The 112,114-nt window shown below is 71.6% G+C and carries 107 protein-coding genes and 3 pseudogenes (1 of these 110 cut by a window edge); 72 read left to right on the top strand and 38 right to left on the bottom strand.

What is annotated here, in order from left to right:
- The first annotated feature begins 141 nt into the window (after positions 1-141).
- The 8 genes from ACF08N_RS30920 to ACF08N_RS30955 all read left to right on the top strand — a co-directional run bounded on the left by ACF08N_RS30920 (position 142) and on the right by ACF08N_RS30955 (position 7,089).
- Positions 142-786: an HAD family hydrolase gene (locus ACF08N_RS30920; RefSeq protein WP_392328019.1), complete on the top strand. Its 645-nt coding sequence runs from the start codon at positions 142-144 to the stop codon at positions 784-786.
- Positions 787-829: 43 nt separating this feature from the next.
- Positions 830-2,047 carry an MFS transporter gene (locus tag ACF08N_RS30925; protein ID WP_392328020.1) on the top strand — a complete coding sequence of 406 codons (1,218 nt, stop codon included), beginning with the start codon at positions 830-832 and terminating at the stop codon, positions 2,045-2,047.
- Entirely contained in the window at positions 1,998-3,173 is a 1,176-nt protein-coding gene (locus ACF08N_RS30930) for an acetoin utilization protein AcuC (protein WP_392328021.1), read from the top strand. Before ACF08N_RS30925 ends, ACF08N_RS30930 begins: the two co-directional genes overlap by 50 nt.
- A gap of 89 nt (positions 3,174-3,262) precedes the next feature.
- Positions 3,263-4,078, top strand: coding sequence for a phosphatase (locus ACF08N_RS30935; protein ID WP_392328022.1), 816 nt, complete (start codon positions 3,263-3,265; stop codon positions 4,076-4,078).
- Positions 4,079-4,206: 128 nt separating this feature from the next.
- A complete protein-coding gene (locus ACF08N_RS30940; RefSeq protein WP_014046653.1) occupies positions 4,207-4,419 on the top strand; it encodes a helix-turn-helix domain-containing protein in 213 nt (70 codons plus the stop codon).
- 123 nt (positions 4,420-4,542) lie between these two features.
- Entirely contained in the window at positions 4,543-4,641 is a 99-nt protein-coding gene (locus ACF08N_RS30945) for a 30S ribosomal protein bS22 (RefSeq protein ID WP_003948845.1), read from the top strand.
- A gap of 196 nt (positions 4,642-4,837) precedes the next feature.
- The gene (locus tag ACF08N_RS30950) at positions 4,838-5,941 is read left to right on the top strand and encodes an NAD-dependent epimerase/dehydratase family protein (protein ID WP_392328023.1); all 1,104 of its coding nucleotides are present in this window, start codon (positions 4,838-4,840) and stop codon (positions 5,939-5,941) included.
- Positions 5,942-5,976: 35 nt separating this feature from the next.
- Entirely contained in the window at positions 5,977-7,089 is a 1,113-nt protein-coding gene (locus tag ACF08N_RS30955; RefSeq protein ID WP_392328024.1) for a 1-acyl-sn-glycerol-3-phosphate acyltransferase, read from the top strand.
- Positions 7,090-7,156: 67 nt separating this feature from the next.
- Here ACF08N_RS30955 and ACF08N_RS30960 read toward each other — a convergent pair whose 3' ends face one another.
- The 3 genes from ACF08N_RS30960 to ACF08N_RS30970 all read right to left on the bottom strand — a co-directional run bounded on the left by ACF08N_RS30960 (position 7,157) and on the right by ACF08N_RS30970 (position 11,528).
- Complete coding sequence (locus ACF08N_RS30960) at positions 7,157-8,344, bottom strand: DUF5667 domain-containing protein (RefSeq protein ID WP_392328025.1); 1,188 nt, start codon at positions 8,342-8,344, stop codon at positions 7,157-7,159.
- Between the two features lie 262 nt (positions 8,345-8,606).
- Positions 8,607-9,467, bottom strand: coding sequence for an ECF subfamily RNA polymerase sigma factor, BldN family (locus ACF08N_RS30965; RefSeq protein ID WP_392328026.1), 861 nt, complete (start codon positions 9,465-9,467; stop codon positions 8,607-8,609).
- Between the two features lie 1,119 nt (positions 9,468-10,586).
- On the bottom strand, positions 10,587-11,528 hold the full coding sequence (locus ACF08N_RS30970; protein WP_392328027.1) for an HAD family hydrolase: 942 nt from the start codon (positions 11,526-11,528) through the stop codon (positions 10,587-10,589).
- Positions 11,529-11,644: 116 nt separating this feature from the next.
- Here ACF08N_RS30970 and ACF08N_RS30975 point away from each other — a divergent pair, with 116 nt between their 5' ends.
- From ACF08N_RS30975 to hemB, 9 genes are all read left to right on the top strand, one after another.
- A complete protein-coding gene (locus ACF08N_RS30975) occupies positions 11,645-11,920 on the top strand; it encodes a glutaredoxin family protein (RefSeq protein WP_392328028.1) in 276 nt (91 codons plus the stop codon).
- A 345-nt stretch (positions 11,921-12,265) separates the two neighbouring features.
- Positions 12,266-12,991 carry a redox-sensing transcriptional repressor Rex gene (locus ACF08N_RS30980; protein ID WP_392328029.1) on the top strand — a complete coding sequence of 242 codons (726 nt, stop codon included), beginning with the start codon at positions 12,266-12,268 and terminating at the stop codon, positions 12,989-12,991.
- Positions 12,988-14,808 carry a glutamyl-tRNA reductase gene (locus tag ACF08N_RS30985; RefSeq protein ID WP_392328030.1) on the top strand — a complete coding sequence of 607 codons (1,821 nt, stop codon included), beginning with the start codon at positions 12,988-12,990 and terminating at the stop codon, positions 14,806-14,808. The genes ACF08N_RS30980 and ACF08N_RS30985 overlap by 4 nt, the downstream gene beginning before the upstream one ends.
- A complete protein-coding gene (gene hemC / locus ACF08N_RS30990; protein ID WP_392328031.1) occupies positions 14,805-15,764 on the top strand; it encodes a hydroxymethylbilane synthase in 960 nt (319 codons plus the stop codon). The genes ACF08N_RS30985 and hemC overlap by 4 nt, the downstream gene beginning before the upstream one ends.
- The gene (locus ACF08N_RS30995) at positions 15,761-17,422 is read left to right on the top strand and encodes a uroporphyrinogen-III synthase (RefSeq protein ID WP_392328032.1); all 1,662 of its coding nucleotides are present in this window, start codon (positions 15,761-15,763) and stop codon (positions 17,420-17,422) included. The genes hemC and ACF08N_RS30995 overlap by 4 nt, the downstream gene beginning before the upstream one ends.
- A 291-nt stretch (positions 17,423-17,713) precedes the next feature.
- Positions 17,714-18,145 carry an NfeD family protein gene (locus tag ACF08N_RS31000; RefSeq protein ID WP_392328033.1) on the top strand — a complete coding sequence of 144 codons (432 nt, stop codon included), beginning with the start codon at positions 17,714-17,716 and terminating at the stop codon, positions 18,143-18,145.
- A 3-nt stretch (positions 18,146-18,148) separates the two neighbouring features.
- Positions 18,149-19,192 carry an SPFH domain-containing protein gene (locus ACF08N_RS31005; protein ID WP_392328034.1) on the top strand — a complete coding sequence of 348 codons (1,044 nt, stop codon included), beginning with the start codon at positions 18,149-18,151 and terminating at the stop codon, positions 19,190-19,192.
- A gap of 150 nt (positions 19,193-19,342) precedes the next feature.
- Complete coding sequence (locus tag ACF08N_RS31010; RefSeq protein ID WP_392328035.1) at positions 19,343-20,197, top strand: class I SAM-dependent methyltransferase; 855 nt, start codon at positions 19,343-19,345, stop codon at positions 20,195-20,197.
- A 259-nt stretch (positions 20,198-20,456) separates the two neighbouring features.
- Entirely contained in the window at positions 20,457-21,458 is a 1,002-nt protein-coding gene (hemB, locus tag ACF08N_RS31015) for a porphobilinogen synthase (RefSeq protein WP_392328036.1), read from the top strand.
- Positions 21,459-21,516: 58 nt separating this feature from the next.
- On the opposite strand, the gene ACF08N_RS31020 is transcribed toward hemB, so the two are convergent.
- A complete protein-coding gene (locus ACF08N_RS31020; protein ID WP_392328037.1) occupies positions 21,517-22,176 on the bottom strand; it encodes a TetR/AcrR family transcriptional regulator in 660 nt (219 codons plus the stop codon).
- A 97-nt stretch (positions 22,177-22,273) separates the two neighbouring features.
- On the opposite strand from ACF08N_RS31020, the gene ACF08N_RS31025 reads away from it, so the two are divergent.
- The 3 genes from ACF08N_RS31025 to ACF08N_RS31035 are packed head-to-tail and all read left to right on the top strand — an operon-like array spanning position 22,274 to position 23,411.
- Positions 22,274-22,435, top strand: coding sequence for a hypothetical protein (locus tag ACF08N_RS31025; RefSeq protein WP_392328038.1), 162 nt, complete (start codon positions 22,274-22,276; stop codon positions 22,433-22,435).
- A gap of 59 nt (positions 22,436-22,494) precedes the next feature.
- A complete protein-coding gene (locus tag ACF08N_RS31030) occupies positions 22,495-22,902 on the top strand; it encodes a VOC family protein (RefSeq protein WP_392328039.1) in 408 nt (135 codons plus the stop codon).
- The gene (locus tag ACF08N_RS31035) at positions 22,899-23,411 is read left to right on the top strand and encodes a DUF1772 domain-containing protein (RefSeq protein ID WP_392328040.1); all 513 of its coding nucleotides are present in this window, start codon (positions 22,899-22,901) and stop codon (positions 23,409-23,411) included. The genes ACF08N_RS31030 and ACF08N_RS31035 overlap by 4 nt, the downstream gene beginning before the upstream one ends.
- A gap of 142 nt (positions 23,412-23,553) precedes the next feature.
- Here ACF08N_RS31035 and ACF08N_RS31040 read toward each other — a convergent pair whose 3' ends face one another.
- The 5 genes and pseudogenes from ACF08N_RS31040 to ACF08N_RS31060 form a co-directional block, all read right to left on the bottom strand.
- Complete coding sequence (locus tag ACF08N_RS31040; RefSeq protein WP_392328041.1) at positions 23,554-26,328, bottom strand: alpha/beta hydrolase family protein; 2,775 nt, start codon at positions 26,326-26,328, stop codon at positions 23,554-23,556.
- A 173-nt stretch (positions 26,329-26,501) separates the two neighbouring features.
- Positions 26,502-27,347, bottom strand: a complete 846-nt coding sequence (locus ACF08N_RS31045) for a glycoside hydrolase family 19 protein (RefSeq protein ID WP_392328127.1) — start codon at positions 27,345-27,347, stop codon at positions 26,502-26,504.
- Between the two features lie 194 nt (positions 27,348-27,541).
- The gene (locus ACF08N_RS31050) at positions 27,542-28,201 is read right to left on the bottom strand and encodes a DUF4253 domain-containing protein (protein ID WP_392328128.1); all 660 of its coding nucleotides are present in this window, start codon (positions 28,199-28,201) and stop codon (positions 27,542-27,544) included.
- A gap of 243 nt (positions 28,202-28,444) precedes the next feature.
- Positions 28,445-28,492: pseudogene (locus tag ACF08N_RS31055) on the bottom strand (hypothetical protein); the annotation flags it as partial.
- 122 nt (positions 28,493-28,614) lie between these two features.
- Positions 28,615-28,872: pseudogene (locus tag ACF08N_RS31060) on the bottom strand (NAD(P)-binding domain-containing protein); the annotation flags it as partial.
- Between the two features lie 175 nt (positions 28,873-29,047).
- Here ACF08N_RS31060 and ACF08N_RS31065 point away from each other — a divergent pair.
- Entirely contained in the window at positions 29,048-29,317 is a 270-nt protein-coding gene (locus ACF08N_RS31065; protein ID WP_365996216.1) for a DUF1876 domain-containing protein, read from the top strand.
- A gap of 76 nt (positions 29,318-29,393) precedes the next feature.
- On the opposite strand, the gene argS is transcribed toward ACF08N_RS31065, so the two are convergent.
- Positions 29,394-31,157, bottom strand: coding sequence for an arginine--tRNA ligase (gene argS, locus ACF08N_RS31070; RefSeq protein ID WP_392328042.1), 1,764 nt, complete (start codon positions 31,155-31,157; stop codon positions 29,394-29,396).
- Between the two features lie 185 nt (positions 31,158-31,342).
- Here argS and lysS point away from each other — a divergent pair, with 185 nt between their 5' ends.
- The gene (gene lysS / locus ACF08N_RS31075) at positions 31,343-33,091 is read left to right on the top strand and encodes a lysine--tRNA ligase (RefSeq protein ID WP_392328043.1); all 1,749 of its coding nucleotides are present in this window, start codon (positions 31,343-31,345) and stop codon (positions 33,089-33,091) included.
- 69 nt (positions 33,092-33,160) lie between these two features.
- Here lysS and ACF08N_RS31080 read toward each other — a convergent pair whose 3' ends face one another.
- From ACF08N_RS31080 to ACF08N_RS31090, 3 genes are all read right to left on the bottom strand, one after another.
- Positions 33,161-34,483, bottom strand: a complete 1,323-nt coding sequence (locus tag ACF08N_RS31080; protein WP_392328044.1) for a DUF2637 domain-containing protein — start codon at positions 34,481-34,483, stop codon at positions 33,161-33,163.
- Between the two features lie 194 nt (positions 34,484-34,677).
- A complete protein-coding gene (locus ACF08N_RS31085; protein ID WP_392328045.1) occupies positions 34,678-35,397 on the bottom strand; it encodes a DUF3558 domain-containing protein in 720 nt (239 codons plus the stop codon).
- A gap of 156 nt (positions 35,398-35,553) precedes the next feature.
- The gene (locus ACF08N_RS31090; RefSeq protein ID WP_392328046.1) at positions 35,554-36,498 is read right to left on the bottom strand and encodes a DUF3558 domain-containing protein; all 945 of its coding nucleotides are present in this window, start codon (positions 36,496-36,498) and stop codon (positions 35,554-35,556) included.
- A 187-nt stretch (positions 36,499-36,685) separates the two neighbouring features.
- On the opposite strand from ACF08N_RS31090, the gene ACF08N_RS31095 reads away from it, so the two are divergent.
- A complete protein-coding gene (locus ACF08N_RS31095) occupies positions 36,686-37,879 on the top strand; it encodes an RtcB family protein (RefSeq protein WP_392328047.1) in 1,194 nt (397 codons plus the stop codon).
- Between the two features lie 151 nt (positions 37,880-38,030).
- On the opposite strand, the gene ACF08N_RS31100 is transcribed toward ACF08N_RS31095, so the two are convergent.
- The gene (locus tag ACF08N_RS31100) at positions 38,031-39,026 is read right to left on the bottom strand and encodes an aldo/keto reductase (RefSeq protein ID WP_392328048.1); all 996 of its coding nucleotides are present in this window, start codon (positions 39,024-39,026) and stop codon (positions 38,031-38,033) included.
- A gap of 69 nt (positions 39,027-39,095) precedes the next feature.
- On the opposite strand from ACF08N_RS31100, the gene ACF08N_RS31105 reads away from it, so the two are divergent.
- Entirely contained in the window at positions 39,096-39,767 is a 672-nt protein-coding gene (locus ACF08N_RS31105; RefSeq protein ID WP_392328049.1) for a DNA-binding response regulator, read from the top strand.
- On the opposite strand, the gene ACF08N_RS31110 is transcribed toward ACF08N_RS31105, so the two are convergent.
- Together ACF08N_RS31110 and ACF08N_RS31115 are read right to left on the bottom strand one after the other, a co-directional pair.
- On the bottom strand, positions 39,717-40,316 hold the full coding sequence (locus ACF08N_RS31110; RefSeq protein ID WP_392328050.1) for a GNAT family N-acetyltransferase: 600 nt from the start codon (positions 40,314-40,316) through the stop codon (positions 39,717-39,719). The genes ACF08N_RS31105 and ACF08N_RS31110 overlap by 51 nt on opposite strands.
- The gene (locus tag ACF08N_RS31115; protein ID WP_392328051.1) at positions 40,316-41,080 is read right to left on the bottom strand and encodes an SDR family NAD(P)-dependent oxidoreductase; all 765 of its coding nucleotides are present in this window, start codon (positions 41,078-41,080) and stop codon (positions 40,316-40,318) included. Before ACF08N_RS31115 ends, ACF08N_RS31110 begins: the two co-directional genes overlap by 1 nt.
- 624 nt (positions 41,081-41,704) lie before the next feature.
- Here ACF08N_RS31115 and ACF08N_RS31120 point away from each other — a divergent pair.
- Entirely contained in the window at positions 41,705-42,202 is a 498-nt protein-coding gene (locus tag ACF08N_RS31120; RefSeq protein WP_392328052.1) for a hypothetical protein, read from the top strand.
- Positions 42,203-42,237: 35 nt separating this feature from the next.
- Here ACF08N_RS31120 and ACF08N_RS31125 read toward each other — a convergent pair whose 3' ends face one another.
- Entirely contained in the window at positions 42,238-43,731 is a 1,494-nt protein-coding gene (locus ACF08N_RS31125) for an FAD-dependent monooxygenase (RefSeq protein WP_392328053.1), read from the bottom strand.
- A gap of 127 nt (positions 43,732-43,858) precedes the next feature.
- On the opposite strand from ACF08N_RS31125, the gene ACF08N_RS31130 reads away from it, so the two are divergent.
- Together ACF08N_RS31130 and ACF08N_RS31135 are read left to right on the top strand one after the other, a co-directional pair.
- Positions 43,859-44,434 carry a TetR family transcriptional regulator gene (locus tag ACF08N_RS31130; RefSeq protein WP_392328054.1) on the top strand — a complete coding sequence of 192 codons (576 nt, stop codon included), beginning with the start codon at positions 43,859-43,861 and terminating at the stop codon, positions 44,432-44,434.
- Between the two features lie 146 nt (positions 44,435-44,580).
- Positions 44,581-45,075 (top strand): MarR family winged helix-turn-helix transcriptional regulator, encoded by a 495-nt coding sequence (locus tag ACF08N_RS31135; RefSeq protein ID WP_392328055.1) that lies wholly within the window; start codon positions 44,581-44,583, stop codon positions 45,073-45,075.
- 196 nt (positions 45,076-45,271) lie between these two features.
- Here ACF08N_RS31135 and ACF08N_RS31140 read toward each other — a convergent pair whose 3' ends face one another.
- The 5 genes from ACF08N_RS31140 to ACF08N_RS31160 form a co-directional block, all read right to left on the bottom strand.
- Positions 45,272-45,997 carry a Mut7-C RNAse domain-containing protein gene (locus ACF08N_RS31140; RefSeq protein ID WP_392328056.1) on the bottom strand — a complete coding sequence of 242 codons (726 nt, stop codon included), beginning with the start codon at positions 45,995-45,997 and terminating at the stop codon, positions 45,272-45,274.
- A gap of 58 nt (positions 45,998-46,055) precedes the next feature.
- On the bottom strand, positions 46,056-46,901 hold the full coding sequence (locus ACF08N_RS31145) for an NAD(P)H-binding protein (RefSeq protein ID WP_392328057.1): 846 nt from the start codon (positions 46,899-46,901) through the stop codon (positions 46,056-46,058).
- A 122-nt stretch (positions 46,902-47,023) separates the two neighbouring features.
- The gene (locus tag ACF08N_RS31150; RefSeq protein WP_392328058.1) at positions 47,024-47,776 is read right to left on the bottom strand and encodes a phosphodiesterase; all 753 of its coding nucleotides are present in this window, start codon (positions 47,774-47,776) and stop codon (positions 47,024-47,026) included.
- A gap of 51 nt (positions 47,777-47,827) precedes the next feature.
- Complete coding sequence (locus tag ACF08N_RS31155; RefSeq protein WP_392328059.1) at positions 47,828-48,361, bottom strand: GNAT family N-acetyltransferase; 534 nt, start codon at positions 48,359-48,361, stop codon at positions 47,828-47,830.
- Positions 48,362-48,411: 50 nt separating this feature from the next.
- On the bottom strand, positions 48,412-49,371 hold the full coding sequence (locus ACF08N_RS31160) for a DUF6597 domain-containing transcriptional factor (RefSeq protein ID WP_392328060.1): 960 nt from the start codon (positions 49,369-49,371) through the stop codon (positions 48,412-48,414).
- A 73-nt stretch (positions 49,372-49,444) separates the two neighbouring features.
- On the opposite strand from ACF08N_RS31160, the gene ACF08N_RS31165 reads away from it, so the two are divergent.
- Both ACF08N_RS31165 and ACF08N_RS31170 read left to right on the top strand, forming a co-directional pair.
- A complete protein-coding gene (locus ACF08N_RS31165) occupies positions 49,445-50,029 on the top strand; it encodes a TIGR03086 family metal-binding protein (protein WP_392328061.1) in 585 nt (194 codons plus the stop codon).
- A gap of 133 nt (positions 50,030-50,162) precedes the next feature.
- Complete coding sequence (locus ACF08N_RS31170; RefSeq protein ID WP_392328062.1) at positions 50,163-51,038, top strand: glycosyltransferase family 2 protein; 876 nt, start codon at positions 50,163-50,165, stop codon at positions 51,036-51,038.
- Between the two features lie 111 nt (positions 51,039-51,149).
- Here ACF08N_RS31170 and ACF08N_RS31175 read toward each other — a convergent pair whose 3' ends face one another.
- The gene (locus ACF08N_RS31175; RefSeq protein ID WP_215185445.1) at positions 51,150-51,704 is read right to left on the bottom strand and encodes a hypothetical protein; all 555 of its coding nucleotides are present in this window, start codon (positions 51,702-51,704) and stop codon (positions 51,150-51,152) included.
- Positions 51,705-51,820: 116 nt separating this feature from the next.
- Here ACF08N_RS31175 and hemL point away from each other — a divergent pair, with 116 nt between their 5' ends.
- The 8 genes from hemL to ACF08N_RS31215 all read left to right on the top strand — a co-directional run bounded on the left by hemL (position 51,821) and on the right by ACF08N_RS31215 (position 60,104).
- On the top strand, positions 51,821-53,137 hold the full coding sequence (gene hemL / locus ACF08N_RS31180) for a glutamate-1-semialdehyde 2,1-aminomutase (protein WP_392328063.1): 1,317 nt from the start codon (positions 51,821-51,823) through the stop codon (positions 53,135-53,137).
- Complete coding sequence (locus ACF08N_RS31185) at positions 53,134-53,814, top strand: histidine phosphatase family protein (protein ID WP_392328064.1); 681 nt, start codon at positions 53,134-53,136, stop codon at positions 53,812-53,814. The genes hemL and ACF08N_RS31185 overlap by 4 nt, the downstream gene beginning before the upstream one ends.
- Positions 53,815-54,033: 219 nt before the next feature.
- Entirely contained in the window at positions 54,034-55,281 is a 1,248-nt protein-coding gene (locus tag ACF08N_RS31190; RefSeq protein WP_392328065.1) for a hypothetical protein, read from the top strand.
- Between the two features lie 68 nt (positions 55,282-55,349).
- Positions 55,350-55,949 carry a TlpA family protein disulfide reductase gene (locus ACF08N_RS31195; protein WP_392328066.1) on the top strand — a complete coding sequence of 200 codons (600 nt, stop codon included), beginning with the start codon at positions 55,350-55,352 and terminating at the stop codon, positions 55,947-55,949.
- A gap of 4 nt (positions 55,950-55,953) precedes the next feature.
- Positions 55,954-56,718, top strand: a complete 765-nt coding sequence (locus ACF08N_RS31200) for a cytochrome c biogenesis CcdA family protein (RefSeq protein ID WP_392328067.1) — start codon at positions 55,954-55,956, stop codon at positions 56,716-56,718.
- Positions 56,719-56,737: 19 nt separating this feature from the next.
- The gene (locus ACF08N_RS31205; RefSeq protein ID WP_392328129.1) at positions 56,738-58,450 is read left to right on the top strand and encodes a cytochrome c biogenesis protein ResB; all 1,713 of its coding nucleotides are present in this window, start codon (positions 56,738-56,740) and stop codon (positions 58,448-58,450) included.
- Complete coding sequence (gene ccsB / locus ACF08N_RS31210; protein ID WP_392328068.1) at positions 58,447-59,538, top strand: c-type cytochrome biogenesis protein CcsB; 1,092 nt, start codon at positions 58,447-58,449, stop codon at positions 59,536-59,538. The genes ACF08N_RS31205 and ccsB overlap by 4 nt, the downstream gene beginning before the upstream one ends.
- 50 nt (positions 59,539-59,588) lie before the next feature.
- Entirely contained in the window at positions 59,589-60,104 is a 516-nt protein-coding gene (locus tag ACF08N_RS31215; RefSeq protein ID WP_392328069.1) for an SRPBCC domain-containing protein, read from the top strand.
- 63 nt (positions 60,105-60,167) lie between these two features.
- Here the strand turns inward: ACF08N_RS31215 and ACF08N_RS31220 are convergent, their stop codons facing one another.
- From ACF08N_RS31220 to ACF08N_RS31235, 4 genes are all read right to left on the bottom strand, one after another.
- Positions 60,168-61,673, bottom strand: a complete 1,506-nt coding sequence (locus tag ACF08N_RS31220) for an ABC transporter substrate-binding protein (RefSeq protein WP_392328070.1) — start codon at positions 61,671-61,673, stop codon at positions 60,168-60,170.
- Complete coding sequence (locus tag ACF08N_RS31225) at positions 61,673-63,742, bottom strand: hypothetical protein (protein WP_392328071.1); 2,070 nt, start codon at positions 63,740-63,742, stop codon at positions 61,673-61,675. Before ACF08N_RS31225 ends, ACF08N_RS31220 begins: the two co-directional genes overlap by 1 nt.
- 110 nt (positions 63,743-63,852) lie before the next feature.
- Positions 63,853-64,839, bottom strand: a complete 987-nt coding sequence (locus ACF08N_RS31230; protein ID WP_392328072.1) for an isopenicillin N synthase family dioxygenase — start codon at positions 64,837-64,839, stop codon at positions 63,853-63,855.
- A complete protein-coding gene (locus tag ACF08N_RS31235; protein WP_392328073.1) occupies positions 64,829-65,281 on the bottom strand; it encodes a nucleoside deaminase in 453 nt (150 codons plus the stop codon). The genes ACF08N_RS31230 and ACF08N_RS31235 overlap by 11 nt, the downstream gene beginning before the upstream one ends.
- A gap of 121 nt (positions 65,282-65,402) precedes the next feature.
- Between ACF08N_RS31235 and ACF08N_RS31240 the strand changes: the two genes are divergently transcribed.
- The gene (locus ACF08N_RS31240; RefSeq protein WP_392328074.1) at positions 65,403-66,338 is read left to right on the top strand and encodes a DMT family transporter; all 936 of its coding nucleotides are present in this window, start codon (positions 65,403-65,405) and stop codon (positions 66,336-66,338) included.
- Here ACF08N_RS31240 and ACF08N_RS31245 read toward each other — a convergent pair.
- On the bottom strand, positions 66,235-67,125 hold the full coding sequence (locus ACF08N_RS31245; RefSeq protein ID WP_392328075.1) for a LysR family transcriptional regulator: 891 nt from the start codon (positions 67,123-67,125) through the stop codon (positions 66,235-66,237). The two genes, ACF08N_RS31240 and ACF08N_RS31245, sit on opposite strands and share 104 nt — an antisense overlap.
- Entirely contained in the window at positions 67,125-67,511 is a 387-nt protein-coding gene (locus tag ACF08N_RS31250) for a PLD nuclease N-terminal domain-containing protein (RefSeq protein WP_392328076.1), read from the bottom strand. The genes ACF08N_RS31245 and ACF08N_RS31250 overlap by 1 nt, the downstream gene beginning before the upstream one ends.
- A gap of 89 nt (positions 67,512-67,600) precedes the next feature.
- On the opposite strand from ACF08N_RS31250, the gene ACF08N_RS31255 reads away from it, so the two are divergent.
- Positions 67,601-69,052, top strand: a complete 1,452-nt coding sequence (locus ACF08N_RS31255; RefSeq protein WP_392328077.1) for a menaquinone biosynthesis decarboxylase — start codon at positions 67,601-67,603, stop codon at positions 69,050-69,052.
- Positions 69,049-69,951, top strand: a complete 903-nt coding sequence (gene mqnP / locus ACF08N_RS31260) for a menaquinone biosynthesis prenyltransferase MqnP (protein WP_392328078.1) — start codon at positions 69,049-69,051, stop codon at positions 69,949-69,951. Before ACF08N_RS31255 ends, mqnP begins: the two co-directional genes overlap by 4 nt.
- A 27-nt stretch (positions 69,952-69,978) precedes the next feature.
- Here mqnP and ACF08N_RS31265 read toward each other — a convergent pair whose 3' ends face one another.
- Positions 69,979-70,575, bottom strand: coding sequence for a rhomboid family intramembrane serine protease (locus ACF08N_RS31265; protein WP_392328079.1), 597 nt, complete (start codon positions 70,573-70,575; stop codon positions 69,979-69,981).
- A gap of 110 nt (positions 70,576-70,685) precedes the next feature.
- On the opposite strand from ACF08N_RS31265, the gene ACF08N_RS31270 reads away from it, so the two are divergent.
- Positions 70,686-71,348, top strand: coding sequence for a UbiX family flavin prenyltransferase (locus ACF08N_RS31270; protein WP_392328080.1), 663 nt, complete (start codon positions 70,686-70,688; stop codon positions 71,346-71,348).
- Here ACF08N_RS31270 and ACF08N_RS31275 read toward each other — a convergent pair.
- Positions 71,345-71,491 (bottom strand): hypothetical protein, encoded by a 147-nt coding sequence (locus ACF08N_RS31275; RefSeq protein WP_392328081.1) that lies wholly within the window; start codon positions 71,489-71,491, stop codon positions 71,345-71,347. The genes ACF08N_RS31270 and ACF08N_RS31275 overlap by 4 nt on opposite strands.
- 131 nt (positions 71,492-71,622) lie before the next feature.
- Here ACF08N_RS31275 and ACF08N_RS31280 point away from each other — a divergent pair, with 131 nt between their 5' ends.
- From ACF08N_RS31280 to ACF08N_RS31305, 6 genes are all read left to right on the top strand, one after another.
- The gene (locus tag ACF08N_RS31280; protein WP_392328082.1) at positions 71,623-72,078 is read left to right on the top strand and encodes an Lrp/AsnC family transcriptional regulator; all 456 of its coding nucleotides are present in this window, start codon (positions 71,623-71,625) and stop codon (positions 72,076-72,078) included.
- A 103-nt stretch (positions 72,079-72,181) separates the two neighbouring features.
- Complete coding sequence (gene mqnE, locus ACF08N_RS31285; protein WP_392328083.1) at positions 72,182-73,345, top strand: aminofutalosine synthase MqnE; 1,164 nt, start codon at positions 72,182-72,184, stop codon at positions 73,343-73,345.
- A gap of 110 nt (positions 73,346-73,455) precedes the next feature.
- The gene (locus ACF08N_RS31290) at positions 73,456-73,980 is read left to right on the top strand and encodes a GNAT family N-acetyltransferase (protein WP_392328084.1); all 525 of its coding nucleotides are present in this window, start codon (positions 73,456-73,458) and stop codon (positions 73,978-73,980) included.
- 63 nt (positions 73,981-74,043) lie between these two features.
- Positions 74,044-74,340: a DUF4229 domain-containing protein gene (locus ACF08N_RS31295; RefSeq protein WP_392328085.1), complete on the top strand. Its 297-nt coding sequence runs from the start codon at positions 74,044-74,046 to the stop codon at positions 74,338-74,340.
- Between the two features lie 278 nt (positions 74,341-74,618).
- Complete coding sequence (locus ACF08N_RS31300; protein ID WP_392328086.1) at positions 74,619-75,947, top strand: dicarboxylate/amino acid:cation symporter; 1,329 nt, start codon at positions 74,619-74,621, stop codon at positions 75,945-75,947.
- 226 nt (positions 75,948-76,173) lie between these two features.
- Positions 76,174-76,836: a TetR/AcrR family transcriptional regulator gene (locus ACF08N_RS31305; RefSeq protein WP_392328087.1), complete on the top strand. Its 663-nt coding sequence runs from the start codon at positions 76,174-76,176 to the stop codon at positions 76,834-76,836.
- A 16-nt stretch (positions 76,837-76,852) separates the two neighbouring features.
- Here ACF08N_RS31305 and ACF08N_RS31310 read toward each other — a convergent pair whose 3' ends face one another.
- The 3 genes from ACF08N_RS31310 to ACF08N_RS31320 all read right to left on the bottom strand — a co-directional run bounded on the left by ACF08N_RS31310 (position 76,853) and on the right by ACF08N_RS31320 (position 79,760).
- Positions 76,853-77,470, bottom strand: a complete 618-nt coding sequence (locus ACF08N_RS31310; protein WP_392328088.1) for an antibiotic biosynthesis monooxygenase — start codon at positions 77,468-77,470, stop codon at positions 76,853-76,855.
- Positions 77,471-77,571: 101 nt separating this feature from the next.
- A complete protein-coding gene (locus ACF08N_RS31315) occupies positions 77,572-78,447 on the bottom strand; it encodes a MaoC/PaaZ C-terminal domain-containing protein (RefSeq protein ID WP_392328089.1) in 876 nt (291 codons plus the stop codon).
- A gap of 2 nt (positions 78,448-78,449) precedes the next feature.
- Positions 78,450-79,760: a 3-oxoacyl-ACP reductase gene (locus ACF08N_RS31320; protein WP_392328090.1), complete on the bottom strand. Its 1,311-nt coding sequence runs from the start codon at positions 79,758-79,760 to the stop codon at positions 78,450-78,452.
- A gap of 82 nt (positions 79,761-79,842) precedes the next feature.
- Between ACF08N_RS31320 and ACF08N_RS31325 the strand changes: the two genes are divergently transcribed.
- The gene (locus tag ACF08N_RS31325) at positions 79,843-81,108 is read left to right on the top strand and encodes an acetyl-CoA C-acetyltransferase (RefSeq protein WP_392328091.1); all 1,266 of its coding nucleotides are present in this window, start codon (positions 79,843-79,845) and stop codon (positions 81,106-81,108) included.
- A 54-nt stretch (positions 81,109-81,162) separates the two neighbouring features.
- Positions 81,163-81,285, top strand: a pseudogene (locus ACF08N_RS31330) (hypothetical protein); the annotation flags it as partial.
- A gap of 95 nt (positions 81,286-81,380) precedes the next feature.
- Here ACF08N_RS31330 and ACF08N_RS31335 read toward each other — a convergent pair.
- A complete protein-coding gene (locus ACF08N_RS31335; RefSeq protein WP_017948713.1) occupies positions 81,381-81,584 on the bottom strand; it encodes a cold-shock protein in 204 nt (67 codons plus the stop codon).
- Between the two features lie 295 nt (positions 81,585-81,879).
- On the opposite strand from ACF08N_RS31335, the gene ACF08N_RS31340 reads away from it, so the two are divergent.
- From ACF08N_RS31340 to ACF08N_RS31370, 7 genes are all read left to right on the top strand, one after another.
- Positions 81,880-82,761 carry a menaquinone biosynthetic enzyme MqnA/MqnD family protein gene (locus ACF08N_RS31340; protein WP_392328092.1) on the top strand — a complete coding sequence of 294 codons (882 nt, stop codon included), beginning with the start codon at positions 81,880-81,882 and terminating at the stop codon, positions 82,759-82,761.
- Positions 82,762-83,005: 244 nt separating this feature from the next.
- Positions 83,006-84,700 carry a serine/threonine-protein kinase gene (locus ACF08N_RS31345; RefSeq protein ID WP_392328093.1) on the top strand — a complete coding sequence of 565 codons (1,695 nt, stop codon included), beginning with the start codon at positions 83,006-83,008 and terminating at the stop codon, positions 84,698-84,700.
- Between the two features lie 105 nt (positions 84,701-84,805).
- Entirely contained in the window at positions 84,806-86,005 is a 1,200-nt protein-coding gene (gene mqnC / locus ACF08N_RS31350; protein WP_392328094.1) for a cyclic dehypoxanthinyl futalosine synthase, read from the top strand.
- A gap of 7 nt (positions 86,006-86,012) precedes the next feature.
- Positions 86,013-86,663: a hypothetical protein gene (locus ACF08N_RS31355; RefSeq protein ID WP_392328095.1), complete on the top strand. Its 651-nt coding sequence runs from the start codon at positions 86,013-86,015 to the stop codon at positions 86,661-86,663.
- 252 nt (positions 86,664-86,915) lie between these two features.
- Positions 86,916-87,611, top strand: a complete 696-nt coding sequence (locus ACF08N_RS31360; RefSeq protein ID WP_392328096.1) for a demethylmenaquinone methyltransferase — start codon at positions 86,916-86,918, stop codon at positions 87,609-87,611.
- Positions 87,612-87,641: 30 nt separating this feature from the next.
- A complete protein-coding gene (locus tag ACF08N_RS31365) occupies positions 87,642-88,553 on the top strand; it encodes a glutaminase (RefSeq protein WP_392328130.1) in 912 nt (303 codons plus the stop codon).
- A 96-nt stretch (positions 88,554-88,649) separates the two neighbouring features.
- On the top strand, positions 88,650-91,034 hold the full coding sequence (locus tag ACF08N_RS31370) for a zinc-ribbon domain-containing protein (RefSeq protein WP_392328097.1): 2,385 nt from the start codon (positions 88,650-88,652) through the stop codon (positions 91,032-91,034).
- Here ACF08N_RS31370 and ACF08N_RS31375 read toward each other — a convergent pair.
- A complete protein-coding gene (locus ACF08N_RS31375; protein WP_392328098.1) occupies positions 91,021-91,554 on the bottom strand; it encodes a GNAT family N-acetyltransferase in 534 nt (177 codons plus the stop codon). The two genes, ACF08N_RS31370 and ACF08N_RS31375, sit on opposite strands and share 14 nt — an antisense overlap.
- 123 nt (positions 91,555-91,677) lie before the next feature.
- Between ACF08N_RS31375 and ACF08N_RS31380 the strand changes: the two genes are divergently transcribed.
- The gene (locus ACF08N_RS31380; protein WP_392328099.1) at positions 91,678-92,964 is read left to right on the top strand and encodes a geranylgeranyl reductase family protein; all 1,287 of its coding nucleotides are present in this window, start codon (positions 91,678-91,680) and stop codon (positions 92,962-92,964) included.
- Here the strand turns inward: ACF08N_RS31380 and ACF08N_RS31385 are convergent.
- Entirely contained in the window at positions 92,930-94,489 is a 1,560-nt protein-coding gene (locus ACF08N_RS31385) for an ArnT family glycosyltransferase (protein WP_392328100.1), read from the bottom strand. The genes ACF08N_RS31380 and ACF08N_RS31385 overlap by 35 nt on opposite strands.
- A gap of 154 nt (positions 94,490-94,643) precedes the next feature.
- Here ACF08N_RS31385 and ACF08N_RS31390 point away from each other — a divergent pair, with 154 nt between their 5' ends.
- Positions 94,644-95,432: a class I SAM-dependent methyltransferase gene (locus ACF08N_RS31390; RefSeq protein WP_392328101.1), complete on the top strand. Its 789-nt coding sequence runs from the start codon at positions 94,644-94,646 to the stop codon at positions 95,430-95,432.
- A gap of 19 nt (positions 95,433-95,451) precedes the next feature.
- Positions 95,452-96,213 (top strand): SDR family oxidoreductase, encoded by a 762-nt coding sequence (locus ACF08N_RS31395; RefSeq protein WP_392328102.1) that lies wholly within the window; start codon positions 95,452-95,454, stop codon positions 96,211-96,213.
- 157 nt (positions 96,214-96,370) lie between these two features.
- On the opposite strand, the gene ACF08N_RS31400 is transcribed toward ACF08N_RS31395, so the two are convergent.
- Positions 96,371-97,150 (bottom strand): C40 family peptidase, encoded by a 780-nt coding sequence (locus tag ACF08N_RS31400; protein WP_392328103.1) that lies wholly within the window; start codon positions 97,148-97,150, stop codon positions 96,371-96,373.
- A 691-nt stretch (positions 97,151-97,841) separates the two neighbouring features.
- Between ACF08N_RS31400 and ACF08N_RS31405 the strand changes: the two genes are divergently transcribed.
- The 13 genes from ACF08N_RS31405 to ACF08N_RS31465 all read left to right on the top strand — a co-directional run.
- Positions 97,842-98,201 (top strand): NADH-quinone oxidoreductase subunit A, encoded by a 360-nt coding sequence (locus tag ACF08N_RS31405; RefSeq protein WP_003974383.1) that lies wholly within the window; start codon positions 97,842-97,844, stop codon positions 98,199-98,201.
- A 19-nt stretch (positions 98,202-98,220) separates the two neighbouring features.
- Entirely contained in the window at positions 98,221-98,775 is a 555-nt protein-coding gene (locus tag ACF08N_RS31410) for an NADH-quinone oxidoreductase subunit B family protein (RefSeq protein WP_187741805.1), read from the top strand.
- Entirely contained in the window at positions 98,772-99,500 is a 729-nt protein-coding gene (locus ACF08N_RS31415) for an NADH-quinone oxidoreductase subunit C (protein ID WP_392328104.1), read from the top strand. The genes ACF08N_RS31410 and ACF08N_RS31415 overlap by 4 nt, the downstream gene beginning before the upstream one ends.
- A 95-nt stretch (positions 99,501-99,595) precedes the next feature.
- Positions 99,596-100,873: an NADH-quinone oxidoreductase subunit D gene (locus tag ACF08N_RS31420; protein WP_392328131.1), complete on the top strand. Its 1,278-nt coding sequence runs from the start codon at positions 99,596-99,598 to the stop codon at positions 100,871-100,873.
- Between the two features lie 26 nt (positions 100,874-100,899).
- Positions 100,900-101,715, top strand: coding sequence for an NADH-quinone oxidoreductase subunit NuoE (nuoE, locus tag ACF08N_RS31425; RefSeq protein ID WP_392328132.1), 816 nt, complete (start codon positions 100,900-100,902; stop codon positions 101,713-101,715).
- Positions 101,715-103,097, top strand: coding sequence for an NADH-quinone oxidoreductase subunit NuoF (nuoF, locus tag ACF08N_RS31430; protein WP_392328105.1), 1,383 nt, complete (start codon positions 101,715-101,717; stop codon positions 103,095-103,097). The genes nuoE and nuoF overlap by 1 nt, the downstream gene beginning before the upstream one ends.
- Entirely contained in the window at positions 103,094-105,613 is a 2,520-nt protein-coding gene (locus ACF08N_RS31435; RefSeq protein WP_392328106.1) for an NADH-quinone oxidoreductase subunit G, read from the top strand. The genes nuoF and ACF08N_RS31435 overlap by 4 nt, the downstream gene beginning before the upstream one ends.
- Before the next feature lie 124 nt (positions 105,614-105,737).
- A complete protein-coding gene (gene nuoH, locus ACF08N_RS31440; RefSeq protein ID WP_392328107.1) occupies positions 105,738-107,135 on the top strand; it encodes an NADH-quinone oxidoreductase subunit NuoH in 1,398 nt (465 codons plus the stop codon).
- Positions 107,098-107,760 (top strand): NADH-quinone oxidoreductase subunit NuoI, encoded by a 663-nt coding sequence (gene nuoI / locus ACF08N_RS31445; RefSeq protein WP_392328108.1) that lies wholly within the window; start codon positions 107,098-107,100, stop codon positions 107,758-107,760. The genes nuoH and nuoI overlap by 38 nt, the downstream gene beginning before the upstream one ends.
- Positions 107,757-108,593 carry an NADH-quinone oxidoreductase subunit J gene (locus ACF08N_RS31450; RefSeq protein ID WP_392328109.1) on the top strand — a complete coding sequence of 279 codons (837 nt, stop codon included), beginning with the start codon at positions 107,757-107,759 and terminating at the stop codon, positions 108,591-108,593. The genes nuoI and ACF08N_RS31450 overlap by 4 nt, the downstream gene beginning before the upstream one ends.
- On the top strand, positions 108,590-108,889 hold the full coding sequence (nuoK, locus tag ACF08N_RS31455) for an NADH-quinone oxidoreductase subunit NuoK (protein WP_189554133.1): 300 nt from the start codon (positions 108,590-108,592) through the stop codon (positions 108,887-108,889). The genes ACF08N_RS31450 and nuoK overlap by 4 nt, the downstream gene beginning before the upstream one ends.
- 15 nt (positions 108,890-108,904) lie before the next feature.
- Complete coding sequence (gene nuoL / locus ACF08N_RS31460; RefSeq protein ID WP_392328110.1) at positions 108,905-110,848, top strand: NADH-quinone oxidoreductase subunit L; 1,944 nt, start codon at positions 108,905-108,907, stop codon at positions 110,846-110,848.
- Positions 110,849-110,853: 5 nt separating this feature from the next.
- Positions 110,854-112,114 carry the 5' portion of an NADH-quinone oxidoreductase subunit M gene (locus tag ACF08N_RS31465; RefSeq protein ID WP_392328111.1) on the top strand. The gene runs 329 nt beyond the window's last position, so 1,261 of the gene's 1,590 nt are visible here — the first part of the coding sequence; the start codon lies at positions 110,854-110,856; its stop codon lies beyond the right edge, outside the window.

Consider the following 112,114-nt stretch of genomic DNA (forward strand, 5'->3'; position numbering starts at 1 on the left):
AAGCTAAGCCTTTCAGCGCCGATGGTACTGCAGGGGGGACCCTGTGGGAGAGTAGGACGCCGCCGAACAATCATTGTGGGGAAGCCCCGGAACCTTGTTCCGGGGCTTTTCCGCGTTCCGGGGTCGCATAGGGTCGGCGGCATGCGCTACGACCTCGTCATCTTCGACAACGACGGTGTGCTCGTCGACAGTGAGCCCCTCTCCAACACCATCCTCGCCGGCTATCTCACCGAGCTCGGTCACCCCACCTCGTACGAGGATTCCCTGCGCGACTACATGGGTGCCGCCGTTCACCGCGTGCACGACCTCGTGCGGGAGCGGACCGGGCAGGTGCTTCCGGTGGACTTCGACGAGACGCTGCACGCGCGTGTCTTCGCCGCGTTCGAGCGGGAGCTGGCCGCTGTCGACGGCGTCACCGACGTTCTGGAGAAGCTCGTCGCCGACGGTGTGCCGTACTGCGTCGCGTCCTCTGGGAGTCATGAGCGCATTCGCGTCGGGCACCGCACGACCGGGCTCGACCGGTGGTTCGCCGATGACGTCGTGTTCAGCGCGCAGGACGTGGGCCGGGGAAAGCCGGCGCCCGATCTCTTCCTCCACGCGGCCGCGCGCATGGGTGTGTCACCCGAGCGGTGCGTCGTCGTCGAGGACAGCCGGCTGGGCGTCCAGGCGGCTCTGGCGGCCGGCATGGACGTGTACGGCTTCACCGCCATGACGTCGTCCGGCAACCTGGCTGGGGCCAAGGGGTACTTCGGTGCGATGGCGGAGCTGCCCGCATTGCTCGTGTGACGCGTCTACCCACGGGTAGTACCGGGGCCTACGCTGTCCCGCCATGACGGATGCGCGGTTGCGCCACGGGCGGGCCTCCTTGGCGTTCAGCTTCTTCTCGCAGGGTGTCGCTTTTGCTCTGCTCGTGACCCGTATCCCCGCCGTGCAGGAGCGGTACGGGATATCCGACGGGCTGCTGCCCCTCTTCCTCGCGGCCGTGCCGGTCCTCGCCGGGGTGGGCAGTGTGCTGACGGGGCGCGTCGTCCGCCGGGTCCCGGCGAGTGCGGTGCTGCGGTGGTCCCAGCCGGTCGTCCTGCTGTCGCTCCTCGGCGTCGCCGCAGGCGACGGGATGGGGCAAGTGGCCGTCGCGCTGGCCGTGTTCGGGCTGGCGGTCGGTGCGCTGGACGCCGCGATGAACATGCTGGGCGTCAGTCTCCAGCGGGCGTACGGGCGCAGCATCATGCTCGGCTTCCATGCCGCGTACAGCCTCGGGGGGATCGCGGGCGCCTCGCTCGCGTGGGCGGGGGCGCACCTGGATCTCGCGCTGGTCGTGTCGTATCTGCCGGTGGTCGTGGTCCTGGTGCCGGCGGCGCTCGTCGCGAGCCGGTGGTACGTCGACGGCGAGCCTGCCCGGGACGAAGCGCAGGCGGAGGCGGCCGCGGGCGGGGTGGCGTTCACGGCGCTGGTGCCGCTGTGTCTGGTGATGACCTTCGCGTACATCGGGGACTCGACGGTCTCCAACTGGAGCGCGAAGTACCTGCACGACGTCCTGGGCAGCTCCGAGGAGCTGGCGACCGTCCCGTACAACGCGTACATGGTGACGACGCTGGTGGGCCGGGCGGTCGGGGACCTGGCGGTGCGGCGCTTCGGGGCGGTGGCCGTCGTCCGGGGCGGGGTGGTGCTGGCGGCGGCCGGGTTCGCCGTGGTCGCGGCGGCGCCCGGGGCCTGGGCCGGGATGCTCGGGTTCACGCTGCTGGGGTTCGGGCTGTGCGTGATCGTTCCGCAGACGTTCGCGGCGGCGGGCCGGCTGGCGCCGGGGAACAGCGACGCGGCCGTGGCGCGGCTCAACGTGTTCAACTACGTCGGCTTCCTGATCGGGTCGCCGTTGGTCGGGGCGCTCGGGGACGTGTGGAGCTATCGCGGCGCCATGCTGGTGCCGATGGTGCTGGTGCTCGTCACGTTGGCGTATGCCCGGTCGTTCGCCACGGAGCCCGCCCGATACGGTGGCGGGCATGAGCGGCCGCGGGTTGTTGATGTGGGACGAGGCGGTGACGAAGTATGACTTCGGGAGCGGCCATCCGATGGATCCGGTGCGGCTCGCGCTGACCATGGGGTTGGTGCGGGCGTACGGGCTGGACCGGGCCATGGACGTGGCGGCCGCCAAGCCGGCGGGGGACTCGACGCTGCGGCTCGTGCACCGCGAGGACTACGTGGCCGCGGTACGGGCGGCGTCAGAGGACCCGGCGGGTGCGGACCAGTCGTACGGTCTGGGCACGGTCGACGATCCGGCGTTCGCGGGGATGCACGAGGCGTCGGCGCTGATCGCGGGGCAGTCGGTGGGTGCCGCGGAGGCGGTGTGGCGCGGGGAGGCCGGGCACGCCGTGAACTTCGCGGGCGGCCTGCACCATGCGATGCCGGGCGGCGCGTCCGGCTTCTGCATCTACAACGACGCGTCGCTGGCGATCGCCCGGCTGCTGGAGCTCGGTGCGGAGCGGGTCGCGTACGTGGACGTGGACGTGCACCACGGCGACGGGGTCCAGGCGGCGTTCTGGGACGACCCGAGGGTGCTGACGATCTCGCTGCACGAGCATCCGCGCACGCTGTTCCCGCAGACCGGCTGGCCGGAGGAGACGGGCGGCACGGGAGCCGCCGAGGGCTCGGCGGTGAACGTGGCGCTGCCCGCCGGGACGGGCGACGAGGGCTGGCTGCGCGCGTTCCACGCGGTGGTGCCGGAGCTGCTGGCCGACTTCCGGCCGCAGGTGCTCGTGTCGCAGCACGGTGCCGACACGCACTTCGAGGACCCGCTCGCGCATCTGGCGGTGTCGCTCGACGCGCAGCGAGCGGTGCAGGAGGCGTGCCACGAGCTCGCGCACGCGCACGCGGACGGGAAGTGGGTGGCGCTCGGCGGCGGGGGCTACGAGGTCGTGGACGTCGTTCCCCGGTCGTGGACGCACCTGGTGGGCATCGCCGCACACCAGCCCGTGGACCCGGAGTCGGTGATCCCGTCGGAGTGGCGGGACCAGGTGTACGCGCGGACGCGCCAGTTGGGGCCCGCCCGTATGACGGACGGACGGTGGCCGGTGAGCCTGCGGCCGTGGGAGGACGGCTACGACCCGGCGGACCGGCTCGACCAGGCGATCCTGGCGACGCGCCGGGCCGTGTTCCCGCTGCGCGGGCTCCTGGCCTAGCGGCGGCACCTCAGGCGTGATTACGCCAACTGTGCGGAGCACACGCGTTTCTGTCCTGCCGTAGGGCTTGGTGCGTCAGCATCGGAAGGGTGTTGAGCACCGGAGCGCCGCGGGCGCAGCTGCGGGCGCATCTGCTGGCGTCGGGGTTGGCGGGGCACGTGGCGACCTCGCGCGAGGCGAGCCTGCGCAGCTATCGCGCGTTCGCGGCGCGGGATCCGCGGGTGACCATCGGGCTCGATCCGCGGTGGTCGTGGAGCGAGCGGGACCTGATCGCCCTGATGGCCGAGCGGTGCGGGGTGTCCGCCGATCCGGCGTGCGTGTCCGGGGGTGACGTGATCGATCCGGAGCTGACGCTGTGTGCGCTGGACGCCTTCGCCGCGCGGTTGGGGGAGGCGGTGCGGCGCCGGGCGCCGGTGCTGTTCGGCACGGGGCATCCGCACCGGTTGCTGGGGTTCTACGCCGGTCTGGCAGACGCGGTGTCGGCGGCGGGATGTTCCGTACTCACCCCCGCGCAGGGGCGACGTGTCGACATAACGACCCGGTTCGGCGTACGCACGCACCGGCTCGTGTACGTACGGGGGGTGGCCTCGCTGCGCGATGACGGAGCGCACGAGGCGGGCGCCCACAGCCATTCCCCTCTGCCGGTCAGGGTGGCGCTGCAAGCCGCCGCGGATGCGGGCGGGCCGCTGCCCGAGCTGGTCGTCGGGGACCACGGCTGGGTCTGCGGGGCAGGTCAGCTGGGGATCGAGGCCATCGGGCTCGCGGACACGGACGATCCCGCGCTGTTCGTCGGTGAGGCGGAGGGGCGGGTGTCGGTCGCGGTTCCGCTTGACGACGCCGTTCGGTCGGAGTCCTACCGCCCTCTGACGCGCTATGTACTCAATCGCGCGTGTCTGTCACAGTAGGCGGCCGATTGCAGCTCCTCTTCCCCACTCGCATCACCCGCCCCTAGTCTGGGCAGTGAGCGCACAGCGACGAAGAGTCACCGGAGGGGAAGCCGGTGCGCGTCGGGTGCGGAAGGTACAGGTGGGTCATGGCTGCTGGCAGCGAGAGGCCTCTGAACGAGGTCAAGTTCCTTACCGTGGCGGAGGTTGCCTCGGTGATGAGGGTGTCGAAGATGACCGTGTACCGCTTGGTGCACAGCGGTCATCTGCCGGCGATCCGGGTGGGGAGGTCCTTCCGGGTACCGGAGCAAGCGGTGCACGAGTATCTCCGCGAATCCTTCGTGGGGGTGGAATCCGCGTAACGGGGACCGGGACGGTCGCCCTCGGATTACAAGCTCGGCGCTCAGGCGGGTAGGCTAGGCCGACGTAGGTCGTGTGGGCCCAGACGCCCCGCACCGAGTGAAGAGAAGTGAGCGAGGGTAGTCGTGGGCTCTGTTATCAAGAAGCGGCGCAAGCGGATGGCTAAGAAGAAGCACCGCAAGCTGCTCAAGCGCACCCGCGTTCAGCGTCGCAACAAGAAGTAGGCGACAGCTGTACGCGTTTTCTCGGCCCTTCCACCTGCCTGGTGGGAGGGCCGAGGTGCGTTGTGGGGAGGGTGTGGACAAGAAGTGGGGTTGTGAAAAGGAAGCTCGTGGCAAAAGTGCGCCGTGCGGTCATCACAGCGCAACACCGACGCGCTACGGTGACGCCAGGACCTGGACCTAGGGGAAGGCGCTGATCTTGGGCAAGGTCGTGCTCGTCACCGGTGTGGCCCGGCAGCTCGGCGGCCGTCTCGTGCGGCGCATCCAGCGGGATCCCGAGGTGGACCGCGTGATCGGCGTCGATGCGGTGGGGCCCGGACACCATTTGGGCGGCGCCGAATTCGTCCGCGCCGACATCCGCCAGCCGACCATCGCGCGCGTCCTCGCCGAGCACGACGTCGACACGGTCGTGCACATGGACGTCACGGGTACGCCGCTGGGCGCCGGCGGCCGCACGGCCGTCAAGGAGACCAACGTCATCGGCACCATGCAACTGCTGGGCGCCTGCCAGAAGTCCCCGACGGTCAAGCGGCTGGTGGTCAAGTCCAGCACGAGCGTGTACGGATCGGCCCCGCGCGATCCGGCCGTCTTCACGGAGACCACCCCGCCCAAGTCGCTGCCGAGCGGGGGCTTCGCGAAGGACGCCGTGGAGGTCGAGGGGTATGTGCGCGGATTCGCCCGGCGCCGCCCGGACGTGGCCGTGTGCGTCCTGCGGTTCGCGAACATCCTCGGCCCGTGCGCCGACTCGCCGCTCGCCGAGTTCTTCTCGCTGCCGGTCATGCCGACCGTCTTCGGCTACGACCCGCGTCTGCAGTTCGTCCACGAGGACGATGTGATCGACGTGCTGCGGATCGCGCTTCACGAGCCGCGCCGCGGAACGCTCAACAGCGGCACGTTCAACATCGCGGGCGACGGTGTGCTGACGCTGTCCCAGTGCTCGCGGCGGCTGGGGCGGCCGACGATGCCGGTGCTGCTGCCCGCCGTCACCTGGGTCGGCTCCGCGCTGCGCACGGTCGGCATCACGGACTTCTCGCCGGAGCAGATCCGGCTGCTCACCCACGGCCGGGTGGTCAGCACGGTCCAGATGCGCGAGACACTGGGGTTCCGTCCGCGGTTCACGACCGCCGAGACGTTCGCGGACTTCGCGCGCAGCCGGGCTCCGGGGCTGCTGCCCCCCGAGTCCGTGGCCAGGGCCGTGGACCGGGTCGCGGCGGCACTGCCGCGCGGCCGCGGTGCCGGACGCGCCGTGGAGACGACGACCGGTGAGACGACGCGCGGCGAGACGACGCACAGCGCCGGATGAGCCCCGAGGGGCCCGGATAAGGAGCGCAGCCAACGATGGCGGACGCCAAGGTCATTCCGTTCGACGACGACCGTTCGCGCGGCGGTGCGCAGCGACCGGCGCGGCGGCGCCCCGGCGGGTCGACGCGCCGCAAGGCCGATCCCGCCGCGGCGGGCGACGCCGTGGTGCGCGAGGCGCCGGACCCTGCGGTGCGGGGGACGGCGACGGAGGCCGCGGTACGGGACACCGCCGTGAGCCCGCTGCCGGAGCGGGCCGTCGTGACGGCCGACGGTGACGCGCCCGCCGGGGAGCCGGCACCCGCGGGAGGCGGGGACTGGGACCGCCGGATCGCGGGCGGACTGGCGTTCCTGCGCCGGCGGCTGACCGGTGACTACGGGGTCGACGAGTTCGGCTACGACGCCGAGCTGACCGACCAGGTCCTGATGTCGCTGCTGCGGCCGCTGTCGGAGAAGTACTTCCGCGTCGAGGTGAAGGGCATCGAGAACATCCCGTCCGACGGCGGTGCTCTGGTGGTGGCCAACCATTCGGGGACGCTGCCGCTGGACGGGCTGATGCTGCAGGTCGCCGTCCACGACAACCACCCGGCCGGGCGCCACCTGCGGCTGCTCGCCGCGGACCTGGTGTTCATGCTGCCGGTGGTGAACGAACTGGCGCGCAAGGCCGGGCACACCCTGGCGTGCGGGGAGGACGCGGAGCGGCTGCTCCAGCGGGGCGAGGTCGTCGGGGTGATGCCGGAGGGCTTCAAGGGCATCGGGAAGCCGTTCAGCGAGCGGTACAAGCTCCAGCGGTTCGGGCGCGGCGGCTTCGTGTCGACGGCGCTGCGGGCGGGGGTGCCGATCGTGCCGTGCTCGATCGTCGGCGCCGAGGAGATCTACCCCATGATCGGCAACGCGAAGACGCTGGCGCGGCTGCTGGGCTTCCCGTACTTTCCGATCACGCCGACCTTCCCGTGGCTGGGGCCGCTGGGGGCGGTGCCGCTGCCGACGAAGTGGACGATCCAGTTCGGCGAGCCGATCGCGACGGACGGGTATCCGCCGGAGGCGGCGGAGGACCCGATGCTGATGTTCAACCTGACGGACCAGGTGCGCGAGCAGATCCAGCACACGCTGTACAAGCTGCTGGTGCAGCGCCGCTCCGTCTTCTTCTGAGCCGTACGTGTGTGAGGGGCGCCCCCCGGACGGGGGCGCCCCTCACACACGTACGGCCCTACTCGCCCTACTCGTCCTCGCTGTCGATGCCGAGACCCGGGAGGATGCCCGGCAGCAGGGGCGGGATGGTGACGTCCGGAGCGGGCGGCTCCGAGTCCTTGTCGGACGGGGACGCACCGGCGTCCGCCGGCGGGTCGAACAGACCTCCGGTGTTTCCGCCGAGCAGTCCGTCGTCGGCCGTGGAGCTGGAGCCGGACGGGTGGGGCCTGCTGTCCTCGCCCGTGTGCCCGCCGCCCGCGTCGGGCGCGGACGGGGTGCTGCTGCCCGGGCCCGTGGTGATCCCGGAGTCCCGTGGAGCGTCCGGGCTCTGCGAGCCGCGGTCGTCCGTGTCGGGGACGCGCGGCAGCAGCGACTCGAGCGGGCCGACCTGTTCGTCTATGGCGTCGAAGGCCGAACTGACCTCGTCGCCGACGTCGGTCAGCTGGGCGGGAAGCCGGTCGCGCAGTCCGTCCCACGCGTCCCGGTGGGAGCGCGAGAAGGAATTGAGCGTGGCGATCGGGCCGAGCGAGCCGTCCCGCTCGTAGGCGGCGCTCAGCAGCCGGTGGCCTTCCGTGACGTCGTGGCGCATGCCGGTGAGTGTGCGGCGGACCTCGCCGAGCGACTCGTGGTCCAGGTGACCGGAACGGCCCCGCTCCATCAGACGGCGGGCCTCGCTCAGGCGCGTCGATGCCTGGTCGAGGTGGAGCTCGCCGCGGTCGGAGTCGTCGTCCGCCATGCCGCGTTTGAGGTCCTCCATGCCGCGCTTCAGTCCGTACAGCGAGTCACCGGGCAGGGCGTCGGAACTGGCAGCGGCCACCCCGCTGAAAGCGCCCGCGGCCACACCGACGGTCAGACCGCCGGCCGCGAGCCCCTTGGACCAGCGGGAGCGCGGTCGCAACTTCCGGAGCGGGGAGGCCCGGTGGGCGCCGCGGCCGTGGGTCCGCTGCTCCGGCACCGTAGGGCCCGCGGATGCGCCTCCCTCCGCCGTGCCTTCTTGAAGCATCGCTTCCATGGCGGCCACGAGCTGGGCCCGCTGCACCACCTTGACCTCGGGGTCCAGCTCCGGCTTCGGCAGCTCGCCGAGGCCGTGAGCCAGACTCAACAGCCTTTCGTGCTCGGTCGATTCGACCGACTCCGCCTGCTGATCGGCCGCCTGGTCTTCCAAGGCCTGGGCGAAGGCGTTCGCCCGCCGGTGCGCCGAAACGTTCGCGATCACTGGCGGCACCTCCTCTCGTCATGACGATCGACTCCCCTGGGGGTCTGGAAGGTTGCACGCCTTGAGCACATCCACACGAAAGAGTGAGTGTCTGCGGGCATGGCGTGTCCACAGGGAGTCTGCATCCCGCACAACGAGCGGCGCGGCACTTGGGTTACGCGCGAAAGATGATCGGACCAGTGCGTCATCAAGGCGTCACCGACGGTGAGTTGGGAACGAGGGTCGGTGGGAGGTCTGTGCGGATATGGGCGCTCTGCGTGCGTCAGCGTGCGTCGTCGGGGAGCAGTCGGGCGAGGGTGCGGACGGCTCGGTACTGGAGGGTCTTGATCGCGCCCTCGTTCTTGCCCATGGCCCGGGCCGTCTCGGCGACGGACAGGCCCTGGAGGAAGCGGAGGGTGACGCACTCCTGCTGCTGGGGGTTGAGCTTGCGCACGGCTTCGAGCAGTGAGGCGTTCGACAGGGACTCCAGGACGGAGTCCTCCGGGCTGCGCTCGACCTCGTTGGCGTCGAGCATCTCGCCGGTGGTCACCTCCAGGCGGAAGCGGCTCGACTTGAAGTGGTCGGCGACCAGGTTGCGGGCGATCGTCACGAGCCACGCGCCGAAGTCGCGGCCCTGCCAGGTGAAGGTGGAGATCCGGCGCAGCGCCCGGAGGAACGTCTCGCTGGTCAGGTCCTCCGCGGTCGCCTTGCCGCCGACGCGGTAGTAGATGTAGCGGTAGACGGTGTCGCTGTACTGGTCGTAGAGCCGCCCGAAGGCCTCGGCCTCGCCCGCCTGGGCGCGCTCGACGAGCTCCATCATGCGGGCGCTGTCGCTGTCGGCGGTGGGCCGGCGGGCGGTGGCCGCGCCGGAGCCGCCGCGTCCGCCCCGTCTGCCGACCGCCGTCCGCCCGTCGCCCGACCGCCGTCCGTCATCGACGGCGCTGCGGGCCGATCCCTTCTGCATGCCGTTCGGAATGCCGTCGGCCAGGGCATAGCAGGGGGCGGCCGGGCCGCTGGCGGCGAGGCCGGGCGTGGCGAATGCGGGGACGGCGTACGCGGTGGGGACAAAGCCGCGCAGGTGGTCGAGGACCGCTGCGCGCAGCGTAGCCAGGCCCGAGGCGTCAACCCCGACGTGTGGGTACACGGGACTCCCAGAGGCAGAGCTTCCATCACGTGCAGTGCGGGACCGTTCACCCGTCGTGATGACTGGTGGGGTCCGTCATGCGTCTGAGGAGAATAACGCTTCGTACAGGCAGTGCTACACCGAGTTGCTCAAATCGCCGTTTCCGTCGCTTCTGTTACGGGTTGACGACCGATCAGGTCGCACATAGTGAGCATCTGTTGATCGAATTACTTCGTGATCTGTCCTATCGCGGGGTGACTTGTGGTCGCGACGGGAGAACGGGACTGGCCGGGGGTGTGGCGGGGTAAGAACGCCGGAATGCCCGCCGACACGCGGACCCCCGCCCGCTGGGCTGCGCGCCGGAGGCGCGTGGGGTTGCGGGTGTCCGCCTGGCCATGCGTCTTGAACGCCCGTGCGGTTCGGCGGGCGTGGGTGGTGCCGCCGTGCGGGCGGGCGCCCGCCTGATGAGGCGCCACATGTGAGGCGCATGCGCGCCGGTGGGCGCCGCGCCCGGGGCGACGCGACGGCGCTGCGTTGTCCCACCGCCGTGGGCCCGGCGTGGCCTGCGTTGTCCCACCGCCGGTGGGCGGGCGCCGCCCCGATCCCGTGTCCAGGGTGCGGCGGGCCTGCGGCCTGCACCCCGCGTGGCGTGCGCCTCGAACTCCCCTGCGGCCAGGCGGCCGCGCGGTGCTACCGGCAGGCCGGGCCTGCGGCGTGCTGCCCAGACCCCGCCGCCGGGCGGGCGCGGTTGCGCGGGCGCTTCCCGGGGCTGGGCCCGAGGCGCGTTGGGCCTGGGGGTCGGCACTCTCTGGCGTGTTTGAACCGCCTGCGGCCTGGCGGCCGTGGGTGGTGCCGCCGCGACCGGGCCTGTGGCGCGCCGGCCCGGCGCTGTGCCTGACGTGCGATGGCCCCGAGCGCGCCGCCGCGTGGGCGCGGTTTGTGCGGGGCGCGGGGCTCGACGCGGTGGGCCTGGGGAACCCGGTCCGGTGCGGCCTTGAACTCCCCTACGGGCCGCGGGTGGTGCGGCCGTGGACGGGGCTTGTGGTGCGCCGGCCCGGCTTCGCGCCTGGGCGCGGCCGGCCCACGGGCCAGCACCCCTGGCCGTGTGTGGTGAACTCCTGCGGCCCGGCGCGAGCGGCGTCAGCGGCGGCGGCGGTGGAGGGCCACCGCCGCCGCCGTGCCGCCTGCCAGTGCTCCTACTCCCGCCGCCGCCGGGATGCCCACCTTCGCCGCCTTGCGGCCCGTCCGGTAGTCCCGAAGGCGCCAGTCGCGTTCGCGTGCGTGCTTCCTCAGCTTCGTGTCCGGGTTGATCGCGTACGGGTGGCCGACCAGCGACAGCATCGGGATGTCGTTGTGGCTGTCGCTGTACGCCGCGCAGCGCGCCAGGTCCAGGCCCTCCGCCGCCGCCAGCGCCCGTACCGCCTCCGCCTTCGCGGGGCCGTGCAGCGGCTCGCCGACCAGCTTGCCCGTGTACACGCCGTCGACCGACTCGGCGACCGTACCGAGGGCGCCCGTCAGCCCGAGCCGGCGGGCGATGATCGTCGCCGTCTCGACCGGCGCGGCCGTCACCAGCCAGACCTTCTGGCCCGCGTCCAGGTGGGCCTGGGCCAGCGCCCGTGTCCCCGGCCAGATGCGGTCCGCCATGTACTCGTCGTAGATCTCCTCGCCGATGCTCATCAGCTCCGAGACCCGGTGGCCCTTGACGATCGACAGCGCCGACTCGCGCACGTCCTGCATGTGGTCCGGGTCCTCGACGCCGGCCAGCCGGAACCACGTCTGCTGCCAGGCGAACCGCGCCAGTTCGCGGCGCTGGAAGAACTTCCGTTTGTACAGGCCGCGGCCGAAGTGGAAGATCGCGGCGCCCTGCATCACGGTGTTGTCGAGGTCGAAGAACGCCGCGGCGTGGACGTCCCCGGCGACGGGGAACTCCGGCTCCGCGGGGGCGGGCCCTTCTTCGAGCGCCTCGAGTGCCTCGATCGTCTGCGAGGACTTGCGCGCTGCCTCGGCTGCGGCTTCGCCGGCCAGCACGCTTCGAGCGGTGGCGGAGCGCCTACGCGGGGTGAGCCATCCCAGAGCGGCCATGTCGTGAGCATAGCCAGTCTGTTCGGGACTTCCCGACCCACCGGGATGCGATGACGTGAACACTCCGCGACGTCGCTGTTAAACGGACGACCCGCGGCCGGGGCGAGAATGGGCGTATGAGTCCTGTGCTGCGGCGTGCGAAGAAGAAGCCCGAGGGGCGCGTGGTGACGCTCATCGGCAAGCCCGGGTGCCATCTGTGCGACGACGCGCGGGCCGTGGTCGAGGCGGTCTGCGCGGAGACCGGTGCCTCCTGGGAGGAGAAGGACATCAACCAGGACACCGAACTGCACCGGGCCTACTGGGAGCAGATCCCCGTCGTCCTCGTGGACGGCGAGCAGCACACCTTCTGGCGCGTGGACCCCGACCGGCTGCGCCGCGCGCTCGGGAGCTGAGGCCACGGAAGGCGGGTACCATCATGGTCGTTTTGCTTGGATTCCTCCGCCGGGCACGCCTCTTCCGGGGCAGGGCTGCGACAGGGCAGAGTGGGCGGAGCCAGGCGGTCTCGGGGGCGTAGATCGTGAGGAGTGTGTACGGCTTTGCCCCCTTTGGTGTCTCAACGGACCGGGGTGGCCCGTGGTTCCAGGATCCGGTGCCCGGATCGCGTGACCCCGGTCACTTTGCACGGACAAAGCGGACACAATCTTTGTGCACGCGTTCACAAAGACATAGCCTGCATTCGACGGGGCGGTCTTGGGACACACGGCCGCCTGCAGCCTCGCTCATCCCGCAGGAGCACCGTGGCAACTGGCCGAAATCACCGACCGGCGACCCGTAGCCGAGGAATCCCCGAGGCCACCGTCGCCCGGCTTCCGCTGTACCTGCGCGCCCTGACGGCGCTCTCGGAGCGGTCCGTGCCCACGGTCTCCTCGGAGGAGCTGGCCGCGGCCGCGGGCGTCAACTCCGCGAAGCTGCGCAAGGACTTCTCGTACCTCGGCTCGTACGGAACCCGTGGCGTCGGCTACGACGTCGAGTACCTCGTCTACCAGATCTCCCGCGAGCTCGGTCTGACGCAGGACTGGCCGGTCGTCATCGTCGGTATCGGTAACCTCGGCGCCGCCCTCGCCAACTACGGCGGCTTCGCGTCCCGCGGTTTCCGGGTCGCCGCGCTGATCGACGCCGACCCGGCCATGGCCGGCAAGCCCGTCGCGGGCATCCCCGTCCAGCACACGGACGAGCTCGAGAAGATCATCCGGGACAACGGGGTCTCGATCGGCGTCATCTCGACGCCCGCCGGCGCCGCCCAGCAGGTGTGCGACCGGCTCATCGCGGCCGGTGTCAGCTCCATCCTCAACTTCGCCCCGACCGTGCTGAACGTGCCGGACGGCGTCGACGTGCGCAAGGTCGACCTCTCGATCGAGCTGCAGATCCTCGCCTTCCACGAGCAGCGGAAGGCCGGCGAGGAGGCCGAGGCCGCAGGCCGGAAGGGACCCGACGGGGACATGCCCGCCGTGATGCCCGTATGAGTCTCCTCGTCGTCGGACTGAGCCACCGCAGCGCTCCCGTGAGCGTGCTGGAGCGTGCGTCGCTGTCCATCGATGCGCAGATCAAGCTGCTGCACGACACCCTCGCGGCGGAGCCCGCCACCGAGGCGACGGTCCTCGCCACGTGCAACCGCATCGAGCTGTACGCGGACGTGGACAAGTTCCACGCAGGCGTCGCCGAGCTGTCCACGCTGCTCGCGCAGCACAGCGGGGTCGGGCTCGAGGAGCTCACCCCGTACCTCTATGTGCACTACGAGGACCGGGCCGTCCACCACCTGTTCTCGGTGGCCTGCGGGCTGGACTCGATGGTCGTCGGCGAGGGCCAGATCCTCGGCCAGATCAAGGACGCTCTCGCGCGCGGGCAGGAACTGCACACCGCGGGCCGGCTGATCAACGACCTGTTCCAGCAGGCGCTGCGCGTCGGCAAGCGCGCCCACAGTGAGACCGGGATCGACCGGGCCGGGCAGTCGCTCGTCACCTTCGGTCTGGAGCAGCTGGCCGCGGGAGAGCCCGTTGAGGCATGGGCCGCGGACAAGCGGGCCCTGGTGATCGGCGCCGGCTCGATGTCGTCGCTCGCCGCGACGACGCTGGCGCGCCTGGGCGTACGCGAACTGGTCATCGCCAACCGGACCACAGAGCGCGCGGAGCGGCTGGCCGCGGCGCTCTCCGAGTCGGGCGGCGTGCGCGCGCACGCGGTGCCGATGGGGTCCGTCGCCGACGAACTGACACGTGCCGACGTCGCCGTCTCGTGCACCGGCGCGACGGGCCTGGTGCTGACGGCCGAGGCCGTCGCGACGGCGCTCGCGCAGCACGTCGTGCCCGAGACCGCTCCGGGCAGGGACCTGCGCGCCCCCGAGGGCAGTGTGGTGGCCCGCCTGGCCGCCATGGCGGCCCGCGACGGCCGCGTGGCCGAGCTGCCGGGCGGCGCGGACGACCTGGCTCCGCCGGCTGGGGCCGACCGGTCCGCCGGCCCGGACGCGCCCGGTGTCCCAGGGGCACCCGCGGCGGACCGCGACGCGTCCCGCAGCGGCGAGGCGGCCGGTACGGACCGGGCTGCCGGGCGCGCCGGCGACACCGACGCCGTGCGCGTGACGGACCTCCCCGCGGCGCAGGCGGCTGCCCTCGCGGGCGTAGCCGGTCTCGACGGTGCGGACGTTGCCCCAGGCTCCGAGTGCCCCGTCGGGCTCGACGACTCCCTGGCGCAGCACGGCGCCTGGGTCGACAACGCCTCCCGCGCACGCGCCGCCTCCACCCGTACGGCCACCGTGCGCAGCGGCAACGGCCATGCCCGGCTCGCGCTGCTCGACCTGGCCATGCCGCGCGACATCGACGCCGCCGTCCACCGCCTCGCCGGCGTACGGCTCGTGGACATCGAGTCGCTCGCCGAGGCGTCCGCCGACGCGCCCATGGCCGCCGACGTGGACCAGGTCCGCTCGATCGTCTCCGACGAGGTCGCCGCCTTCGGCGCGGCCCAGCGCGCCGCCCACATCACCCCGACCGTGGTCGCCCTGCGCACCATGGCCGCCGATGTGGTGGCAGGCGAGATGGCCCGCCTCGAAGGCCGGCTCACCGGCCTCGATGAGAAGCAGCGTGCCGAGATCACCCAGACCGTGCGCCGCGTGGTGGACAAGCTCCTGCACGCGCCCACCGTGCGGGTCAAGCAGCTGGCGAGCGAGCCCGGCGGCGCCGGGTACGCGGACGCGCTGCGGACCCTCTTCGACCTCGACCCGGAGACGGTCGCCTCCGTCAGCCGGGCCGACCTGAATGACGCAGACGTCAAGAACCGAGGGCGAGTATGACCGAGAGGGCACTGAGGCTCGGGACCAGGCGCAGCAAACTCGCCATGGCCCAGTCCGGGCACGTGGCTGAGGCGGTGCGCCGGCTCACCGGCCGCGCCGTCGAGCTCGTCGAGATCACGACGTACGGGGACGTCTCCCGCGAGCACCTGGCGCAGATCGGCGGCACCGGCGTGTTCGTCGCGGCCCTGCGGGACGCGCTGCTCCGCGGCGACGTGGACTTCGCCGTCCACTCGCTGAAGGACCTGCCCACCACGCCGCACGAGGGTCTGACGCTGGCCGCGACGCCCAAGCGGGAGGACCCGCGCGACGCGCTCGTCGCCCGCGACGGGCTGACCTTCCACGAGCTCCCGGACGGCGCCCGCGTCGGCACCGGTTCGCCGCGCCGCATGGCGCAGCTGAACGCGTACGCCCGCTCCCACGGGCTGCGCATCGAGACCGTGCCGATCCGCGGAAACGTCGACACCCGGATCGGATACGTACGGAACGGGGAGCTCGACGCCGTCGTGCTCGCCGCTGCCGGACTCCACCGCATAGGCAGGATCGACGAGGTGACCGACTTCCTGTCGGTCGACTTCGTCCTGCCGGCCCCCGGCCAGGGGGCCCTGGCGATCGAGTGCTCCGCGGCCGACGCGGACCTTGCCGCCGCGCTCGGCGGACTCGACGACCCGCACACGCGGGCCGCTGTGACCGCCGAACGTTCCCTGCTCGCCGCCCTGGAGGCCGGCTGCTCCGCACCCGTGGGTGCGCTGGCCGACCTGCTGGCCGACGGCCAGGATGCCACCGAAATGCGCCTGCGGGGCGTCGTCGGCACGACCGACGGCTCCGCGCTGGTGCAGCTGTCCACCACCGGTCCCGTACCCACGTCGCACGGCGACGCCATCGCGCTCGGTCGCGAACTCGCGTCCGAGATGCTCGCCAAGGGTGCGGCCGGTCTTATGGGGGAGCGAGCACTTTGAGCCCCACCACCTCGAACCTTCCGGCCCTCGCGGCACACGGGCACGTCACCTTCCTGGGTGCCGGTCCCGGCGACCCCGGGCTGCTGACCCTGCGCGCCGTCGAGGCGCTCGCCGGCGCGGACGTGCTGATCGCCGAGCCCGCCGTGCTCGATGTCGTACGCGGCCATGCGCGGGCAGGCGTGAGCACGCCTGAGCTGACGGTGGTTGACGATGCGTCAACAACCGCCGGGATCCCCGTACTCAGGGATGCGGCCAATCTTGTCATGGAGGCCGCGCGGGGCGGCAAGCGGGTCGTCCGTGCCGTGACCGGCGACCCGGGGCTGGACACCGACGCCGGCCGGGAGATGCTGGCGTGCGCGTCCGAGGGGATTCCCTTCGAGGTCGTGCCCGGTGTGGCGACGGCCGTCGGCGTGCCCGCGTACGCCGGTGTCCCGCTCCGCGACGAGCAGGGCACGGACGTGCGGTTCGTCGACGCCCGCACCGCGTCGGACCGGTGCTGGACCGAGGTCGGCGCGAGCGACGGCACGGTCGTCGTCTCCACGACGCTGGACACGGTCGCCGCCGCGGCGGGCGAGCTGGTGGCCGCGGGCCGCAAGCCCGACACCCCGCTGACGGTCACCGTCGCTGGTACGACCACGCGCCAGCGCACCTGGACGGCGACGCTCGGCACCATCGCGCAGACGCTGAAGCAGGCGAAGGTGCTGCCCTCCCCCGAGGGGCACCAGCCCGTCATAGCCGTGGTCGGTGAGCGCAGCGCCGCCGCCCAGCGCGACCAGCTCGCGTGGTTCGAGTCCAAGCCGCTGTTCGGCTGGAAGGTGCTCGTGCCGCGTACCAAGGAGCAGGCGGCCTCGCTCTCCGACCAGCTCCGTTCCTACGGTGCGGTGCCGCACGAGGTCCCGACGATCGCGGTCGAACCGCCGCGCACCCCGCAGCAGATGGAGCGCGCGGTCAAGGGCCTCGTCACCGGACGCTACGAGTGGATCGCCTTCACCTCGGTGAACGCGGTCAAGGCCGTGCGGGAGAAGTTCGAGGAGTACGGGCTCGACGCCCGTGCCTTCGCCGGGATCAAGGTCGCGGCGGTCGGCGAGCAGACGGCGGCCGCGCTGGTGGACTTCGGCGTGAAGCCGGACCTGGTGCCGAGCGGTGAGCAGTCCGCGGCCGGGCTGCTGGAGGACTGGCCGCCCTACGACCCGGTCTTCGACCCGATCGACCGCGTCTTCCTGCCGCGCGCCGACATCGCGACCGAGACGCTGGTCGCGGGCCTGATCGAGCTCGGGTGGGAGGTCGACGACGTGACCGCCTACCGGACCGTGCGGGCGTCGCCGCCGCCGGCGGACACGCGCGAGGCGATCAAGGGCGGCGGCTTCGACGCGGTGCTGTTCACGTCGTCGTCGACCGTGCGGAACCTGGTCGGCATCGCCGGCAAGCCGCACAACGTGACCGTGATCGCCTGTATCGGCCCCGCGACCGCGAAGACGGCCGAGGAGCACGGGCTCAGGGTCGATGTCCTGTCGCCCGAGCCGTCGGTGCACAAGCTGGCGGAGGCGCTGGCGGAGTTCGGCGCGCAGCGGCGGGCGGCGGCCGTGGAGGCGGGCGAGCACGTGACGCGCCCGTCGGAGCGGCGTCCCGGCGGACGGCGGCGTCGTACGACGACCTGACGCTTGCGCGTGGGGGCGGGTGGGGTGCTTTTCCCTACCCGCCCCTTCGCCGTACCTGGGGCAGCGCTGCCGGTTCCCGTCACGTCTCCGGGCTCGGCTCCGGCCCGCTCGGCTCCGGCCCCGCGGCCGGGGACCGCTGCCTCGGAACGGAATAAATTACCCTGAAAGGGTCAAGTAGTCGCCTCGGGTGCTCGTATCGGTGGAGCTCCGTTCATCGGCATCCCGTACCGGCGAACCAAGCGGCTGCAGCCCGTTCCATGTGCGCACCCCCACCGGTCAGGAGGGCTGCTGATGGATCCATGGCTCATCTGGTTGATCATCGCAGCGGTGTTGGCGGTGGTGGAGATCTTCACGCTCACAGCCGCGCTCGGAATGCTGGGCGGTGCCGCGTTGGTCACGGCGGGCTTCGCCGCGGTGGGACTGCCGCTGCCCTTGCAGTTCCTGGTGTTCACCGTCGCCGCTGCGGTCAGCCTGCTGTTCCTGCGCCCCATCGCGTTGCGCCACGTGCGCCGGCCCCAGGGGCAGCGATTCGGCGTGGACGCTCTGGTCGGCCGGGCTGCCTATGTCGTCTCGGAAGTGACGGGCATGGGCGGAAGGGTGCGCATCGGCGGCGAGGAATGGACGGCCCGCGCCTATGACGAGACGCTGGTGATCCCTCCCGGAGCGACCGTCGACGTCATAGAGATCAGCGGCGCCACCGCGCTCGTCCACCCCCGGGAGTGAACCATGGAAGCCTCGGCGCTCCTCGTCGCCGGCCTGATCGTCGCACTCTTCGCCGTCTTCACCGTGGTACGGGCGGTACGCATCGTGCCGCAGGCACGCGCGCGCAACGTCGAACGGCTCGGCCGCTACCACCGCACCCTGCAACCCGGCCTCAGCGTTGTCGTCCCCTACATCGACCGCGTCCACCCAGCCATCGACCTGCGGGAACAGGTCGTGTCCTTCAGGCCGCAACCGGTCATCACCGAGGACAACCTGGTCGTCGAGATCGACACCGTCATCTACTTCCAGGTCACCGACCCGCGTGCGGCTGCCTACGAGATCGCGAACTTCCTCCAGGCGGTCGAGCAGCTCACCGTCACCACGTTGCGCAACGTTGTCGGGTCGATGGACCTGGAGAAGACCCTCACCTCGCGTGACACCATCAACAACCAGCTCCGTGGCGTGCTGGACGAGGCCACCGGCAAGTGGGGGCTGAGGGTCAACCGGGTGGAGATCAAGGCCATCGACCCCCCGCAGTCCATAAAGGACGCCATGGAGAAGCAGATGCGGGCCGAGCGGGACAAGAGGGCCGCGATCCTCGGCGCCGAAGGGCAACGCCAGGCACAGATCCTCACCGCTGAGGGCGACAAGCAGTCGGCCGTCCTTCGCGCGGAGGGCAACCGTACCGCCGAGATCCTCAAGGCCGAGGGCCAGTCCCGGGCCATCGACGAGGTGTTCCAGGCCGTGCACCGCAATGATCCCGACCCCAAACTCCTGGCCTACCAGTACCTCCAGATGCTGCCCCAGCTCGCGCAAGGTCCGGGCAGCACGTTCTGGGTGATCCCCAGCGAGGTCACCTCGGCCCTCCAGGGTGTCGCCCGTGCCTTCGGCGAAACGCTGCCCCAGTCACCGGCGACTCGGGAGAAGACCTCCGAGGACAAGGCCGCCGATCAAGCCGCCGACGACACGGCACAGGCCGCAGAGGCCGCTGCCGAGGCACTCGCCGACGCGGCCAAGGCCGACGGCGTCACCTCCGGCACTCCCCTCCCGCCACGGCACCGCCGTTGAGGTCAGGACCGGCTGCCGCGGGTGGGGCAGACCCTGGTTGCGGGACGGGGCCGGCAGCTGCCACCCATCGCCGGGGGTTGGCGGCCGCGAAGGCGGGGGCGTACACCGGAATCAGAACGCAGCGCGGGTGAGAACGAGTGGGTGACCGTCATGAGCGCCAGGACTCTGCACGTCGATCCGTCCAACGCCGAGCAGGCCCGCGCATGGGACGGTGACGAGGGCTCCTACTGGGCCGAGCACGCCGAGCAGTTCGACCGCGCCGTTCACGTGTACCAGCGGCCGTTCCTCGACGCCGCCGCCCTCCACAGGGGCGAGCGTGTCCTGGACATCGGCTGCGGCAACGGGCAGACGTCCCGCGCCGCCGCCCGGCTCACCGTCGGCGGGCCCGTGCTCGGCGTCGACCTGTCGGGCGCGATGCTGGCCGTCGCCCGGCGGGCGGCCGAGCGGGAGGGGCTCGACAGCATCCGCTACGAGCAGGCGGACGCCCAGACGTATCCGTTTCCCGAGGCGTCCTTCGACGTCGCGATCAGCCGCATGGGGTCCATGTTCTTCGCCGAGCCGGTGACGGCGTTCCGCAACATCGCCCGCGCGCTGCGGCCCGGCGGCCGGCTGGTGCTGCTCGTGTGGCAGGGCCTGGAACGCAACGAGTGGTTCCGGTCCCTCACGACCGCGCTCGCGGCGGGCCGCGACCTCCCCACGCCGCCGCCCGGCGCGCCCGGCCCGTTCGCCATGGCCGATCCCGATGTCGTACGGGAAAGGCTCACGGCCGCCGGGTTCGAGGAGCCGCAGCTGACGGGGCTGCTCCGCCCCCTGTACTTCGGGCGGGACGCGGACCGCGCGTACGCCTTCGTCTCCGGAATGCTCGCCTGGCTGGCCGAGGACCTCGACGACGTCGGCCGGGCGCGGGCCCTCGCCGGTCTGCGGCTGAACATCGAGGCCCATGCGACACCGGAGGGTGTGCTCTATGCGTCGGCCGCCTGGATCGTCACCGCCCGGCGCCCCTAGGGGGTGTCTCGCCGATCATGCCGGGCTCGCGACGCCCTGCGACCCCGTCTTCCGCGTTGTCGTCGGTCGCCATGGCTCCGCCATTGTCTCCTCCCCTACGCCTCCGGCGTGGGAAGTACCCCCACCTCCGCCTTGGATCCGGGGCCGCATGACGCCGCTCACCGATCCGGCCTGACCGGCGAGACACCCCCTGGCGGCCGCCCCGGCGCCGACGGGCTGTCGGCATTTGCACCCTCGTGGCGGGCGTAGCGTGGCATGCATGACTGTGTACGGATCCTTTCCCGGTGCGCGGCCGCGGCGGCTGCGGGTGAATCCTGCGATGCGGCGCATGGTCGCCGAGACTCGGCTGCATCCGGCCGATCTGATCCTTCCCGCCTTCGTACGGGAGGGGATCAGCGAGCCCGTTCCGATCTCCGCCATGCCCGGCGTCGTGCAGCACACCCGGGACACCCTCCGCAAGGCTGCCGTCGAGGCGCGTGAGGCGGGCGTCGCCGGGATCATGCTCTTCGGGGTGCCCGATGACGCCAAGAAGGACGCGGCGGGAACGGCGGGCACGGACCCCGACGGAATCCTCCAGGTCGCCATCCGGGACGTGCGGGCCGAGGTCGGCGACGAGCTCGTCATCATGTCCGACCTGTGCCTGGACGAGTACACCGACCACGGCCACTGCGGCGTCCTCGACGCCGACGGCCGCGTCGACAACGACGCCACGCTGGAACGTTACGCCGAGATGGCCCAGGTCCAGGCGGACGCCGGCGTCCACGTGGTCGGCCCCAGCGGCATGATGGACGGCCAGATCGGCGTCGTCCGCGACGCGCTGGACACCATCGGCAAGGAGGACGTGTCAATCCTCGCGTACACCGCGAAGTACTCCTCCGCCTTCTACGGCCCCTTCCGCGAGGCCGTCGGCTCCTCGCTCCGCGGCGACCGCAAGACGTACCAGCAGGACCCGGCGAACGCCCGGGAGTCGATGCGGGAGTTGGCGCTCGACCTCGAAGAGGGCGCCGACATGGTCATGGTCAAGCCCGCGGGGCCCTACCTCGACATCCTGGCGCGCTTCGCGGACGAGGTGGACGTGCCGGTCGCGGCGTACCAGATCAGCGGCGAGTACGCGATGGTCGAGGCCGCCGCCGAGAAGGGCTGGATCGACCGCGAGGCCGCGATCGCCGAGAGCCTCCTCGGCATCAAGCGCGCGGGCGCGAGCATGATCCTGACCTATTGGGCGACGGAGGTCGCCCAGCGGATCAGCGCGGGTCGCTGACCCGAGGACTCCCGGACGGCCCGGTGCTCGCACGAGCGCCGGGCCGTCTGTCGTGCGGTCAGGCGACCGCGTAGTCGGCGAGTGCCGGTTCCAGCAGGTCGAAGGCGCGGGCGGCCTCGTCCGCGACGGTCCGCGCGATGTCGTCGTTGGCGCGGCCGGCGAGGGTGAGTTCCTGGATGCGCCCGAACAGAACCCGGTGCACCCCGCCCAGCAGCGCCGCGGCCGTGCGGGGAGTGATGTCGTCGGCGGAGGTGCCCGTGGCCCGGGCCAGCGCGTCCGCCAGAGCCTCCTCGCGCCGGTCGTGCAGACCGCGCAGACAGGCCGACAGGGTCGGACTGTCGTCGATCATGCGCGAGAAGTCCGGGCCCGCGAAACCGGCGACCGGATCCTGGGCCGCCACGGCCGCCTCGAAGGCGCGGCGCAGCGCCGTGAGGGCCGATTCGCCCGCGGACCGGGAGGCGACGGTGTCCGCCAGGCCGGCGGTGAACGCGTCCTGGTGGTCCAGTGCCATGTCCTCCTTGCGCGGGAAGTAGTTGGTCACCGTCTTCTTCGCCACGCGCGCGGCGTCGGCGATCTCCGCGATGGTCGTCCGCTCGAAGCCCTGGGCCATGAACAGCCTGGTCGCGTGATCGGAGATCAGCTGTCTCGTCTCGCGCTTCTTGGACTCCCGAAGACCTGTCGTGGCGGCAGGCGCCGGGGTGCTCGTCTCGTTGCTCATGAGGGAATCTTACATCCGTAGCAATTTTATGTTGACACCCTGGCTCTCCTCGGTCTAAGTTTACGTCCAACGTAAGTTTCCATCGAGAGGACATCGTATGCAGCGAATCGATCTCGCCAAGCTCCTCGCCGAGCAGGCCGGCAACCCGGCCGCCCGCGGACGGCAGCAAGGTGGTCGACAGCCCGCACAGCTCCGCCCCGTCCGATTCCAGGACCGCCACCGCGGCGCACGCAACCTCCCGCGCCGCAGCTCCTACTGACCGACCCGACCGCCACCGTGGCACGTCGGCTCCCTCACCTCGCAGAAACGGGACACACCTTGCAGATCACCGCCTCCACCGTCTCGCTCACCGTCGACGACGTGGCCGCCTCCCAGGCCTTCTTCACCACCCACCTCGGCTACCAGGAGCAGGCCGCCGCCGACGGCTTCGCCTCTCTCACCCGGGCCGACGCCGCAGTCGACATCGTGCTGCTGCGGCGCGGCATCGAGGTCCTGCCCGCGGAGCAGCGCGACCGGCACGCCGGCGGACTGATCCTCGCCTTCACCCTCACGGGACTCGAGGCCGAGGAGAAGCGTCTGCGCGCCGAGGGCGTCGACATCACCATGCCGCTGCGCGAGGAGCCGTGGGGCGAGCGGCTCTTCCAGATCACCGACCCCAACGGGGTGATCGTCCAGTTCGTCGAATGGGTCACCCCGGCCGCCGACAGCGAAGAGGAGAACGCATGAGAACAGTGACCACCGCGGCCCTCGTGGCCTCCACGGTGGCGACCGGGCTGATGGCCGGTCTGTTCGCCGCCTTCGCCTACGCCGTCATGCCGGGACTCGCCCGCTCGGACGACCAGGTGTTCGTCCAGGTCATGCAGCACATCAACCGCGTCATCATCAACGGCTGGTTCCTGGTGCCCTTCCTGCTGCCGCTGCCCCTGCTCGTCCTCGCGGCGGTCCAGCCGGGGGGCGGGCACGGCGGCGCGGCCCGCTGGTGGATCGTCGCCGCGCTCGTCCTGTACGTGGTGGCGTTCGGTGTGACCGGCACACAGAACGTGCCGCTCAACGAGGCGCTCGACAAGGTGTCCCTCGCGGGCGACCCCGCTCGGCTCAAGGCCGCTCGGGCCGCCTTCGAGAACACATGGGTCACCTGGAACACCGTCCGGGCCGTCCTGCACACCGCGGCCTTCGGCTGCCTGTCCTGGGCCCTGTACCTTCACGGCGCGCAGGGTCCCGGCACGGGCCGTTGAAGGCGCCGTCCTCCGGGGCGAGGCGCAGGGCTGCGGCGAGGGGCGGCCGGTGCGGGCGAGCCCCGGACGGGGAGACCGGACGCGCCGGCCGACACCTGGGGCGTCGGGCCGGCGCGTCCCCGGCAAGCCGGTGCGGCGCGTCCTACGACGCGTTCCGCACCGTGCCGGTCAGGGCGGGTCCCTGCGGCTCGCCGTCGTCGCCGGTGGGCTGGAGGCGTACGTACTCGGCCGGCTCGGCCACCTGGTCACGGACCGTGGGGACCGTCACCTCGGCGCTGGTCTGCCCGGCCGGTACCGAGGCCCACAGGGAGAAGTACTCCAGGCGGGACAGGGGGACTTCACCGTCGGGGACCTCCCCTGCCATCTCCTTGAGCCACTCGGGGTCGACGTCCTTCGTCGACAGCTCGGAGCCGCCCGGGACCGGCATCACCGCGAGGGTGGTGCTGATCTCCACGTCGGCCGGGGCGGACAGGGAGACCCGCCACGTGAGCGGCTGTCCCTCGGTCACCTTGTCCGCGACCGGGGCCACGGTGATCCGGGGCATCGGGTCGTCGTTCTCCGCCGTGACCCCGCCGGCGTGCGAGCCGACGACCGTGCCGCGAACGGCCTTCACGAGCACGTCGTGGGCGACGTCCCAGGAGTACCGCTTGTTGCCCGCCACCTTCACCGGCACGTCGATGCCGGCTCCGCCGGGCCGGACCGTCACCAGCCGGTCCTTCGCCCGACCCGTGGCCGGGTCGAGGACGTACAGCCGGACCGTGCCGCTGCCCTTCCCCGACACGCGCACCGGCACCCGGTACGTGACGACGCCCGCGTCGCCCTCCTTGACCTTCAGGCGGCCGATGTCGACACGGGTCAGCGGGGCCTCCCGCACGGCGGGCGTGCCGGGGCTCCATGCCCAGGCGTCCATGAGCCACGCGCGCCCGGACGCGGTGCGCGGGGTCAGCTCCAGGGCGGCGACCTTGCGCAGGTCGAGTCCGGCGCGGGCGGCCGCGGTGAGCGGTACGCGTACCTCGCGCGCCCAGAAGGAGGAGGTGCGGTCGCTGCCGGGAAGCCCGTCCACGCGGACGCGGCCGAGGTCCGCCCGCCTGCCGGAGGCGTCGGTGACGGACACGTCCAGCTGCGTCCCGGTGGTGTTCGGCGGCACGAAGACGCGCAGCGCGAGGCTCTCGGCCCCCTTGAGCGAGAGGGGCTCCTGGGGACGCACGGTCACCGCCGAGCCGGGCGCGGTCCAGTGCAGTGCCACGGCGCGGCGGCCGGTCTCGCGTTCCGGCTGCCAGGAGGCGAAGTGCGGCGAGGAGCCGCCCGCCTCCGGGTCCAGGCACGCGGCGCGCGGGTCGGGGTCGACGGCGTTGCACAGCCGCCCGCCGGTCACCGTCACGGAGCCGTCCGGCAGGAACCCGGCGCCGCGGTTCGCGCCGACCGCGTGGGTCAGCACCCGCGCGGGATCGGCGGAGGGGGCCCGGCGGCCCGAGCCGTCGAGCAGCTCGCGCACCCGGTCGTCCCCGGCGACGAACAGCCGGGCGGCGGCGGCGATGTACGTGGCCCCGGCCCGGTGCTGCTGGTCGGCGGTCAGCCGGGTCGCGGTGCCGGGCGAGCACACCGGGTCCGGCTGCTCGGGGTCGTGCCAGAAGTCGTCGTCGGCGGGTGCCTCGGCCTGCCCCGGTGTCCACTCGCTGTTGAAGTAGTTGTGATTCGCGCCGGTCATGTACACCGCGCTGTGCAGGGCCCTGCCGCGGCTGACGCCGCGGGTGCCGTCGGCGTACACCTGGCCCTGGAGGTCGGAGACGTCACCGTCGCAGCCCGGCAGGATCGTCAGCGACGGCACGTCCGGAACCGGGTTCTGGCCGAAGATCGTCGGTCCGATGAGCACGGTGCCGCGGATGTGCCAGCGCACGGTGCCGCGGTAGCCGTCCCGGGAGGCCGGGGGCGGGTAGAGGCTGTCCATGGCGGCGCGGTTGACGCCCTCGCCGCCGCGCGAGTGTCCGACGAGCAGGACACGGGAGAGGTCGGGCCTCGGGGCGTCGCGTACGACCCCGGGGGCGGCGGCCGGCTTCGCCGCCCAGTCGGCCCAGCGGGCCAGATGCGTGCGCACCAGGGTCGAGCGCGCCTGCGCGCCGCCGTCCTCGGCGTCCCCGTCCTGGCCGTTGACGCCGTTCGCGGAGATCGACACGGTCACATAGCCCTGGGAGGCCAGCAGTTTCTGGTCGCGCAGATAGCCGCGGTGGCTCGGGATCGGCTGGGCGCCCTGGGCGCAGGGCCAGTCGATCGTGACCTCGTCGTCCTTGCCCGGGACGTAGCAGGTCGCGTGCCGGCCGTGCAGGAACAGCGCGACCGGACGGCGGCCCGGGGCGCCCTTCGGTGCGACGACGACGCCGCGCATCTCGACGGGCGCGGCGAAACCGGGCACGCGGATCGAGCCGAGCGTGTACTCGCCGGTGGTCGTGCCGTACGTGCCCGGCCTCCCCGGATCGACGGACCCTGAGGGGAGCTTGGGCGGCAGCTTCGCGGCGCGCGCGGAACGCCGGTCGCGGGCGCCCTCCGCCTGCTGGTCCAGCCGCCTGCCCGCCGCCAGCACCTGGAGGTCGGCCAGGTTCGCCGTCCGGGCGTCGTCCAGCGGCAGCCGGAAGGTGCGGCCGTCGTTCTCCGGTTCCGGTACGCCGACCAGCCTGCCGTCGGCGTGGAACTCCACCCGCGCGTCGCCCACCGGCACCGGCCGCGGTGAGCGCCACTCCAGCGTGTCCCGGCCGCCGGTGTTCGTGATGCGCCAGCCGGGCGGCAGACCCTCGTTGTCGTCGGTCACCACGGCGGGGGAGCCGCCGGGTGGCTGCGGCACGGCGTGCGCCACCGCGGGCGACACCACCGCCATCGTGAGCACCGCTGTCGCGGTGGCCCATATCTTCCGGGTACGTATCAACGTTCCCCTCCTCGACCCCGTTTCTCGGGCGCCCTGGTCTGCGGGTGCCTCTCGAAACCGGAGGACGGGGAGAAGATCCTGCGGGTTGCCTGGGGCCCGCGTGACATGGTGCGGCCGCGGCCGGGGGACGAAGTCTCCCCGGTCCGCGGCCCGTTCGGAGGTGACCGGGACGGTCAGCAGTACAGGTTGCCGCCCGGTGACACACCCAGGATCTGGGTGAACTGCTGGTACTTGCTGACCCGGCTCTGGACCTGCGCCGGGTTCTTGCCGTCGCACTCCAGCGAGCCGTTGATGGAGCGGATGGTCTGGCCGAAGCCCGCCTGGTTGACCATCGCGTTGTGCGGGGTCATGGTGCCGGGGCCGGTCTGGGTGTTCCAGTACCAAAGGCCCGTCTTCCAGGCGACGGCCGCCTCGCGCTCCACGCGCCAGGGGTTGTTCAGCAGGTCGATGCCGAGCGCGTCGCCCGCGGCCTTGTAGTTGAAGTTCCAGCTGAGCTGGATCGGGCCGCGTCCGTAGTACGCCGCCTGGCCGGCCGGGCAGCCGTAGGGCCTGCTCCAGTCGCAGTAGTGCGGGTAGTTGGCGGTGTTCTGCTCGACGATGTGGACGAGTCCGCCGGTCTCGTGGCTCACGTTCGCCAGGAAGGCGGCCGCCTCCTGCTTCTTCACCGTGTCGCTGCCGGTGGTGGCGAAGCCGGGGTAGGCGCTCAGGGCGGCGGTGAGGCCGCTGTAGGTGTAGAAGGAATTCCGGTTCGGGAACATCTGGTTGAACTGGGCCTCGCTCACGACGAAGCCGGACGGCGCGGGCGTGGAGCCGCCGCCGCAGGAGTAGGGGTCCCAGTACCAGGTGCTGATCGTCGGGCTGTAGCCCGGGTTGTCGTGCTCGGCGATGTAGTAGGCGCCGTTGTACCTGACAACGTTGCCAGTCGTGTACCAGGCGCCCTGCTGCCAATTGGGGGCGGTGTCGCACACGGAGGCGGCGGAGGCGGACGGCATCAGGACGCCGGCGAGGCCGGTGGCCATGAGGACCGCGGCCAGCAGGGCCGCGAGGCGTGTTCTCAGCACTCGATCACTCCTTTGAGCGCAACGGCTCGCGCCGGAGCGGGAGTTGGCCTCCGGGCGAGCCGCGGTGGGGGGCTGTGTCGCACACTCAAGCGCGATGTCATGATCGAGTCAAGGTATAGACCAATGAGAACCGCCGGTAACTTGGCGGCGGTTCAGTCCCGCCAGAAGGTCCAGTGCTCCCGGCCGACGAGATGCCGCGCGTACGCGCGGATCGTCTCGTACCCCTGGCGCACGTTGTCCGGGCAGAACGCGTGGTGCTCGGCCGCGACCGCCAGTGCCTCCTTCGTCGTGCGGGGCGGCCGGGCGACCGAGAGGTCGACGCGGTCGAAGTGCACGGCGACGAGCCGTGTACGGAAGCGGTCCTCCCAGGAGCGGAGCACGGCGGTCAACGGGCCCGTGTCCGCGTGGTTGCACGCGCCGATCCAGCCGAGCGAGGTGAGAATGTCGGCGCTGCGGCGTGCGGGCACCAGCGCGCCCCGCGCCCCGCGTGGCCACGCGTCCCGCAGCAGGCCGGCTGCGACCCGGACGGCGACGGCGTCCGGGTCCCTCGGTATCGAGCGGGACGAGGCGAGCCCCGGCCATGCGCGGGTGAACGGCGCGAGCATGTCCTCGTCGTCCTCGTCGTCCAAGTCGCCCGCGTCCTCGGCCTGTACGCAGTCCCACAGGGCCGCGAGCACCTCCGCCGCGTCGTGGCCGTCCGCGTCCTCGCGGCGATCCGGGCCGACGTCGATGGCCCGGTCCCAGGGGATCGACCGCAGTTCGTCGTCGACCAGAAGGACGGACTGCCATCCGGTGCGGTCGCGCGCCCGCATCAGCAGGTCCCAAGTCCTGGGGTCCGCAGGCTCGTTCGCCTGCCAGAGCGACGGCCGCTGCCGGGCGGGAGGCCAGGGCCGAGGCCGTTCGGATCGATCACCATGCCGACGACGGTAGCCGCGGCCACTGACAGCCGTCCGGTCAGCTGCGGGGCCCCAGCAGGTCGACGAGCCAGGACAGGCCGTCGCGGAGACCCAGGCGTGCAGCGGCCCGGCGAACTCCGACGCGGTGACGCCCGCCGAGCGGACCAGGGCGAGGGCCTGCGCCACGCCCATCGGCATGCCGTACATGCCGGTCGGCAGCGCCAGGTCGTGCGGCGCGGCCCGGCCGGGTCCGTGCCGACCCACTTCGCGCCGCCGAACGCGGCGAGCACCGGCGCGTGCGCCGCGTACGCCTGCTCGTCGCCGCTGTAGAGGACGTACGCGGCCGGGGTCGCGATCATCTGCGGGACGGCCATGATCCCGCCGTCGACGTAGCGCGCGCCCTGCTTCTGCGCGTACGCCGCGATGTCGCGGGCCCGGGCGGGCGTCCCGTTGGTGAGGTTGACCAGCACCGTGCCGGTGAGGTCGAGCGACGCCGGCATCTCGCGGACGTCGTCGTTGGTCGTCAGGCACACGATCACGAGCGGGCTCGCGGCCACCGCGCCTGCCGAGGCCCAGCACGGAGACATGGCTGACCTGGGTGTTCTCAGATGTCGAAGGCTTGCCTTGATCCTTGTCCGGCCCGGGAAACCGGACAAGTACCGCCTGAAAAGTCAGGTACGCACCAACAGGTAAGTGGTGTGGTGATCAGGGCACGTGCGGCGCACCCTGGAAGGGGTACGCGTACCGCTGGAGGTGACCGCCATGCAGACACTCGTCGGATGGCACATCGAGATGGAATTCAAGGAGGAAGGCGACCGGACCAGGGCGGCCGCCATGGTGAGGCTCGGTGACGGGACGGAATGCCGGGGACACGGAAGCGCGAATCGCCACCACTCCGACCAGCCGCAGCTGCTGGTCGGCGAGGAGATCGCGGGTGCCCGTGCCCTGATGGACCTCGCGTCCCAGCTGCTGGAGAGAGCGCACAAGCAGATCGACGACGCGTCGGGACGGCAGTCCCACCCCATCCACTGAATCCGGGAACGACACAGGGGGTCGTGAGCCGCTGTGCGCAGCAGCTCACGACCCCCCTTGCGCGTCGCGCGAGCGGTCAGAGGCGCTCGGGCGTGCGGATGCCCAGCAGCGCCATGCCCTGGTGCAGCGTGCGGCCCGTGAGGTCGACGAGGAAGAGGCGGTTCTCCACGAGCTCCGCCGGGTTCTCGTCGCTCAGCACCTGGCACTGGTCGTAGAACGTGGTCAGGTGCGAGGCCAGCTGGTACAGGTACGCGGCCAGCTTGTGCGGCTCGTACGAGGACGCGACCTCCGCGAGCACCTCGCCGAACTGGTCCAGGTGCAGGCCCAGGGCCCGCTCCGCAGGGGCGAGTTCGAGCTCGGGGTGGGCGACCGGGCGCGTCTCACCGGCCTTGCGGATGATCGACCGGATACGGGCGTAGGCGTACTGGAGGTAGACCGAGGTGTCGCCGTTGAGCGAGACCATCTGGTCCAGGTCGAACTTGTAGTCGCGCACCGCGGACGTCGACAGGTCGGCGTACTTGACCGCGCCGATGCCCACGTGCCGCCCGTTGTCGACGATCTCCTGCTCGCTCAGGCCCACCTTCTCGGCCTTCTCGCGCACCACGGCCGTCGCCCGGTCGATCGCCTCGTCGAGGAGGTCCACCAGCCTGACCGTCTCGCCCTCACGGGTCTTGAACGGCTTGCCGTCCTTGCCGAGCACGGTGCCGAACGCGAGCTGCACGGCCTTGACCTTGTCGCCCAGCCAGCCGGCCCGGCGCGCCGTCTCGAAGACCATCTTGAAGTGCAGGGACTGACGGGCGTCCACGACGTACAGCAGGGTGGAGGCGTCCAGGTTCTGCACGCGGTCGCGGATGGCGGACAGGTCGGTGGCCGCGTAGCCGTAGCCGCCGTTGGACTTCTTGACGATGAGCGGGACCGGGTTGCCGTCGGGGCCCTTCACGTCGTCGAAGAAGACGCACAGCGCGCCCTCGGAGCGCACGGCGACACCGGACTCCTCGAGGATGCGGCACGTCTCGTCGAGCATGTCGTTGTAGCCGGACTCGCCGACGACGTCGGGGTCGTGGATCTCCATGTCGAGCTTGTCGAAGACCGAGTAGAAGTAGATCTTCGACTCGTCCACGAACTTCTGCCACAGCGCGAGGGTCTCCTCGTCGCCCGACTGGAGCGCCACCACGCGGTCGCGCGAGCGGGCCTTGAACTCCTCGTCGGAGTCGAAGAGGGCCCGGGCGGCCTTGTAGAGGCGGTTCAGGTTGGACATCGCCTCCTCGCCGGAGGCGCCGTCCTTGTGGTCCAGCTCGTGCGGGTGCTCGATCAGGTACTGGATGAGCATGCCGAACTGGGTGCCCCAGTCGCCGATGTGGTGCCGGCGCACCACGCGCTCGCCCGCGAACTCCAGGATCCGTACCATCGCGTCGCCGATCACGGCGGAGCGCAGGTGCCCGACGTGCATCTCCTTGGCCACGTTCGGCTGGGCGTAGTCGATCACCGTCGTGCCGGGCTCGGCGGCCGTCGGCACACCGAGCCGGTCGTCCGCGGCGCGCGCGGCCAGCGTCTCGGTGATCGCCTGGTCGGTGATCGTGATGTTGAGGAAGCCGGGGCCGGAGACCTCGATGTCCTTCAGCACGTCGTTCGCGCCGACCGTCTCGACGACCTTGGTCGCCAGCTCGCGCGGGTTGCCCTTGAGTCGCTTCGCGAGCGCCAGGATGCCGTTGGCCTGGAAGTCGGCCCGGTCGCTTCGTCGCAGCATGGGGTCGGCGGAACCGGCCTCCGGCAGCGCTGCTGCCAGGGCGTCCGCGAGGCGCTGCTGCACGGTCGAAGCGAGGGAAGGGACCGAGGCCATGAGCTTCCGTTCCTGTCGAGGGGCATGTTCCAGTGGTCAAGTGTCCCACGGCCGGGCAACCGGTTTGCCGGGACGCGGGCGCCGCCCGGCGCGGCGCGGGAACTCTGTGGGATCCGGTTTCCCGGTCTGGGAGAATGGTGTACGCGAGTTTCCCGACGTTTTCCCGACCCCTAGGAATCAAGGACGTGCCGACCGTGGCTCAGAGCAGCACCGAGACCGACTGGGTCTCCCGTTTCGCGGACGAGGTCATCGCCGAGTCGGAGCGACGTGCGCCTGGCAAACCGGTCGTCGTCGCCTCCGGACTGTCCCCCTCGGGCCCCATCCACCTGGGCAACCTCCGTGAGGTCATGACCCCGCACCTGGTCGCCGACGAGATCCGTCGCCGCGGGTACGAGGTCCGCCACCTGATCTCCTGGGACGACTACGACCGCTACCGCAAGGTCCCGAAGGGGATCGACGGCGTCGACGAGTCCTGGGCCGAGTACATCGGCAGGCCGCTCACCTCGGTCCCCGCGCCGAAGGGCTCCTCCTTCCCGAACTGGGCGGAGCACTTCAAGGCCGCGATGACCGAGTCCCTGGCCGAGCTGGGCGTCGAGTACGACGGCATCAGCCAGACCGAGCAGTACACCTCCGGCGCGTACCGCGACCAGATCCTGCACGCGATGAGGCACCGCGGCGACATCGACGCGATCCTCGCGCAGTACCGCACCAAGAAGGACCCGAAGGCGCAGGCCGAGGCCCAGGCGAAGAAGTCGCAGAAGCCGGTCGACGAGGCCGAGCTGGAGGCCGCCGAGGGCTCCGGCGCCGCGGCCGAGGACGACGGCACCGGCTCCGCGGGCTACTTCCCGTACAAGCCGTACTGCGGCTCGTGCGACAAGGACCTGACCACGGTCACGGCGTACGACGACGAGACCACCGAGCTGACGTACACCTGCACGGCGTGCGGGTTCTCGGAGACGGTCCGGCTGAGCGAGTTCAACCGCGGCAAGCTGGTCTGGAAGGTCGACTGGCCGATGCGCTGGGCGTACGAGGGCGTGGTCTTCGAGCCGTCCGGCGTCGACCACTCCTCGCCGGGCTCCTCGTTCCAGGTCGGCGGCCAGATCGTCGGCATCTTCGGCGGCAAGCAGCCCATCGGCCCCATGTACGCCTTCGTCGGCATCTCCGGCATGGCGAAGATGTCGTCGTCCCGTGGTGGCGTGCCCACCCCGGCCGACGCGCTGAAGATCATGGAGCCGCAGCTGCTGCGCTGGCTGTACGCCCGCCGCCGGCCCAACCAGTCCTTCAAGATCGCCTTCGACCAGGAGATCCAGCGGCTGTACGACGAGTGGGACAAGCTGGAGGCCAAGGTCGCCGAGGGCACCGTCCTGCCCGCCGACGCCGCCGCGTACTCCCGCGCCGCCCGCACGGCCGCCGGCGACCTGCCGCGCACGCCGCGCCCGCTGCCGTACCGCACGCTGGCCTCGGTCGTCGACATCACCGCCGGCCACGAGGACCAGACGCTGCGCATCCTCAGCGAGCTGGACCCGGCGAACCCGGTCAGGGACCTCGACGAGGTCAGGCCGAGGCTGGACCGCGCCGAGAGCTGGATCCAGGCGCACGTCCCGGCCGACGCGCGGACCGTGGTGCGCTCCGAGCCCGACACCGGGCTGCTCGCCTCGCTGGACGACGAGGGCCGCGAGTCGCTGCGGCTGCTGCTTGAGGGCCTCGACACGCACTGGTCCCTGGACGGGCTCACCACGCTCGTCTACGGAGTGCCGAAGGTCATGGCCGGCCTGACGCCGGACGCCAAGCCGACGCCGGAGCTGAAGGTCGCCCAGCGCGCCTTCTTCGCGCTGCTGTACCGCCTGCTGGTCAGCCGCGAGACCGGCCCGCGCCTGCCCACGCTGCTGCTCGCCGTGGGCGCGGACCGGGTGCGCAAGCTGCTCGGGGCCTGATCGCCGCGACCTGAGCGAAGGGCCCTCACCCCGCGGGGTGAGGGCCCTTCGGCATGAGGACGTCGTGTCTCAGGCGATGTGCTCGGCCTCGAGCTCGCTCTGGTGGCGCTTCATGAGGCGCGGCATCAGGCGCTTGAGCAGCGCCGCGCTGTTCGCGTGGCGGACGCCGTACCGGTCGGCGAGCACTATGTCGAGCGTCCGGGCGTTCGGATAGTCCTGGTGCTCGTCCACGTAGTCCCTGTACGCCGGGTAGGCCAACTCCTCGAATTCCTTGTCCTCGGGCGTGAACTCGGGGACGACCTCGGCCTCCGGCACCGGCTGCACGTAGGGCTCGGCGTACTCCTGCGCGTACTGCTCGTCGAGGACGTGCGGTTCGGGGCCCGTGCCGAGCGGGCGCGTACGGCCGCCGGGGCCCGCGGGGACCGGCACCGGGACGGGCTCGAAGTCCTCGGCGTACGCCGGGTCGTACGTGCCCTGATACGCGTCCTGCGCGGCCTGCGAGGCGGCGAACCAGGGGCTCACGCCGGGGGCCCCTTGCTGCTCGTCGGCCTGCTGCGCCTGAAGCTCGGCCGCGGGCTCCTGAGCGGGCAGAGCGGCCGGCTCGGGGGCGAGCGCCTCCCGCGGGCCCGGGTGCTGCCCGTCACCGCGCGGCAGCTCGGGCTGGGCGGACTGCGCCGTCACCGGCGCGGGCGGAAGCAGCACCGGGTCGATGCCCGCGGCCGCGAGACCCGCGGGGGCCGTCTCCGCCAGCGGGACGCCGTACTTCGCCAGCCGCAGCGGCATCAGCGCCTCGACGGGCGCCTTGCGGCGCCATGCCCGGCCGAAACGTGCCTGCAGACGGGCCTGGTAGATCAGCCGGTCCTGCTCCAGCTTGATCACCTGCTCGTAGCTGCGCAGCTCCCACAGCTTCATCCGCCGCCACAGTTTGAACGTCGGCACGGGCGAGAGCAGCCAGCGCGTGAGCCGCACGCCCTCCATGTGCTTGTCCGCCGTGATGTCCGCGATCCGGCCCACCGCGTGGCGGGCCGCCTCGACGGACACGACGAACAGGACCGGGATCACCGCGTGCATACCGACGCCGAGCGGGTCGGGCCACGCGGCCGCACCGTTGAACGCGATCGTCGCGGCCGTCAGCAGCCACGCCGTCTGGCGCAGCAGCGGGAACGGTATGCGCATCCACGTCAGCAGCAGGTCGAGGGCGAGCAGCACACAGATGCCGGCGTCGATGCCGATGGGGAAGACGAGCGAGAAGGTGCCGAACCCCTTCTGCTCCGCGAGCTCGCGGACCGCGGAATACGATCCCGCGAAACCGATCGCGGCAATGATCAGCGCTCCCGCGACGACGACACTGATGAGCACCCGGTGCGTGCGTGTCAGCTGCATCGCGGCCACCGTGTTCCCCTCCCCATCCACAATCTGCGGGCCACAGCCTGGCACATGACCCCGGAGCGCGTCCCTCCGCCCTCGGTGCTCCGTGCGAGAACGGGCCGGGGGCGGCCGGTGAGCGACCGGACGAACGTCAACACCGGTGGGGGAACGGTGTGTCGGCGAACGGCATGGGCGCAGCGCCCCGTTCGCCCGCGGGCCTACTTGTTGGCTGCGGCCACGGAGGCCACGGCCTCCTTCGCCGCCTTCAGCGCGTCCTTCGTCAGGTCGCCGGACGAGGGGTTGTCCGCCCCCGCGTAACCGGTGCCGTTGTAGGTGAGCGTCACCAGACCGTTCTCGGTACGTGCCACGACCACCGCGTAGGTGAAGTCCTCACCGGTCTTCTCCAGCGTGTAGTTGACCGTGGTCGCCTCGTTTCCGATGCCGGGCGCGGGGGTGGACTTCACGTCCTTCGCGCCCTCGGTGGCCTGCGCCTTGGCGATCTCCTTCGCGTAGTTGTCCTTCGCGCGCTGCTCGCCGCTGACGGCGAGTGTGGCGTCGGAGTCGTAGCGCAGGAAGGAGACGTCCAGCCAGCGGTACTGCGAGCCCTTCACACCGTTGTCGTCCAGACCGTTCCAGGAGCAGCTGCCGCGGCTCGCGGCATCCGTGGACCGGCCGGCGGAACCGGACTTCGCCTTCGTGCCCGGCACCAGGTCCTCGATCGTCTTGCGAGCGATCGACTCGCACGGGTCGGGCAGCTCGGTGAACTTCGCGGGCGCGACCGTCGGCGTCTTCTTCGCCTTGGGAGCCGCGGAGGAGGACGAGCCCGAACCCTCGGGCTTGCCGTCGCCGGAGTCCGAGGAGCAGCCGGCGACGACGAGCATCACCGGAACGGCTGCGCAGGCGAGTATGCGGGTGAGTCGCGGGGCTGAACGGTGCATGGTTCCTTCAGTCGGTCGTTCGGTCTGTCCGTCGGTCTGTCCGCCAGGCGTCGGGTCCGTCGGGCGTCGGATCGCCCGGCCGGCCAGGCCACCGTACGCGTCCGTGCGGCGGCGGGGGACCCGGACGCCGGACGGGCGACCGGGCGGCCCGGCCGGTCACTCGTCGAGAAGATCCGCCAGCCTGCGGGCCACGCTCTGCGCCTTTTCCTGCAGTTCCTTGCTGTCCGGGACCTCCGCCGCGGGCCCCGGCTGCTCGGCGTAGACGATCGTGACGATCACGTTCGATGTGCGGAACACCACGCTCACGGTGCGGCGCTGGGCGGTGGATCCGGCACGGTCGAGCACGTCGTCGATGAAGGCGGCGTCGCCGAGCCCCTCCAGGACGCGGGGTTCCAGCCCCCCGGTGGACGTGCCCGTGGACGGGCTGCCTCCGGGCTGCCCCGTTGAGCCGCCGGGAGAGGCGTCGTCCGAGGGCTGCCCCGAGCTCTCCGGGTCCTCGGGTGCCTCGGACTCCTCGGCCTTCCCCGCCGCCCCGGCCTGGACCTCCAGGTCCGGGGTCGCGCCCGGCGAGGCGCTCTCGGTCGCGCTCGCGGAGGGGGAGGCGGTCCCTTCGGCACCGGGGCCGGGGGCCAGGGGCACGGAGGTCTCGGACTGCTTCTTCGCGAACACCTCCTGTGCCCGGTCGTCGTCGCTCACGGCGGGGTCGTAGGAGACGACCCGCTCGAGGTCCACCCGCAACTGGTGGGAGGAGTCCGGCGCCTGCTCCTTCCAACTGCAGGCGGCGCGGCGATCGGTGTCGTACGTCACGGCCGGAGTGCCGGTGAGCACCTGCTGCTGCTGGTCCTCGGGCAGCGTGAGGACGCCGGGCAGCAGGTCCCTCAGGGTGCCTCGCCCGACGGAGCCGCAGGGCTCCAGCAAGGTGCGGTACTTGCCGGGGGCCGCGGCCGAGGCCTGGGCGCCGTTGGCCTTGGCGTCGGGCGCGGAACCGTCGTCTCCACCGCCCGAGGTGCAGCCGGTGACGCCGGTGACGAGCGCCGCGAGGAGCACCGCCGTGCCGGGGACGTACGCCTTCCGTTGCACGTTCCTGGCTCCCTTCTCCATGGGTCCCTGTGTGTGGCCCGCTGTGTGGTCCGCGCCGCCGCGCCGGGGAAAAACGGTTGTCGCCCGCCGAGGGCCGATGGACACAATGTCTATCGCACGCGCTGCCCCGGATGCCGGTCCGCCGAGCTATACGCGGTCATTGGCCGGGCATTTGCGTTACATCTTTTTTCGGGGGAATTGAGGGGCTATGTCGTATGTAGAGGTGCCGGGCGCGAAGGTCCCGATCCGGCTGTGGACCGACCCCGCGACGGTCGAGGACGTGGCGATGCGGCAGCTGCAGAACGTCGCCACGCTGCCCTGGATCAAGGGCCTCGCCGTGATGCCGGACGTCCACTACGGCAAGGGCGCGACGGTCGGCTCCGTGATCGCGATGCGCGGAGCGGTGTGCCCCGCGGCGGTCGGGGTGGACATCGGCTGCGGCATGTCGGCGGTGAAGACGTCCCTGACGGCGAACGACCTGCCCGGCGACCTCTCCCGGCTGCGCTCCCGGATCGAGCAGGCGATCCCGGTGGGCCGGGGCATGCACGACGAGATGGTGGACCCGACGCGGGTGTTCGGCTTCCCGGCGGGGGGCTGGGACAGTCTCTGGGACCGGTTCGACGGGGTCGCGGACGCGGTCAAGTTCCGTCGGGAGCGGGCGACGAAGCAGATGGGTTCGCTCGGATCCGGAAACCACTTCATCGAATTCTGTCTCGACGAGTCGGGATCGGTCTGGTTGATGCTGCACTCCGGCTCCCGGAACATCGGCAAGGAGCTGGCCGAGTACCACATCGGCGAGGCGCAGAAGCTGCCGCACAACCAGGGCCTGGTCGACCGCGACCTCGCGGTGTTCGTCACGGACACCCCGGAGATGGCGGCGTACCGCCACGACCTCTTCTGGGCGCAGGAGTACGCGAAGTACAACCGCGCCGTCATGATGGGGCTCTTCCAGGAGGTCGTGCGCCGCGAGTTCCGCAAGGCGAAGGTGACGTTCGACCCGGTCATCTCCTGTCACCACAACTACGTGGCGGAGGAGCGGTACGAGGGCATGGACCTGCTGGTCACGCGCAAGGGCGCGATCCGGGCGGGATCCGGTGACTACGGGATCATCCCGGGCTCGATGGGCACGGGCTCGTACATCGTCAAGGGCCTCGGGAACGCGGCCTCCTTCAACTCCGCCTCCCACGGAGCGGGCCGCAAGATGAGCCGCAACGCGGCGAAGCGGCGCTTCTCGACGCGGGATCTGGAGGAGCAGACGCGCGGGGTGGAGTGCCGCAAGGACGCGGGGGTGGTCGACGAGATCCCGGGCGCGTACAAGCCGATCGAGCAGGTGATCGACCAGCAGAGGGATCTGGTCCAGGTGGTGGCGAAGCTCAAGCAGGTCGTCTGCGTGAAGGGCTGAGTCGCACGCTGCCATGGGGCCCCGGACCGGGATCGGTCCGGGGCCTTTACGCGTGCCGGGCTGCCCGGCCGCGCGGTCGTCGGGCTTGCGGGGCGCGGCAGGTGTCAGGGGCGGCTGCGGGCTGCGGCGGGTGTCAGGTGGTGGGCGGCTGTCAGGTGGTGGGCAGGCCGGTCGTCAGGGCGGTGAGGTCCTCGGGCGTCAGGCGGAGTGCCGTCGCCGCGATGTTCTCCTCCAGGTGGGCGGGCGATGAGGTGCCAGGGATGGGGAGCATCACCGGGGACAGGGCCAGCAGGCCCGCGAGCATGACCTGCGCCGGGGTGGCGGCGTGGCGGTCGGCGATGGAGCGGAGCGTGGCGAGATCGAGGGCGCCGAGGCCGCCGAGGGGGAAGAAGGGAACGAACGCGATGCCGTCGTGGGCGCAGACGTCGAGCACGTCGTCGCTCTTGCGGTGGGTCAGGCTGAAGTGGTTCTGTACAGCGCTCACCGGGGCGATCCGGCGGGCCTCGGCGAGTTGCTCGGCCGACATGTTGCTCACGCCGAGGTGACGGATCAGGCCCTGGTCGCGCAACTCCGCGAGCGTGCCGAACCGCTCGGAGAGCGGGCCGTCACTCGGGAGGGCGCGCAGGTAGACAAGGTCCAGATGGTCCCGGCCCAACTCGCGCAGGGTGCGGTGGACGGCGGCGGTCAGCTCCGCGGGGCCGGCCGAGGGGAGCCAGTCGCCGTCGTACGTGCGGCCGGGGCCGACCTTGGTGGCGATGACCAGGTCGTCGGGGTAGGGGTGGAGGGCCCTGCGGATGAGGGCGTTGGCGGAGAGGTCGCGGAAGAAGTAGAACCACGCGGTGTCGATGTGGTCGACGCCCAGGCCGACGGCGCGGCGCAGGACGTCGACCGCGCGGTCGGGGTCACCGGCGGGGCCGTGCCAGTCGGGGGCGGGCAGCCGCATCGCGCCGAAGCCCATACGGGCCACGGGGAGGTCCCCGCCGAGGCTGAACCGTCCGGCGCCGGCGGCGTGCGCGGGGCGGTCGGTGGAGGGCGTGGGCGTGGCGGCGGTGATGGGTGTGCGGGTCGCGGCGGTGGAGGCGGTCGCGGTTGCGGCGGTGGGGGTGGCGGGCGTGGCCGTGGTGGGCGTGGGTTCGTTCGTCGGCATGCGGGCATCGTGCAGGGCGGGCGGCTGCCCGGCGGGGGACTGGCATCTTGCTGCCAGACTGGAGGGATCATGGCGACGGATCGGATCGTGACCCTGCGGGGTGAGAGGGAACTCGTGCGCCGGGCAGGGCATTTGTTCGGCTCGGCACGCAGTGAGTTCCTGTGTGCCGCCGAGGATCTGCTGACCTGGTCGGCGGGGGTCAACGCCGCCTTCGCCGAGGGCTGTCGGCCCTGGCATGTGGAGGGCCTGTCCATGCGCAAGCTCTACACCCCGCGCGCCGTGGCCGACGCGTACGCCGAGGAGCGGCTGGTACGGGTCTCGGAGCACGCCGAGGTCCGTATCTCCGCCGCGCCGCTCCCCCGCGAGGCCATCGTCATCGACCGGAAGGTCGCGATCCTCGCCGGTCCGCCCGCGCCGGGGACGCGGACGTACTCGGTCGTCAGCGCGCCCGACGTCGTCGACGGCGTACGGACGCTGTTCGACGCGGCCTGGGAGTCGGCAACGGACCTGCACGACTTCCGCCGTGCACGGGCGGCCGCGCGGCTGCCCGCGCTGAGCGGCGACGCCCGGCGCATCCTGCGGATGCTGGGCGACGGCCACACCGACGAGGCGGCGGCGCGGTTGCTCGGGATGTCGCTGCGCACCTACCGCAGGCGGGTCGCCGAACTGATGACGCTGCTGGGTGCGACGTCACGCTTCCAGGCCGGGCTGCGGGCCCGTGAGCTCGACGGATCGCTCTGAGCCCTGCGCCGCGGGCGGTGCAGGCAGCAGGATCTTGTGGAAGAACGTCGTCGGACGCAGGACGCCTGCGGGGTCGGCGGCGTAGTCGGGGACCGTGCCGAGCGGGGTCCAGCCCGCCGAACGGTAGAGGCGCTCCGCCGTGCTGCCCGTCTGCGTGTCGAGCATGAGCAGGGTGCGTCCCGACGAACCCGCGAACTCCTCGGCGGTGGTGAGCAGTCGGCGCGCGATGCCGCGTCCGCGTGCGGCGCGGTGCACGACCAGCTTGGCTATCTCGGCGCGGTGCCTGCCGTTGGGCGAACTCTCGCACCGGAGCTGCACGGTGCCGACGAGCCGGTCGCCGTCCCGGGCCGTCCAGACGGCGATCCGGTCGTCCGCCAGGGCGGGCGCAAGGTCCGACCACCAGGCCGCGGCCTCCTCGGGCGTGAGCGCGGACGTGAAGCCGACGGACGCGCCGTCGTCGACCGCGTCGACGAGGAGGGCGCCGAGGCCGGAGGCCACGGCCGGTAGATCGGCGGCGGCGAGGCGCTCGACAGCGACGCTGTCGTTCATCAGAGCTCCCTGTGAATCTTCGAGTTGGACGCCTGGGCCCGGGGACGGACCACGAGCAGGTCGATGTTGACGTGCGACGGCCGGGTGACGGCCCAGGTGATGGTGTCGGCGACGTCGTCGGCGCTGAGCGGATCGGCCACACCCGCGTAGACCTTGGCGGCCTTCTCGGTGTCGCCGCGGAAGCGTGTCGTGGCGAACTCCTCCGTCCGGACCATGCCGGGCGCGATCTCGATGACGCGGACGGGAGTTCCGACGATCTCCAGGCGCAGCGTCTCGGCGAGGACGTGCGCGCCGTGCTTGGCGGCGACGTAACCGCCGCCGCCCTCGTACGTGGAGAGGCCCGCCGTGGAGGACAGGACCACCACGGTGCCGTCGCCGCTCTCGGTGAGCGCGGGCAGGAGCGCCTGGGTGAGGTTGAGCGTGCCGATCACGTTGACCTCGTACATGCGGCGCCAGTCGGCGGGGTCGCCGGTCGCGACCGGGTCGGCGCCGAGCGCGCCGCCCGCGTTGTTGACGAGGACGTCGCAGCGGTCCAGGGACGCGGCGAAGGAGTCGACGGCCGGCCGATCCGTGACGTCCAGCGCATGCGCGGTGGCCTGGTGTCCGGCGGCGCTGATCTCGGCGGTGAGGGCCTCCAGGCGGTCCTTGCGGCGGGCGGTGAGGACCACGTGGAAGCCGGCAGCGGCCAGCTGCCGAGCGGTGGCCGCGCCGATGCCGCTGCTGGCTCCGGTGACGACGGCGACGGGGGTCCGGGCGGTGGTCATGTCGTGGCTCCTCGCGCGTGTGATCGAACTGCGGTTCAGGATAGGCGGGTCCGCGCCGGGGGAAGGCGGCGCCGGGGGCCGGCCGGGGGTGCGGGGGACTTGGGGGCGTGGGGCGTAAGGCGTGGGGCGTCAGGCTGTGCCGCGCCGGGGCCGCGGTGGCGTACAGAGCATGGCCGGGCGAGGGCCGTGTGTCGGGCCGCGCCGGGGCTGCGGGGGTGTGGGGAGCATGCGGGGCAGAGGCGGGCCGTGCCTGGCCGAGCGGCCCTGCCGGGCCGCACCCGCGGGGCGTGGGGCCGTGCAGGGCCGAGGGGGGCCGTGCTGGACCCAGCCGGGGCGCGCCGGGGCCGCGGGGGCGTACAGAGCATGCCGGGGCCGAGGGACCAGCCGGGCCCGAGCCGGTCCTGCTGGGCGTCGGGAGCATGTCCGGCCGCGGGGGCCGTGCCGACCGCGCCCGGCCTGCGGGGGCGTCGAGCCTGGCCCGGGCCGCGCCCGGCCCGCCGGGGCGTCCGAACCGTGCCCGGCCGCGCCGGGCCCATGGGGGCGTACCGGGGTCGGATCGGGCGGGGACGCGCCGGGAGTGACGGGCAATCAGGGGCGAATCGGGGGAATCGGTATCTTCAGGGCATGAGTGCGATGCGTAGGGCGCTGTCGGCCGCGGCCGCGGCGTTGGTGTTGGTGGTCGGCTCGGGGGCGGGCGCGCGGGCAGGCGCGGACATGGGCCCAGGGGGCGCCGTGGCGCCGGAGGCGGATGTGGCCCACCACGGTCATGTCTCCTTCGGGGACGGGCGGCTCGGGATCTCCTTCCTGACCCGCAACCACGGTCCCTCCGGCCTCGAGGACGCCACGGTGAGGGTGGAGTTCTCCCTGCGGCCGGTCGGTGAACTGCGGTTGCCCGACCGGTGCCTGTGGGCCGGCGAGCGTGTGGTGCTGTGCGCCACGGGGCAGCTGCGGGCGGACGGGGTCGGCCGCAAGACCTCGATCCGGCTGCGCACGGCGGGCGATCCGGCCGAGGCGGTCGTCACGATCGACACCGTGTGGAACGGCGGGGCGACCGACCGGAACCCGGCCAACAACGCCCACCGGGTGGTCGCTCCGGCCACCGGGGATCCGTACGCCTTCTGACGCCGCACGGCTCGGCCCGGTGTCGCACCGGGGGGTCAGGCGATCGTCCCGCGACCCGCCGCCCAGGCGATGTAGCCGTCGGGGCGGACGAGCAGCGCGGTGCGGCGGCCGGTCGCCCAGTGCGCCCGTATGACGCGGCCCGGCGCGGCCGGGGCGGCGGCGGGCGTGGGGGCGGCCTCGCCGGCGGGACCGATCAGCACGAAGTCGCCCTTGCGCAGCAGCTCGTAGAGCCTGCCCTCGGCGAGCCGCAGGTCCGGGGCGCGTCGGCCGGTGAGGGGGTGTGCGCGGCGCGGTGCGCCGTACGAGATGCCGATGCCGGAGATGACGCCCATCGCCTTCCTCGCGGCCGGCCGGACGCCGCCCAGGAGGCGGGCGGCGAGCGAGCGTGCGGCGCGCTGGAGAGGGGTGTGGGCCATCGCGAGGCGCACGATCGCTCCGCTGCTGCGGAGGACCATCGCACCGACGGGGTGCCGCTCCGACTGGTAGCTGTCGAGCAGCGCTTCGGGGTCGGGGGCGAGGCCCTTGACCGCCGAGGCGAGCTTCCAGGAGAGGTTGGCCGCGTCCTGCAGTCCGGTGTTCATGCCCTGGCCGCCGGCGGGGGAGTGGACGTGCGCCGCGTCGCCCGCCAGGAAGACCCGGCCGACGCGATAGGCCGGGGCCTGGCGCTCGTCGCTGTGGAAGCGGGAGATCCAGCGGGCGTCGTGCATGCCGAAGTCGCTGCCGAGTGCCTGGCGCGCGATCTCGCGCACCTCGTCGAGGCCGACGGGCTCGCTGTCGGGGACCTGACGCGTGCGGTTCCACCCCATGACGCGGTACCAGCCGTCACCGAACGGGGCCATGAAGGCGAACGTGTCGCCCGCTCCGTTGACCGTGAGGAGGTCGGCGGGCTCTTCGGTGAGCCGCACGTCCGCGAGTACGATGGACCTGATGACGGAGGCGCCGGGGAAGGGCAGGCCGAGCGCGGTGCGCACACCGCTGCGGACGCCGTCGGCGCCGACGAGGTAACGGGCGCGCAAGGTGGCGCGGGTGCCGTCCGCGCCGCGCAGCTCGGCGGTGACCGACGCCGGGGCGTGGGCGGGGGACTGGCGGAGGCCGGTCAGCTCCGTCCCGTGGCGGAAGACGACGCCCGCGGACCGGGCCCGGCGCTCGAGCAGCTTCTCCACCTCGTACTGCGGGGTGATCAGCAGGAACGGGAAGCGGGACGGGAGCGTGCCGAGGTCGAGGGAGAGCCGGCGGAACAGGCGCAGCCCGGTGATCGGCGTGCCCCTGGTCACCAGCTCGTCGGCCAGGCCGCGGGCGTCCAGCAGCTCCAGGGTGCGGGCGTGGACGCCGAAGGCGCGGGTGATGTTGCTGATCTCGTCGGGGCGGCGCTCGACGAGAGTGACCGACAGGCCCGCGCAGGCGAGGTCGCCCGCCAGCAGCAGCCCGGTCGGGCCGGCTCCGACGACGATCACGTCCGCGTCGAACCCGGCGGGGCGGTCGGTGTGCTCGACGGATGCGGTGGATGCGGTGCTGGGCTTGCCGTGCATGACTGCCTCCGGTGGTCAACGGCTGGGCTTCAGCGGCTGGGGTCAACACCTGTTGGTCAACGCTTGTTGGCAAATGTAGGACGGCCGGCTCTGGCGTGTCAACACCTGTTGGCCTACAGTTGTTGGCATGACGACGGAAGCTCCCGGCGCCCCGCGCCGCTCCGATGCCACGAAGGCCGCGATCCTCGAAGCCGCTCGCGAGCGCTTCGCGGCCGACGGGTATGAGCGGGCGACGATCCGGGCCATAGCGCGTGACGCGGGCATCGACCCCTCGATGGTCATGCGCTACTACGGCAACAAGGAGAGGCTGTTCGCCGCCGCCTCCGAGTTCGACCTGCGCCTGCCGGAGCTGGGTGCCTTGCCCGGCAGGCATGCCGGCGCCGTGCTCGTCTCCCACTTCCTGGACCGGTGGGAGCAGGACGACGTGCTGACGGCGCTGCTGCGGGCGGGCGTCACCAACCCCGTCGCCGCGGAGCGCGCACGCTCGATCTTCCGGGAGCAGCTCGGGCCGGTAGTCGCGGGCCTGTCACCGGACCCGGCCGACGCCCCCCGCCGCGCCGCGCTGGTCGCCTCGCAGATCCTCGGCATGGCCCTGGCGCGGTACGTGCTGTGCTTCCCGCCCGCTGTCGAGATGACCAAGGAGGAGGTGGTGAGCTGGCTGGCGCCGACGGTGCAGCGCTATCTGACGGGCGAGCGCCCCTGATCCAGCGCCCTTGATCCAGCGCCCTGATCCAGCGCCCCTGATCTCCGGACCGTCCGTTTCTCCGGGCTGTCCAGTCCGCGGCTCCTCCGGCCCCGGGACGCCCTGTGCCGCCGAGGTCACCGAGGACTGCTCCGTACACTTTCTGCATGACGCAGAAGAATCCGGACGGTGCCGCGCGGGGTCGGCTCATGGGGGAGCTGTCCACGGCCTCGCGTCGCTACATGGCCTCGTACGCCCTGTTCAACCAGGCGCTCGCCGACCATCTGGGGCTGCATCCCACGGACCTGCAGTGCCTGAACCTGCTTGATCTCGAAGGCGGCCCCGTCACGACCGGGCGGATCGCGGAACTGACCGGGCTCACCACCGGTTCGGCCACCCGGCTGGTCGACCGGCTGGAGCGCGCCGGGTATGTGACGCGGGAACGGGACACGCACGACCGGCGCCGGGTTCTCGTGGCGTGCGTGCCGGAGCGGATGGCCGAGTTCGGGGCGCTGTGGGCCCGGGCGGGCGCGGCATGGGCGTCGATGATCGACTCGTACGCGGACGAGGAGATCGCGCTGCTCACGGCCCATATGCAGCGGACGGTGGAGCTGAGCGCGGCTCAGGTGGAGCAGCTGCGCGCGGGTGACTTCGACGCGTAGGGCGGCAGCCGGCCGAGGTGGCGGGTCCGGCGGTCACGTCCCGGGCCCGGCACGTCCCCGGGCCCGGCATGTCCCGGCGGTCACGTCCCCGCCGTCATGTCCCCGCCGTCATGTCCCGGCCGTCATGTCCCGGCCGTCATGTCCCGGGCCCGGCACGTCCCGGGCCCGCCATGTCACGGCCGTCACGTGCCGCCCGTCATGTCCCCGCCGTGCGCAGGGCCGACGCGACGATCGCCTCCAGGCGGGCGTGGTGGGCGCCGCGCCAGTAGACGCGGTCGCAGACGGTGCACCGGGCGAACACGTCGTACGTGCGCTGCGTGCCCCGCTCCAGTTGCTCCTGCACCGAGTCCTTGTCGGCGTCTGTCAGCGGCCCGTTGCACGCCGTGCACCGGGTCCAGGGAGCGAGCTCCGGCGCGAACCGCTCCAGTACGTCGGTGAGTTGGTCGTCCGGCCGGTCGCTGTAGATGTATGCGCCCGCCCAGAGCTCCCGGCGCCGCAGGAGGCCCCGGTCGCGCGAGAGCAGCACCCGCCGCTCCTTGGCGGACTGGGCGGCCAGGGCGGGATCGCCGATGTCCTCGTTCGCGTACGCCGCGTCCACACCGAGGAGGCGCAGCCGCCGCGCCAGCGTGCCGAGATGGACATCGAGCAGGAAGCGGAGCGGCGCGCCGGGGACGCGCTGGGGCCGGTCGACGCCGCGTACCTCGACGTGTTCGCCTTCCTGCGGAATGTGCGAGACCGGCACCTGGCGGCCGTCGACCAGCAGGCGGCCCGCCTCCGTGAGCGGGACACCGAGCGACTCGACGACATGCCCGAGCGTCGACGAGCCGTCCGTGACGACGGCCGTACGGCCCTGGCGGCGCTCCGGTGGGAGGAATAGCCGCAGCTCAGGGGCGACGCTGAAGGTGATTTCCGGTCCGTTCACAGCGCCAGCATGTCACCGGCCGCACGGTGGCAGCCAGCGGTTTGCGCAGCGTCCCCGGCTAGACGCGGAACGCGTCCGCGTGCTCCTCGGCCCAGTCGGCGAACGTCCGTGCCGGGCGGCCGGTCAGCTCCTCGACGGTGCGGGTGAGCGGCGTGGGCGAACCGTCCGTCGACGCCCAGTAGTCGAGGAGCGCCCGCGCCAACGCGGTGGGCAGGTAGGCGGATACGGACTCCTGCCACTGCTCCGGTGTCACCGCGCGGATCTCGATGGGCGCCGCGCGGCCCGCGGCGGCTTCGAGGATCGCGATCTGCTCGGCGAAGGTGAGGGACTCGGGCCCGGTCAGGTGGTACGCGCGCCCCCTCAGCCCCGGGTTGGTGAGCACGGCCAGCGCGGCCTCTGCCAGATCCCGCTCGTGGATCGGGTCGCCGTAACTGCCGGGGTAGGGAAGCTCGATGACACCCGTGGTGCGCAGGGCGCGCGTCCACTGGAGCGCGTTTCCGGCGAACGCGCCGGGGCGCAGGACGGTCGTGGCCACCGGCCCGGCGGCGAGGGCCTCTTCGACGGCGAGGTGGGGGCCCGCGATCGGGTCGGCGGCCGCGTCGGCGGCGAGGACCGAGCTGGACGACAGCAGGACGATGTGCGAGACGCCCGCCGTGTGTGCCGCGTCGACGAAGGCGTCGATGTGGGACGGCTCGGCGTACAGGAAGATGGAGTCGACGGCTTCGAGGGCCGCGGGGAACGACGACGGGTCGTCGAGGGCCAGCCGTACGGATTCGAGTCCGGCGGGAAGGGTGAGCTTGTCGGGCGCGGCGGACGCGGCGCGGACCGGGGCGCCGCGCTCGTGCAGCAGGGAGAGCAGGGCCGAGCCGACCTTGCCGCGGCTACCGGTGACGAGGGTGGTCATGAGGAGCTCCTGGAGCAGAGAAACGGATAGTCTTCATCACGAAGAATCTGCGTGACGCAGATAAATATTCGGAGAAAGGGCCCGCTTCGTCAAGCGGGCCCTCGTCGTCGCTCTGATGCCCGCTACGGCACGACGCGGAAGTGCGTCGTGACCGGGGCACCGCCTTCGCCCAGGACATGGAACGCGACGCCCGGCGGTGCGGTGCGGTTCGTCAGCGTCTCGCCGCTCTCCCACGGCAGGCGCAGTGTCGAGACGACCCCAGGGGCCACCAGCAGCGGGCGGCCCGCGAAGGTCGTCGCGCCGGCGGTGTGGGCGTGGCCGGTCAGGATCGCCGGGACGTTGCCCCGCCCCGCCAGCAGATCCGCCAGGCGGTCGGCGTTCGTCAGGTTGTTCGCGTCCAGGTACGGGTGGTGGATCACGGTCGGCGGGTGGTGGAAGGCGGGCAGGGCCGGGGTGTCGCCCAGGTCGTCGAGCGTGCCCTCCAGCCACCGCAGCGTCTCGTCGTCGAAGCGGCCCGCGTCCTCGCCGGGGATCGTCGAGTCGCACAGCAGCAGGGCGTAACCACCCACGTGGTGCAGCCGGTTGACGGGCGCGGCCGGGGCGTCGGCGGATGTGTCGTCGAGCAGCACCTTGCGGTAGGCGGCGCGGTCGTCGTGGTTGCCGGGGCAGGTGACGTGCGGTGCGGTCAGGCCGGACAGCAGCTCCGCCGCCTGCGCGTACTCCTCGGGTGCGCCGTGGTCCGCGATGTCGCCCGTGACGAGGACGGTGTCGGGCTGCCGTGTCAGCGAGTTGAGGTAGGCGATGGTGCGCGCGGTGCGGTCGGTGGCCCGCTCCGTGCCGTCGAGATGCAGATCGCTGATGTGGGCGAGCAGCATGGATCCCCCTCCGTCGTGCCCGATGGCTAATGAGTAAGCGAGTCTATTCCATTAGTCGGTCCAGAGTTCGAGGCACCAGTCGTGGGAGCGCAGCACGTTCCCCGGCGGGTACTCGAAGTCGCGCTCCCCGAGAAGCGTGAAACCGGCCTTGCGGCACACGGCGTTCGACGGGTCGTTGTCCACCGAGGGGAACGCGTGCAGTGTGCGGTGCCGGCGCTCGGCCCGAGCCTGCTCGATCACCTCCAGCGTCCCGGCGGTCGCGATCCCGCGGCCCTGGAACGCGGGCAGCACGGCCCATCCCGTCTCGTAGATCTGCTCGCCGTCCCAGGTCTGCTCCCAGAAGCCGACGGACCCGGCCGACCGGCCGGCGTCGTCGCCGTCGGCCAGGACAATGCGGAACATCCGGCCGCGGCCGGTGCGGTCGGCGCTCAGCTCCACATAGCGCTCGTGTCGCGTGAGCAGCTGCTCCTCCGTCTCGGGACCGCCGAGATGGTCCATCAGCTCCGGCGCGTTCGCGGCGCGCAGCAGCTCGAAGTCGCCCTCGGACCACGGCTCGATCCGTACCTTCACTGTGTCGATGCCCATGCCCGGCACTGTAGGGGCGGCGTACGACAACGAGTCCGGTACGGCGCGCCTCAGTGCGGGGGCCGTGCGTACGCTGTCGGCGGCACGCCCACCGTCGCGGTGAAGTCCCGTACGAGGTGGGCCTGGTCGCTGTAGCCGAGTTCGGCGGCGAGCGCGGACCAGTCGAGGGCGGCCGTGTCCGCCTCGGCGCGCTCCAGCGCCTCGTGGATGCGGTAGCGCAGGATGACCCACTTCGGGCCGACGCCCACGTACGCCGAGAAGAGCCGTTGCAGCGAGCGCGTCGACATCCCTTCCGCGGCGGCCAGTTCGGCGACGCGCCGGATCGAGCGGTCGGAGCGGACCCGGTCGACCAGGGCCATGGCCTGCGACGCCTGCGGGTCCGGTGCGGGGGCGAGGGCCAGGAGGAAGGCGTCCAGGGCGGCGACCCGTGCGTCCTCGTCGTCCGGGCCGACGACCCCGCGGACCGCATCCGCGACCAGAGCCGCGGGCGGTGATTCCCCGCGGGCGCCCGGCCCGCCCGGTCCTCCGGCATCCGGCCCGCCCGGTCCTCCGTCACCCGGCCCGCCCGGTCCTCCGTCACCCGGCCCGCCCTGACCGCTCGGGCCACCCACCCCCGGGCCCAGGTCCGGGTACGCCTGCGCCAGCGGGACCCGCCGGCCCGTCCAGTCCGACACCGGGCGGGCCGGTGCGAAGGGCCGGAATCCGCCCGGCCGGAACTGCACGCCGCACACCCGCCCCCGGCCCTCCAGCTTGTGTGTGAACAGTTCGAGGCCGATGCCTGCGATCTCGGCCCACGGCTCGTCGTCCCCGTACCGCTGGAACACCAGGTTCACGGACGGGTGCGGCACGACATGGGAGGCGTACGGCTCGGTCAGGTCCCAGTCGATGAGCCAGTAGTGCTCGAGGTAGGGGCGCAGCTCGGGGGCCGGCTTCCGGCGGCGGAAGTCGACGCGGGCGAGTAGCTCCCGGGCTTCGACGATGCCCCGGGTGTCGCGTCGCGGACCTGCCATGAGCCCGATCCTATGCGGGGCGGTGTCGCGTTTCTTCAAGACGGGGGAGGCGCCGCTGCCTACGGTCGGACGCATGACGAACACCATCAGCGGCCTGTTGCGAGCAGCCGCGGAACGCTCCGTGCCGGTCGTGCGCGGCATCGCCGACGACCGGCTCGGCGACGCGACGCCGTGCACCGAGTACGACGTACGGCACCTGGTCGATCACCTCTTCCAGGTGGTGGTCAACTTCCGGCGGCTGGCGGCCAAGAAGGACACCGACTTCTCCACGGCGCCGGACCGCGTCGGCCATGGCGACTGGCGCGAGGAGTTCGCGGCGGAGACCGAGGCGCTCGTCGAGGCATGGGCGGCGCCGGGCGCGGACCAGGGCACCACAGGCGCCATGAACATGCCTGCGGGCCTCGTGGGTCGGATGGCGCTCGGGGACCTCGCCGTGCACGCCTGGGATCTGGCGCGTGCCACCGGGCAGAAGGAGTACACGCCGGACCCGGTGGTGGTGCGCGAGGTGCTGACCGCGTTCGCGGAGCTCGCGCCGACCGCCCGCAGGATGGGTGTCTTCGGTGAGGAGTACCCGCTGCCGGACGGGGGAGCGGGCGCGTCGGACCTCGACCGGCTGCTGGCGCTGACGGGACGCGACCCGGAGTGGCGCCCGGCCTAGGGGCGCCCGCGGCAACCACGGGCAGGCGCGCGCAAGCCACCCCCGCGCCCCCGACACGCTCACCTCCGTACATCTGCCGGACGGACACCGTTAAGCTCGCGGGTCACGACCGGCAACAGATGGAGATGTGGACGTGTCCCGAGCGCGTGTGGGTGTGGCCGTACTGACGATGGGCTCCCGCCCTGCCGAACTGCGGGCGCTGCTCGACTCGGTGGCCGCTCAGGATCACCCCGCCACCCGCGTCGTCGTCGTCTCCAACGGCGCCCCGCTGCCCGAACTGCCCCCCGGCGTCACGGGCGTCGAGCTCCCCGAGAACCTCGGGGTGTCCGGCGGGCGCAACGTCGCCATGGAGCGGCTGCGGGAGTTCGGCGACGTCGACGTGCTCGTGGACCTCGACGACGACGGGCTGCTCATCGAGTCGGACGTCTTCAGCCGTATCGCCGCGATGTACGACGCCGACCCCGCGCTCGGCATCGTCAGCTTCCGCATCGCCGACGAGACCGGTTTCACCCAGCGCCGGCACGTGCCGCGCATCGGGAGGACCGATCCGCTGCGCGGCGGCCAGGTGACCACGTTCCTCGGCGGCGGGCACGCCCTGTCGATGCGGATGCTGGAGCGGGTCGGCGGCTGGCCGGACGACTTCTTCTTCACGCACGAGGAGACGGATCTCGCCTGGCGCGCGCTGGACGACGGCTGGAAGATCCTCTACGCCCCCGAGCTGGTGCTCCAGCACCCCCGTACGCCTCCGACCCGGCACGGCGTCTACTACCGGATGACCGCCCGCAACCGCGTCTGGCTGGCGAAGCGGAACCTGCCGGCCCTCCTCGTCCCGCTCTACCTGGGCTCGTGGACCGCGCTCACGCTGGCGCGCACCCGCTCGGCGCCGGGCCTGCGGGCCTGGTTCGGCGGGTTCGCCGAGGGCGTCCGCACGCCGTGCGGCGAGCGTCGTCCGATGCGGTGGAGCACGGTGTGGCTCATGGCCCGGCTCGGCCGGCCGCCGGTCGTCTGACGGTCGTCTCACCGGACAGGCGAGGGGCGCGCGGGGTCAGGTCAGACCAGACTCGGCCGGCCGCCGTGGTCCACCGGTCGTCTCGCCGGACCTGCGAGTGGGCGCGCGGGATCAGGGCCAGACCAGGCAGTACGGCTGGTGGCCCGCCTCGTGCAGACGATGGCTGAAATCCTGCCATTCGTGTAGCAGTTGGTAGACGTTGAACGCGTCCCGGGGCCCGCCCCGGTCCGGGACCGTCGACCAGATGAAGGCCGCCGCACCCACCGACTCCTCGCCGATGTCCCGCAGCGGGTCGACCACGGTCATCGGCAGCTTCACCACCGCGTAATCGGGGTGCAGCACCACGAGCTCCAGCGGCGGCACCTTGTGCAGCGGCATGCCCTGGATGCCGGTCAGCACCATCGCGGCTATGGTCTCCGGCTTGATCTTCGTGAACATCCCGCCCATGCCGAGCTCGTCGCCGCCGAGCTCCTCGGGGCGCATCGAGATCGGCACCCGTGCGGCGGTGGCCCCGTCGGGCGCACCGAAGTACTTGTACGTCACCCCCAACCGGCCGCTCCTGCCTCCCACGGGATCATCCGCTTCGCCTCGCCGGTGCTTTCCGCGCCGGGCAGGCTCAGGACCCAGGTCGTCGGTCCCCTCGCCCAGTCCGCCACCGCGATGCATATCTCCACCCGACCACTCGCAGCCCCCGCCGCGCAACCAGATCATCGTGACAGTGACCTCCCCCACGAACGTGCGGTGAAACACCTGTCCGCAAGATCGCCCGGGCCTCTGAGACCATGGTTTCCGTGAGCTTTCCCTATGACGCCCCAGTTTCGCAGACGCTTTTCGACCGCGCGTCCCTCGTGACGCCCGGCGGCGTGAACTCTCCCGTCCGTGCCTTCCGCGCCGTGGGCGGTACGCCCCGGTTCATGGTGTCCGGCACCGGCCCGTACCTGACCGATGCCGACGGCCGTGAGTACGTCGACCTCGTCTGCTCGTGGGGGCCGATGATCCTCGGGCACTCCCACCCCGAGGTGATCGCGGCGGTGCAGGCGGCGGTCGCCCGCGGCACCTCCTTCGGCACACCCGGCGAGGGCGAGGTCGCTCTCGCCGAGGAGATCGTGGCCCGCGTCGAGCCCGTCGAACAGGTACGGCTGGTCTCCAGCGGTACCGAGGCGACGATGTCGGCGATCCGGCTGGCCCGCGGTTTCACCGGCCGGTCCAAGGTCATCAAGTTCGCCGGCTGCTACCACGGGCACGTCGACGCGCTCCTCGCGGCGGCGGGCTCGGGCGTGGCCACGTTCGCCCTGCCCGACACGCCCGGGGTCACGGGTGCGCAGGCCGGTGACACGATCGTGCTGCCCTACAACGACCTGGAGGCCGTGCAGGCCGCCTTCCACACGCACCCGGGCGAGATCGCGTGCGTGATCACGGAGGCGTCGCCCGGCAACATGGGCGTGGTGCCGCCGCGGCCTGGCTTCAACCAGGGGCTCAAGGACGCCTGCGCGAAGAACGGCGCCCTGTACATCTCCGACGAGGTGATGACCGGCTTCCGCACCTCGAAGGCGGGCTGGTTCGGCGTCGACGGCGTGGTGCCCGATCTGATGACGTTCGGCAAGGTCATGGGCGGCGGGTTCCCGGCCGCCGCGTTCGGCGGCCGCCGGGACGTCATGGCGCACCTCGCGCCGGCCGGTCCCGTCTACCAGGCGGGCACGCTGTCCGGTAACCCGGTCGCGACCGCCGCGGGCCTCGCGCAGCTGCGGCTGCTGGACGACGCCGCGTACGAGAAGGTGAACGCGGTCTCGAGCGAGATCCAGGCGCTGGTCCGGGACGCCCTGACCAAGGAGGGCGTGGCGCACCGGCTGCAGACGGCGTCCAACATGTTCTCCGTGTTCTTCACCCCGACCGAGGTCAGGGACTACGAGGACGCGAAGAAGCAGGAGGCGTTCCGCTTCAACGCGTTCTTCCACTCGATGCTCGCCGACGGCGTCTACCTGCCGCCGTCCGCGTTCGAGTCCTGGTTCGTCTCGACCGCCCACGACGAGCGGGCGATCGAGCGGATCGCGGCCGCGCTGCCCGCGGCCGCCCGAGCCGCCGCGGAGGCCACCGCATGAGCCGCAGGGACATCACCGTCGTCCATCTGATGCGCCACGGCGAGGTGCGCAACCCCGACGGTGTCCTCTACGGCCGCCGCAGCGGCTACCACCTGTCCGAACTCGGACGGCAGATGGCCGACCGGGTCGCCGACCATCTGGCGGAGCGGGACATCACGTATGTCGTCGCCTCCCCGCTGGAGCGCGCCCAGGAGACCGCCCAGCCGATCGCCAAGTCGCACGGGCTGACCCTCGAGACCGACGAGCGGCTGATCGAGGCGGCCAACGTCTTCGAGGGCAAGACCTTCGGCGTGGGTGACGGCGCTCTGCGCCAGCCGGCCAACTGGAAGCACCTGACGAACCCGTTCCGCCCGTCCTGGGGCGAGCCGTACGTGGAGCAGGTCGAGAGGATGACGGCCGCGCTGGAGGCGGCGAGGGACGCGGCCCGGGGACACGAGGCGGTGTGCGTCAGCCACCAGTTGCCCATCTGGGTGGTGCGCAGCTTCGTCGAGAGGCGCCGGCTGTGGCACGACCCACGGCGCCGGCAGTGCACGCTGGCCTCGCTGACCTCGTTCACCTACGAGGGCAACAGGGTTGTCTCGGTCGGATACTCCGAGCCGGCCCGCGATCTCGTTCCGCCGCATCTTCTCGCCGGTGCCAAGCCCGTGAAGGGCAAGTCGAAGGCATTCGGCGCGTAGCGTCCCGAAAGCCTGCTGCCGCGCCGAAAGCGTGCAGCCTCCCGGAAAGCGTGCAGCCGCCCGGGAAACGTGGCGCCTCCCGGGAAACGTGCAGCCTCCCGGGAAAATGCGTAGAAAAACCCGTCCCGCATGTCAGGAACCTCCGCGTTCCGCACCGCATCTCTCCCTGTGCCGGTTTGGAAAGCTCCCCCGGACCAGGGGAGCGCGGATGGGGACGATATGCGCGACATCACTCGACGGGGTCTGCTCGGAGCGGGACTTGGGGCCGCGGCCGCGGTCGCCGTGGCGGGCTGCGGCTCCAGTGGCCCGGGCAGCGCCGGAGGTGGCGCGCCCGGGCGGGGCGGTGACCAGGGCGGGGGTAAGAAGCCCTCGCCGTCCGCGGCAGAGGGCCGGCCGATCGGCGACGGCTCCACGGCCGACACCGGCAAGCAGCCCCACCAGCCGGAGCGTCCCGTTCCACTGGAACCGGGGCAGACGCCGCCGCAATTCGTGATCTTTTCCTGGGACGGGGCGGGCGAGGTCGGCAACGGACTCTTCCCGCGTTTTCTCGAACTCGCCAGGAACCACGGCGCGGCGATGACCTTCTTCCTCTCGGGGATCTATCTGCTGCCCGAGTCGAAGAAGTCGCTCTACCGCCCGCCGAACAACTCGATCGGCGCGTCCGACATCGGTTATCTCACCGACGAGCACATCAAGGACACGCTGAAACACGTGCGCCAGGCATGGCTCGACGGCCATGAGATAGGCACCCACTTCAACGGGCATTTCTGCGCGGGATCCGGATCGGTCGGCAACTGGTCGTCCGCGGACTGGCGCAGTGAGGTCGACCAGGCTGTGAGGTTCGTCACCGAATGGCGCACCAACAGCGGCTGGCACGACATTGATCCGCTGCCTTTCGACTACCGCAAGGAACTCGTCGGCGGCCGTACTCCCTGTCTGCTCGGCCAGGACAAACTGCTGCCCACCGCCAAGCAGCTGGGCTGGCGCTACGACGCCTCCTCGCCCGGTGGCCGCCAGATGTGGCCCGACAAGCGGCTGGGCATCTGGGATCTGCCGCTCCAGCAGGTGCCGTTCCCCGGGCATTCCTTCGAAGTGCTCTCCATGGACTACAACATGCTCGCCAACCAGTCCCACAACGCGACCCAGGGCGTGCCCTCGCGTTTTCCGGGCTGGCGCAGGCAGGCGACCGAGGCGTATCTCGCGGGATTCACCCGCGCCTACGAGTCCAATCGCGCGCCCTTCTTCATCGGCAACCACTTCGAACAGTGGAACGGCGGCATCTACATGGACGCCGTAGAGGAAGCGCTCAAGGGCATGGCCGGCAAGAAGGACGTACGGCTGGTCTCCTTCCGGCAGTTCTGCGACTGGCTGGATGTGCAGGATCCGGGAGTGCTCGCGAAACTGCGCACCCTTGAGGTCGGCCAGGCCCCCGCGGGCGGCTGGAACGCATTCCTTAAGGCTTCTTGACAACGGGCCTTATCGGGCAGGCAGGGGGGTGCGGAAGATCGCGGCCGGGGCCATGCGAAACTTTTCACATGAGCCTCAGCCGTGCCCCCCGCGCCGCCCTGCTGACCGCCCTGGTCGCCGCAGGTGCGCTCACCCTGTCGGCCTGCGGTGAGGGCGGCAAGTCCGGAGGCGGCGGCGACACCAACTTCGTCACCGGCTCCGGCGGCATCTCCACCGTCGCCAAGGGGGAGCGGCAGTCCCCGAACGAGCTCAAGGGCGAGACCCTGGAGGGCGAACAGCTCGACGTCGCCGACCTCAAGGGCAAGATCGTCGTGATGAACGTGTGGGGATCGTGGTGCCCGCCCTGCCGTTCCGAGGCCCCCTATTTCGCGAAGGTCGCCAAGGAGACCAAGGCGAAGGGCGTCGAGTTCGTCGGGATCAACACCCGGGACACCAACAAGGGCCCGGCGCTCGCTTTCGAGAAGGACTACGGAATCGAGTACCCGAGCCTGTACGACCCGATCGGCAAACTGATCGTCAACGGTTTCCCGAAGGGCAGCCTCAATCCGCAGGCCATTCCCTCCACGATCGTGCTCGACCGGGACGGAAAGATCGCGGCCCGTTCGCTCAAGGCCCTCGACGACGAAGAACTGCACAAGATCATCGACCCGTTGATCGCGGAGAAGTGATCCTGTGGAAGTCCTCGCCGCAGCGTCCGAACTGAACGAGACGGTCCTCGGCGGCGCACTGCTCCTCGCGCTGCCCATCGCCGTGCTCGGCGGACTCGTCTCCTTCTTCTCGCCGTGTGTGCTGCCGCTCGTCCCCGGCTACCTCTCGTACGTCACCGGGGTGACGGGCACCGATCTCGCCGAGGCGCGGCGCGGCAGGATGGTCGCCGGCGCCTCACTGTTCGTCCTCGGCTTCACCGCCGTGTTCGTCTCCGGCGGCGCGCTCTTCGGCTACTTCGGCTCCACGCTCCAGAGCGAGCGGGAGCTGCTTTCGCGGATCCTCGGCGTGCTGATGATCCTTCTCGGCGTGTTCTTCATGGGCATGATGCCCTGGCTCACGCAGCGCGAGTTCCGGATCCACAGGCGTCCGGTGTCGGGGCTCGCGGGCGCGCCCGTGCTCGGCGCCCTGTTCGGCATCGGCTGGACGCCGTGCATCGGACCGACGCTCTCGTCCGTCCAGATCCTCGCGGCGGACCAGGCCAGCGCGGGCCGCGGGGCGCTGCTGACCGTCGCCTACTGCCTCGGCCTCGGGCTTCCGTTCGTCCTCGCCGCGGTGGCCTTCCGAAAGGCGCTCGGCGCGTTCGGCTGGGTCAAGCGGCACTACGCCTGGGTGATGCGGATCGGCGGCATCATGATGATCGCGACCGGTCTGCTGCTGCTCACAGGTGTCTGGGACAGCATGGTCCAGTCCATGCAGAGCTGGTCCAACGGTTTCACGGTGGGGATCTGAGTCCATGAGCAAGACCTCCATGAGCAAGACCTCCATGAACGGCACCTCCATGAACGGGACCGACGAACGCGAACTCGGCGAGGCCGGTGCCCAGCTGTCCACCGCCCCCGTCGAGAACACGGCGGACCAGGCCCTCGGCGGCCCCGCCCTCGGGGTGATCGGCTGGGCGCGCTGGTTCTGGCGGCAGCTGACCTCCATGCGGGTCGCGCTGATCCTGCTCTTCCTGCTCTCGCTCGGCGCGATCCCCGGCTCCCTCGTCCCGCAGAACAGCGTGGACGAGATGAAGGTGCAGGCGTTCAAGGACCGCCACGAGGTCCTCGGGCCCCTCTACGAGAAGCTCCAGTTCTTCGACGTCTACAGCTCGGTGTGGTTCTCGGCGATCTACATCCTGCTGTTCGTGTCCCTCATCGGCTGCATCGTGCCCCGCTCCTGGCAGTTCGTCGGCCAGCTGCGCAGCCGCCCGCCGGGCGCGCCGCGGCGGCTGACCCGGCTGCCCGCGTACACGACGTGGCGGACCGAGGCCGGGCCGGAGCAGGTGCGCGAGGCGGCGCTCGCCCTGCTGCGCACGCGCCGCTTCCGCGCCCACGAGGCGGGCGACGCGGTCGCCGCGGAGAAGGGCTATCTGCGCGAGGCCGGCAACCTGGTCTTCCATGTGTCGCTGATCGTGATGCTGGTGGCGTTCGCCGCGGGCCAGCTCTTCAAGTCCGAGGGCGGCAAGCTGGTCGTCGAGGGCGGTGGCTTCTCCAACACGCTCACGCAGTACGACGACTTCAAGTCCGGTTCGCTGTTCGACACGGACGACCTGTCCCCCTTCAGCTTCGGCCTGGACAGCTTCACCGGCACGTACGCGAAGAGCGGGCCGCAGCGCGGCACGCCGCGCACCTACGAGGCGGCCGTGACCTGGTCCGGGCCCGGTGGCACCGAGAAGAAGCAGATCATCGAGGTCAACAAGCCGCTGGAGGTGGACGGCACCAAGGTCTTCCTCAACGGCCACGGGTACGCCCCCGTAGTCACCGTGCGGGACGGCAAGGGCAAGGTCGTCTTCCAGGACGCCGTGCCGCTGCTGCCGATCGACAACAACATCACGTCGACCGGCGCCATCAAGGTGATGGACGGCTACCGGGACAAGACCGGCAGGAAGAGCCAGCTCGGTTTCCAGGCGTTCTTCGTGCCGACGTTCGCGGGCGAGGGCAACGGCGACATGTTCTCCCAGTTCCCCGGGCTGGAGTTCCCTGTGCTGGCGCTCACCGGATACCACGGCAGCCTCGGCGTCGACGCCGGACTGCCGCAGAACGTGTACCAGCTCGACACGCGCAAGATGAAGCAGTTCAAGGACGCCGAGGGCGAGATCCTCAAGCAGCGTCTGCTGCCCGGCGAGACCATGAAGCTGCCGGACGGCGCGGGCTCCATCACCTTCGAGAAGGAGGTCAAGGAGTGGGCGACCTTCCAGATCACCCGCCAGCCGGCCACCGGCTGGGCGCTGACCGGCGCGATCGCCGCCATCGCGGGCCTCGCCGCCTCGCTGTTCATCCAGCGCCGCCGCGTCTGGGTGCGGGCCGTGCGCGGTGAGGACGGCGTGACGGTCGTCGAGATGGCCGGGCTCGGCCGCAGCGAGTCGGCGAAGCTTCCCGAGGAACTGGCCGACCTGGCCGCCATCCTCCATTCGACGGCGCCGACGGCGCCTCAGCCCATTGATCGTTCTGCTGTTCCTGCCGAAGGGGCCAAGGAGTGACTCTCGCCGCCGCAACCGCCGCCGCAGCCAACGAGAACCTGGCGGAGATCAGCAACTACCTGATCTATTCGTCGATGGCCGTCTACACGCTGGCCTTCTTCGCGAACATCGCCGAGTGGCTCTTCGGCAGCCGCAGCAAGGTGGCCCGCACCGCCGCCGCGCTCACCGCCCCCGCCGACGAGGCCGCCGCCCCCGCCGTCACGGTCACGAAGGCGGGCGGGACCACGGTCCTGGAGAAGCCGAAGGTCGTCACCCGGGCCGCCGGCGGCGCCCGGGACGTGCCCGACGGCCCCGGTGCGCACGGCGGGACCGAGCAGGGCGACCTGTACGGCCGGATCGCCGTGTCGCTCACCGCGCTCGCCTTCCTGCTGGAGGCGGCCGGCGTCGTCGCCCGCGCCCTGTCGGTGGGGCGCGCGCCGTGGGGCAACATGTACGAGTTCTCCACGACGTTCTCCACGGTCGCCGTGGGTGTGTACCTGGTCCTCCTGCTGGCGGGCAAGAACATCCGCTGGGCCGGTCTGCCGCTGGTCACCACCGTGCTGCTGGACCTCGGGTTCGCCGTGACGTACCTGTACACCGAGAGCGACCAGCTGGTGCCCGCCCTCGACTCGTACTGGCTGTGGATCCACGTCTCCACCGCGATCTTCTGCGGTGCCGTCTTCTACCTCGGTGCGGTCGCCGCCGTGGTCTACCTCTTCCGCGACGCCTACGAGCGCAAGCTCGCCCGCGGCGGGGAGCCCGGGAAGTTCGCCACGTCGGTCCTGGAGCGGCTGCCCTCGGCCGCCTCGCTCGACAAGTTCGCCTACCGCGTCAACGCGGCCGTCTTCCCGCTGTGGACGTTCACGATCATCGCGGGCGCGATCTGGGCCGGCGACGCGTGGGGCCGCTACTGGGGCTGGGACGCCAAGGAGGTCTGGTCCTTCATCACCTGGGTCGCGTACGCCGCCTACCTGCACGCCCGCGCGACGGCCGGCTGGAAGGGCCGCAAGGCCGCGTACATCGCGCTGATCGCGTTCCTGTGCTTCCTGTGGAACTACTACGGCGTGAACATGTTTGTGAACAGCCTGCACTCGTACGCGGGGGTCTGAGGCTCTCGGGTGAGGTAGCGTCCGCGCCGCCCGCGCGCGACGCTGGAGGCATGAGTGACGTAATCCCCCAGGGCACCACCGAGACCCGGGACGACGGCACTCACCTGCTGCGGTACGAGCTGCATCTGCCGCATCCGGTGATCCGGGTATGGGCCGCCGTCGCCACCCCCGAAGGTCTGCCGACCTGGCTCTGCGCCGCCGACCCGCTCGAACCGAGAATCGGCGGCGCCGTCACCCTGCGCTGGCTCAACGCCGACGCGGACGGTCGGCACACCGTCGCGGAGGGCCATGTCACCGCGTGGGACGTGGAGCGGGTCGCCGAGTACACGGTCACCGTGCACGGCCGCATCCGCTTCCACCTGGAGCCCCACGGCGACGACGGCACGGTGCTCCGCTTCACCAACGAACTGCGGTGCGACGACGAGGTGCTGCTCGACTGCCTGGCCGGCTGGCACCACCACTTCGAGCTGCTGGTCGACGCGCTGGAGGGCAGGCCGACCACCGACTGGTCGACCTGGACCGCCGACCGCTGGCAGCAGCTGCGGGACGCCTACGCCGCCGCCTAGGGGCTGTCCGGCGGATCTTGGCCGGGGCCCTGATCCGCCGGACACCCCCTAGCGCGGAGCGGGTCAGTCCTTCCGGGCGATGCAGTCCGGTGGCGGCGGCTTTTGGTCCGGCCAGGAGAACTCCTTGAACTGCAGCGTCCCGTCGGCCGCGAGCTGCACGATCGGCACCGCCTTGTTCCGCGGATTCCCGTAGTTGTCCAGGCAGATCCAGCCGCTGGCGCCGTTCACCCGGAGCGAGCCCGTCAGGTGCGGCCACTGGGCCGTCACATCGGTCAGCGCCGGTGCCTTCGCGGAGGTGCCGGTCGCGCGCCGGATGCCCTGCACGGCCGTCGCCATCGCGTCGTAGCCGATGATCGTCTGCCCGTCCTGCAGCTGGTTCGGGCCGATCTCGGAGCGCAGTTCGGCGATGCCGTCGGCCAGTTGCCGGTACGCCGCCCCCGAGCCGCCCGTCGCGGGCAGCGGCCGCCCGGGCGCCTCGACCCAGGCGTCGGGGTGGGCGAGCGCCGCGTACTTCAGCGTGACCCGCGGCTTCTTCTCGCCCGGCCGCACCGCCAGTGCCTGCCGGTCCATCTTGTCGTCCGCGCCCAGGTAGGACGCCTCGTCGCCGGTGAGCACGGTGAAACCGCGGCTCGCGCAGCCCGCCCTGCCGAGTTCGGAGACGAAGATGCGCAGCGGAGTGTGGCGGCCGGCGAAGAAGACCGTGTGGGCCTCGGTGTCGCAGATGTAGTGGGCGATGCTGTTGAAGACGTTGCCGAGATTGCCCGGGTTGTCCGGCTCCTTGCCGGACGTGAACTGCGTCGGCTCGTAGATCTGGTCCGGCAGCTGCTCGTTGAACGCCTCCCGGAGCGTCTGCGCATAGCGGTCGTCCGGATTCGTGTCGTACACGAGCAGCGCGGTGCGGTCGACGGACTTGGCGTGCCACACCAGCGCGCGGGCCTCGTCCTTGTTGGTGGGCGAGACCCGTGCGAGGCCCGGGATGTTGGTGATGTCGTCGGCGGTGATGGTGGAGCCCACCATCGGGATGTGATGACGGGCCAGCAGGGCGACGGCCTGCTTGTTCGCGGTGTTGCTGGTCGCGATGCCGGTCACCGCCCGCAGCTGCTCGGGGCCGTCGGCCATGGTGACCAGCTGGTTCACCACCTCCTCCCAGTAGCGGCCGAGGTCACCGGTGTTGGCCAGCAGCACCCGGATCTTCGGCGGCCGGCCCTCCGCCCGGTTGGCGAGCTTCTGCTGCACGTACACGCCCTGGAGCTCGTGCCGCATCTTCTTGAGCTGCTCGGGCGCCTTGGAGCTGAACGGCATCATCACCGCCACCGAGACCGTCAACTGCTCGGAGTCCTCCGCCGTCTTGTTCTCGGCGGCGATCGCGCGGGCGACCTCCCGGATCTCCTTCACCCGGAAGTCGTATCCGGTCGCCGAGACACCGATGCACTCGTCGCTGCCCTCGGGTCGGGCCACGCCCGTCGCGCACGAGCGGTCCGGGTCGAGGACGCCCGGTCCCAGCAGCACGCCCAGCACGATCGCGGTCACGGCCCCGACCCCGATGAGGATCTTCGTCAGGTTGTTCATCAGTCCGTCCCCCCACTCGCCCGGTTCCGCCGGGAGCAGTCGCACTCCCGCAGCGGACGACCCGACCGGATGCTCTCCGCCCAGTGCGTGGCGGCGTCGGTGAGTACGGAGCTGTCGGCGACGTCGTCCCGCAGGGCGTGCAGCGCCCCGTGGACCGCCGCCTCCAGCCGCGCCTCCGGCAGCTCCAGCCAGTCCTGCGCCAGCCAGGCGGCGTTCAGCAGCCGCTCGACGCGCCGGTCCGGCTCACGGTGCCCGCCCGTGAAGGCGAGCCTGCGCCGCTCCGCGAGACCCTCGAAACCCGGCGCGGACGCGATGTGCAGCAGCTCGTCCAGCCAGGCCGCCGTGTCCGCGCGGCCGAGCGAGCCGGTGAGGTGCGCGATCGCGCCCCCGGTCCGGCCGATCGCCAGCTCGTGGTGGTACGCCGGCCAGGAGGCGGGCCCGGCCGCCGCGTAGTGCATCACCAGCCGCGAGTGCATGCCGAGCCACGACGAGTGGTCGGCATCCAGGTGGTAGAGCCGGTGGAGCAGCAGGGTGCGCAGGCAGTGGTCGGCCACGAAGTGCCGGTCGCAGCGCGGCCATCCGTCCGCGTCGAGCGCCTGGCGCAGCTCCGGCGTCGTCATGCCGGCGGCCGCCGGGAGCAGCAGCTCGGCGGAGCGCGCGTCCGCCGCGGGGGACACCCGGGTGAGCAGCTCGCCCAGCTCCCCGGGGACCAGTTCCTCCCGCAGCGCCTCGGCCACCGTCGGGCCGGTGGCCGGCTGAAGCGGTGTCGCCGGCCGGTGCCGCAGCAGCGACCGCAGTGTCAGCGTCGCCAGGGCGGTCGGCGCGGGCGGGCCCGAAGGACCGGGCGGCACGGCGGCGTTCGCCGCCGTCCGCAGCTCCTCGATCGCGTCCGTCATCCGGGTCATGGCCAGCGGTCGTCCGCCCGTGAACCGGTAGAGCGCGCGCGGCAGTCCGGGCGGCAGCATCGCGTCCGGATCCACATGGCTCAGCAGCCCGTCGGAGGTCTCGGGGCCGGCCGGCGGCAGCGGCGGATAGGGCACCACGACCATGGGGTGCACGCACAGCCCGTCGCCCCGGCCGCCCGCCAGCCCCACCGCGGAGCTGAGCGACGCCAGCCGGTGCGCGCCCTGGAGGACCGGCGGGTCGCCGCGCCGGAACGCCGCGTACACCACCACCCGGTCCGGATGCCCGGTCGACCGGTGGGTGAGGCAGTCGCGCACCAGCTGCTCGCCCAGTTCGTCGTGGGCGTTGTCGAGCAGCATCAGCGGCCGGCCGGTGCGCAGCAGCCAGCCCCCGGTCGTCCGGTACGCCTCGTCCAGGTCGGCCCGCAGCGCCTGACCGAGGAAGTACTCGGCGCGCCGCCGCTGGTCGCCGCCGAGCCGGAAGTGGCTGCCCAGCAGGGTCAGTCCCCAGCGGGCGCTGCCCTGCGCGCCGGGGTAGGCCCCGTACCAGCCGACGGCCTTGCGGCTGCCGCGCTGGAACAGCTCCTGGAGCAGCACCTCCACCGACACCTCGATGAACTTCTGCACCGGCGGCAGGGGCATCGGCAGCGCCGCGTACGCCGCCATCAGCTTGGCCACCCAGCTCTGCACGACCGCCGCCCAGTTGCCGCGCGACGGCGAGATCAGCTCCAGGCGGCGCAGCTCGGCGGCGATGCGCTCGTCCTGGTCGGCGTTCCACGTTCCGGAGGCGACCGCGACGAGCCCCGCGAAAAGCCGGGTCATGTGCAGCGTCGGCGCACGTGCGGGCCCGGCGCTGGTGAAGCCGATGCCGAGCAGCCGCAGCGCCTCCGTCACCAGCGAACGCGACTCCGGTGACTCGGCCGCGCCGGTGCGCAGCGCGTCGTCGGCGCAGTCCAGGTACGCGGTGGGCGTGACCGGTCCGCAGGAGTCCCGCAGCCAGGCGAAGTCGTACGACTTACCCATCCCGCGCCCGCCGACGACGGCGACCACGGGAGGCGGCAGGGCCTTGCAGGAAGGACGGAACGTGCGGCCGGCGACCTGGGTGCCGGTGAGATGGGACGTGAGCTGCGCGAGCAGTTCGCTCCTCGCGGCGAGTTGATCCCTCAAAAACACTCCCGAGCGGTCAAGTGGCGCCGGGGAACAGGTAGTTGGACGACCATGATATGGGGCTCGGGCCGGGCGGGCGAGGGAGTTGCCGCGCTTTCGTGTTCAGGCTGTCACGCCCCGTCGCCGGACTCCGGGCGGTCCGGCGGACCGCCCTCGCCGACCGAGATCGCGTCGAGCTTCGCCCTCAGGTACGTGTGCGAGTCCACCGGCTCGTACGCCACGCGCCCCTTCGGCGCGGGCAGGGGCGCCACGACCGTGCCCGGATCGCACTCGTAGAAGTACACGAGCGACATGAGCTCCTCCGCCGGCGCGTCCGCGGGCGGCGGGAGCACCCGGTGGCGGCCCGAGCGCCAGCGATCGCCCGTCCAACGCGCCATCAGATCCCCGATGTTGACCGTGAGCGCCTCCGGGTCCCACGGCGCGTCCTGCCAGCCTCCGTCGTCCGTGAACACCTGAAGGCCGCCGCGGCCGGCCTGCCGGTCGAGGACCGTCACCGTGCCGAAGTCCGTGTGCGGGCCGATGCGGAACTGACCGGGCGCGGGCGGCCCGACCGTGTCCGTGCCGGGATACCAGTTCACGTTGAAGCCGTACGTGGGGTGGCCGGTGTGCCGGGTGAAGAAGTCCCCGCCCTCGCCCAGCGCCTCGCCGAGCAGGCCGAGCAGCCGGTCGGACAGGGCGCGCATCCGCCACAGATACGCTTCCACCAGCGGCTTCAGCTCCGGCACCTCTGCGGGCCAGGTGTTCGGCAGGAACCACTCGGCGTCGACGGCCGTGTCCCCGGTCGGCTCGTCCGCCGCGAACGACAGCGACTCCTTCAGGTCCGGCGGTGTCCTCGTCCCCTCCGCATACCCGTTGGCCTCCGCGCCCGGCCCCAGCCAGCCGCGCCCGCCGACCCGAACCGCGTACGGCTCCTTGACGGCGGCGGGGAGGCGGAAGAACTTCCGGGCCGCCTCCCGGATCCCCGCGGGCAGCGCCGGGTCGATCCCGTGCCCGGTGACGAGCAGGAAGCCCGCCCCGCACAGGGCGCGGTCGACGGCTCCGGCCGCCGCGTCGCCGTCGGAGAGATCGATGGTGGGAATGCGCGTCTCACTCGTCACCGATGTCCTCGTTCCACAGAGTCGGGTGCTCGTCGACGAACGCGCGCATCATCGCCACGCATTCCGGATCGTCCAGCAGCACGACCTCCACGCCGTGCTCCGCCAGCCAGTCGTGGCCGCCGTGGAAGGTCTCCGCCTCACCGATCACGACCCGGGAGATCCCGAACTGCCGCACAAGACCGGAGCAGTACCAGCACGGCGAGAGCGTCGTCACCATCGTGGTGCCCCGGTACGACCGCTGCCTGCCCGCGGCGCGGAACGCCGCCGTCTCGGCATGCGTCGACGGATCGCCGTCCTGCACGCGCCGGTTGCGGCCGCGCCCCAGCAGCGAGCCGTCGGCCCCGTACAGCGCGGCGCCGATCGGGATGCCGCCCTCGGCGAGCCCCGCCCGGGCCTCGGCGACGGCGGTGGCGAGCCACCTGCGGGCCTGCGCATCGTCCATGCCCGCACTCTTCCCCGGCGGGCCCCGCCGTCACCCCCATCGACACGGCCGATGGGGCCATCGGCAGGACGCCCCATTGGCTCGTGGACCGGTGCACGGGTCCGTTCGTAGCGTCATGGTCATGAGAAACGAGACCAGGGGAACAGTCGAACTCACCCTCGCCATGGTGCTCTCGGGCACCCTCGGCATCTTCGTCGTCGAGTCCGGCGCGTCCCCCTTCGACGTGGTGTTCTTCCGGTGCCTCTTCGGGGCCGCCGCCCTCGGCGCGTACGTCCTCGCCCGCGGCTGGTTCACCGGCCACGGCTTCACCCCGAAGAAGCTCGGACTGGCCGCGCTGGGCGGCGTGTTCATCGTCTTCAACTGGGTGTTCCTCTTCGAGGCGTACGAGGCCGCCTCGATCTCCCTCGCCACCGTCGTCTACCACACGCAGCCGTTCTTCCTGGTGCTGCTCGGCGCCGCGCTGTTCCGGGAGCGGATCACGGCCGCAAGGTTCGGCTGGCTCGCGGTCGCGTTCGCCGGACTGGTCCTCGTCTCCGGGGTCCGGCCCGGGGACACGGGCTCGCTCAAGGGGCTGGGGTTCGCGCTCGCCGCCGCCGTGCTCTACGCGCTGTCGACCGTCGTCACCAAGCGGATCACCGGCGTGCGTCCGCACCTCGTCGCCCTGGTCCAGGTCCTGGTCGGCATCCCGCTGCTGCTGCCCTTCGCCGACTTCGGCGCGGCGTCCCGGCTCGGCGCGGGATGGGCCTGGCTCGCCGGTCTCGGCCTGATCCACACCGGCGTCATGTACGTCCTGATGTACGCGGCCTACCAGAAGCTGCCCACCGCGAAGATCGCCGTTCTCGCCTTCACCTACCCGGCCGTCGCGATGGTCGCCGACTGGGCGGTGTACGGGCACCACATCGGCCTCGTCCAGGCGCTCGGCGTGCCGCTGATCGTGCTGGCCGGCCTGAAGGTCACGCTTCCCGCGCGTCCTCGCGTACGAGCCGCCGCGCCTGCTCCACGAACAGCCGCACATGGGCCGGAAGCCGCTTCTCCCGCCGCCACGCGATCTGCGTGAAGAGCGTGAACGGCGGCTCCCAGCCGAGCGCCGCCAGCGCCCCGGACGCCAGCTCCCCGGAGACGGCGATCCGGGGCAGCAGCGCGATCCCGAGACCGCTCGCCACCCCACGCTTGGTCGCCTCGATCGTTCCGAACTCCATGAACGGAGGCGCCCACTGGCTCAACTCCCGCTCGAACAGGTCCCGGTACGGACATCCCGGCTCCGTACCCACCAGCTGCGCCGCCGCCAGGTCCGCGGCCGTCAGCCCCGCCCGCCCGGCCAGCGGATGCCCGGGCGCGGCCACGAGCACCAGCGGCTCCGCGGCCAGGACCTCGCTCTCCAGGCCCGCGTGCTCGGTCTCCGGCTCCATCAGGAAGCCGATGTCGTACACACCGCGGCGCAGCGCCTCGCGGGTCTCGTCGCCGAGCGTGGGCCGCAGGGACAGCCGGACCTTCGGGTAGCGGTGGTGGAAGAGCTCCAGGAGCGGCGGCAGCCGGTAGGAGGTCAGAGACTCCATGGTGCCGACGGTGATCGTCCCGGCCGGCTCGTCGGCCCCGGCGACCGCGGCCCGCGCCTCCTCGGCGAGGTCGATCATCCGGCGGGCGTACGGCAGCAGGCGCTCGCCCGCCTCCGTGAGGCGGATACGGCTGCCGAGCCGCTCGAACAGGTCCACGCCGAGGGAGGACTCCAGGGAGCGGACCTGGCTCGTCACGCTGGACTGGGCGTACCGCAGCTCGGCTGCCGCGCGGGTGAAGCTGAGGACGGTGGCGACCTTCTCGAAGGCCACCAGGAGCCGCAGCTCCATCAGCTGTCCTTGTCCTCGCCCTGCTCGCGCTTCTTCAGCTCCTCCTCGCGGCGGCGCAGGTCGGCCTCCCAGTCCTTGAGGAGCGACTCGTCCTTCTTGTTCTCCTCCTTGATGGACTTGAGGAAGTCGGGGTTGTCGTCGGGGGCGACCCAGGTCGTGCGGTGGTTGCGGTGCCACTCGGATGGGGTGCGGCCACCGGCCGGTGCGTGCCGCATCTTCCCGGCGGCGAACCAGACGATCGGTCCGACGATCCAGAACAGCAGAATGATGAAGATCCAGGCGAGCTTCGGCAGGTGCTTCGCCTCGTCCTCGGGGGTGTTCAGGCAGTCGATGAACGCGTAGATCGTCAGCGCCAGCGGCAGGATGTACATCAGTGCCCTGAGCATGTGGGACAGCCCCCTGGAGACATAGGCGGGGCCGTGTTCCCCGGCCCCGGTGACGGGCCCAGGGTAGCCCGTGGCCGATACTTGGCCCCATGGCTTACGACGATCTTCGCTCCTTGCTCCGGGCGCTGGAGCGCGAGGGCGACCTCAAGCGCATCAAGGCCGAAGTCGACCCCTGTCTGGAGGTCGGGGAGATCGTCGACCGGGTGAACAAGGCCGGCGGCCCCGCCCTGCTCTTCGAGAACGTGCGCGGCTCGGCGATGCCGCTGGCGATGAACGTGTTCGGCACCGACCGCCGGCTGCTCAAGTCGCTCGGCCTGACCTCGTACAACGAGATCAGCGACAAGATCGGCGGCCTGCTCAAGCCGGAGCTGCCGCACGGGTTCGTCGGGGTGCGCGAGGCGTTCGGCAAGCTCGGCTCGATGGTGCACGTGCCGCCGAAGAAGGTGAAGGACGCGCCCGTGCAGGAGGTCGTCCTGACCGGCGACGACGTCGATCTGGAGGCCCTGCCCGCGCTGTTCACCTGGCCCGAGGACGGCGGTTCCTTCTTCAACCTGGGGCTGACGCACACCAAGCACCCCGAGTCCGGGGTGCGCAACCTCGGGCTGTACCGCCTCCAGCGCCACGACCGGCGCACCATCGGCATGCACTGGCAGATCCACAAGGACAGCCGCAACCACTACCAGGTCGCCGCCAAGCGGGGCGAGCGGCTGCCGGTCGCGATCGCCTTCGGGTGCCCGCCGGCCGTCACGTACGCCTCGACCGCGCCGCTGCCCGGCGACATCGACGAGTACCTGTTCGCGGGCTTCGTCGCGGGCAAGCGGATCGAGATGGTCGACTGCAAGACGGTGCCGCTCCAGGTCCCGGCGAACGCGGAGGTCGTGCTGGAGGGCTGGCTGGAGCCGGGGAAGATGCTGCCCGAGGGCCCGTTCGGCGACCACACCGGCTTCTACACGCCGCAGGAGCCGTTCCCGGCACTGACGATCGACTGCGTGACGATGCGCAAGCGGCCGCTGCTCCAGTCGATCGTGGTGGGCCGGCCGCCGACGGAGGACGGCCCGCTGGGCCGCGCCACCGAGCGGTTCTTCCTCCCGCTCCTCAAGATCATCGTGCCGGACATCGTGGACTACCACCTGCCGGAGTCGGGCGGTTTCCACAACTGCGCGATCGTCTCGATCGACAAGAAGTACCCGAAGCACGCGCAGAAGGTCATGCACGCGATCTGGGGCGCGCACATGATGTCGCTGACCAAGCTGATCGTGGTCGTCGACGCGGACTGCGACGTCCACGACCTGCACGAGGTGTCCTGGCGGGCGCTCGGCAACACGGACTACGCCCGCGACCTCACGGTCGTCGAGGGCCCGGTCGACCACCTCGACCACGCCTCGTACCAGCAGTTCTGGGGCGGCAAGGCGGGCATCGACGCGACGCGCAAGCTCCCCGAGGAGGGCTACACGCGCGACGGCGGCTGGCCGGAGATGGTCGTGTCGGACCCCGAGACGGCGGCGAAGGTCGACCGTCGCTGGAAGGAGTACGGCCTGTGACCGCCGCCGCCGCGGCCGTCCCGGGGCCCGGACGCACCAAGGCGTTCCTGCGCCTGGTGATGATCGAGCACTCGGTCTTCGCGCTGCCGTTCGCCTACATCGCCTCGCTCACCGCGATGTTCCGGCACGACCGCACCGTCCATTGGGTCGAGCTTCTGCTCGTCACCGTCGCGATGGTCGGGCTGCGGACGTTCGCGATGGCGTGCAACCGGATCATCGACCGGGAGATCGACGCCCGTAACCCGCGCACGGCCTCGCGCGAGCTGGTCACCGGCGCGGTGTCCGTCCGCTCGGCGTGGACCGGCGCGCTCGTCGCCGTGGTCGTCTTCCTCGGCGCCGCGGCCCTGCTCAACCCGCTGTGCCTGGCGCTCGCGCCCGTCGCCGTGGTGCCGATGGTGGTCTATCCGTACGGCAAGCGGTTCACGAACTTCCCGCACGCCATCCTCGGTCTCGCCCAGGCCATGGGCCCGGTCGGCGCGTGGATCGCGGTCACCGGCGCGTGGTCGTGGGAGGCGGTGATCCTCGGGCTCGCGGTGGGCGTGTGGATCGGCGGCTTCGACCTGATCTTCGCCTGCCAGGACGTCCAGGCCGACCGGGCCCACGGCGTGAAGTCGGTCCCGGCCCGCTTCGGCATCCCGGCGGCGCTGTACGGGGCGCGCGGCTGCCATGTCGTGACGACGGCGCTGTTCGCCTGGTACGCGCTGGCCACGGACGCGGGCGTCTTCCTGTGGCTGGGGCTGGTGATCGTGGCGGCGGCGTTCCTCTACGAGCACACGATTGTGCGCCCGCACGACCTGTCCCGCCTGAACAGGGCGTTCTTCACCGTCAACGGGTTCATCGGGATCGCGTTGTTCCTGTGCGCCTTGCTGGACCTGCTCGCGCGGGGGCTGACGCTCTAGGGGGTTCCCTGACGCGCCCGCTCCCGCTCACCTCGCCCGGGGCGAGCGGGAGCCGCGGAAGACGAACGCCGCCGCCACGCCCGCCAGCAGGCCGAACAGGTGGCCCTGCCAGCTGACCCCCGTGTTCGCCGGGGATATGCCTGCCAGGATCGAGCCGCCCCACACCGCGCCGATCAACAGGCCCACTGTCACGTCCAGCAGCTTGCGCTCGACGAAGCCGCGCACCACGAGGTAGCCGAAGAGGCCGAAGACCAGGCCCGAGGCGCCCGCCGTATTGACGTCGGACGGCGAGAACAGCCAGACGCCGAGGCCGTCCACCAGGATGATCAGCAGCGAGACGGCGAGGAAGCGGCGGATGCCGCCGAGCGCGGCGAGGACGCCGAAGATCAGCAGGGGGACGCTGTTCGCCGCGACGTGGCCGAATCCGAAGTGCACGAACGCCGACGGGACGACGTCGACCAGCTCGCCGGGCTCGCGCGACACGACTCCGTACGCGTCGAGCGCGTGGCCCGTCGCCACGTCGACCGCTTCGAGCAGCCACAGCAGGGCGACCCAGGCCAGCATCAGTTTGACCGCCGCTCGGGCCCGGTCTCTCCGGCGCCCTGCGAGGTGAGTGTCTGCCATCGCGGTCCCCCTGGGGTCGTACGCGCTACACCCACCGGAACGTCCGGCGCACCTGGCGCAGTTCCGCCCCCGCGCCGCCGGATAGGCTCACCCGTGTGGAGCCGCAGGAAATGAACAGTCGCCGGCCGTGGGTCGTGGGCGTGTCGGGTGCCTCCGGCACGCCGTACGCCGCCGCCGTGCTGCGCGCGCTGCTCGCCGCCGGCGAGAGCGTGGACCTCGTCGTCAGCCGGGCCTCGCGGCTGACGCTGCTCGACGAGACGGGGATCGCGTTCCGGGACGCGCACTGGCGGGACGACCTGCGCCGGTGGCTGGCCCAGGGCGCGGACGGCAAGCCCGGCGCGTTCGACGTCGACGTGGACGATGTGCGCCACTGGGCCGCGGGGGACCTCGCCGCCGGGCCGTCGTCGGGGTCGTACCCGGTCAAGGGGATGCTGATCGTGCCGGCGTCCACCGCGTGTGTGGCGGGTGTGGCGCTGGGGCTGTCGAAGGACCTGCTCCAGCGCGCCGCGAGCGTGACGCTCAAGGAGCGGCGCAGGCTGGTGGTCGCGGTGCGGGAGACCCCGCTGAACGGGCAGACGCTGAAGCATCTGGTGACGCTGGACGAGGCGGGCGCCGTGGTGCTGCCCGCCTCTCCGGCGTTCTACGCGGGGGCGACGCACATCCAGGATCTGGTGGACTTCGTCGCCGGGCGGGTGCTGGACGCGGCAGGGGTGCCGCACCGGCTGTACCGCCGTTGGGAGGGGGAGCTCGGTGGTGGCTCCGCAGAGGATTAGCTCTTCTTGCCGCGGCGCGGTGCGCGGGTCCGGTCGGCCCGGCGGGCGGCAGAGGGCTGGTGGGCACGCGAGCGGTTGGCCAGCTCCTGCAGCTGTCGCATGTGGGCGTAGGCCATCTCGATCGTGTACACGGTGAGTGTCATCTCCTGTATGGATCGCGATCCTTGTGGGATCAGCTGTGATCGTTTGAGTGATTCGCAGGGTGTCGGCCCTGCATGCCTTAGATTCTACACGTAAACTTGCGGTATCGCTGAATAATGGAAGGCTTGAGTCTATGGACGCCGTGGATAGGCAGCTCATCCAGGCCCTACGCGAGAACGGCAGGGCCTCGTACGCCGAGCTCGGCCGGCTCGTGGGGCTCTCCGGCCCCTCCGTGACCGACCGCATCAACCGCCTGGAGGCGGCGGGAGTCATCACCGGCTACCGCGCCACGGTGGACGCGGCCTCGCTCGGTCTCGGCGTCACGGCCCTCATCGGCATCTCGCTCTCCGACGCCGCCGACCACGAGGACGTCGCCCGCAGGCTGCGGGACCTCGCCGAGATCGAGGACTGCTGGTTCATCGCGGGCGACGACTCCTACATGCTCAAGGTGCGCGCCAGCGACGTCGACGGCCTGGAGAAGACCATCCGCCGGCTCTCCGGCACCCGCGGCGTCTCCCGCACCCGCACCACCATCGTCCTCTCCACCAAGTGGGAGAACCGTGTCGGAGACCTCCCCGAGGAGGGCTGAGCCACCCGCCGCCCGCCGTACCGCCCCGCCCGTGAAGTGACGCGAAGGCGGGGGAGTACGGTGGGCGGAGCCTGTTTTACGTGGAGATATGGGAGGCGGCCAGGTGGACGCTGGACTCAAGCGCGAGCTGGAGGAGAAGGTCCGGGCCGGTGAGCGGCTGACCCGTGAGGACGGCATCGCGCTCTACGCATCGGACGACCTGGCCTGGCTCGGCGGTCTCGCGCACGAGGTCCGCACGCGCAAGAACGGCGACGTCGTCCACTTCAACGTCAACCGCCACCTCAACATGACCAACGTGTGCACCGCGTCGTGCGCCTACTGCTCGTTCCAGCGCAAGCCGGGCGAGAAGGACGCGTACACCATGCGCATCGAGGAGGCCGTCCGCCTCGCCAAGGCGATGGAGAACGAGAACCTCACCGAGCTGCACATCGTCAACGGCCTCCACCCCAACCTGCCGTGGCGGTACTACCCCCGTTCGCTGAGCGAGCTGAAGAAGGCCCTGCCCAACGTCTCGCTGAAGGCGTTCACCGCCACCGAGATCCACCACTTCGAGACCATCTCGGGGCTGTCCGCCTCCGAGATCCTCGACGAGCTGATCGAGGCCGGCCTCGAATCGCTGACCGGCGGCGGCGCGGAGATCTTCGACTGGGAAGTGCGCCAGCACATCGTCGACCACCGCACCCACTGGGAGGACTGGTCGCGCATCCACCGCCTCGCGCACGAGAAGGGCCTCAAGACCCCGTGCACGATGCTGTACGGGCACATCGAGGAGCCGCGCCACCGCGTCGACCACGTGCTGCGGCTGCGGGAACTCCAGGACGAGACCGGCGGCTTCCAGGTCTTCATCCCGCTGCGCTACCAGCACGACTTCGTCGACATGCAGGACGGCAAGGTCCGCAACAAGCTCCAGGCGCGCACGACCATGGCGACGGGCGCGGAGGCGCTGAAGACCTTCGCGGTCTCGCGGCTCCTCTTCGACAACATCCAGCACGTCAAGGTCTTCTGGGTGATGCACGGCGTGCAGACCGCCCAACTCGCCCTCCAGCACGGTGCGGACGACATGGACGGCTCGGTGGTCGAGTACAAGATCACGCACGACGCCGACAACTACGGCACGCCGAACAAGCTCACCCGCGACGATCTGCTCGACCTGATCCGCGACGCCGGCTTCCGCCCGGTCGAGCGCAACACCCGGTACGAGATCATCCGCGAGTACCCCGGCCCGGACGCCGACCGCCGCGAGTCCCCGCAGCCGATGCGCGTCTGACCGCCTCGGGCGCTCGGCCCGCGGCGCGCCGCGGGCGGTGCGTCTCGCGCTGTGTCTCGCCCTGTGGAAACCCCGGGGGCCCGGCGGACGCGTTTCCTACGCTGGGCCCCATGGCGCTCACCTTCGAACTGGACCCGCCCGGCGGGCCCGCCCTGCGCGACGGCGTTCTCTCCCTGTGGGCCGACGTCAGCAATGCGGGCGGCGCCGTCGGCTTCGTGCCGCCGGTCACGGTCGACGACATACGGCCCGAGTGGGTCAAGCATCTGACGGCCATGGCCGAGGGCCGGATGCGGCTGCTCGTCGGGCGCGACGAGGACGGCGAGATCGTGGCCGCCGCCTTCCTCGCCCACAACACCCACCGGCTGATGACCCACTGGGTCTGGGTCTACACGGTGATGGTCCACCCCGAGCACCAGGGCAAGGGCTACGGCCGCGACCTGATGGCGGCCGTAGCCGAGACCGCCCGTGGGCTCGACGGCATCGAGGCGATACGCCTCACCTGCCGCGGCGGCACCGGCGCCGACCGTTTCTACACCGCCTGCGGGTACAAGGAGGTCGGCCGCGTACCGGGCGCGATCCGCGTGGCGGACGGCGACGACCGCGACGACGTCATCATGCTCCTGCCGCTGAACTGATCCTTTCCGCGGCGTGCTTCACTGGACTGGCACCTTTTGTCGTACCAAGGAAGAAGGCCCGCCGTGTCCGCAGGAAAGTCGAGCGCCGCCATCCGGTACACCGCGATGCGGCTCGCGATCTTCGTCGGCTGCTTCGTCGTCGTCGCCGGTCTCGTCCAGGTCGGCGCCCTGCCCAAGGGTCTCGGGGACGCCAACTTCGCCTGGGTGATCCTGCTCTCGCTCGTGCTCTCCGCACCGCTGAGCTTCGTGCTCCTGCGCAAGCAGCGCGACGCCATGTCCGAGCAGATCGTCACCAAGGTCGACCAGGCCAAGGCGCGCCTGGAGGCCAACCGTTCGCAGGAGGACGGCGTCACGCAGTAACGCCGGGCACCCGGGGCCCGACGGGGGCCCAAAGGGGAGCTTTGAGGGTCCATAAGTTCAAGTGTTAACGTGTTCGGCATGAAGACAGCAGTGCGCCATCACACCGCCGCGAGCATCCCGCTCGTGGCGCGCCTGCATGTCGATCTCTGCCGCTGTATGTCCGCGGTCTGTTGCCGCCAGGTCTGACCCGGCATCACAGCGGCGCGCCGCGCATCCGCGCACGGGCGCCGCACCCCTGTTCCCCCGTCTGTTCCGCTATGCCCCTGTGGAGTGTGCCCGTGTCCGCGAACACCGCGTCCGCGTCCGGTAACCGCATACCGAAGATCCCCTTCTGGGCCCAGATCGTCACCGGTCTGGTGCTCGGCGTCCTGCTCGGCTGGCTCGCCCGCAGCCAGGACGTCACCTGGCTGAAGGACACGCTCGACCAGGTCGGCTCGATCTTCGTCCAGCTGCTGAAGCTGGCGGTCGCGCCGCTCGTCTTCTTCGCGATCCTGGTCTCGATCACCAATCTGCGGAAGGTCAACAACGCCGCCCGGCTGGCCACCCGCACCCTGCTCTGGTTCATGATCACGTCGCTGATCGCGGTCGCCATCGGCCTCGCGATCGGCCTGGTCACCAACCCCGGCGCCGGCACCGGCCTCACCCCGAAGGACGGCCAGAAGCCCGAGAACGCCGGCACCTGGATCGACTTCCTGACCGGCATCGTGCCGACCGACGTCATCACGCCCTTCACCGAGCTGAACGTCCTCCAGATCGTCTTCATGGCGGCCGTCGCCGGTGTCGCCGCGCTGGGGCTCGGCGAGCGCGCCAAGCCGATCCTCGCCCTGAGCGAGTCCGTGCTGGAGCTGCTGCAGAAGGCCCTGTGGTGGGTCATCCGCCTCGCGCCCATCGGCACCGTCGGCCTCATCGGCTTCGCCATCGCCGACTACGGCTGGGACCTGATCGGCAAGTACGCCACCTTCACCGCCGACGTCTACATCGGCTGCGCCCTGGTCCTGTTCGGCGTGTACCCGCTCCTGCTCGCGACCGTCGCCAAGGTCAGCCCCGTCCAGTTCTTCAAGGGCGCCTGGCCCGCCATCCAGCTGGCGTTCGTCTCCCGCTCCTCGGTCGGCACCATGCCGGTCACGCAGAAGGTCACCGAGCGCCTCGGCGTCCCGAAGGACTACACCTCCTTCGCCGTCCCGTTCGGCGCGACGACCAAGATGGACGGCTGCGCCGCGATCTACCCGGCGCTCGCCGCGATCTTCATCGCGCAGATCTTCGACGTGCAGCTGGGCATCAAGGAGTACGTGCTGATCGCCTTCGTCTCGGTCGTCGGCTCGGCGGCCACGGCGGGCCTGACCGGCGCGACCGTGATGCTGACGCTGACCCTGTCGACGCTGGGCCTCCCGCTGGAGGGCGTGGGCCTGCTGATGGCGATCGACCCGGTCCTCGACATGATGCGGACCGCGACGAACGTGGCCGGCCAGGCGCTGGTCCCGGTCCTCGTCGCCGCCCGGGAGAACATCCTCGACCGCGACGCGTACCACGCGGCCACGTCCTCGCCGATCGACGAGGACGAGGTGCGGGGCGCCGAGCGCGAGGTCGCGGTCCCGGCCGCCGCGTAACGGCCCGTCCGCCGCAAGAAGCGCCCCGGAACGGCTGGATCCGGGGCGCTCACGCGTCCACGGGCGCGGCCGGGCGGCCTGAGGGGGACCGGCGGCACCGCGGTGGCCGGGACCGACGACATCAGGACGATCTTTCCTCCCGCCGTCCTTCGGCGTTCGGCCCGCCGTTCCCCCGGGCCGTACTCTTACCGCTGAGTAGGGGCACGGGGTGGGAGGAACGTCGACAATGGGTGCTGTGAAGGGCGTGAGGGCCAAGCGGATGCCGCGGGCCGTGCGCGAGCAGCAGATGATGGACGCCGCTGTGCAGACCTTCGGGCAGCGCGGCTACCGGGCCGCGTCGATGGACGAGATCGCCGAACTGGCCGGGGTGTCCAAGCCGCTCGTCTATCTGTATCTGAACTCCAAGGAAGAGCTCTTCACGGCGTGCATACGGCGGGAGGCCCAGGCCCTGACCGATGCCGTGCGCGCGGCCGTCGAGCCGGGACTCTCGGCCGACCGGCAGATGTGGGCCGGACTGGAGGCGTTCTTCCGGCACACCGCCGAGAACCCCGACGGCTGGGCCGTCCTGCACCACCAGGCGCGTACGCACGGGGAGCCGTTCGCCGCCGAGGTGGCGACGATGCGCGAGGAGATCGCCGCGTTCGTCACCGGACTGATCGCGGCCGCCGCGCGTCAGGCCGTGCCGCCGGCGGCGCACCGCGACGCCGAGCTGGCCGATCGGGACGTGGCCGGCCTCGCCCAGGCCCTGGTGGGTGCCGCCGAGTCGCTCGCCGGCTGGGCGAACGAGACCGGTGGGGTCTCGGCCAAGGAGGCGGCGGGCATGCTGATGAACTTCGCGTGGACGGGGCTCGACCGGCTCATGCAGGGGGAGCGCTGGAGCCCGCGGTGACCTCGCGGGGCCCGGCTCAGGACGGGGGCCGGCCCAGCAGCATGGCCACCTGGAACTCCTCCACCGCCTGCACGGTCGCCTGCGCCTGGCTCGTGGCTTCGCCGCGCAGCGCGGCGACGGGACCACGGGAGGCCGCGAGGCTGTCCCGGTCGGCGTAGACCGCGCCCACGGCCGCGCGCCCGGCGGCACGGTCGATGAGGAGCGATCCGCCGAGGAAGCCGGGCACGGTCCGGAGCTTGGGCAGGACGCCGTTCTCGAAGGCATCGATCAGGCTGTCCGCGTCGGACGGGGCGAAGTCCAGCCGGGTCAGCCGGAAGCGGGCGTCCTCGTCGGCCGACTCGGGGCGGGCGGCGACCGCGGCCTCCCAGGTGTCGACCGTCACGGTCGCCGCGAACGACGACAGAGCCCGGGCGCGCACCTGCCCCATGCGGTCGGCGCTCGCCCGCATGGCCTCTTCGTCCTCCCACCACGTCCCGGTCAGCAGCTTGCCCAGCTCGCGGTCCACGAACAGGCCCGCACCCCGGAAGCCCGGCTCTTCGACGAGCCGCTGCCTGCCCTCCGTGGTCAGTGCCTGCACGGCCTGGTCGAGCTTGGCCGGATCACCTGTCGCATACGTCGTACGAACGAACATCATGGCTCCATCTGAGGGCCGGTCCGTAAGGCAGGCAAGGCGGCGCGGTCGTTGGGGTGACGCGCCCCAGTGCGATATCCGTTGCCGGGACGTTCCCCTTTGCTTCACCGCTCACCGCGCCATGCCGTGGCGACGTGACCGGTCAGGTGGAGCCGGTCGCAGCCGCCGCGCAGCTCGAAGGACGTGCTGTCCGCGGTGCCGCGGGCCGCGTACGTGACGGAGGCGGGCAGCAGCACGGGTGCCCTGAACTCGGCACGGGCCGCCGCGGCCGGCCCCGTGGTGCGCTGGGCCTCGGCCAGGCAGCGCGCGAAGGTCCACATGCCGTGCGCGATGGCGCAGGGGAACCCGAACAGCCGGGCGGTCAGGGGGTGCAGGTGGATCGGGTTGCGGTCGCCGGAGGCGGCGCCGTAGCGGCGGCCGAGGTCGCCGGGCAGCCGCCATTCCGCCACGGGAGGCAGCGGCCCGCTGTCCGGGGCGCTGTCGCGGGGGCCGTCGTACGCGGTGCGGTGGCGGGCCAGGTAGGAGCTGCGGGACTCCCAGACGAGGCGCCCGTCGAGGCGTGCCTCGGTGACCACGACGACCTCGGTGCCGCGCCGGTGGGGCGTCAGCGCCTCGGCGTGGACGGCGAGTTCGGGCCGGTCGCCCGGCAGCAGCGCACGGCCGTGCCGGGCGATGTCGATACGGGTGTGGACGAGCCCCGGCAGCGGCAGCGGAAAGGCCCGGTCCGCCATGAGCCGCAGGGCGAGCGGAAACCCGAGGACGTGCGGGTACGTGAGTGGCAGCGGCCCCGTGGTGGGGAAGCCGCAGACGGTGGCGTACGCGGCGAGCCGCGCCGGGTCGGTGCGGGCCGCGGGCAGGACGAGCCGGGTGGCGGGCAGGGGCGCGTCGGCGCCGACGCGGCGCTTGAACGGGGAGAGGGCGGCACCCCGGACGAGCAGGGGTGCGAGCCGGGGCGGCGCGGTCAGGATGAGGGTCGTCATCGTCAGGCGCCGAGCAGGCTCTGGCCGCAGACGCGCAGGATCTGGCCGTTGACCGGGGCGGAGGCGGGGTGGGCGAGGTACACGGTGGCCTCGGCGACGTCGACGGGCAGGCCGCCCTGGGCCAGGGAGTTCATCCGCCGGCCGGCCTCGCGGATGAGGAGGGGAACGGCGGCCGTCATCTTCGTCTCGATGAAGCCGGGGGCGACGGCGTTGACGGTGACGCCGTGGGCGGCCGCGGCGCGCGGGGCCAGGGAGCGGACGAGTCCGATGACGCCGGCCTTGGACGCGGCGTAGTTGGTCTGGCCGGTGTTGCCGGCGATGCCCGCGATGGAGGCGGTGGCCACGATGCGGCCGCCCCGGCGGACGGCGCCCGCCGCAAGCAGCGCGTCGGTGGTGTCGAGGACCGCGGCCAGGTTCACGGTGACCACCTGACTCCACTGGTCGGCGGGCATGTTGGCGAGCCGGCGGTCGCGGGTGATGCCCGCGTTGTGGACGAGGACGTCGAGCGCGCCACTGGGGAGCGCCGCCCTGATGCGGTCGGCGGCGTCGGGTGCCGTGATGTCGAGGGGGAGCGCGGTGGCCGCGAGCCGGTCCGCGGTGCGCGCCAGTTCCGCCTCGGCCTGGGGCACGTCGAGGCAGACGACGTGGGCGCCGTCGCGGACGAGGACCTCGGCGACCGCGGCGCCGATGCCGCGCGCGGCGCCGGTGACCAGCGCGGTGCGTCCCGCGAGGGGGCGGTCGGGGTCGGCGGGGAACTCGGGCTCGGCGTCGGTGAGTTCGATGACCTGGCCACTGACGTAGGCGGATTTCGGCGAGAGCAGGAAGCGCAGGGTGGACGCGGCGGTGTCGGGCGCGGGGGAGGCGAGCCGTACGAGATTGGCGGTGCGTCCGCCGCCGATCTCCTTGCCGAGGGAGCGGACGAATCCTTCGAGCGCCTGCTGGGCGGCTGCCTGGTGGTGGTCGTCGGCCGAGGGGCGGACGCCGAGCACGACGACGCGGCCGCAGGGGGCGATCGAGCGCACGACGGGGTGGAGCGCGGCGTGCACGTCGGCGAGCCCCGCCGCGGTGGTGACGCCGGTGGCGTCGAGGACGACGGCCGCGGGCCGGGCGGGGGAGGCGACGGTCTCCAGCCCGGTGTCGGGCAGGGGGCCGTCGAGGGCGGACGCGCCGGCGGTGAGCAGCAGGAGGGGACCGTCGAGCGTGGGTGTCCCAAAGCTCCAGCGGCGCAGCGGGGCGGGCCGGGGCAGCCCGAGGCGCCGGGTGAGGAAGCGGCCGGGCGCTGTGCCGGTGAAGTGCAGATAGCGATCGGCCATTGTCCGACTCCCTGCGCGGTCGTAGGTTTACTCTGGAGTAAGGTTACTCAAGGGTCAGGAGTTGGTCGAAATGGTGCCGATGATGCCTCGCAGGGTCGCGGTGATCGGCGGCAGCCGTATCCCCTTCGCCCGGTCGGACGGCCCCTACGCCACCGCCACCAACCAGGAGATGCTCGGCGCCGCGCTCGCCGGGCTCGTCGAGCGCTTCGGCCTGACCGGGCCGGGCGCCGTCGGCGAGTTCGTGGCGGGCGCGGTCCTCAAGCACAGCCGGGACTTCAACCTCGCCCGCGAGACCGTGCTCGGCTCCGGACTCGACCCGCGTACCCCCGCGTACGACATCCAGCAGGCCTGCGGCACCGGACTTCAGGCGGTGATCGCCGTCGCCAACAAGATCGCGGTCGGCGGGGTGGAGAGCGGCATCGCGGGCGGCGCCGACACCACCAGCGACGCGCCGCTCGGCGTCAACGACGAGCTGCGCAGGATCCTGCTGGAGGCGCGCCGCGCCAAGGGCACCGCCGCACGGCTGAGGGCGCTTGCCCGGGTGCGGCCGAAGCACCTCGTTCCGGACATCCCGCGCAACGCCGAGCCGCGCACCGGCCTGTCGATGGGCGAGCACGCCGCCATCACCGCCAGGAAGTGGGGGATCGGCCGCGAGGAGCAGGACCTGCTCGCCGCCACGAGCCACCAGCGCCTCGCCGCCGCGTACGAGCGGGGTCTCCTCGACGACCTCGTGGTGCCCTTCCGCGGCCTGGAACGCGACCAGAACCTGCGCCCCGGTTCCACCGTCGACAAGCTCGCCACGCTCAGGACGGTTTACGGCAACGACGCCCCGGGCGCGACCATGACCGCGGGCAACTCCACCCCGCTCACCGACGGCGCGGCCACCGTGCTCCTCGCGAGCGACGCGTGGGCCGAGGAGCACGGCGTGAGGCCGCTCGCGTATCTCACCGCGTACGAGACGGCAGCTGTGGACCATGTGCACGGCGACGCCCGCGGCGGCGAGGACGGCCTGCTGATGGCCCCCGCGTACGCGGTACCCCGGATGCTGGAGCGCACCGGCCTCTCGCTCGACGACTTCGATCTCGTGGAGATCCACGAGGCGTTCGCCTCCCAGGTGCTCGCGACGCTCGCCGCCTGGGAGAGGCGGGGCCTGCCCGCCGTGGACCGCGCCCGGCTGAACGTCGCCGGCTCCTCCCTGGCCACCGGCCACCCCTTCGCCGCCACCGGCGCCCGGATCGTCGCCACCCTGGCGAAGCTCCTCGCCGAACGGGAGGGACCCGCCCGCGGCCTGATCTCGATCTGCGCGGCGGGCGGCCAGGGCGTGACCGCCGTCCTCGAACGGGCCTGACCCGGGCGGTGCCCCCGGGCCACGTGAGGCCCGCCCGAAGCCGCACCCCGCACCGTGCCCATTGGCTTCACGGAGGAGAGCGGCCACCTGACCCCGTCGCTCAAGCTGCGGCGCACGGAGATCGAACGGGATTTCGCGGCGGAGATCGACGCGCTGTACGCGAGGCCGGGCGCGTAGCGCCGCGGGCGCCGGAAAAGGCAGGAGCCCCGATCCTGACGGAACGGGGCTCCTTGGTACTGCTACGTCGTGCGCGATCGCCGACCCGTGGCTGACTAGGCCGGGGTGACGTTCTCCGCCTGCGGGCCCTTCGGGCCCTGGGTGACGTCGAAGTTCACGACCTGGTTCTCCTCGAGGGAGCGGAAGCCGGTCGCGTTGATCGCGGAGTAGTGGACGAAGACATCCGGGCCGCCGCCGTCCTGGGCGATGAAGCCGAAGCCCTTTTCAGCGTTGAACCACTTGACGGTTCCGGTAGCCATAAGCCCTCCTATGGGCCAAAGGGTTGCCCTGCTCCAGAACCTGCAAGAAGTCTGAAAACTACAAAAGCCTGCGGGTTACATGCTCCGCAGGCTCTGTACTGCAAGGGAAACCAAACTGCAACTTGCGTTGAGCCTAGCACGCAGCGTGCGCGCAGCGGTAGAGGGAAAGATCACGTCACTCGGACGTTTGATTCGGGCCCGTTCCGCTGACGAAGCGCAGTTCGGGCGGGCCGCGCGGACGTCACCGCGCGGCCCCGGCGCGTACCGACGCAGGACACCGGTCTAGCCTCACGATGTGGACAGTCACGGTGAAAGCACAGCAACCGACATCCGTCGCAGCCGGCCGCGCGTCGGCCACATCCAGTTCCTGAACTGTCTCCCTCTTTACTGGGGGCTTGCCAGAACGGGAACACTTCTCGACCTCGAACTGACGAAGGACACCCCCGAGAAGCTCAGCGAGCGTCTGGTGCGCGGCGAACTCGACATCGCGCCGGTCACTCTCGTCGAATTCCTGCGCAATGCCGGTGACCTCGTCGCATTTCCCGACCTCGCCGTCGGCTGCGACGGCCCCGTGATGTCCTGCGTGATCGTCTCCCAGCTGCCGCTGGAGCAGCTGGACGGGGCGCGGGTCGCGCTCGGGTCCACCTCCCGCACCTCCGTGCGCCTCGCGCAACTGCTGCTCGCCGAGCAGTACGGGGTGGCGCCCGACTACTTCACCTGCCCGCCGGACCTCGGCGTGATGATGCAGGAGGCGGAGGCCGCCGTCCTCATCGGGGACGCGGCCCTGCGCGCCTCGCTGCACGACGCGCCCCGCCTCGGCCTGCGGGTCCACGACCTCGGACAGATGTGGAAGGACTGGACCGGGCTGCCGTTCGTCTTCGCCGTCTGGGCGGCGCGCAAGGACTACCTGGCCCGCGAGCCGGTCGTCGTGCGCCAGGTGCACGAGGCGTTCCTCGCCTCGCGCGACCTGTCCCTGGAGGAGGTCGCCAAGGTCGCCGAGCAGGCGGCCCGCTGGGAGAGCTTCGACGCCGAGCTGCTGGAGCGCTACTTCACCACACTGGACTTCCGCTTCGGGCCCGATCAGCTGGCGGGCGTACGGGAGTTCGCGCGCAGGACGGGACCGACCACCGGCTTCTCGGCCGATGTCCGTGTGGAACTGCTCGACGGCCACCGCTGACCCCACCCCCCGGGGGTGTCTCGCCGATCATGCCGGGCTCGCGACGCCCTGCGACCCCGTCTCCCGCGTTGTCGTCGGTCGCCATGGCTCCGCCATTGTCTCCTTCCTCCGCCTTGGATCCGGGGCCGCAGGGCGCCGCTCACTGATCCGGCCTGATCGGCGGGACACCCCCTAGGCTGTGGGCAGTTTTTGACCGGACGGTCTGTGCCAGGGCCTTGGTGCCAGGGCTGACGGGGGAGTTGAGATGCAGCCGCTGGATCCGGGTGAGCCGCGCGTCATCGGTGCGTACCGGCTGCTCGGCAGACTGGGCGCGGGCGGGATGGGCCGTGTCTACCTGGGGCGCAGCGCGGGCGGCCGCACGGTCGCGGTGAAGGCCGTCCATCCGCACTTCGCGCTCGACGACGAGTTCAGGGCGCGGTTCCGGCGCGAGGTCGAGGCCGCGCGCCGGGTCGGCGGGGAGTGGACCGCACCCGTGCTGGACGCCGACCCCGACGCGCCCGTGCCGTGGGTGGCCACCGGATACGTCGCCGGCCCCCCGCTGTCCCGGACGGTCGCCGAACACGGGCCGCTCCCCACGGCGTCGGTGCGCGTGCTGGGCGCCGGGCTCGCCCGGGCACTGGTGGCCGTGCACGCGCTCGACCTCGTGCACCGGGACGTGAAGCCGTCGAACGTGCTGCTCGCCCTGGAGGGCCCACGGCTCATCGACTTCGGGATCGCCCGCGCCACGGACGGCACCGCGTCCCTCACCTCCACGGGCGTCTCGGTCGGCTCGCCGGGCTACATGTCCCCCGAGCAGATCCTCGGCAAGGGCGTCACGGGCGCCGCCGACGTGTTCTCGCTCGGCGCGGTCCTCGTGTACGCGGCGACCGGCGAGGCCCCCTTCCCCGGCGACTCCTCGGCCGCGCTGCTCTACAAGGTGGTGCACGAGGAGCCCGAACTGGGCGCGCTGGACAGCGGGATACGGGAGCTGGTGAGCGGCTGCCTGGCCAAGGACCCCGCGGCCCGGCCGACTCCCGCCGAGGTCGCGGAGGGGCTCGGCGCCGGCGGCGGGGCCGGCTGGCTGCCGGGCCCGGTCGTGGAGGAGATCAGCCGCGCGGCGGTGGACCTACTGCACCTGGAGTCCTTCCCCGCCGAGTCCGCCGCACCGTCCGGATCCGTGCCGTCGGCGTCCGACCCGGCCGCCTCCGACCCCGCCGCCTCCGGCCCCGTCGCGTTCTCCAGTCTGGCCCTCGGCGTCTTCGGCCCGCCGGTCGAGCCGGACCGGGCCGCCGCGCAGTGGGGCAGGCCCCCGTCCGCCGCCGGCCACGAGGCGGCCACGGCCTCCGGCACGTCCCGCCCGGCCGGGGGCGGCGGCCTGTCCCTCTCGGCGACCGGCGGCACCAGGGCTCGCCGGGTCAGCTGCACGCTCGCGCTCACCGTCGCGGGCGCCCTCGCGGCCGTCACCGTCGGCAGCACCTTCCTGTTCGACCGGTGGCCCGGCCGCGGCGCCGACGGCGGCCAGGGCACCAACGACGCGGCCGCGCCGCCGCCCACCGCGGCCGCGTCCTCGTCCCCGGGGAAGGCGGACGGGGTGCCGGCCGCGTTCCTCGGCACCTGGACGGGACCCGCCACCGAACGGTCCGGCCTGCCGCACGGCACCGTGACCGTCACGTTCACCAAGGGCACGAAGGGCCAGGACGTCGTCCGCAGCACCAACTCGATCTCGGTCCTGGGCGTGAGTGTCGAGTGCTACGGCGTCGGCAGACTCGCCTCGGCCACCTCCCGGATGGTGCGCATCGAGGAGCGCACCGATCCCGAGCGCGAGGGCACGGCGGGCAAGTGCACCAGCGGGAAGGCGGTGCTGGTGTTCACGCTCGCCGACGACGGCACCCTGCGCTACCAGTCCCATGAGGAGGCCGCGGGCACCCCGACCGCCACGCTCGCCAAGGTCCGGCGCTGAGCGGGTGCCGAGCGCCGGGGAGGCCCGCGGCCGGGCGCCGGGGCCGTGGCGTAGCCTGGATCGGTCCGCAAGATCCGCAGCAAAACCGCCGAAGGGTGACGCCCGGTGACCGAGAAGGCCGACCTTCAGCCCGTCCTGGACCGTGCCGCCGCAGGCGGGCGGATCACAGCCGAGGAAGCGCTCGACCTCTACCGCTCCGCGCCGCTGCACGCGCTGGGCGCCGCGGCGGACGCCGTGCGCCGGCGCCGGTACGCCGGTACGGAGCACATCGCGACGTACATCATCGAGCGCAACATCAACTACACCAACGTCTGCGTCACGGCCTGCAAGTTCTGCGCCTTCTACGCCCCGCCGAAGGACACCGCCAAGGGCTGGACCCGGGACCTCGACGACATCCTGCGCCGCTGCGCGGAGACCGTCGAACTGGGCGGCACGCAGATCATGTTCCAGGGCGGCCACCACCCCGACTACGGCGTCGAGTACTACGAGCAGCACTTCGCGGCCATCAAGAAGGAGTTCCCCCAGCTGGTGATCCACTCGCTCGGCGCGTCCGAGGTGGAGCACATGGCGCGGATCTCCGGGGTCACGGTCGAGGAGGCGATCACCCGCATCCACGCGGCCGGACTCGACTCCTTCGCGGGCGCCGGCGCCGAGTTGCTGCCGGAGCGTCCCCGCAAGGCGATCGCGCCGCTGAAGGAGTCCGGCGAGCGGTGGCTGGAGATCATGGAGATCGCGCACGGCCTCGGTGTCGAGTCGACCTCCACGATGCTGATGGGCACGGGCGAGACCAACGCCGAGCGGATCGAGCACCTGCGGATGATCCGCGACGTGCAGGACCGCACGGGCGGCTTCCGCGCCTTCATCCCGTACACGTACCAGCCCGAGAACAACCACCTCAAGGGCCGAACGCAGGCGACCCTGTTCGAGTACCTGCGCATGATCGCGATCGCGCGGCTCTTCCTCGACAACGTGGCCCACATCCAGGGCTCCTGGCTGACCACGGGCAAGGAGGTCGGCCAGCTGTCGCTGCACTACGGCGCTGACGACCTCGGCTCGATCATGCTGGAGGAGAACGTCGTCTCCTCCGCGGGCGCCAAGCACCGCTCCAACCGCCTGGAGATCATCGACCTGATCCGCAAGGCGGGCCGCGTCCCCGCACAGCGGACCACGACGTACGAGCACATCGTCGTGCACGAGGACCCGGCGGACGACCCCGTCGACGAGCGCGTGGTCTCGCACATCTCGTCCACGGCGATCGAGGGCGGGACGGCGCACCCGGAGCTGAAGCTGCTCAACGCCAACTGAGGCGGTTGTGCTGACGATTCACGTCGCGGACCTGCTCCTGCCCGGCGGGGGACGCGCCCCCGTGCCGGGCGGTGCGGTCGCCGTACGCGGCACGGAGATCGCCGCCCTCGGCCCGTACGAGGACGTGGCGGCGGCGCATCCCGGCGCGCGGACGCGGCGCTGGCCGGGGGTGGCGACGCCGGGGCTGCGTCAGTGGCACGGGCACTGGCTGCTCACGCGGGTGTACCACCCCGACCCCCGTGAAGCGGACGAGTTGGGCACCGCGCCGGTCACCGGCGCGGCCTTCGACGCGCTCGCGCCCGACGCGGCCCGGACGGCGGGCAGCGTGCGGCGCGGCATCCAGCGGATGCTGGCGCACGGGACGACGCACGTCGGCCTCGGCGCGGCGGCCGAGGTGCGGCAGGCCGTGGCACGGGCCGGGCTGCGCGAGGTGCCGAACGCAGCGGTGCTCGCCCCGCCGGTCTGGGACGGCCCCGACCTCGACCCCTTCGTCGAGGGGTACGACCTGCCGGGCACCGTCCACGGTCCGCTCACCGCCGGGGGCCTTGCCGACCTGGCCGTCTTCGACGTGGCCGACGAGGCCGACCTCGTGGCCCGGGGTGCCCGTACCTGCGTCGCGACCGTCCTCGGCGGCCGGTTGGTGTACCGCCGGAGGTGAGCCGGGCGGCCATGCACCCGAAGCGCTGCGCCGGGCGTCCCGGTGCTCCGGTCGCCGCCAGCGCGCGGGCGGCTGTGATCGCCGTCGGCGAGGGCCCGCCCGGCACCGGCCACGGGGCAAGGGCGCCCCACCGGGGCCGGTCCGCGCCCTGACTCCGTTCCGCCCGCTCGGCAAGCCCCCGGCCGACGGCGTCGGGACGCCTGCGAGAATGGGCGAGCCCGCCCGTACCCGAGTCTGCGAGGCCGAACGCCAGTGATTCGCGCAACCCTGGACAAGCAGCCGCACGAAGTCGCCTCGATGTTCGACGACGTGGCGGCGAACTACGACCTCACCAACGACGTGCTCTCGCTCGGCCAGGACCGGCGCTGGCGCAAGGAGGTCGCCAAGGCCGTGGACGCGCGCCCGGCGCAGAAGGTCCTCGACCTCGCCGCCGGCACCGGCACCTCCTCCCTGCCGTTCACCGACACCGGCGCCTACGTGGTCCCGTGCGACTTCTCCCTCGGCATGCTCCGCGAGGGCAAGAAGCGCCACCCCTGGCTGCCGCTGACCGCGGGCGACGCGACGAGGCTGCCGTTCGCCGACGGTGTCTTCGACGCCGTGACGATCTCCTTCGGGCTGCGCAACGTGCAGGACACCGACCAGGCGCTGCGCGAGCTGTACCGGGTCACCAAGCCGGGCGGCCGGGTGGTCATCTGCGAGTTCTCGCACGCGACGTGGGCGCCGTTCCGCACCGTGTACGAGGAGTACCTGATGCGGGCCCTGCCGCCGATCGCCCGCGCGGTGTCCTCCAACCCGGACGCGTACGTCTACCTCGCCGAGTCGATCCGCAGCTGGCCCGACCAGCGCGCCCTCGCCCGCAGGCTCCAGGACGCGGGCTGGACGAACGTGGCCTGGCGCAACCTGTCCGGCGGCATCGTCGCCCTGCACCGCGGCACCAAGCCGCTGTAGGCCCAAGGCGTGGACCACCAGTCGATCGCCGTGGACTACCAGGCGGTCCTGGAGCAGATCGCACAGGACGTCGCCCCGCTGGTCGGCAGCGGCAGGCCCGCGGAGTACATCCCGGCCCTCGCCGGTGTCGACCCGCACCGCTTCGGCATGGCCGTCGCCGACCTCCAGGGCAACGTGTACGGGGTGGGGGACTGGCGGCACCCGTTCTCCGTGCAGTCGATCACCAAGGTCTTCACCCTCGCGCTCTCGCTGGCCGCCGGCGGCGACAGCCTGTGGCAGCGGGTGGGCCGTGAGCCCTCGGGCAACCCCTTCAACTCGCTGGTGCAGCTGGAGTACGAGAACGGCATCCCGCGCAATCCGTTCATCAACGCGGGCGCCCTCGTGGTCACCGACATGCTGCAGACCCTCACCGGCGACGCCAGCAGCGAACTGCTCGAATTCCTGCGGGAGGAGAGCGGCAACAAGGACCTCGCCTTCGACCCCGAGGTCGCCGAGTCGGAGTCCGCGCACGGCGACCGCAACGCGGCGCTCGCCCACTTCATGGCCTCGTACGGCAACATCACCAACCCCGTCCCGGCCCTCCTCGACCACTACTTCTGGCAGTGCTCCATCGAGATGAGCTGCGCCGACCTGACGCGCGCCGCCCGCTTCCTGGCCCGGCACGGGCTGCGCGCGGACGGCTCGCGGCTGCTGACCCGCAGCGAGGCCAAGCAGATCAACGCGGTGATGCTCACCTGCGGTACGTACGACGCGGCCGGTGACTTCGCCTACCGCGTCGGTCTGCCCGGCAAGAGCGGGGTCGGCGGCGGAATCGTCGCCGTCGTGCCGGGACGCTGCACGCTGTGCGTGTGGAGCCCGGGCCTGGACACCCGGGGCAACTCGGTGGCCGGGGTGGCGGCGCTGGACCGGTTCACGACGCTGACGGGGCTGTCCGTGTTCTGAGGCGGGAACCGGCGGGTGGCAGGATGAGTCAGTTGCTTACGTCTTCCTCATCGAGCGTCAACTTCCGTCCCCACCCGTTGCTTTCGGAGTCTGTCCATGGCGTCGTACTGCGGCCACTGCGGTGCCCCATCCCCGGATGAGGCCCGCTTCTGCATGAAATGCGGCAAGGAGCGGCTGCCCGAGACCGCCCCGCCGGTTCCGGTCCCGGCGCAGGCCCCGGTGCCCGTGCCGCCCCCGCCCGCGTACGGACCCGGTCCTGCCGTGCCCTCGCCCGTCACGGCCTTCTTCGGGCGGGCGCTGCGCGGCGACTGGGCGGCATCGGTGCAGGCCGCGCTCTGGCCGACCGGTCTGCTGCTGGTGCTCGCGACCGCGCTGGCGATCCCGTCGTACGGACAGGAGGACGAGGTCGTCGTCGGCTGGAGCGACCGGCTGCGGATCGCCCTGGCGCTGTTGATGCAGGGCTTCGGCGGCGGGTTCGGGCTGAAGGCCGCCGACGGGGCCGGATTCGGCATCGGAGGCTCCACCTCCGACGGCGGCCGCTTCGGCTGGGGCGACACCTCGGGCGGTTACGGTGACGGCTCCGGCTTCTCCGACTCCGGCACGGACGCCGTGACACAGGGCACCGCGTCGCTCTCGCTCGCCCCGCTGACCGTCACCGTGCTGTGGATCGCCGCGCTGTACGTCGGGGCGCGGATGCTCCGTGCGCGGGGTGCGGGGCTCGAGGCCGCCGTACGCGTCTCGCTGGTGGTCACCGCGGCCGTCCTCGTGCTCGGCCTGTTCGCACAGCCCGGGATCGCGGGCGTCGAGGTCTCCTCGTCCCCCCTGCTCGCGGCGCTGGGCGCGCTGGTGCTCTCCGCGGCCGTCACGGCCGGCGTGCTCCAGCGCGACGACCTCGCCGCGTGGCTGGCGCAGCGCCCCGCCGCCCGGTCCGCGGTCCGCGCCTTCGGCACGGCGGTCCGCGCGCTCGCCGTCGTCGTCGCGCTGTGCTCGCTGGCCGGCTTCGTCTTCCTGGCGAGCAACGACGACGCCGACGGCACGGCCCTGCTGATCGCCCTGCCGCTCCTGCCCAACATCGGCCTGGCCGTGCTCGGCCTCACCTGGGGCGTGCCGGTGGCGTACGACGTCCGGGGCGACATGGGCCTGTTCGGCTGGGGTGCCGAGCGCGGCAGCTTCGGTCTGGGCGAGATCTCCGACGTGTGGGGCGGCGGGGCGGTGGCGGGCATGGTGGCGCTCGGCGTCGTCTCGGCGCTGATCCTCGGCGTGTGGGCGGCGCGCCGGTCGGCCGACCGCCGCGAGCGGCTGCTCGCGGGAGCGTTCGCGCTGGGTCTGCTGCTGCTGTTCACCGGTGTCTCCGGCCTCTCCGCCGAACTGGCGGGCGGGCTGGCCGACTTCGGCGGCCAGGGCTTCGCCGAGGTCGCGCCGAGCGTGCCGGACGCGCTGCTGTTCGGGCTGCTGTGGGTGGGCGGCGCGACGTTCGTGTGTGCGTTCCTGCCCGGGCGGCCGCAGCAGTGGCCGGCGGCGCAGGCGCCGTACACCCCGGCGCCGATGCCGTACGGCCCCGGGACGGCACCCGCTGCTCCGGCACCGTACGCACCGGCGCCGCCCGCGCCCGGAGTTCGCGCGCCCGCCGCGGACGCGGGCGGGCCGGAGGTCCCGGCCGCCGCTGCCGCCGGCGGTCCGCACGACCCGTACACCGTGCGGCTCGGCGCCCCGCAGGGCCCGGTCACGGCCCCGCCGCCGCTGCCCGCCGGACCGGACGGGGGCGTCACCGGGAACCGCCGGCGCAAGGTCCTGCTGTGGACGGTGACGCTCGTCGCCGCGTTCGTCGTCGGCGGCGGCGCGACCGCCGGGGCGCTGATCTGGCAGGACAGGCAGGACGAGGACGCCGCTCCCGCGACGCAGGACCGGCAGTCCGCGCCCCCGGCACAGACCCCGGACGCCAAGCCGCGGGCCACGCCGTCGCCCGCCGCCTCGTCCTCGCCCTCGGCCACGTCCTCGCCGTCCGCCTCTCCCGGCGGCGACGGCACCCTCCCGGCCGGGTTCGTGCTACGCCAGGACCCCGCCGGGTTCACCGTGGCGGTCATGGAGGGCTGGACCCGCCGGCAGGCGGGCAGCCAGGTCTTCTACGAGGCGCCCACGGGCGGCGACTACCTCCAGATCGGCGTCATCCGGGACACCCCGATGAGCTCGTACGAGAACTTCACCGGCCTGGAGAAGAAGCACCTGGCGAACCCCGAGAGCGACTACCGGCGCCTGCGGCTGGAGCGGAACACCTACCAGGGCCGCCCCGGCGCGCTCTGGGAGTTCACGCACATCCCCGAGCCCGACGAGGGCGGCCTGGTCCGCCACGTCATCGATCAGGCCTTCGTCGCCGCCGACGGCACCGAGTACGCGATCCTCGCCGCCGGGCGGGCCGACCGCTGGGACCCGGACAAGGACGTGGTGTTCTCCACGGCGGTCGCCACCTTCACGGCCGGCTGAGCGCGTCCGCCAGCTCCAGCCGGAAGCAGTAGCCGGTCTGCCGCGACACCGGGGTCGTGAAGGTCTCGGCGAGCTCCATGCCGAGCCGCCGGATCACGGCGATGGACCGCTCGTTGCGGGAGTTCACCATCGCCACCACGCGCTCCACCCCCGCCGCCCGTACCCGCTCCAGCGTGGTGCGGGCGGCGGCCGTCGCATAGCCCCTGCCCCAGGCGGAGCGGGCGAGCCGCCAGCCGATCTCGATCTCGCCGACCGGCCCGAAGTCCTGGTGCGGCCAGGGCTGCGCGCCCGTGAAGCCGACGACCTCGCCGTCCTCGTCGAGGATCGTCCAAAAGCAGAAGCCGTGCTCGGCGTCGTGCCGGCGCTGCCGTGCGGTGAGTTCCTCGTACACCGACAGCTCGGCGGGCCTGCCCCCGTGGAACTCCATGACCTCGGGGTCGTCGAACACCCGGTGCCAGGCCAGGGCGTCCTCGTCGGTCGGGACGCGCAGCTGTATGACGGGAAGCGGCCTGCTGCTCATGTACGGAGCCCTTCGGTCGGCGGAACTGATCGCCCCCATAGACTGCCCCTGTCCAGTGCCGTTCGGTACGCAATGTCGAGACCGAACCGATCGAACCGCATCGAATCTTCGGGAGATCCCGCCGTGACCGAAGCCCTTACCGAGCACACTGCCGATGTGATCGTCGTCGGGGCAGGCCCGGCCGGCTCCACGACCGCGTACTACCTGGCCAAGGCCGGGCTCGACGTCCTCCTCCTGGAGAAGACGGCGTTCCCGCGCGAGAAGGTCTGCGGCGACGGCCTCACCCCCCGGGCCACCAAGCAGCTGGTGGCGATGGGCATCGACATCTCGGAAGAGGCCGGCTGGCTGCGGAACAAGGGCCTGCGGATCATCGGCGGCGGCGTGCGCCTCCAGCTGGACTGGCCGGACCTCGCCTCGTACCCGGACTACGGACTCGTCCGCAAGCGCGACGACTTCGACGAGCAGCTGGCCCGGCAGGCACAGAAGGCGGGCGCGCGGCTGTACGAGCGCTGCAACGTGGGCGCGCCGATCGTCGACGACCGCACCGGCCGGATCGCCGGCGTGCACGCCAGGCTCGGTGAGGACAAGACGCCGGTCACCTTCCACGCCCCGCTCGTCGTCGCCGCCGACGGCAACTCCTCGCGCATCTCCCTCGCGATGGGCCTGCACCGCCGTGAGGACCGCCCGATGGGCGTCGCGGTCCGTACGTACTTCACCTCCCCGCGCCACGACGACGACTACCTGGAGTCGTGGCTGGAGCTGTGGGACCGGCGCGGCCCGGGCGAGGACCGGCTGCTGCCCGGCTACGGCTGGATCTTCGGCATGGGCGACGGCACGTCCAACGTGGGCCTCGGCGTCCTCAACACCTCCGCGTCCTTCAAGGAGCTGGACTGGCGCGAGGTGCTCAAGGCGTGGTGCGCCTCGATGCCGGAGGACTGGGGCTACACCGAGGAGAACATGACGGGCCCGATCCGCGGCGCGGCCCTCCCCATGGCGTTCAACCGGCAGCCGCACTACACGAAGGGCCTGCTGCTCGTCGGCGACGCGGGCGGCCTGGTCAACCCGTTCAACGGCGAGGGCATCGCCTACGCGATGGAGTCCGGCCAGATCGCCGCCGACGTCATCGTCCAGGCGCACGCCCGGCAGACCCCGGCCCAGCGCGAACTGGCCCTGCACCGCTACCCGAAGGTCCTCAAGGACACCTACGGCGGCTACTACACGCTGGGCCGCGCGTTCGTGAAGCTGATCGGCAACCCGAAGGTCATGAAGGTCGCCACCCAGCGCGGTCTGACGCACCCGCTGCTGATGAAGTTCACGCTGAAGATGCTGGCGAACCTGACGGACCCGACGGGCGGCGACGCGATGGACCGCATCATCAACGGCCTGTCGAAGGTGGCTCCGAAGGCGTAGCGCCCGGGGCCGCCGGCCGAGCGCCGGCGACGTAGGCGCGCAGGCCCGTCCGGCTGCCCAGGTCGGGCAGCGGATGCGAGGGCCAGGCGCGTGCGTACGCCGGGGGCCGTCCCCCCTCGGCCACCACGACCGCCACCGGCCGGTGGCGTGCCGTGGCGGCGAGTTCCTCCGGTGTGATGCTCCCGTCGTGGCCGCGGGGCTGGCGGGAGGAGCAGCCGGCGCGGAACGCGATGCGGATCGCCTCCGCGCCGCTGACCACGCAGGGCGGGCGCACGCCCAGGGCGTGCAGTTCGGCGGTGATGCGCCCGAGGTCGGCCGTGCTGCGGCGCACCCGGTCCGCCGCGCTGTCGACCACCCGGTACTGGACGGCCAGGTGCGCGGCCACGGCCGCGGCGACGAGCCCGACCACGATCCGCCGCCCGCGCGGCCGGGGCCGGCACAGCCGGACCAGGCCGTAGGCGACGGGCAGCGCGAGCAGCGCGTAGGCGGGCAGCAGGAAGCGCGGTGCCGCGTAGCCGACGGTGAACAGATAGGGCGCGGCCAGTGCCGCACCGACCACGGTCGCCACGACCATCTCCGCGCGGTGGCGCCGGTCGCGGACGGCGGCCCGCACGCCGGCCGCCACGAACAGCGGCAGCGCGAAGAACCACAGGGCGGCGGCCGGATGCCGCCAGGGCACGTCGCAGGGGCGGCACAGCAACCGGCCGTCGAGTGCGCGCACATGGTCGTCGACGGAGAAGTACCAGCCGAGCCGGCCCTGGATCTCGCTGGCCCGCTCCAGCCGGGCGGAGAGTCCGCCGTACGCGGCGTACGCCTCGGCGATCCACGGGGCGCAGCCGACGGCCACGCCCGCGACGAGCGCGGCCAGCAGCAGCGGCCACCGCCAGGCCCGCATCACCACGGCCGCGACCGCGAGCGGCAGGGCGAACCACATGGCGTCCGTGGGCCGCATCAGCGCGGCGAATGCCACCCCGGCGGCCATGCCGGCCGGCGCCCACCGGTCGTCCGGGTCCCGGGCGGCCCGCAGGAAGCAGCCGACCGCGGCGAGCGCCCCATAGGCGACCCACAGGTTGGGCATCGCCTGCGAGGCGTAGAACATCGTGATCCACAAGCCGGCGAACAGCGCGCCCGCGACACCGAGCACCGGCGCGGGCAGCAGCCGGCGCCACACCCACAGCGCGACGAACAGCCCGCAGCCGGCCAGCACGGCCATGAAGACACGCAGCGCCACGACGGAGGTGGTCAGCGACGTGACGGGGGCGACGAGGAAGGTGATGCCCCGGGCGCGCGGTGCGCTGAAGAACGCCGCCGGTGCCTGCGGGCTCACCTGGCTGACGTACACCGACTCGTCCCAGCCGAGCCCGAGCCCCGGAGCGACCAGCACGAGATGGACGAGTGCGAAGGCGGCGCAGACGGCCGCGAGCCACCGCAGCGGGTTCCCGTGGGCCGTCCCGCCGGGCGGGCCCTGCCACGCCCCGCCCGCCGCACCGGCCCGCGCCTCGTTGATCACGCCTGATTGCCGCATGGCAGCCACGCTGCACGGGGCGGCGGCAGCCTGCCCGGGCCAGGCGCCACTCGGCCCAACACGTGTTTCCGAACGAGTGAGTCCGTGCCGCCGGCCGCTTCGGTGGCTAGCATCCCCCGGAAGGGGGCAGCCCACGGATGGCACGGAGGCCGTCATGCACCAAGGACCCGCATCCCGCCTGTCGGTGAACCGTTCCCGGCTCGGCCACAAGGTGCGCTACGCCCTGCGGAACCCCCGCCGCGTCGTGCCGTACCTGCGCCGGGCGGGCCGGGACACGTGGCTGCGGCTGCGCCACCGCGGTCACGTCGCGTACTACCGGGCGGTGATGGCCTCCGACACCGCGAGGAGCCCGGAGGCGGCGGTCGGCGGCGGGCCCTCGCACGACCGCTGGCTCGCGATCGGGCAGATGCAGTTCGACTACCTGCGCGAGCACGGGCTCCAGCCGCACGACCGGCTGCTGGAGATCGGCTGCGGCAACCTGCGGGCCGGCTGGCGGTTCATCGACCATCTGGAGCCGGGCCACTACTACGGGATCGACATCTCGCCCGACATCCTCATCGAGGCCAAGAAGACTCTCGTCCGCTACGGTCTCCAGCACAAGCTGCCGTACCTGACGCCCGTCGAGGATCTGCGGCTGGACTTCCTCCCCGACTCCTCGTTCACCGTCGTGCACGCGCACAGCGTCTTCTCGCACTCGCCGCTGGAGGTCATCGACGAATGCCTGGCACATGTGGGACGGGTGCTGGCGCCCGGCGGCTTCTTCGACTTCACCTACGACCGCACCGAGACGCGGGAGCACCAGGTGCTCGGCGAGGACTTCTACTACCGCACGGAGACGCTGGTCCGGCTGGCCGCGCGGCACGGGCTGACCGCCCGCTTCATGGACGACTGGGAGCGGCTGCCGCACGGCCAGTCAAAACTCCGCGTCACCCACGCGGCGTGAGGGGCGGGGGGAGGACCGCATGCGGGTCGCGGTAGCGGGCGGCACCGGCCTGGCCGGGCGGCACGTCGTGGAGGAACTGCGTGCGGCGGGCCACGAGCCCGTGGTGCTGGCGCGGTCCACCGGCGTCGACGTCACCACGGGCCGGGGGCTGGACGGCGCCCTCGCCGGCGCCGACGCGGTGATCGACGTGACCAACGCGCCGACGATCAGCCGCAGGAAGGCCGTCGCCTTCTTCGAGTCGGCGTCGCGCCACCTGCTGACGGCGGGGGAACGGGCGGGCGTGCGGCACCACGTGGCGCTGTCGATCGTGGGCATCGAGCGGGTCGGCCACGGCTACTACCAGGGCAAGATCCGCCAGGAGCAGGTCGTGGCGGCCGGTCCGGTCCCGTGGACGGTGCTGCGCGCGACCCAGTTCCACGAGTTCGCCGACGACATCCTCGACCGCCTGCGGGGCCCGCTGATGCCGGTCCCGCCCATGCGGGTGCAGCCGGTGGCCGTACGGGAGGTGGCCCGGGCGCTCGTCGAGCTGGCGCAGGGCCCGGCCCGGGGGATGGCGCCGGAACTGGCGGGCCCCCGCGAGGAGCTGCTGATCGACATGGTCCGCCGCGTGCTGCCGGCCCGGCACGAGCGGCGCCTCGTGCTGTCCGTCCGGTTCCCGGGCGCGGCGGGGCGTGCGATGGCGGACGGCGGGCTGCTGCCGGCCGGGCCCGGCCCGCGCGGCACCCAGACGTTCGACGAGTGGCTGACGCAGCGGCGGACGGCGGCGGCCGGCCGCGGCTGAACCGCAGGGGCCGCGGGTGCGCGCCGGGACCGGTCGCCAGGTCCGTGCCCGGGACTGCCGTGCGCGCGGGGCGGCGAAGGGCCGTGCAGGGGCGCCGGGACGGCGAAGGGCCGCAGCTCCCCTTCCGGAGCGGCGGCCCTTCGCGGAGCTGTGAATCTCAGAGCACGCGGACCGCGCCGCTCGCCGGGTAGCCGGACAGGTCCTGGATCACGACGCCCTTGCTCGGGTTCGCGGCGTCGAGGTACTGGCCGTTCCCGATGTACACACCGGTGTGGTACGCGGAGCCCGCGCCGCCCCAGTACAGGATGTCGCCGACCTGGAGGTCGGACGTGCCGACCTGGGTGCCGGCGACCGACTGGTCCTGCGAGACACGCGGCAGGTCGATGCCGACCTGGCGGAAGGCGGCCTGGACCAGGCTGGAGCAGTCCCAGGCGTTGGGGCCGGTGGCGCCCATGATGTACGCGTCGCCGAGCTGGGCCTTGAGGAAGGCGACGACAGTGGCGGCGGAGCCGCTCGCGGGGGCGGACAGCGTGGTGCGCTCGGCGGCGCGGGAGGCGCGCTCCTTGGCCTCCGCCTCGGCGCGGGCCTTCGCTTCCGCCTTCGCCTTGGCCTCGGCCTCGCGCTCGGCCTCCGCCTTGGCCTTCTTGGCGGCCTTCGCCGCCTGCTCGGCGGCGGCGTCCTCCTGCGCCTGCAGTTCGAGGTCGAGCGCGACCTGCTGCGTGGCGTCGGCCGACTGCGCGACTGCCGCGGAGAGGTCGGCGTGGGTGAGGACGGGCATCTCGATGGTCGCGGTCACCGGCTCGGCATTCGCCGGCCCGGCGGCTCCGGCCACCGCGATGGTGCTGAGGAAGCCACCGGCAACTCCGGCCCGGATCGCGACTTTCGACGCTCCGCGGCGGGGCTTCCGGTGGCTGGGTATGTGAGCGGTGTGGGACATGAGTACAACCGCTATCAGGGCCCGACGGTTCCCTTCAAGAAACGTGGGTTGCGCCACAGTTACGAACGGAACCTGTGAATCCGCTCTGGATCGGCCTTTATTGACGCCGTAACGGGCAAACCGGTCATTGACGATCACGGCTGTGATCATGGGCTTTCCGTAAAAGGTCCGAATTGCCGTCGGCTTATCACCCTCTTACGTCGATGGCCAAGCCCGCCTTTGTTGAACTCTTGAGCGAGTGGCGCAGGTCACAGAACGGTCAACGTCCGGGCGTCCGCGGGCTCGTGAACGCGTGCACGCGTCCACCGTTGTCCACCCCGTCCCACGGTCGAGTGAGCGGACGCCCTCTATCACCGATGGGGGTCCATCGCCAATTTGCCTGTATGGGCCATCACTTGATAGAGCACCACGCCTTTGACCAGCGGTAACCGCACCGGATGTCACGTCTGGTGATCACTCGGGAGCTTCACGTACGAAGATCACTGCTCATCCTCGTTCATGATCGTTCGTCGGGTGGTGGAGATCACAAACGCGATGCCGGACCCCGTGTCGCAGATCACAGACCGACAGGCATAGGATGCGGAGCAGTCGGGCTTGTGAACTGCCTCACATGTGCACGATCTTCGCGAGGCGGCGAGGCGATGGCCCGGTGCGGTCCAACGGTCAAGGACGACTGGAAGGAGCGGGGAGGGTGAATGCTTACGCGCCCATCCTTGTGCTCGGCGCCCTCGGGGCAGGGTTTGCGATCTTCTCCGTGGTCATGGCCACGCTTATCGGCCCAAAGCGGTACAACCGGGCGAAGCTTGAAGCGTACGAGTGCGGCATCGAGCCCACGCCGACGCCGGCCGGAGGCGGCCGCTTCCCGATCAAGTACTACCTGACGGCGATGCTCTTCATCATTTTCGATATCGAGATCGTCTTCCTCTATCCCTGGGCCGTCACCTTCGACGCCCTGGGGATCTTCGGGCTCGTGGAGATGCTGCTCTTCGTGCTCACCGTCTTCGTCGCCTACGCGTATGTGTGGCGGCGCGGCGGCCTGGAATGGGACTGAGGGGCGAAGGGGCACTCCTATGGGACTCGAAGAGAAGCTGCCGAGCGGCTTTCTGCTGACCACCGTCGAACAGGCCGCGGGGTGGGTGCGCAAGTCGTCCGTCTTCCCCGCGACCTTCGGCCTGGCCTGCTGCGCCATCGAGATGATGACGACGGGAGCCGGGCGGTACGACCTGGCCCGGTTCGGCATGGAGGTCTTCCGCGGCTCGCCGCGCCAGGCCGACCTGATGATCGTGGCCGGGCGGGTGAGCCAGAAGATGGCGCCCGTCCTGCGCCAGGTCTACGACCAGATGCCCAGCCCCAAGTGGGTGATCTCCATGGGTGTTTGCGCATCATCGGGCGGAATGTTCAACAATTACGCGATTGTGCAGGGTGTTGATCACATTGTCCCCGTCGACATCTATTTGCCCGGCTGCCCGCCGCGCCCCGAGATGCTGATGGACGCGATCCTCAAGCTCCACCAGAAGATCCAGACCTCCAAGCTCGGCGTGAACGCGGAGGAAGCGGCCCGCGAGGCGGAGGAGGCGGCGCTCAAGGCGCTGCCGACGATCGAGATGAAGGGGCTGCTGCGATGACCGACCAGCCCAATCCCGAGAAGGAGCTCTCGGCGCAGAACCTTCCCGGCCAGCGCGGTGAGCACGGCGAGGAGATCCGCGTCCAGCGCGGCATGTTCGGCGCCAACGACGGAGGGGATACATCCGGTTACGGAGGGCTCGTACGCTCCGTGCGGCTCCCCGGGGCGGCCACCCGCCCCTACGGCGGCTACTTCGACGAGGTCGCCGACGAGCTCGAAGGCGCGCTGGAGGAGCAGGGCCTCCTCCCGGAGAACGCCATCGAGAAGACGGTCGTCGACCGCGGCGAGCTCACCTTCCACATCGCCCGCGAACACCTGCTCCAGGTGGCGCGGACCCTGCGCGACGACCCGGCACTGCGCTTCGAGCTGTGCACCGGCGTGAGCGGCGTGCACTACCTCCACGACAAGGGCCGCGAGCTGCACGCCGTCTACCACCTGCGCTCGCTCACCCACGGCCGGCTGATCCGGCTGGAGGTCTCGGCGCCGGACCACGACCCGCACATCCCGTCGCTGGTGTCGGTCTATCCGACGAACGACTGGCACGAGCGCGAGACCTACGACTTCTTCGGGCTCGTCTTCGACGGCCACCCCGCCCTCACCCGGATCATGATGCCGGACGACTGGCAGGGCTTCCCGCAGCGCAAGGACTATCCGCTCGGCGGCATCCCCGTCGAGTACAAGGGCGCCCAGATCCCGGCTCCGGACCAGCGGAGGTCGTACTCGTGAGCACTTCCCACGCCCACCCGTCTCCCGGCCACCACCCCTCAACGGGTCCCTCCGGGACACACCTCTCCGATGCCCGCGAGACCACCGAAGGGACCGTGTACACGGTCACCGGCGGTGACTGGGACGAGGTCGTCCAGTCCGCGGCCAAGGCCGACGACCAGCGCATCGTCGTCAACATGGGTCCGCAGCACCCCTCCACGCACGGCGTGCTCCGCCTGATCCTGGAGATCGACGGCGAGACCGTCACCGAGGCCCGCTGCGGCATCGGCTACCTCCACACCGGTATCGAGAAGAACCTCGAGTACCGCACGTGGACGCAGGGCACCACGTTCGTGACGCGCATGGACTACCTGACGCCGTTCTTCAACGAGACGGCGTACTGCCTGGGCGTGGAGCGGCTGCTCGGCATCGACGACCAGATCCCCGACCGGGCAACGGTCATCCGCGTGCTCCTGATGGAGCTCAACCGGCTCTCCTCGCACCTGGTCGCCATCGCCACCGGCGGCATGGAGCTCGGCGCCACGACGATCATGATCTACGGCTTCCGTGACCGTGAACTGATCCTCGACATCTACGAGCTGATCACCGGCCTGCGCATGAACCACGCCTACATCAGGCCCGGCGGCCTCGCCCAGGACCTGCCGCCCGGCGCGGTGGACCAGATGCGCGAGTTCGTGAAGACGATGAAGAAGAACCTGCCGGAGTACGACAAGCTCGCCACCGGCAACCCGATCTTCAAGGCCCGCATGCAGGACATCGGGTACCTGGACCTGGCGGGCTGCATGGCCCTCGGTGCCACAGGACCGATCCTGCGCTCCGCCGGGCTCCCGCACGACCTGCGCAAGACCGACCCGTACTGCGGATACGAGACGTACGAGTTCGACGTCCCGACCGCCGACACGTGCGACGCCTACGGCCGCTTCCTCATCCGGCTGGAGGAGATGCGCCAGTCGCTGCGGATCGTCGAGCAGTGCCTGGACCGCCTGGAGCCCGGGCCGGTCATGGTCGCCGACAAGAAGATCGCCTGGCCCGCGCAGCTCGCGCTCGGCCCCGACGGACTCGGCAACTCGCTCGACCACATCAAGAACATCATGGGCACCTCCATGGAGGCCCTGATCCACCACTTCAAGCTGGTGACCGAGGGCTTCCGCGTCCCGGCCGGGCAGGCGTACGCCGCGGTCGAGTCGCCCAAGGGCGAGCTGGGCGTCCATGTCGTCTCCGACGGCGGCACCCGCCCCTTCCGGGTCCACTTCCGCGACCCGTCGTTCACCAACCTGCAGGCCATGGCGGCCATGTGCGAAGGCGGCCAGGTCGCCGACGTCATCGTCGCCGTCGCGTCCATCGACCCCGTGATGGGAGGCGTCGACCGGTGACTGACGTAACTGCGACCAGTCTGGGCATGCCGCAACTGCCCGCACCCGACTATCCGGCCGATGTGCGCGCCCGGCTCGAGGCGGATGCGAAGGAGGTCATCGCCCGCTACCCGGACTCGCGCTCAGCGCTGCTCCCGCTGCTGCACCTGGTGCAGTCGGAGGAGGGCCATGTGACGCGTACGGGCATGCGGTTCTGCGCGGACATGCTGGGACTGACCACCGCGGAGGTCACCGCGGTCGCCACCTTCTACACCATGTACCGGCGCAAGCCCTCCGGCGACTACCAGGTCGGCGTCTGCACCAACACCCTGTGCGCGGTGATGGGCGGCGACGCGATCTTCGAGGAGCTCAAGGAGCACCTCGGCGTCGGCAACAGCGAGACGACCGAGGACGGCAAGGTCACCCTCGAGCACATCGAGTGCAACGCCGCCTGCGACTTCGCGCCCGTCGTGATGGTCAACTGGGAGTTCTTCGACAACCAGACGCCCGAGTCGGCGAAGAGGCTCGTCGACGACCTGCGGGCGGGCAAGCAGGTCCGGCCCACCCGCGGCGCGCCCCTGTGCACCTACAAGGAGACCGCCCGCATCCTGGCCGGCTTCCCCGACGAGCGTCCCGGCGCGGTCGAGGCGAGCGGCGGCGCCGGACCCGCGTCGCTGATCGGGCTCCGCCTGGCCAGGGGCGAGGCCGCCCCGGCGACGCGCGTGGTCCATCCGCGCGGCGAGGCGCCCCAGGAGCGGCCACAGCCGGGAGCCGAGCACCTCAGCTCTCATGACGCACCGCAGCAGACATCGGCATCCGACCCGGAGCACCCGGCCGGACCTGTCAGCGAGGAGGGGGAGTGATGACCGTGTCCACCGAATACGGGGGCGGCAGCTCCCGGCAGGAGACCGGCGGCGAGGCGAGCCCGGAGAAGCTGCTCGCCCCGGTGCTCTCGGCCTTCTGGGACGAGCCGGAGTCCTGGACCCTGGAGACCTATCGCAGGCACGAGGGCTACGAGGGCCTGCGCAAGGCGCTCGCGATGTCGCCCGACGAGCTCATCGCCTACGTCAAGGACTCGGGCCTGCGCGGCCGAGGCGGCGCCGGCTTCCCCACCGGGATGAAGTGGCAGTTCATCCCGCAGGGCGACGGCAAGCCCCACTACCTCGTGGTCAACGCCGACGAGTCGGAGCCGGGCACCTGCAAGGACATCCCGCTCCTGTTCGCCAACCCGCACTCGCTCATCGAGGGCATCGTGATCGCCTGCTACGCGATCCGCTCGAACCACGCCTTCATCTACCTGCGCGGCGAAGTCGTCCCCGTGCTGCGGCGACTGCACGAGGCCGTGCGCGAGGCCTACGAGGCCGGCTACCTCGGCAAGGACATCCTGGGCAGCGGACTCGACCTCGAACTCACCGTGCACGCGGGCGCCGGCGCGTACATCTGCGGTGAGGAGACCGCGCTGCTCGACTCCCTGGAAGGACGCCGCGGCCAGCCCCGGCTCAGGCCCCCCTTCCCCGCGGTCGCCGGTCTGTACGCATGCCCCACTGTGGTGAACAACGTCGAGTCCATCGCGTCCGTTCCCGCGATCCTCCACAAGGGCAAGGACTGGTTCAGGTCCATGGGCAGCGAGAAGTCCCCGGGCTTCACGCTCTACTCGCTCAGCGGCCACGTCGCCTCGCCCGGACAGTACGAGGCCCCGCTCGGCATCACGCTGCGCCAGCTGCTCGACATGAGCGGCGGCATGCGGCCGGGCCACCGGCTCAAGTTCTGGACGCCCGGCGGCTCCTCCACCCCGATGTTCACCGACGAGCACCTCGACGTCCCGCTGGACTACGAGGGCGTGGGCGCGGCCGGGTCGATGCTCGGCACCAAGGCGCTCCAGTGCTTCGACGAGACCACCTGCGTGGTGCGGGCCGTGACGCGATGGACCGAGTTCTACGCCCACGAGTCCTGCGGCAAGTGCACGCCCTGCCGCGAAGGCACCTACTGGCTCGTCCAGTTGCTACGCGACATCGAGGCCGGCAAGGGCGCGATGAGCGACCTCGACAAGCTGAACGACATCGCCGACAACATCAACGGCAAGTCCTTCTGCGCCCTCGGCGACGGCGCCGCATCGCCGATCTTCTCGTCGCTGAAGTACTTCCGCGACGAGTACGAGCAGCACATCACGGGCAGGGGCTGCCCCTTCGACCCGGCCAAGTCGACGGTCTGGGCCGACCGACGCAACACGGAGGTGAACGCATGACCGTCACGACCAGTGCGCCCTCCGGTGGCGGGGAGGCTGCCGGACCGTCGAAGGCCGTCGGCCAGGACGCAGTCTCGCTGACCATCGACGGCATCGAACTCTCGGTCCCCAAGGGGACCCTGGTGATCCGGGCCGCCGAACTCCTCGGCATCGAGATCCCCCGCTTCTGCGACCACCCGCTCCTCGACCCCGCCGGCGCCTGCCGCCAGTGCATCGTCGAGGTCGAGGGCCAGCGCAAGCCGATGGCGTCCTGCACCATCACCTGCACCGACGGCATGGTCGTCAGGACGCAGCTCACCTCGCCCGTCGCCGAGAAGGCGCAGAAGGGCGTGATGGAGCTGCTGCTGATCAACCACCCGCTGGACTGCCCGGTCTGCGACAAGGGCGGCGAGTGCCCGCTGCAGAACCAGGCGGTCTCGCACGGCCAGGCGGATTCCCGCTTCGAGGGGAAGAAGCGCACCTACGAGAAGCCCGTGCCGATCTCGACCCAGGTGCTGCTCGACCGCGAGCGGTGCGTGCTGTGCGCCCGCTGCACCCGGTTCTCCAACCAGGTCGCGGGCGACCCGATGATCGAGCTGATCGAGCGGGGCGCGCTCCAGCAGGTCGGCACCGGCGAGGGCGACCCGTTCGAGTCGTACTTCTCCGGCAACACCATCCAGATCTGCCCGGTGGGCGCGCTGACCTCGGCCGCCTACCGCTTCCGCTCCCGGCCCTTCGACCTGGTCTCCTCGCCGAGCGTGTGCGAGCACTGCGCGGGCGGCTGCGCCACCCGCACCGACCACCGCCGCGGCAAGGTCATGCGCCGGCTGGCCGCCGAGGACCCGGAGGTCAACGAGGAGTGGCTGTGCGACAAGGGGCGGTTCGCCTTCCGCTACGCCCAGCAGCGCGACCGCCTCACCACCCCGCTGGTGCGCGACAAGGACACCGGTGAGCTGGTGCCGGCGAGCTGGCCGGAGGCGCTGGAAGCGGCCGCGGAGGGCCTGCGGGCCGCACGCGGCCGGGCCGGTGTGCTGACCGGCGGCCGGCTGACCGTCGAGGACTCCTACGCGTACGCCAAGTTCGCCCGGGTCGCCCTCGACACCAACGACATCGACTTCCGGGCTCGGGTCCACTCCGCCGAGGAGGCCGACTTCCTCGCGGCAGCGGTCGCGGGCCGGGGCCGGGACCTGTCCGGCACCGGCGTCACCTACACCGCGCTGGAGAAGGCACCGGCGGTCCTGCTCGCCGGGTTCGAGTCCGAGGAGGAGGCGCCCGGCGTCTTCCTGCGACTGCGCAAGGCCCACCGCAAGCACGGCCAGCGCACCTTCTCACTGGCCACGCACGCCACCCGCGGACTGACCAAGGCGGGCGGCACGCTGCTGCCGGCCGCCCCCGGCACCGAGACCGAGTGGCTGGACGCCCTCGCCTCCGGCACCGGACTGGACGGGGACGGCGCCAAGGCGGCCGAGGCGCTGCGCGCCGAGGGCGCGGTCGTCGTCGTGGGCGAGCGGCTCGCGGCCGTGCCCGGCGGCCTCACCGCCGCGCTGCGCCTCCAGGCCGCCACCGGCGCCAGTCTGGTGTGGATCCCGCGCCGGGCCGGTGACCGCGGCGCGGTTGAGGCGGGCGCGCTCCCGTCGCTGCTGCCGGGCGGCCGTCCGGCCACCGACCCGCGGGCCCGCGAGGAGACCGCGGAGGCCTGGCGCGTACGCGAACTCCCGCTCCGCTACGGCCGCGACACCGGCCAGATCGTCGAGGCCGCGGCCACCGGCGAACTGGGCGCGCTCGTCGTCGCGGGTGTCGAGGTCGCCGACCTGCCCGACGTGGCACGCGCGCGTGAGGCGCTCGACGCGGTCGGCTTCCTGGTGTCGCTGGAGCTGCGGCCCGGCGAGGTCACCGAGCGGGCGGACGTCGTCTTCCCGGTCGCGGCCGTCGCCGAAAAGCCCGGCACCTTCCTCAACTGGGAAGGCAGAGTGCGGATGTTCGAGGCCGCGCTCAAGCCCGACCAGATGACCCGCCCCCTCCCGCCGACCGACGCCCGCGTGCTGCACATGCTCGCCGACGCGCTCGACATCCCCTTCGGCCTGCCGGACCTGAGGTCCGTCCGCGCCGAGATCGACCGGCTCGGCCGCTGGGACGGCCCCCGTGCCGGCGAACCCGCCGAGTCCGCGCGGCCGCTGCCGCGTCCGGGCGCGGGCGAGGCGGTCCTCGCCGGTCACCGGCTCCTGCTCGACCAGGGCCTGCTCCAGCAGGGCGACGAGGCGCTGGCCGGCACCCGGCACGCCGCCGTGGCCCGGCTGTCGGCGGCGACCGCGGCCGAGGCAGGCGTCAAGGACGGCGACGAACTCCAGGTCTCGGGTCCGGCCGGATCGGTGCGCCTGCCGCTGCAGGTGAGCGAGATGCCCGACCGCGTGGTCTGGCTGCCCATGAACTCGGCCGGTGGCGGAGTGACCGCGGACACCGGTGCCCGTCCGGGCGAGCTCGTCCGCATCGCGGCCGCGACGGGTGCCGTCGGGGCCACGCCGGAGGTGCAGTCATGACCGCCCGAGTCACCCGCCGGCCGGCGGCCGCGCCTCTGCGCGACGCCGTGCGGCCGTCCGGGTCCCCGACCCACGCCGGCCTGCCGGGCGCAGCCCCGGCCACCCCCGCATCGGAGGTGCGCGCATGACCATGCTGGCTCATGTCGCCGAAGCACAGCGCAGCGTCCTGGCGCTCGAGGACCTGTCGATGTTCGGGCGCGACCCCTGGTGGCTCGTCGTCATCAAGGCCGTGTTCTGTTTCGCCTTCCTGATGGTGACCGTGCTCTTCTCCATCGTGTGGGAGCGCAAGGTCGTCGCCTGGATGCAGCTGCGCATCGGCCCGAACCGGCACGGCCCCTGGGGCCTGCTCCAGTCGCTCGCCGACGGCGTCAAGCTGATGCTCAAGGAAGACGTGATCGTCAAGCGCGCGGACAAGGTGGTCTACATCCTTGCCCCGATCGTCGCCGCGATCCCGGCCTTCATGGCGATCGCCGTGATCCCGTTCGGCCCGGCCGGCAACGAGATCTCGATCTTCGGCCACCGCACCACGATGCAGCTGACCGACCTGCCGATCGCGATGCTCTACATCCTCGCGGTCGCCTCGGTCGGCATCTACGGCATCGTGCTCGCGGGCTGGTCGTCCGGCTCGACGTATCCGCTGCTCGGCGGTCTGCGCTCGTGCGCGCAGATGATCTCGTACGAGATCGCGATGGGCGCGGCGTTCGCCTCCGTCTTCCTGTACTCCGGCTCGATGTCGACGTCGGCGATCGTGGAGGCGCAGGCGGACCGCTGGTACATCCTGCTGCTGCCTGTCTCCTTCATCATCTACGTCGTCACGATGGTCGGGGAGACCAACCGGGCGCCGTTCGACATGCCGGAGTCCGAGGGCGACCTCGTCGGAGGCTTCAACACCGAGTACAGCTCCATCAAGTTCGCGATGTTCATGCTGGCCGAATACGTCAACATGGTCACCGTCTCCGCCGTGTCGGTCACCCTCTTCCTGGGCGGCTGGCGGGCGCCGTACCCGATCTCCGCGTTCTGGGAGGGTGCGAACCACGGCTGGTGGCCGATGCTCTGGTTCGTCCTCAAGGTGCAGCTGCTGCTGTTCTTCTTCATCTGGCTGCGCGGCACGCTGCCGCGTGTCCGCTACGACCAGCTGATGAAGCTCGGCTGGAAGGTCCTGATCCCGGTCTCCGTCGTCTGGCTGATGCTGGTCGCGACCGTGCGGGCGCTGCGGAACGAGAACTACGACTTCCAGCAGATCGTGCTCTACGTCGCCGGTGCCGTCATCGCCGTGCTGCTCCTGTCCTTCGTCGCCGACGTCTTCCGAGGCAAGAAGGAGAAGGAGGCCGAGGCCGCGAAGCCCGAACCCGGCCCCTTCGACCCGATGGCGGGCGGATTCCCCGTACCGCCGCTGCCCGGCCAGGAGTTGCCGCCGGTGCCGCGCAGGCGCCCGCGCCGCGACGGGGAACTGATCGTCAGCGGTGGCCCCCAAACCGACAGTGATGGTCCTCAGGACGGAAAGGAGGCTGACGGTGTCTGAGGGATCCGAGAGCTCGTTCCAGAATCCGGTCGCCGGCTTCGGCGTGACCTTCAAGGCCATGTTCAAGAAGCGGCTGACCGAGCAGTATCCGGAGCAGCAGAAGGTCACGGCGCCGCGCTTCCACGGCCGGCACCAGCTCAACCGCCATCCGGACGGGCTGGAGAAGTGCGTCGGATGCGAGCTGTGCGCCTGGGCCTGTCCGGCCGACGCCATCTACGTGGAGGGCGCGGACAACACCGACGAGGAGCGCTACTCCCCGGGCGAGCGGTACGGCCGTGTCTACCAGATCAACTACGCCCGGTGCATTCTGTGCGGCCTGTGCATCGAGGCCTGCCCGACGCGCGCGCTGACCATGACGAACGAGTTCGAACTGGCGGACAGCAGCCGGGAGAACCTCATCTACACCAAGGAGCAGCTGCTCGCCGGTCTGGAGGAGGGCATGGTCGACTCACCGCACGCCATCTACCCCGGCATGGACGAACAGGACTACTACCGGGGGCTGGTCACCGAGGCCGCTCCCGGCACGGTCCGCCAGGTCGCCCACTCCAAGGGCGAGCGGGTGCAGGAGGCCGAGTCCACCTTCGGCGAGGACGAGCCGGCGTCGAAGAAGGTGATCGGCGCATGAGCACGCTCGCCGCCGCCGCGTCGACCGGCGAGGCCGTCCAGTTCTGGGTGCTGGGCACGGTCGCCGTGCTCGGGGCGCTCGGCACGATCCTGATGAAGCGGGCCGTGCACAGCGCGCTCAGCCTCGCCGGGACCATGATCGTCCTGGCGGTGTTCTACCTCGCCAACGGGGCGTACTTCCTCGGCGTCGTGCAGATCATCGTCTACACCGGCGCGATCATGATGCTGTTCCTCTTCGTCGTCATGCTGGTCGGCGTCACCGCCGCCGACTCGCTGAAGGAGACGCTGAAGGGCCAGCGCTGGCTGGCCGCGGCCTGCGGGCTCGGCTTCGGCATCCTGCTGATCGCCGGCATCGGCCACGCCTCGCTGAAGAACTTCAACGGACTGGGCGTCGCCAACTCCACGCACGGCGGCAATGTCGAGGGCATCGCGGCCCTGCTCTTCACCAAGTACGTCTTCGCCTTCGAGATCACCGGCGCCCTGCTGATCACGGCCGCGGTCGGCGCGATGGTGCTCACGCACCGCGAGCGCACCGAGCGGGCCAGGACCCAGCGGGAGCTGTCCGAGCAGCGTGTACGGGAGGGCCGGCAGCTGCCGCCCCTGCCCGCTCCAGGCGTCTACGCCCGGCACAACGCGGTGGACATCCCCGGTCTGCTGCCCGACGGCACCGCTTCCCAGCTCACCGTCAGCAAGACGCTGCGTGAGCGCGGCCAGATCCGCGACGTGTCGGCCGACGCGCTGGGCGATCTCAAGGCGATCGAGCAGCGGTCCGAGGAGCGCCTCGGACGCGACCGGGACGAGCACGACCGGGACGGACAGGAGGCCACGCGGTGAATCCGGTCAACTATCTCTACCTCGCCTCCCTGTTGTTCACCATCGGCGCGGCGGGTGTCCTGATCCGGCGGAACGCGATCGTGGTCTTCATGTGCGTCGAGCTGATGCTCAACGCCTGCAACCTCGCACTCGTCGCCTTCTCCCGGATGCACGGCAATCTCGACGGCCAGATCATCGCGTTCTTCACGATGGTCGTCGCCGCCGCGGAGGTCGTGGTCGGACTCGCGATCATCGTGTCGCTGTTCCGTTCCCGCCACTCGGCCTCGGTCGACGACGCCAGCCTGATGAAGCTGTAAGGGGACCGACGAATCGTGGAGAACCTGATTGCGCTGCTCGTCGCGGCGCCCCTGCTCGGAGCGGCGGTGCTGCTGTGCGGCGGCCGCCGGCTCGACCGCACCGGCCACTGGCTGGGCACCCTGCTCGCCGCCGCGTCCTTCGTCATCGGCGCCGTGCTGTTCGCCGACATGCTCGGCAAGGACGCGGAGGAACGCGCCCTGCACAGCACGCTGTTCAGCTGGATCCCGGTCGAGGGGTTCCAGGCGGACATCGCCTTCCAGCTCGACCAGCTGTCGATGACGTTCGTCCTGCTGATCACCGGGGTGGGCACGCTGATCCACCTCTACTCCGTGGGGTACATGGAGCACGACGAGCGGCGCCGCCGCTTCTTCGGCTACCTGAACCTGTTCCTCGCGGCCATGCTGCTGCTGGTGCTCGCCGACAACTACCTGCTGCTGTACGTCGGCTGGGAGGGCGTCGGCCTCGCCTCGTACCTGCTCATCGGCTTCTGGCAGCACAAGCCCAGCGCCGCCACCGCGGCGAAGAAGGCCTTCCTGGTCAACCGGGTCGGCGACATGGGCCTGTCGATCGCGATCATGCTGATGTTCACCACCTTCGGCACCTTCGCCTTCGGGCCGGTGCTGGAGTCCACGGGCGAGACCAGCGAGGGCATGCTGACGGCCATCGGCCTGATGCTGCTGCTCGCCGCGTGCGGCAAATCGGCCCAGGTGCCGCTGCAGTCCTGGCTCGGGGACGCGATGGAGGGCCCGACCCCGGTCTCGGCCCTGATCCACGCGGCCACCATGGTCACCGCCGGCGTCTACCTGATCGTCCGCTCCGGCGCCGTCTTCAACGCCGCGCCGGACGCCCAGCTGGCGGTCGTGATCGTCGGCGCGGTCACGCTCCTCTTCGGTGCGATCGTCGGTTGCGCCAAGGACGACATCAAGAAGGCACTGGCCGGCTCGACCATGTCGCAGATCGGCTACATGATTCTCGCGGCCGGTCTCGGCCCCATCGGATACGCCTTCGCGATCATGCACCTCGTGACGCACGGCTTCTTCAAGGCCGGGCTGTTCCTCGGCGCGGGCTCGGTCATGCACGGCATGAACGACGAGGTCGACATGCGCAAGTACGGGGGCCTCAGGAAGTACATGCCGGTCACCTTCGTCACCTTCGGCCTCGGCTACCTGGCGATCATCGGCTTCCCGGGCCTGTCCGGCTTCTGGTCCAAGGACAAGATCATCGAGGCGGCCTTCGCGTACGACGACGGGATCCGCGGCTGGATCTTCGGCGGCGTGGCGCTGCTGGGCGCCGGCATCACCGCGTTCTACATGACCCGCGTGATGATCATGACCTTCTTCGGCGAGAAGCGCTGGCAGCCCGCCCCCGACCCGGACACGGCGCCCAGCGTCGAGCCCGGCATCGAGGTGCACCCCGGGGAGATGCCGCACCCGCACGAGTCGCCCAAGTCGATGACGATCCCGATGATCCTGCTCGCCTTCGGATCGGTCTTCGCGGGCGGCCTGTTCAGCCTGAACGAGTCCTTCGTCCACTGGCTGGAGCCGGTCACCCAGTTCGAGCACCCGCACCCGGTCATCGGCGTCCCGGCCATCACGACCTCGACGATCGTCGTGCTGCTGCTCGGCGCGGGACTCGCGTACCTGATGTACGGGCGGCGCCCGGTGCCCGTCACGGCGCCGCGCGGCTCCCTGCTCACCCGCGCCGCCCGACGCGACTTGCTCCAGGACGACTTCAACCACGTGGTCCTGGTCCGCGGCGGCGAGCACCTCACCCGCTCGCTGGTCTATGTCGACCACACTCTGGTCGACGGAGTGGTCAACGGCACGGCGGCCACGTTCGGCGGGCTCTCCGGCCGGCTGCGCAGGCTGCAGAACGGCTACGCCCGCAGCTACGCGGTCTCGATGTTCGGCGGTACGGCGATCCTGATCGCCGCGACCCTGCTGATGAGGGCGGTCTGATCGTCATGTCCCAAGTAGTGAACGCAGGCTTCCCGATTCTGACGGCAACGGCCGTACTGCCGGCGCTCGGCGCGATCGCCACCGCGGCCGTGCCCGCCGCGCGCCGGACGGTCGCCAAGTGGCTGGCGCTGCTGGTCTCGCTGGCGACACTCGTGCTCGCCGCGATCGTGCTCGTACGGTTCGAGCCCGGCGGCGACCGCTACCAGCTCACCGAATCGCACGCCTGGATCAAGGACTTCGGGGTCCGCTACGAGCTGGGTGTCGACGGCATCGGGGTCGTGATGGTGGCGCTGACCGCGCTGCTGATCCCGTTCGTGATCCTGGCCGGCTGGCACGACGCCGACCCGCAGGAGACCGGCAGCAAGAGGTGGCGGCCCACGCAGGGCTTCTTCGCCCTGATCCTGATGGTCGAGGCGATGGTGATCCTCTCCTTCGAGGCCACCGACGTCTTCCTCTTCTACATCCTTTTCGAAGCCATGCTCATCCCGATGTACTTCCTCATCGGCGGCTTCGGCGACCGCGCCCATGCGGGCACGGACGAGCACGCGGCGGCCCAGCGGTCGTACGCGGCCGTGAAGTTCCTGCTGTACAACCTGGTCGGCGGCCTGATCATGCTGGCCGCAGTCATCGGCCTGTACGTCGTCGCGGGCAGCTTCTCGCTCTCCGAGATCGCCGAGGCCAGGGCGAGCGGTCAGCTGGAGATGGCGACCACCACCGAGCGGCTGCTGTTCCTCGGCTTCTTCTTCGCCTTCGCGGTGAAGGCCCCGCTGTGGCCGCTGCACACCTGGCTGCCGAACGCGATGGGCGAGGCGACCGCCCCGGTCGCCGTGCTGATCACGGCGGTCGTCGACAAGGTCGGCACGTTCGCGATGCTGCGCTTCTGCCTCCAGCTCTTCCCGGAGGCGTCGAAGTGGGCGACGCCGGTCGTCATCACGCTGGCCCTGATCAGCATCGTCTACGGCGCGCTGCTCGCGGTGGGCCAGCGGGACATCAAGCGCCTGGTGGCGTACGCGTCGATCTCGCACTTCGGCTTCATCATCCTGGGCATCTTCGCGATGACCAGCCAGGGCCAGTCGGGCGCGACGCTGTACATGGTCAACCACGGTCTCTCGACCGCCGCGCTGATGCTGGTCGCCGGCTTCCTGATCTCGCGGCGCGGCTCGCGGCTCATCGCCGACTACGGCGGAGTGCAGAAGGTCGCCCCGGTGCTCGCGGGCACGTTCCTGATCGGCGGCCTGGCCACCCTGTCGCTGCCCGGACTCGCCC

This window comes from Streptomyces sp. NPDC015127 (assembly GCF_043080095.1).
In the GTDB taxonomy this organism is placed as follows: Bacteria; Actinomycetota; Actinomycetes; order Streptomycetales; family Streptomycetaceae; genus Streptomyces.

Bases quoted from the DNA above. Each gene is read 5' to 3' on its own strand.
- nuoE (WP_392328132.1), top strand. From the start codon at position 100,900: ATGCCGCAACTGCCCGCACCCGACTATCCGGCCGATGTGCGCGCCCGG.
- ACF08N_RS31205 (WP_392328129.1), top strand. From the start codon at position 56,738: ATGAGCAAGACCTCCATGAACGGCACCTCCATGAACGGGACCGACGAA.
- argS (WP_392328042.1), bottom strand. From the start codon at position 31,157: ATGGCCTCGGTCCCTTCCCTCGCTTCGACCGTGCAGCAGCGCCTCGCG.
- ACF08N_RS31145 (WP_392328057.1), bottom strand. From the start codon at position 46,901: ATGACCACCCTCGTCACCGGTAGCCGCGGCAAGGTCGGCTCGGCCCTG.
- ACF08N_RS31160 (WP_392328060.1), bottom strand. From the start codon at position 49,371: ATGGCAGGTCCGCGACGCGACACCCGGGGCATCGTCGAAGCCCGGGAG.
- ACF08N_RS31085 (WP_392328045.1), bottom strand. From the start codon at position 35,397: ATGCACCGTTCAGCCCCGCGACTCACCCGCATACTCGCCTGCGCAGCC.
- ACF08N_RS31165 (WP_392328061.1), top strand. From the start codon at position 49,445: ATGACGAACACCATCAGCGGCCTGTTGCGAGCAGCCGCGGAACGCTCC.
- ACF08N_RS31020 (WP_392328037.1), bottom strand. From the start codon at position 22,176: ATGAGCAACGAGACGAGCACCCCGGCGCCTGCCGCCACGACAGGTCTT.
- ACF08N_RS31345 (WP_392328093.1), top strand. From the start codon at position 83,006: ATGCAGCCGCTGGATCCGGGTGAGCCGCGCGTCATCGGTGCGTACCGG.
- ACF08N_RS31110 (WP_392328050.1), bottom strand. From the start codon at position 40,316: ATGAACGACAGCGTCGCTGTCGAGCGCCTCGCCGCCGCCGATCTACCG.
- ACF08N_RS31025 (WP_392328038.1), top strand. From the start codon at position 22,274: ATGCAGCGAATCGATCTCGCCAAGCTCCTCGCCGAGCAGGCCGGCAAC.
- ACF08N_RS31315 (WP_392328089.1), bottom strand. From the start codon at position 78,447: ATGACGACCCTCATCCTGACCGCGCCGCCCCGGCTCGCACCCCTGCTC.
- ACF08N_RS31105 (WP_392328049.1), top strand. From the start codon at position 39,096: ATGGCGACGGATCGGATCGTGACCCTGCGGGGTGAGAGGGAACTCGTG.
- ACF08N_RS31035 (WP_392328040.1), top strand. From the start codon at position 22,899: ATGAGAACAGTGACCACCGCGGCCCTCGTGGCCTCCACGGTGGCGACC.
- ACF08N_RS31115 (WP_392328051.1), bottom strand. From the start codon at position 41,080: ATGACCACCGCCCGGACCCCCGTCGCCGTCGTCACCGGAGCCAGCAGC.
- hemB (WP_392328036.1), top strand. From the start codon at position 20,457: ATGACTGTGTACGGATCCTTTCCCGGTGCGCGGCCGCGGCGGCTGCGG.
- ACF08N_RS31125 (WP_392328053.1), bottom strand. From the start codon at position 43,731: ATGCACGGCAAGCCCAGCACCGCATCCACCGCATCCGTCGAGCACACC.
- ACF08N_RS31095 (WP_392328047.1), top strand. From the start codon at position 36,686: ATGTCGTATGTAGAGGTGCCGGGCGCGAAGGTCCCGATCCGGCTGTGG.
- ACF08N_RS31375 (WP_392328098.1), bottom strand. From the start codon at position 91,554: ATGAGCAGCAGGCCGCTTCCCGTCATACAGCTGCGCGTCCCGACCGAC.
- ACF08N_RS30930 (WP_392328021.1), top strand. From the start codon at position 1,998: ATGAGCGGCCGCGGGTTGTTGATGTGGGACGAGGCGGTGACGAAGTAT.
- ACF08N_RS31150 (WP_392328058.1), bottom strand. From the start codon at position 47,776: ATGCTGCTCGCCCACATCAGCGATCTGCATCTCGACGGCACGGAGCGG.
- ACF08N_RS31175 (WP_215185445.1), bottom strand. From the start codon at position 51,704: ATGCATCGCGGTGGCGGACTGGGCGAGGGGACCGACGACCTGGGTCCT.
- ACF08N_RS31185 (WP_392328064.1), top strand. From the start codon at position 53,134: ATGAGCCGCAGGGACATCACCGTCGTCCATCTGATGCGCCACGGCGAG.
- ACF08N_RS30925 (WP_392328020.1), top strand. From the start codon at position 830: ATGACGGATGCGCGGTTGCGCCACGGGCGGGCCTCCTTGGCGTTCAGC.
- ACF08N_RS31270 (WP_392328080.1), top strand. From the start codon at position 70,686: ATGAACAGTCGCCGGCCGTGGGTCGTGGGCGTGTCGGGTGCCTCCGGC.
- ACF08N_RS31255 (WP_392328077.1), top strand. From the start codon at position 67,601: ATGGCTTACGACGATCTTCGCTCCTTGCTCCGGGCGCTGGAGCGCGAG.
- ACF08N_RS31410 (WP_187741805.1), top strand. From the start codon at position 98,221: ATGGGACTCGAAGAGAAGCTGCCGAGCGGCTTTCTGCTGACCACCGTC.
- ACF08N_RS31195 (WP_392328066.1), top strand. From the start codon at position 55,350: ATGAGCCTCAGCCGTGCCCCCCGCGCCGCCCTGCTGACCGCCCTGGTC.
- ACF08N_RS31320 (WP_392328090.1), bottom strand. From the start codon at position 79,760: ATGGCCGATCGCTATCTGCACTTCACCGGCACAGCGCCCGGCCGCTTC.
- ACF08N_RS31305 (WP_392328087.1), top strand. From the start codon at position 76,174: ATGGGTGCTGTGAAGGGCGTGAGGGCCAAGCGGATGCCGCGGGCCGTG.
- ACF08N_RS31325 (WP_392328091.1), top strand. From the start codon at position 79,843: ATGCCTCGCAGGGTCGCGGTGATCGGCGGCAGCCGTATCCCCTTCGCC.
- ACF08N_RS31000 (WP_392328033.1), top strand. From the start codon at position 17,714: ATGGATCCATGGCTCATCTGGTTGATCATCGCAGCGGTGTTGGCGGTG.
- ACF08N_RS31310 (WP_392328088.1), bottom strand. From the start codon at position 77,470: ATGATGTTCGTTCGTACGACGTATGCGACAGGTGATCCGGCCAAGCTC.
- ACF08N_RS31130 (WP_392328054.1), top strand. From the start codon at position 43,859: ATGACGACGGAAGCTCCCGGCGCCCCGCGCCGCTCCGATGCCACGAAG.
- ACF08N_RS31415 (WP_392328104.1), top strand. From the start codon at position 98,772: ATGACCGACCAGCCCAATCCCGAGAAGGAGCTCTCGGCGCAGAACCTT.
- ACF08N_RS31010 (WP_392328035.1), top strand. From the start codon at position 19,343: ATGAGCGCCAGGACTCTGCACGTCGATCCGTCCAACGCCGAGCAGGCC.
- ACF08N_RS31005 (WP_392328034.1), top strand. From the start codon at position 18,149: ATGGAAGCCTCGGCGCTCCTCGTCGCCGGCCTGATCGTCGCACTCTTC.
- hemL (WP_392328063.1), top strand. From the start codon at position 51,821: ATGGTTTCCGTGAGCTTTCCCTATGACGCCCCAGTTTCGCAGACGCTT.
- ACF08N_RS31190 (WP_392328065.1), top strand. From the start codon at position 54,034: ATGCGCGACATCACTCGACGGGGTCTGCTCGGAGCGGGACTTGGGGCC.
- ACF08N_RS30920 (WP_392328019.1), top strand. From the start codon at position 142: ATGCGCTACGACCTCGTCATCTTCGACAACGACGGTGTGCTCGTCGAC.
- ACF08N_RS31065 (WP_365996216.1), top strand. From the start codon at position 29,048: ATGCAGACACTCGTCGGATGGCACATCGAGATGGAATTCAAGGAGGAA.
- ACF08N_RS31120 (WP_392328052.1), top strand. From the start codon at position 41,705: ATGAGTGCGATGCGTAGGGCGCTGTCGGCCGCGGCCGCGGCGTTGGTG.
- ACF08N_RS30940 (WP_014046653.1), top strand. From the start codon at position 4,207: ATGGCTGCTGGCAGCGAGAGGCCTCTGAACGAGGTCAAGTTCCTTACC.
- ACF08N_RS31395 (WP_392328102.1), top strand. From the start codon at position 95,452: ATGCGGGTCGCGGTAGCGGGCGGCACCGGCCTGGCCGGGCGGCACGTC.
- hemC (WP_392328031.1), top strand. From the start codon at position 14,805: ATGACCGAGAGGGCACTGAGGCTCGGGACCAGGCGCAGCAAACTCGCC.
- ACF08N_RS30985 (WP_392328030.1), top strand. From the start codon at position 12,988: ATGAGTCTCCTCGTCGTCGGACTGAGCCACCGCAGCGCTCCCGTGAGC.
- ACF08N_RS31235 (WP_392328073.1), bottom strand. From the start codon at position 65,281: ATGGACGATGCGCAGGCCCGCAGGTGGCTCGCCACCGCCGTCGCCGAG.
- ACF08N_RS31290 (WP_392328084.1), top strand. From the start codon at position 73,456: ATGGCGCTCACCTTCGAACTGGACCCGCCCGGCGGGCCCGCCCTGCGC.
- ACF08N_RS31155 (WP_392328059.1), bottom strand. From the start codon at position 48,361: ATGGGCATCGACACAGTGAAGGTACGGATCGAGCCGTGGTCCGAGGGC.
- ACF08N_RS31250 (WP_392328076.1), bottom strand. From the start codon at position 67,511: ATGCTCAGGGCACTGATGTACATCCTGCCGCTGGCGCTGACGATCTAC.
- ACF08N_RS30975 (WP_392328028.1), top strand. From the start codon at position 11,645: ATGAGTCCTGTGCTGCGGCGTGCGAAGAAGAAGCCCGAGGGGCGCGTG.
- ACF08N_RS31385 (WP_392328100.1), bottom strand. From the start codon at position 94,489: ATGCGGCAATCAGGCGTGATCAACGAGGCGCGGGCCGGTGCGGCGGGC.
- ACF08N_RS31435 (WP_392328106.1), top strand. From the start codon at position 103,094: ATGACCGTCACGACCAGTGCGCCCTCCGGTGGCGGGGAGGCTGCCGGA.
- ACF08N_RS31450 (WP_392328109.1), top strand. From the start codon at position 107,757: ATGAGCACGCTCGCCGCCGCCGCGTCGACCGGCGAGGCCGTCCAGTTC.
- ACF08N_RS31280 (WP_392328082.1), top strand. From the start codon at position 71,623: ATGGACGCCGTGGATAGGCAGCTCATCCAGGCCCTACGCGAGAACGGC.
- ACF08N_RS31335 (WP_017948713.1), bottom strand. From the start codon at position 81,584: ATGGCTACCGGAACCGTCAAGTGGTTCAACGCTGAAAAGGGCTTCGGC.
- ACF08N_RS30970 (WP_392328027.1), bottom strand. From the start codon at position 11,528: ATGGCCGCTCTGGGATGGCTCACCCCGCGTAGGCGCTCCGCCACCGCT.
- ACF08N_RS31265 (WP_392328079.1), bottom strand. From the start codon at position 70,575: ATGGCAGACACTCACCTCGCAGGGCGCCGGAGAGACCGGGCCCGAGCG.
- ACF08N_RS31215 (WP_392328069.1), top strand. From the start codon at position 59,589: ATGAGTGACGTAATCCCCCAGGGCACCACCGAGACCCGGGACGACGGC.
- ACF08N_RS31400 (WP_392328103.1), bottom strand. From the start codon at position 97,150: ATGTCCCACACCGCTCACATACCCAGCCACCGGAAGCCCCGCCGCGGA.
- ACF08N_RS30955 (WP_392328024.1), top strand. From the start codon at position 5,977: ATGGCGGACGCCAAGGTCATTCCGTTCGACGACGACCGTTCGCGCGGC.
- ACF08N_RS31245 (WP_392328075.1), bottom strand. From the start codon at position 67,125: ATGGAGCTGCGGCTCCTGGTGGCCTTCGAGAAGGTCGCCACCGTCCTC.
- nuoF (WP_392328105.1), top strand. From the start codon at position 101,715: ATGACCGTGTCCACCGAATACGGGGGCGGCAGCTCCCGGCAGGAGACC.
- nuoI (WP_392328108.1), top strand. From the start codon at position 107,098: ATGGTCCTCAGGACGGAAAGGAGGCTGACGGTGTCTGAGGGATCCGAG.
- ACF08N_RS31220 (WP_392328070.1), bottom strand. From the start codon at position 61,673: ATGAACAACCTGACGAAGATCCTCATCGGGGTCGGGGCCGTGACCGCG.
- ACF08N_RS31050 (WP_392328128.1), bottom strand. From the start codon at position 28,201: ATGCGGGCGCGCGACCGCACCGGATGGCAGTCCGTCCTTCTGGTCGAC.
- ACF08N_RS31370 (WP_392328097.1), top strand. From the start codon at position 88,650: ATGGCGTCGTACTGCGGCCACTGCGGTGCCCCATCCCCGGATGAGGCC.
- ACF08N_RS31275 (WP_392328081.1), bottom strand. From the start codon at position 71,491: ATGACACTCACCGTGTACACGATCGAGATGGCCTACGCCCACATGCGA.
- ACF08N_RS31100 (WP_392328048.1), bottom strand. From the start codon at position 39,026: ATGCCGACGAACGAACCCACGCCCACCACGGCCACGCCCGCCACCCCC.
- ACF08N_RS31090 (WP_392328046.1), bottom strand. From the start codon at position 36,498: ATGGAGAAGGGAGCCAGGAACGTGCAACGGAAGGCGTACGTCCCCGGC.
- nuoH (WP_392328107.1), top strand. From the start codon at position 105,738: ATGACCATGCTGGCTCATGTCGCCGAAGCACAGCGCAGCGTCCTGGCG.
- ACF08N_RS31240 (WP_392328074.1), top strand. From the start codon at position 65,403: ATGAGAAACGAGACCAGGGGAACAGTCGAACTCACCCTCGCCATGGTG.
- ACF08N_RS31045 (WP_392328127.1), bottom strand. From the start codon at position 27,347: ATGGCCACCGGCCTCGCCGGCGTCCTGATGCCGTCCGCCTCCGCCGCC.
- ACF08N_RS31390 (WP_392328101.1), top strand. From the start codon at position 94,644: ATGCACCAAGGACCCGCATCCCGCCTGTCGGTGAACCGTTCCCGGCTC.
- ACF08N_RS31135 (WP_392328055.1), top strand. From the start codon at position 44,581: ATGACGCAGAAGAATCCGGACGGTGCCGCGCGGGGTCGGCTCATGGGG.